This window comes from Geobacillus sp. Manikaran-105 (assembly GCF_002809955.1).
Taxonomy (GTDB): Bacteria; Bacillota; Bacilli; order Bacillales; family Anoxybacillaceae; genus Geobacillus; species Geobacillus thermophilus.
This window is the reverse complement of the sequence record NZ_PIJG01000001.1, coordinates 56,653-171,995: the sequence shown is the minus strand read 5'-3', so window position 1 is coordinate 171,995 and position 115,343 is coordinate 56,653. Positions and strand designations below refer to the sequence as shown.

The 115,343-nt window shown below is 55.0% G+C and carries 108 protein-coding genes and 3 pseudogenes (2 of these 111 only partly in view); 2 read left to right on the top strand and 109 right to left on the bottom strand.

Going from position 1 to position 115,343, the window contains the following annotated elements; all coding sequences use genetic code 11:
* Together CV945_RS00870 and hflX are read right to left on the bottom strand one after the other, a co-directional pair.
* Positions 1-1,092, bottom strand: partial view of a methionine gamma-lyase family protein gene (locus CV945_RS00870; RefSeq protein WP_047818179.1) — the 5' portion only. 180 nt of this gene lie to the left of the window's left edge; 1,092 of the gene's 1,272 nt are visible here — the first part of the coding sequence; the start codon lies at positions 1,090-1,092; its stop codon lies beyond the left edge, outside the window.
* Between the two features lie 13 nt (positions 1,093-1,105).
* The gene (hflX, locus tag CV945_RS00865) at positions 1,106-2,353 is read right to left on the bottom strand and encodes a GTPase HflX (RefSeq protein WP_033010132.1); all 1,248 of its coding nucleotides are present in this window, start codon (positions 2,351-2,353) and stop codon (positions 1,106-1,108) included.
* Between the two features lie 159 nt (positions 2,354-2,512).
* Here hflX and CV945_RS00855 point away from each other — a divergent pair, with 159 nt between their 5' ends.
* Entirely contained in the window at positions 2,513-3,130 is a 618-nt protein-coding gene (locus CV945_RS00855; protein ID WP_100658928.1) for a trimeric intracellular cation channel family protein, read from the top strand.
* 226 nt (positions 3,131-3,356) lie between these two features.
* Here CV945_RS00855 and CV945_RS00850 read toward each other — a convergent pair whose 3' ends face one another.
* The 51 genes and pseudogenes from CV945_RS00850 to dpaA form a co-directional block, all read right to left on the bottom strand.
* Positions 3,357-4,235, bottom strand: a complete 879-nt coding sequence (locus tag CV945_RS00850) for a DMT family transporter (RefSeq protein ID WP_100658927.1) — start codon at positions 4,233-4,235, stop codon at positions 3,357-3,359.
* A gap of 98 nt (positions 4,236-4,333) precedes the next feature.
* A complete protein-coding gene (locus CV945_RS00845; protein ID WP_047757754.1) occupies positions 4,334-4,903 on the bottom strand; it encodes a Uma2 family endonuclease in 570 nt (189 codons plus the stop codon).
* Between the two features lie 149 nt (positions 4,904-5,052).
* Positions 5,053-6,204, bottom strand: coding sequence for a thiolase family protein (locus tag CV945_RS00840; protein WP_198518471.1), 1,152 nt, complete (start codon positions 6,202-6,204; stop codon positions 5,053-5,055).
* 133 nt (positions 6,205-6,337) lie between these two features.
* On the bottom strand, positions 6,338-7,183 hold the full coding sequence (locus CV945_RS00835) for a 3-hydroxyacyl-CoA dehydrogenase family protein (RefSeq protein ID WP_014195501.1): 846 nt from the start codon (positions 7,181-7,183) through the stop codon (positions 6,338-6,340).
* Between the two features lie 14 nt (positions 7,184-7,197).
* On the bottom strand, positions 7,198-8,817 hold the full coding sequence (locus CV945_RS00830; protein ID WP_033010139.1) for a long-chain fatty acid--CoA ligase: 1,620 nt from the start codon (positions 8,815-8,817) through the stop codon (positions 7,198-7,200).
* A 3-nt stretch (positions 8,818-8,820) separates the two neighbouring features.
* Entirely contained in the window at positions 8,821-9,894 is a 1,074-nt protein-coding gene (locus tag CV945_RS00825) for a CaiB/BaiF CoA transferase family protein (RefSeq protein WP_011230816.1), read from the bottom strand.
* A 14-nt stretch (positions 9,895-9,908) separates the two neighbouring features.
* On the bottom strand, positions 9,909-11,054 hold the full coding sequence (locus CV945_RS00820) for an acyl-CoA dehydrogenase family protein (protein WP_100658926.1): 1,146 nt from the start codon (positions 11,052-11,054) through the stop codon (positions 9,909-9,911).
* A gap of 25 nt (positions 11,055-11,079) precedes the next feature.
* Positions 11,080-12,654 carry a fatty acid--CoA ligase gene (locus CV945_RS00815; protein WP_021322296.1) on the bottom strand — a complete coding sequence of 525 codons (1,575 nt, stop codon included), beginning with the start codon at positions 12,652-12,654 and terminating at the stop codon, positions 11,080-11,082.
* Positions 12,655-12,840: 186 nt separating this feature from the next.
* A complete protein-coding gene (gene spoVK, locus CV945_RS00810; protein WP_100658925.1) occupies positions 12,841-13,773 on the bottom strand; it encodes a stage V sporulation protein K in 933 nt (310 codons plus the stop codon).
* A 335-nt stretch (positions 13,774-14,108) separates the two neighbouring features.
* Positions 14,109-14,336 carry an RNA chaperone Hfq gene (gene hfq, locus CV945_RS00805; RefSeq protein ID WP_011230812.1) on the bottom strand — a complete coding sequence of 76 codons (228 nt, stop codon included), beginning with the start codon at positions 14,334-14,336 and terminating at the stop codon, positions 14,109-14,111.
* Positions 14,337-14,370: 34 nt separating this feature from the next.
* A complete protein-coding gene (miaA, locus tag CV945_RS00800; RefSeq protein WP_011230811.1) occupies positions 14,371-15,318 on the bottom strand; it encodes a tRNA (adenosine(37)-N6)-dimethylallyltransferase MiaA in 948 nt (315 codons plus the stop codon).
* Between the two features lie 193 nt (positions 15,319-15,511).
* A complete protein-coding gene (locus CV945_RS00795; RefSeq protein WP_025039094.1) occupies positions 15,512-17,209 on the bottom strand; it encodes a methyl-accepting chemotaxis protein in 1,698 nt (565 codons plus the stop codon).
* 214 nt (positions 17,210-17,423) lie between these two features.
* Entirely contained in the window at positions 17,424-18,773 is a 1,350-nt protein-coding gene (locus CV945_RS00790) for an MDR family MFS transporter (RefSeq protein ID WP_062898539.1), read from the bottom strand.
* Positions 18,774-19,049: 276 nt separating this feature from the next.
* Positions 19,050-20,075: a C40 family peptidase gene (locus CV945_RS00780; protein ID WP_011230807.1), complete on the bottom strand. Its 1,026-nt coding sequence runs from the start codon at positions 20,073-20,075 to the stop codon at positions 19,050-19,052.
* A gap of 208 nt (positions 20,076-20,283) precedes the next feature.
* A complete protein-coding gene (gene mutL, locus CV945_RS00775) occupies positions 20,284-22,176 on the bottom strand; it encodes a DNA mismatch repair endonuclease MutL (RefSeq protein WP_011230806.1) in 1,893 nt (630 codons plus the stop codon).
* A gap of 14 nt (positions 22,177-22,190) precedes the next feature.
* A complete protein-coding gene (mutS, locus tag CV945_RS00770) occupies positions 22,191-24,899 on the bottom strand; it encodes a DNA mismatch repair protein MutS (protein WP_047757753.1) in 2,709 nt (902 codons plus the stop codon).
* Between the two features lie 96 nt (positions 24,900-24,995).
* Entirely contained in the window at positions 24,996-25,544 is a 549-nt protein-coding gene (locus CV945_RS00765; RefSeq protein WP_011230804.1) for an outer spore coat protein CotE, read from the bottom strand.
* Between the two features lie 223 nt (positions 25,545-25,767).
* Positions 25,768-26,199: a YlbF/YmcA family competence regulator gene (locus tag CV945_RS00755; RefSeq protein WP_011230803.1), complete on the bottom strand. Its 432-nt coding sequence runs from the start codon at positions 26,197-26,199 to the stop codon at positions 25,768-25,770.
* Positions 26,177-27,772: a tRNA (N6-isopentenyl adenosine(37)-C2)-methylthiotransferase MiaB gene (gene miaB, locus CV945_RS00750; protein ID WP_011230802.1), complete on the bottom strand. Its 1,596-nt coding sequence runs from the start codon at positions 27,770-27,772 to the stop codon at positions 26,177-26,179. Before miaB ends, CV945_RS00755 begins: the two co-directional genes overlap by 23 nt.
* A 228-nt stretch (positions 27,773-28,000) precedes the next feature.
* Entirely contained in the window at positions 28,001-28,867 is an 867-nt protein-coding gene (locus CV945_RS00745) for a 2-oxoacid:ferredoxin oxidoreductase subunit beta (RefSeq protein ID WP_011230801.1), read from the bottom strand.
* A complete protein-coding gene (locus CV945_RS00740; protein WP_011230800.1) occupies positions 28,834-30,606 on the bottom strand; it encodes a 2-oxoacid:acceptor oxidoreductase subunit alpha in 1,773 nt (590 codons plus the stop codon). Before CV945_RS00740 ends, CV945_RS00745 begins: the two co-directional genes overlap by 34 nt.
* 155 nt (positions 30,607-30,761) lie before the next feature.
* Positions 30,762-31,685 carry a dipeptidase gene (locus CV945_RS00735; protein ID WP_100658923.1) on the bottom strand — a complete coding sequence of 308 codons (924 nt, stop codon included), beginning with the start codon at positions 31,683-31,685 and terminating at the stop codon, positions 30,762-30,764.
* A 93-nt stretch (positions 31,686-31,778) separates the two neighbouring features.
* The gene (gene spoVS, locus CV945_RS00730; RefSeq protein WP_003251598.1) at positions 31,779-32,039 is read right to left on the bottom strand and encodes a stage V sporulation protein SpoVS; all 261 of its coding nucleotides are present in this window, start codon (positions 32,037-32,039) and stop codon (positions 31,779-31,781) included.
* A 128-nt stretch (positions 32,040-32,167) separates the two neighbouring features.
* Entirely contained in the window at positions 32,168-32,962 is a 795-nt protein-coding gene (locus CV945_RS00725; RefSeq protein ID WP_033012173.1) for a TIGR00282 family metallophosphoesterase, read from the bottom strand.
* A 113-nt stretch (positions 32,963-33,075) separates the two neighbouring features.
* A complete protein-coding gene (gene rny, locus CV945_RS00720) occupies positions 33,076-34,632 on the bottom strand; it encodes a ribonuclease Y (protein WP_033012175.1) in 1,557 nt (518 codons plus the stop codon).
* A 432-nt stretch (positions 34,633-35,064) separates the two neighbouring features.
* A pseudogene (recA, locus tag CV945_RS00715) lies at positions 35,065-35,739 on the bottom strand (recombinase RecA); the annotation flags it as partial.
* Positions 35,740-35,925: 186 nt separating this feature from the next.
* The gene (locus CV945_RS17415) at positions 35,926-36,303 is read right to left on the bottom strand and encodes an HNH endonuclease (protein WP_033012180.1); all 378 of its coding nucleotides are present in this window, start codon (positions 36,301-36,303) and stop codon (positions 35,926-35,928) included.
* Between the two features lie 710 nt (positions 36,304-37,013).
* Positions 37,014-37,097: pseudogene (locus CV945_RS17955) on the bottom strand (hypothetical protein); the annotation flags it as partial.
* Between the two features lie 1,024 nt (positions 37,098-38,121).
* Positions 38,122-38,409 (bottom strand): annotated as a pseudogene (locus CV945_RS00700) (recombinase RecA); the annotation flags it as partial.
* 177 nt (positions 38,410-38,586) lie between these two features.
* The gene (locus tag CV945_RS00695; RefSeq protein ID WP_100658922.1) at positions 38,587-39,831 is read right to left on the bottom strand and encodes a competence/damage-inducible protein A; all 1,245 of its coding nucleotides are present in this window, start codon (positions 39,829-39,831) and stop codon (positions 38,587-38,589) included.
* 25 nt (positions 39,832-39,856) lie between these two features.
* Positions 39,857-40,435 (bottom strand): CDP-diacylglycerol--glycerol-3-phosphate 3-phosphatidyltransferase, encoded by a 579-nt coding sequence (gene pgsA, locus CV945_RS00690; protein WP_033012185.1) that lies wholly within the window; start codon positions 40,433-40,435, stop codon positions 39,857-39,859.
* Between the two features lie 79 nt (positions 40,436-40,514).
* Complete coding sequence (locus CV945_RS00685) at positions 40,515-41,399, bottom strand: helix-turn-helix domain-containing protein (protein ID WP_033012188.1); 885 nt, start codon at positions 41,397-41,399, stop codon at positions 40,515-40,517.
* Between the two features lie 177 nt (positions 41,400-41,576).
* Entirely contained in the window at positions 41,577-42,368 is a 792-nt protein-coding gene (locus CV945_RS00680; RefSeq protein ID WP_033012189.1) for a DUF3388 domain-containing protein, read from the bottom strand.
* 128 nt (positions 42,369-42,496) lie between these two features.
* The gene (locus tag CV945_RS00675) at positions 42,497-42,745 is read right to left on the bottom strand and encodes a DUF3243 domain-containing protein (protein ID WP_033012190.1); all 249 of its coding nucleotides are present in this window, start codon (positions 42,743-42,745) and stop codon (positions 42,497-42,499) included.
* Positions 42,746-42,808: 63 nt separating this feature from the next.
* Positions 42,809-43,525 (bottom strand): elongation factor P 5-aminopentanone reductase, encoded by a 717-nt coding sequence (gene ymfI, locus CV945_RS00670; protein ID WP_033012192.1) that lies wholly within the window; start codon positions 43,523-43,525, stop codon positions 42,809-42,811.
* Between the two features lie 191 nt (positions 43,526-43,716).
* Positions 43,717-45,006 (bottom strand): EF-P 5-aminopentanol modification-associated protein YfmH, encoded by a 1,290-nt coding sequence (gene yfmH / locus CV945_RS00665; RefSeq protein WP_100658921.1) that lies wholly within the window; start codon positions 45,004-45,006, stop codon positions 43,717-43,719.
* Positions 44,987-46,285, bottom strand: a complete 1,299-nt coding sequence (yfmF, locus tag CV945_RS00660) for an EF-P 5-aminopentanol modification-associated protein YfmF (protein WP_100658920.1) — start codon at positions 46,283-46,285, stop codon at positions 44,987-44,989. Before yfmF ends, yfmH begins: the two co-directional genes overlap by 20 nt.
* A gap of 184 nt (positions 46,286-46,469) precedes the next feature.
* Positions 46,470-47,429 carry an ABC transporter permease gene (locus CV945_RS00655; RefSeq protein WP_033012197.1) on the bottom strand — a complete coding sequence of 320 codons (960 nt, stop codon included), beginning with the start codon at positions 47,427-47,429 and terminating at the stop codon, positions 46,470-46,472.
* Positions 47,430-48,476 (bottom strand): ABC transporter permease, encoded by a 1,047-nt coding sequence (locus CV945_RS00650; RefSeq protein ID WP_044741264.1) that lies wholly within the window; start codon positions 48,474-48,476, stop codon positions 47,430-47,432.
* A complete protein-coding gene (locus CV945_RS00645) occupies positions 48,476-50,002 on the bottom strand; it encodes an ABC transporter ATP-binding protein (protein ID WP_033012198.1) in 1,527 nt (508 codons plus the stop codon). Before CV945_RS00645 ends, CV945_RS00650 begins: the two co-directional genes overlap by 1 nt.
* 122 nt (positions 50,003-50,124) lie before the next feature.
* Positions 50,125-51,216: a BMP family lipoprotein gene (locus CV945_RS00640; protein WP_100658919.1), complete on the bottom strand. Its 1,092-nt coding sequence runs from the start codon at positions 51,214-51,216 to the stop codon at positions 50,125-50,127.
* Positions 51,217-51,299: 83 nt separating this feature from the next.
* Positions 51,300-52,031, bottom strand: coding sequence for a GntR family transcriptional regulator (locus CV945_RS00635; protein WP_033008051.1), 732 nt, complete (start codon positions 52,029-52,031; stop codon positions 51,300-51,302).
* A 320-nt stretch (positions 52,032-52,351) separates the two neighbouring features.
* Positions 52,352-54,676, bottom strand: a complete 2,325-nt coding sequence (locus CV945_RS00630; RefSeq protein ID WP_050368522.1) for a DNA translocase FtsK — start codon at positions 54,674-54,676, stop codon at positions 52,352-52,354.
* Positions 54,677-54,784: 108 nt separating this feature from the next.
* Positions 54,785-55,009, bottom strand: a complete 225-nt coding sequence (locus tag CV945_RS00620) for a YlzJ-like family protein (RefSeq protein ID WP_033008053.1) — start codon at positions 55,007-55,009, stop codon at positions 54,785-54,787.
* Complete coding sequence (locus CV945_RS00615) at positions 55,006-55,743, bottom strand: ClpP family protease (protein ID WP_033008054.1); 738 nt, start codon at positions 55,741-55,743, stop codon at positions 55,006-55,008. Before CV945_RS00615 ends, CV945_RS00620 begins: the two co-directional genes overlap by 4 nt.
* Before the next feature lie 115 nt (positions 55,744-55,858).
* Positions 55,859-57,529 (bottom strand): ribonuclease J, encoded by a 1,671-nt coding sequence (locus CV945_RS00610; protein ID WP_033008057.1) that lies wholly within the window; start codon positions 57,527-57,529, stop codon positions 55,859-55,861.
* Between the two features lie 178 nt (positions 57,530-57,707).
* Entirely contained in the window at positions 57,708-58,577 is an 870-nt protein-coding gene (dapA, locus tag CV945_RS00605) for a 4-hydroxy-tetrahydrodipicolinate synthase (RefSeq protein WP_033008058.1), read from the bottom strand.
* A 31-nt stretch (positions 58,578-58,608) separates the two neighbouring features.
* On the bottom strand, positions 58,609-59,838 hold the full coding sequence (gene dapG / locus CV945_RS00600; protein ID WP_033008060.1) for an aspartate kinase: 1,230 nt from the start codon (positions 59,836-59,838) through the stop codon (positions 58,609-58,611).
* Positions 59,839-59,857: 19 nt separating this feature from the next.
* A complete protein-coding gene (asd, locus tag CV945_RS00595; RefSeq protein WP_033008061.1) occupies positions 59,858-60,901 on the bottom strand; it encodes an aspartate-semialdehyde dehydrogenase in 1,044 nt (347 codons plus the stop codon).
* Positions 60,902-61,021: 120 nt separating this feature from the next.
* Positions 61,022-61,630 carry a dipicolinate synthase subunit B gene (locus CV945_RS00590; protein ID WP_033016831.1) on the bottom strand — a complete coding sequence of 203 codons (609 nt, stop codon included), beginning with the start codon at positions 61,628-61,630 and terminating at the stop codon, positions 61,022-61,024.
* The gene (gene dpaA / locus CV945_RS00585) at positions 61,627-62,532 is read right to left on the bottom strand and encodes a dipicolinic acid synthetase subunit A (RefSeq protein ID WP_033008065.1); all 906 of its coding nucleotides are present in this window, start codon (positions 62,530-62,532) and stop codon (positions 61,627-61,629) included. Before dpaA ends, CV945_RS00590 begins: the two co-directional genes overlap by 4 nt.
* Before the next feature lie 172 nt (positions 62,533-62,704).
* Here dpaA and CV945_RS00580 point away from each other — a divergent pair, with 172 nt between their 5' ends.
* Positions 62,705-62,947, top strand: a complete 243-nt coding sequence (locus CV945_RS00580; protein ID WP_033008066.1) for a YlmC/YmxH family sporulation protein — start codon at positions 62,705-62,707, stop codon at positions 62,945-62,947.
* A 71-nt stretch (positions 62,948-63,018) separates the two neighbouring features.
* Here CV945_RS00580 and CV945_RS00575 read toward each other — a convergent pair whose 3' ends face one another.
* The 56 genes from CV945_RS00575 to flgB all read right to left on the bottom strand — a co-directional run.
* Positions 63,019-64,266: a M16 family metallopeptidase gene (locus tag CV945_RS00575; protein ID WP_100658918.1), complete on the bottom strand. Its 1,248-nt coding sequence runs from the start codon at positions 64,264-64,266 to the stop codon at positions 63,019-63,021.
* Positions 64,253-65,236 (bottom strand): polysaccharide deacetylase family protein, encoded by a 984-nt coding sequence (locus CV945_RS00570; protein ID WP_033008071.1) that lies wholly within the window; start codon positions 65,234-65,236, stop codon positions 64,253-64,255. The genes CV945_RS00575 and CV945_RS00570 overlap by 14 nt, the downstream gene beginning before the upstream one ends.
* Positions 65,237-65,324: 88 nt before the next feature.
* Positions 65,325-67,484 carry a polyribonucleotide nucleotidyltransferase gene (pnp, locus tag CV945_RS00565; RefSeq protein WP_100658917.1) on the bottom strand — a complete coding sequence of 720 codons (2,160 nt, stop codon included), beginning with the start codon at positions 67,482-67,484 and terminating at the stop codon, positions 65,325-65,327.
* Positions 67,485-67,620: 136 nt separating this feature from the next.
* Positions 67,621-67,890, bottom strand: a complete 270-nt coding sequence (gene rpsO, locus CV945_RS00560) for a 30S ribosomal protein S15 (protein WP_033008170.1) — start codon at positions 67,888-67,890, stop codon at positions 67,621-67,623.
* An 87-nt stretch (positions 67,891-67,977) separates the two neighbouring features.
* Positions 67,978-68,964: a bifunctional riboflavin kinase/FAD synthetase gene (gene ribF / locus CV945_RS00555; RefSeq protein WP_033008075.1), complete on the bottom strand. Its 987-nt coding sequence runs from the start codon at positions 68,962-68,964 to the stop codon at positions 67,978-67,980.
* 36 nt (positions 68,965-69,000) lie between these two features.
* Positions 69,001-69,909 (bottom strand): tRNA pseudouridine(55) synthase TruB, encoded by a 909-nt coding sequence (gene truB, locus CV945_RS00550; RefSeq protein WP_033008077.1) that lies wholly within the window; start codon positions 69,907-69,909, stop codon positions 69,001-69,003.
* 55 nt (positions 69,910-69,964) lie between these two features.
* Complete coding sequence (gene rbfA / locus CV945_RS00545; RefSeq protein WP_033008079.1) at positions 69,965-70,351, bottom strand: 30S ribosome-binding factor RbfA; 387 nt, start codon at positions 70,349-70,351, stop codon at positions 69,965-69,967.
* A gap of 16 nt (positions 70,352-70,367) precedes the next feature.
* Positions 70,368-70,646 (bottom strand): DUF503 domain-containing protein, encoded by a 279-nt coding sequence (locus CV945_RS00540; protein ID WP_033008081.1) that lies wholly within the window; start codon positions 70,644-70,646, stop codon positions 70,368-70,370.
* Positions 70,643-72,868, bottom strand: a complete 2,226-nt coding sequence (gene infB, locus CV945_RS00535; RefSeq protein WP_100658916.1) for a translation initiation factor IF-2 — start codon at positions 72,866-72,868, stop codon at positions 70,643-70,645. The genes CV945_RS00540 and infB overlap by 4 nt, the downstream gene beginning before the upstream one ends.
* Positions 72,869-72,872: 4 nt before the next feature.
* Positions 72,873-73,190 (bottom strand): YlxQ family RNA-binding protein, encoded by a 318-nt coding sequence (locus tag CV945_RS00530; protein ID WP_033008083.1) that lies wholly within the window; start codon positions 73,188-73,190, stop codon positions 72,873-72,875.
* Complete coding sequence (gene rnpM, locus CV945_RS00525) at positions 73,187-73,471, bottom strand: RNase P modulator RnpM (RefSeq protein ID WP_033016843.1); 285 nt, start codon at positions 73,469-73,471, stop codon at positions 73,187-73,189. The genes CV945_RS00530 and rnpM overlap by 4 nt, the downstream gene beginning before the upstream one ends.
* A gap of 12 nt (positions 73,472-73,483) precedes the next feature.
* The gene (gene nusA, locus CV945_RS00520; RefSeq protein WP_094239897.1) at positions 73,484-74,635 is read right to left on the bottom strand and encodes a transcription termination factor NusA; all 1,152 of its coding nucleotides are present in this window, start codon (positions 74,633-74,635) and stop codon (positions 73,484-73,486) included.
* A 24-nt stretch (positions 74,636-74,659) separates the two neighbouring features.
* On the bottom strand, positions 74,660-75,133 hold the full coding sequence (gene rimP / locus CV945_RS00515; protein WP_033008087.1) for a ribosome maturation factor RimP: 474 nt from the start codon (positions 75,131-75,133) through the stop codon (positions 74,660-74,662).
* 204 nt (positions 75,134-75,337) lie between these two features.
* Positions 75,338-79,642, bottom strand: coding sequence for a PolC-type DNA polymerase III (locus CV945_RS00510; RefSeq protein ID WP_100658915.1), 4,305 nt, complete (start codon positions 79,640-79,642; stop codon positions 75,338-75,340).
* Positions 79,643-79,747: 105 nt separating this feature from the next.
* The gene (locus CV945_RS00505) at positions 79,748-81,451 is read right to left on the bottom strand and encodes a proline--tRNA ligase (protein WP_047818151.1); all 1,704 of its coding nucleotides are present in this window, start codon (positions 81,449-81,451) and stop codon (positions 79,748-79,750) included.
* Positions 81,452-81,475: 24 nt separating this feature from the next.
* Positions 81,476-82,741, bottom strand: a complete 1,266-nt coding sequence (gene rseP, locus CV945_RS00500) for an RIP metalloprotease RseP (RefSeq protein ID WP_193443729.1) — start codon at positions 82,739-82,741, stop codon at positions 81,476-81,478.
* A 2-nt stretch (positions 82,742-82,743) separates the two neighbouring features.
* Positions 82,744-83,892 (bottom strand): 1-deoxy-D-xylulose-5-phosphate reductoisomerase, encoded by a 1,149-nt coding sequence (gene dxr / locus CV945_RS00495; RefSeq protein ID WP_047819265.1) that lies wholly within the window; start codon positions 83,890-83,892, stop codon positions 82,744-82,746.
* A 20-nt stretch (positions 83,893-83,912) separates the two neighbouring features.
* Positions 83,913-84,707, bottom strand: a complete 795-nt coding sequence (locus CV945_RS00490; protein WP_100658913.1) for a phosphatidate cytidylyltransferase — start codon at positions 84,705-84,707, stop codon at positions 83,913-83,915.
* Entirely contained in the window at positions 84,704-85,477 is a 774-nt protein-coding gene (locus CV945_RS00485) for an undecaprenyl pyrophosphate synthase (RefSeq protein WP_033008094.1), read from the bottom strand. The genes CV945_RS00490 and CV945_RS00485 overlap by 4 nt, the downstream gene beginning before the upstream one ends.
* Before the next feature lie 82 nt (positions 85,478-85,559).
* Positions 85,560-86,117, bottom strand: a complete 558-nt coding sequence (frr, locus tag CV945_RS00480) for a ribosome recycling factor (protein WP_033008096.1) — start codon at positions 86,115-86,117, stop codon at positions 85,560-85,562.
* A gap of 2 nt (positions 86,118-86,119) precedes the next feature.
* Positions 86,120-86,842 carry a UMP kinase gene (pyrH, locus tag CV945_RS00475; protein ID WP_033008098.1) on the bottom strand — a complete coding sequence of 241 codons (723 nt, stop codon included), beginning with the start codon at positions 86,840-86,842 and terminating at the stop codon, positions 86,120-86,122.
* Positions 86,843-86,910: 68 nt separating this feature from the next.
* The gene (gene tsf, locus CV945_RS00470) at positions 86,911-87,795 is read right to left on the bottom strand and encodes a translation elongation factor Ts (RefSeq protein ID WP_033008101.1); all 885 of its coding nucleotides are present in this window, start codon (positions 87,793-87,795) and stop codon (positions 86,911-86,913) included.
* A gap of 158 nt (positions 87,796-87,953) precedes the next feature.
* Positions 87,954-88,661, bottom strand: a complete 708-nt coding sequence (rpsB, locus tag CV945_RS00465; RefSeq protein WP_021322279.1) for a 30S ribosomal protein S2 — start codon at positions 88,659-88,661, stop codon at positions 87,954-87,956.
* A 162-nt stretch (positions 88,662-88,823) separates the two neighbouring features.
* Positions 88,824-89,441 carry a hypothetical protein gene (locus CV945_RS00460; RefSeq protein WP_033008174.1) on the bottom strand — a complete coding sequence of 206 codons (618 nt, stop codon included), beginning with the start codon at positions 89,439-89,441 and terminating at the stop codon, positions 88,824-88,826.
* Positions 89,442-89,449: 8 nt separating this feature from the next.
* Positions 89,450-89,695 (bottom strand): hypothetical protein, encoded by a 246-nt coding sequence (locus CV945_RS00455; protein WP_011230747.1) that lies wholly within the window; start codon positions 89,693-89,695, stop codon positions 89,450-89,452.
* Positions 89,696-89,711: 16 nt separating this feature from the next.
* On the bottom strand, positions 89,712-90,467 hold the full coding sequence (locus CV945_RS00450; RefSeq protein WP_033008102.1) for a FliA/WhiG family RNA polymerase sigma factor: 756 nt from the start codon (positions 90,465-90,467) through the stop codon (positions 89,712-89,714).
* A 40-nt stretch (positions 90,468-90,507) separates the two neighbouring features.
* The gene (locus CV945_RS00445) at positions 90,508-91,005 is read right to left on the bottom strand and encodes a chemotaxis protein CheD (RefSeq protein ID WP_033008103.1); all 498 of its coding nucleotides are present in this window, start codon (positions 91,003-91,005) and stop codon (positions 90,508-90,510) included.
* Positions 91,002-91,634 carry a chemotaxis protein CheC gene (locus CV945_RS00440; protein WP_100658912.1) on the bottom strand — a complete coding sequence of 211 codons (633 nt, stop codon included), beginning with the start codon at positions 91,632-91,634 and terminating at the stop codon, positions 91,002-91,004. Before CV945_RS00440 ends, CV945_RS00445 begins: the two co-directional genes overlap by 4 nt.
* A 22-nt stretch (positions 91,635-91,656) precedes the next feature.
* A complete protein-coding gene (locus CV945_RS00435; RefSeq protein ID WP_011230743.1) occupies positions 91,657-92,094 on the bottom strand; it encodes a chemotaxis protein CheW in 438 nt (145 codons plus the stop codon).
* 83 nt (positions 92,095-92,177) lie between these two features.
* Positions 92,178-94,178, bottom strand: coding sequence for a chemotaxis protein CheA (locus tag CV945_RS00430; protein WP_033008105.1), 2,001 nt, complete (start codon positions 94,176-94,178; stop codon positions 92,178-92,180).
* 12 nt (positions 94,179-94,190) lie between these two features.
* Entirely contained in the window at positions 94,191-95,240 is a 1,050-nt protein-coding gene (locus CV945_RS00425) for a protein-glutamate methylesterase/protein-glutamine glutaminase (protein WP_050368509.1), read from the bottom strand.
* A gap of 9 nt (positions 95,241-95,249) precedes the next feature.
* On the bottom strand, positions 95,250-96,116 hold the full coding sequence (locus tag CV945_RS00420; RefSeq protein WP_021322273.1) for a MinD/ParA family protein: 867 nt from the start codon (positions 96,114-96,116) through the stop codon (positions 95,250-95,252).
* Positions 96,110-97,249: a flagellar biosynthesis GTPase FlhF gene (gene flhF, locus CV945_RS00415; RefSeq protein ID WP_050368508.1), complete on the bottom strand. Its 1,140-nt coding sequence runs from the start codon at positions 97,247-97,249 to the stop codon at positions 96,110-96,112. The genes CV945_RS00420 and flhF overlap by 7 nt, the downstream gene beginning before the upstream one ends.
* Positions 97,246-99,291: a flagellar biosynthesis protein FlhA gene (gene flhA, locus CV945_RS00410; protein ID WP_100658911.1), complete on the bottom strand. Its 2,046-nt coding sequence runs from the start codon at positions 99,289-99,291 to the stop codon at positions 97,246-97,248. The genes flhF and flhA overlap by 4 nt, the downstream gene beginning before the upstream one ends.
* Before the next feature lie 18 nt (positions 99,292-99,309).
* A complete protein-coding gene (flhB, locus tag CV945_RS00405) occupies positions 99,310-100,392 on the bottom strand; it encodes a flagellar biosynthesis protein FlhB (RefSeq protein WP_063211215.1) in 1,083 nt (360 codons plus the stop codon).
* A 1-nt stretch (position 100,393) separates the two neighbouring features.
* The gene (fliR, locus tag CV945_RS00400; protein WP_100658910.1) at positions 100,394-101,167 is read right to left on the bottom strand and encodes a flagellar biosynthetic protein FliR; all 774 of its coding nucleotides are present in this window, start codon (positions 101,165-101,167) and stop codon (positions 100,394-100,396) included.
* A 6-nt stretch (positions 101,168-101,173) separates the two neighbouring features.
* Positions 101,174-101,443 (bottom strand): flagellar biosynthesis protein FliQ, encoded by a 270-nt coding sequence (fliQ, locus tag CV945_RS00395; RefSeq protein WP_033008116.1) that lies wholly within the window; start codon positions 101,441-101,443, stop codon positions 101,174-101,176.
* Positions 101,444-101,458: 15 nt separating this feature from the next.
* Entirely contained in the window at positions 101,459-102,127 is a 669-nt protein-coding gene (gene fliP / locus CV945_RS00390) for a flagellar type III secretion system pore protein FliP (RefSeq protein WP_033008117.1), read from the bottom strand.
* Positions 102,120-102,776, bottom strand: coding sequence for a flagella biosynthesis regulatory protein FliZ (fliZ, locus tag CV945_RS00385; RefSeq protein WP_047818139.1), 657 nt, complete (start codon positions 102,774-102,776; stop codon positions 102,120-102,122). Before fliZ ends, fliP begins: the two co-directional genes overlap by 8 nt.
* 24 nt (positions 102,777-102,800) lie before the next feature.
* Positions 102,801-103,160 carry a response regulator gene (locus CV945_RS00380; RefSeq protein ID WP_033008120.1) on the bottom strand — a complete coding sequence of 120 codons (360 nt, stop codon included), beginning with the start codon at positions 103,158-103,160 and terminating at the stop codon, positions 102,801-102,803.
* A gap of 25 nt (positions 103,161-103,185) precedes the next feature.
* Positions 103,186-104,352 carry a flagellar motor switch phosphatase FliY gene (gene fliY / locus CV945_RS00375; protein WP_063211211.1) on the bottom strand — a complete coding sequence of 389 codons (1,167 nt, stop codon included), beginning with the start codon at positions 104,350-104,352 and terminating at the stop codon, positions 103,186-103,188.
* Entirely contained in the window at positions 104,342-105,346 is a 1,005-nt protein-coding gene (gene fliM, locus CV945_RS00370) for a flagellar motor switch protein FliM (protein WP_063211209.1), read from the bottom strand. Before fliM ends, fliY begins: the two co-directional genes overlap by 11 nt.
* A 28-nt stretch (positions 105,347-105,374) precedes the next feature.
* Positions 105,375-105,803 (bottom strand): flagellar basal body-associated protein FliL, encoded by a 429-nt coding sequence (gene fliL / locus CV945_RS00365; protein WP_011230729.1) that lies wholly within the window; start codon positions 105,801-105,803, stop codon positions 105,375-105,377.
* The gene (locus CV945_RS00360; protein WP_014195456.1) at positions 105,790-106,014 is read right to left on the bottom strand and encodes a flagellar FlbD family protein; all 225 of its coding nucleotides are present in this window, start codon (positions 106,012-106,014) and stop codon (positions 105,790-105,792) included. The genes fliL and CV945_RS00360 overlap by 14 nt, the downstream gene beginning before the upstream one ends.
* Before the next feature lie 43 nt (positions 106,015-106,057).
* Positions 106,058-106,867: a flagellar basal body rod protein FlgG gene (flgG, locus tag CV945_RS00355; protein WP_100658909.1), complete on the bottom strand. Its 810-nt coding sequence runs from the start codon at positions 106,865-106,867 to the stop codon at positions 106,058-106,060.
* Between the two features lie 17 nt (positions 106,868-106,884).
* Complete coding sequence (flgD, locus tag CV945_RS00350) at positions 106,885-107,313, bottom strand: flagellar hook assembly protein FlgD (RefSeq protein ID WP_100658908.1); 429 nt, start codon at positions 107,311-107,313, stop codon at positions 106,885-106,887.
* Between the two features lie 17 nt (positions 107,314-107,330).
* Positions 107,331-108,443: a flagellar hook-length control protein FliK gene (locus CV945_RS00345; protein ID WP_100658907.1), complete on the bottom strand. Its 1,113-nt coding sequence runs from the start codon at positions 108,441-108,443 to the stop codon at positions 107,331-107,333.
* Positions 108,440-109,042 carry a MotE family protein gene (locus CV945_RS00340; RefSeq protein WP_047818134.1) on the bottom strand — a complete coding sequence of 201 codons (603 nt, stop codon included), beginning with the start codon at positions 109,040-109,042 and terminating at the stop codon, positions 108,440-108,442. The genes CV945_RS00345 and CV945_RS00340 overlap by 4 nt, the downstream gene beginning before the upstream one ends.
* Complete coding sequence (gene fliJ / locus CV945_RS00335) at positions 109,043-109,489, bottom strand: flagellar export protein FliJ (RefSeq protein ID WP_047818133.1); 447 nt, start codon at positions 109,487-109,489, stop codon at positions 109,043-109,045. It lies immediately after the preceding gene.
* A 38-nt stretch (positions 109,490-109,527) separates the two neighbouring features.
* Positions 109,528-110,835, bottom strand: a complete 1,308-nt coding sequence (fliI, locus tag CV945_RS00330; protein WP_094239882.1) for a flagellar protein export ATPase FliI — start codon at positions 110,833-110,835, stop codon at positions 109,528-109,530.
* A complete protein-coding gene (gene fliH, locus CV945_RS00325) occupies positions 110,813-111,592 on the bottom strand; it encodes a flagellar assembly protein FliH (RefSeq protein ID WP_100658906.1) in 780 nt (259 codons plus the stop codon). The genes fliI and fliH overlap by 23 nt, the downstream gene beginning before the upstream one ends.
* Complete coding sequence (gene fliG / locus CV945_RS00320) at positions 111,576-112,595, bottom strand: flagellar motor switch protein FliG (protein ID WP_100658905.1); 1,020 nt, start codon at positions 112,593-112,595, stop codon at positions 111,576-111,578. Before fliG ends, fliH begins: the two co-directional genes overlap by 17 nt.
* A 12-nt stretch (positions 112,596-112,607) precedes the next feature.
* A complete protein-coding gene (gene fliF, locus CV945_RS00315) occupies positions 112,608-114,197 on the bottom strand; it encodes a flagellar basal-body MS-ring/collar protein FliF (protein WP_033008182.1) in 1,590 nt (529 codons plus the stop codon).
* 84 nt (positions 114,198-114,281) lie between these two features.
* Entirely contained in the window at positions 114,282-114,578 is a 297-nt protein-coding gene (gene fliE, locus CV945_RS00310) for a flagellar hook-basal body complex protein FliE (protein ID WP_033008148.1), read from the bottom strand.
* Positions 114,579-114,599: 21 nt separating this feature from the next.
* Positions 114,600-115,052, bottom strand: coding sequence for a flagellar basal body rod protein FlgC (flgC, locus tag CV945_RS00305; RefSeq protein WP_100658904.1), 453 nt, complete (start codon positions 115,050-115,052; stop codon positions 114,600-114,602).
* A gap of 3 nt (positions 115,053-115,055) precedes the next feature.
* Positions 115,056-115,343 carry the 3' portion of a flagellar basal body rod protein FlgB gene (gene flgB, locus CV945_RS00300; RefSeq protein ID WP_100658903.1) on the bottom strand. Its footprint extends 102 nt past the window's final position, so 288 of the gene's 390 nt are visible here — the last part of the coding sequence; its start codon lies off the right edge, out of view; it ends in the stop codon at positions 115,056-115,058.

Genomic DNA, 115,343 nt, shown 5'->3' with positions numbered 1-115,343 from the left:
GTCTTCATAGCCCGGCATCTCGCTTGGGTGCGGGGTAAAATGGGCGTTGACTGGAGAAGCGGCTTGGATGGCTTGACAAAAAGCAACCATTTGTTCTGGATCGTCAAAGCGGACCGATTGCACAAGGTCCGTGCGCTTCTCCTTCCACGACGGCGATGTCGAAAGCCCGATGCGCTCGAGCATCGCCGCCGTAAACACCGCTCCTTTGAGCGCCTGGCCGACAATGTGAGGGGCGAGGAAAAACCCTTGGTACATCTCCGGCAACGCATACAGTGACGGACCGACTTCCGCTCCGATGCCCGGCGAGGTCATCCGGTAAGCGCATGCTTCGACGTATTTTTGCTTTCCGACAATATAGCCGCCCGTTTTCGCCAAGCCCCCGCCCGGGTTTTTAATGAGCGAGCCAGCCATCAAGTCGGCGCCGACATGGCACGGCTCTTTCTCCTCCACAAACTCGCCGTAGCAGTTGTCGACAAACACGACGACGTCGGGTTTAATCGCTTTGACAAAAGCGATCATTTCCGCGATTTCATCCACCGTAAACGACGGACGTGTCGCATAACCGCGCGAGCGCTGAATGCCGATCATTTTCGTCCGCTCGTGGAGCGCGCCGCGAACGGCTTGAAAGTCAACGGAACCGTCCTCCGCCAGCGGCACGCTCCGGTAGCGGATGCCGAACTCTTTCAGCGAGCCGACGCCGCGGCCGCGGATGCCAACGATTTCCTCAAGCGTATCGTACGGAGCGCCGGTGATGTAAAGCAGTTCATCGCCCGGGCGCAAAACGCCGAACAAAGCGATGGCAATCGCGTGCGTGCCGGAGATGATTTGCGGGCGCACAAGCCCCGCTTCCGCCCCGAATACGTCGGCGTAAATGCGGTCAAGCGTATCGCGACCGATATCGTCATAGCCATACCCGGTCGACGGAATGAAATGCCCGTCGCTCACTTGGTGGCGGCGGAAACTGTCGAGCACGCGATATTGGTTCGCATCGACAATCCGGTCGATGCGCCGATGGATCGGCGCAATTTGCCGTTCGACTTCCTCAACGAGTGCAGCGATCATTTCCCCATGTTTCCATTGTGTCCAAAACATCGATGAACCCTTTCTACCGTTGGAATGATTGCAATTCCCCATACAAGGGGTGCGCTGGCAGCACGTACCCTTGACAGTCGTACGTGCCCCCCTGTTCATTATAATGCCATTCGTGCAAAATGGTGTCCGATTTTAGCTGGGCGAGCAGTTTTCCTTCCCCGCTCGGGATCGATACGTCATAATGAACCATCTGCTGTTTCACCGCTTCTTCAAGAAAATAACGAAGCCGGTCAATGTCAGCCGCGGAAAGCGCGCTGATCATGATGGAAGCAGTCGTTGTCGGAATGAATTCCGACGCTTTTTGATCGCTTTTATTGTACACCGTGGCCATCGGAATGGAAGAAGCCCCTAATTCAGTGAGCAGCCGCAACACCGTTCGCTCGTGCGCAACGTAATCCGGATGAGACGAATCGACGACGTGAAGCAACAAATCGGCTTCCGTCACTTCCTCGAGCGTCGAGCGGAATGCGGCGATAAGCGTCGTCGGCAAGTCTTGAATGAACCCGACCGTATCGGTGACAAGCACCGTATAGCCGCATGGCAAGACGCATTTGCGCGTCAGCGGATCAAGCGTGGCAAACAGCAAGTTTTCCTCGAACGAATCGGCGGCGGTCAGCCGGTTGAAAATCGTCGACTTGCCGGCGTTCGTATAGCCGACGAGCGCCACTTGAAAGGCTCGGTTTTTTTGCCGGCGCTCGCGGTACCGCCCGCGGTGCTCGGCGACGCGCCGCAGTTCCGCTTTAATGTCGTCAATGCGGCGGCGAATATGGCGGCGGTCGGTCTCAAGCTTCGTCTCCCCCGGCCCGCGCGTGCCGATGCCGCCGCCCAAGCGAGACAGCGCCTCCCCTTGGCCGCTAAGGCGCGGCAGCATATATTCGAGCTGGGCGAGCTCGACTTGCAGCTTTCCTTCTTTTGAGCGGGCGCGCTGGGCAAAAATGTCTAAAATGAGCTGCGTCCGGTCAAGGACTTTCACCTCGCCAAGCAGGTTTGTCAAATTGCGCGCCTGGCTTGGGGAAAGCTCGCTGTTGAAAACGACAAGATCCGGTTCGAGCTCCTTGACAAGGGCGGCGAGCTCTTCCGTTTTTCCTTTGCCGATATACGTCGCCGGATGCGGCGCTTCGCGTTTTTGCGCCAGTTCGGCAACCACTTCGCCGTTTGCCGTCGCCACGAGCGACGCGAGCTCTTCCATCGAATAGCGGAACCGTCCGTCGTCTACACCAGCCAGCTGACAGCCGACGATAATGGCTTGTTCACGGGTCATGGCATCCCCCTTCCTTTCCTCGCGGCGAACATGTTCTCTACGTTCATGATACCAAATCCCATCATCGGTCTGCTAGTTCGTTCCAAAAAAATGATTGATTTTCCGCCGCTTTTGCCTCTACAATGATACAAGAACAACGCACGGAAAGGAACAGCAAGAATGACGTGGGAAGTATTGAGCATCATCGGCACGATCGCCTTTGCCATTAGCGGGGCGATCGTCGCGATGGAAGAGGAGTACGATTTGCTTGGGGTGTACATTTTGGGAATCGTCACCGCCTTTGGCGGCGGGGCGGTGCGCAATTTGCTGATCGGGGTTCCCGTGTCGGCGTTATGGGAACAAGAGCCGCTCTTTCTTGTCGCTTTGGCGGCCATGACAGTTGTGTATTTGTTCCCAAAGCAAATGCTTCCGCCGTGGAAGCGGTGGGGCAACTTTTTTGACGCCCTCGGGCTGTCGGCGTTCGCCATTCAAGGAGCGCTGTATGCGGCGAAAATGGGGCATCCGTTAAGTGCGGTCATCGTCGCCGCGGTGTTGACCGGCAGCGGCGGCGGCATCATCCGCGATGTGCTCGCCGGACGGAAGCCGCTCGTGCTGCATGCGGAGATTTACGCCGCCTGGGCGATTTTGGCCGGCCTTGCCGTCGGGTTGAAATGGACGGATTCGCCCGTAGAGCTGTATATGCTGTTTATCGCCGTCGCCGCTTTGCGCATTTTGTCCTACACATACGGTTGGAAGCTGCCGCGCCGGGCGGTTGGGGAAACAGCGGGCGAGCCATGATCAAACGGCAAAATTGATTCGTACGAAAAGAGAGACGGCTCCTCGCTTTGATAATATATAAGTTGATGGCATTGTTCGCTCTTCTTGTCACCGTGCCAGCTTGTTAGGTGATAAAGTAAAGACGGGACATGGAGGTCGGAAATTCTTTATTACAACCTATATAGATGCAATTCAAAGCTTTACCATTTTTCTTTTTTACCGGTCATTTCATTTGCCGCTGCATTCCTTACGCACTTTGCCCGCTTCGCACCGCCACGGCCACTCCGGCAACAATGAGCGCCCCGCCGAGCCAAAACGAGACATCAAGTTGCTCTTGTAAAAACAGCCAGCCAAAGAGCGAGCCGACGAGCGGCTGGAAAAAGAAAAAGAGCGAGCCGACGCCGGCATCGATCATTTCCATCCCTTTGTTCCAAAGAAAAAATGCTCCCGCTGTCGATACAACGCCAAGATACAACACCCCAAGGGCGACGGGAACACTCCAATGGCTCGCAGCAAGCCCCGGCCCTTCGGCGAGCATCATCGGGGTCATGCCAATGAATGCCACAAAAATGGCATACGTAGTGACCGAAAACACGGACAGGCGAGCCGACGCCATTTTCACCAGCACCGACAACAGCGCCCATGTCACTGCCGCGCCGACTAACGCTATATTTCCGGCGAACGTCGACTCCTCGCTGCCCCCGAGGCCGACGATGACGATGACACCCGCTGTCGCCAGTAGCAGCGCAGCCATTTTCCGCCATGTGAGCGCCTCACCAAGCAGCCAGCGGGCAAACAAAACGACAAACGCCGGGGTCGAGGCGGTGATGAGGGAAGCGGTATGGGCGTTCGACCATTTTGTGCCGACAAACTGCAAGGAAATGGAAACGACGTAGCCGATGATCCCGACCGTGATAATCATTCCCCAGTCACGCCCGTTCTTTGGGGGGCGCTCGCGTTTCGCCACGGCGACGGCGCCCAGCACGATCAAGGCGACGGCGTAGCGCAGCCAGACGAGCGTAAACGGCGGAATGTAGTCCAACACGTATTTGCTCACCACATACATCCCGCCCCAAATGCCAGCGGCAAGGGATAAATAGAAGGAAGCGAGAAAGGCTTGCTTCATGACATCGATCCCCTTTGCTTTCTTCTTTCTGCTGCTGACACCAAAAGCGAAGCCGTTATTTCCAGAGATGGCAGCCAAACAAGGTTGTTCTCCATCAGCTACACATCGCTTTCTTCCGGAGGAAACACGGGGGCGAGCGAAACCGTCAAATCCGGTTGCCAAAAAGAAACCAACTCATCGCTTGGCCCGAAAACCGCTCGCTGCTCGAATCGTCCATCTTGCCAGCTGAGCACTTCGATCGTTCGATTGCTGGGGTCTACAATCCAATATTCATGCACACCATATTTTTCGTATAAATAGTATTTCTGGTTTCGATCACGCAAGGCGGTGCTTGGTGACAGCACTTCCACAACGAGATCGGGAGCCCCTTTCATTCGCCGATTCCCGATTTGCTCAACCCGACAAACAACTGATAAATCCGGCTGAACAACCGTTTTCGCCATCCGTTCTGGCTCCTCAGGATCAAGCTGAACATCAAACGGGGCAAGAATGACATGACAGCCACGCGCCTGAAAATACGAAGCCAATGCAAGGTGCAGTTGTCCGACCACATACTGGTGCTCAAACGACGGAGACGCCAATAAATAGGGAACACCGTCGATCAGTTCCCAATTTCCTTCCCAATTTTCAATGTCGCGATACGTGTAAAACGGCTTCTCCTTCTGCACTGCGCTTCCCCTTTCACTTGCTTTTCTTTCATCTTATCACATCGCTCCAGTTCCGTCTCATATTTTTATTTTCTCGTCATGACAGATAAAACAGCGGCCGCCACCGCTGTCGAGCGTGTGTCACACAAATGTTTTTCCGCGCGTTGCTCTTACTCCCGCTCGATGATCGTGGCCGTCGCCATCCCGTGGCCGATGCAAATCGTCAATAGCCCATAGCGGCCGCCGCGCCGTTCCAGTTCATGAACGAGCGATGTCATGAGCTTCGCACCAGTGGCGCCGAGCGGATGGCCAAGCGCAATGGCGCCGCCGTTGACATTCACCTTCTCAAGCGGAGCGCCGATTTCCTTTTGCCAAGCGAGCACGACCGGGGCGAACGCTTCATTGATTTCAATAAGGTCGATGTCGTCGATCGTGAGGCCGGCTTTTTTCAATACTTGCCTCGTCGCCGGGATGACGCCATCGAGCATGTACGTTGGGTCGGAGCCGACGACCGTCTGCGCGACGATGCGCGCTTTCGGTGTGAGCCCAAGCCGCCTCGCCACCTCCCGCTCCATCAGCAAAACAGCGGCCGCCCCGTCGCTCATTTGGCTCGCATTGCCGGCAGTGATGACGCCGTCTTCTTGAAACACCGGCTTGAGCGCGGCGAGCGCTTCCGGCGATGTGTCGGCCCGCGGCCCTTCATCATCGGTGACAAGGATTTCGCGGCCATCGCGGTCAAGCCCTTTCACCGGGACGATTTCCGCGCGAAACTTCCCTTCGCGCAAGGCCGCCAAGGCGCGTTGATGGCTTTCGTACGCGTAGGCGTCAAGCTCCTCGCGCGTTAGGCCGTATTTTTTGGCGATCCGCTCAGCCGAGACGCCTTGGTGGATGAATTCGTATTTTTCATGCAGCGACGGCGGAATCGTCCGTTCGTTGCCATCGCTTAAAATCGGCACTTTCGTCATGCTTTCGACTCCGGCGGCGATCGTAACATCCATATCGCCGGAGCGGATTTCCTGGGCGGCGAAATGAATCGCCTGCTGCCCCGAGCCGCACATTCGGTTGATTTGCACGGCCGGCACTTCGACCGGGAATCCGGCCTCAAGCGCCGCGAGCCGGCCGATGTTGTATCCTTGTTCGGCGATCGGCGTCACGCAGCCCATGACGATGTCTTCCACCGCCCCTTTGTCCATGCCGGCCCGGCGCACGACTTCATCGAGCACCACCGCAGCCAAATGGACCGGATGAACGTCCCGGAAGACGCCGTTCCGCTTGCCGACCGGCGTCCTGACCGCTTCGACAATGACCGCTTCACGCACCATGCAACTTCCTCCTTTTGCTCTACTTTCGTGATTTCTTCGTTGCCTTGCCTATTCGGGCGCTTCCACACGGGCGAAAGCGGGCGCTCTTTAAGCGCTTGTTGGCGCGCGACATCAGATGGACGGCGAGCGCTGCTCAATACGTGTAAAACCCTTTCCCCGTCTTCCGCCCTAAATGCCCGGCTTCAACGAGCTTGCGCAAAAGCTGCGGCGCCCGGAACCGGTCGCCGTATGCTTCCGTCATGTTTTCACTCACAAACAAGAGCGTATCAAGCCCGACCATGTCGGCCAGCTCCAGCGGCCCCATCGGATAATTGAGGCCAAGCCGCACCGCTTTGTCGATATCCTCAGCGGAAGCAACTCCTTCTTCGTACATGCGGATGCATTCAATCATATGGGCGGCAAGCGCCCGTGTCGTCACAAACCCTTGCCGGTCTTTCACGACGACCGTTTCTTTGCCAAGCTCCACAGACAGCCGACGGATGGCGTCGACTGTGTCGTCGGAAGTCGTCTCACCTTTCACAATTTCGATCAACTTCATCACTGGCGCCGGATTGAACCAATGCATGCCGATGACGTTCTCCGGCCGGTTGGTCGCGGCGGCAAGCGCCGTGACGCTCAGCTCGGATGTGTTGGTCGCTAAAATGGCGTCCGGCTTCGCCAATTGATCAAGCTGCTGAAACACGTCTTTTTTCAGCGCCAAGTTTTCCGGCACGGCTTCGATGACGACATCCGCCCCGCGCACCGCTTCGGCCAAATCGACGGTCGAGCGGATGCGCCCGAGCGCCGCTCGCGCTTCCGGCTCGGACAGCCCGCCGGTTTTGACAAAGCGGCGCAAGCTTTTTTCCGCCGAAGCGAGCCCATTTTGCAAGGCCGCTTCGGACACGTCATATAAATACACCGTTTTTCCCGCCATCGCCGCCGTTTGCGCGATGCCGCTTCCCATCACCCCGGCGCCGATGACCGCAATCGTTTCTGCCACGGTGTCCGCCTCCTTTACTCCTTCGCCGCATCGGCATAGCGCGCCGCCATCTCATCGCGCAGTTTCCGCTTTAAAAACTTGCCGACGCTCGTTTTCGGAATTTCATCGAGAAACACAATGTCATCCGGCAGCCACCATTTTGTAAATTGCGGGCGCAAAAAGTCGTACAGCTCTTCTTTCGTGACGCGTTTTCCTTCTTTCAGCACGACGCAGGCAATCGGGCGCTCTTGCCATTTCGGATGCGGCACAGCGACGACCGCCGCTTCGAACACCGCCTCATGGGCCATGAGCGCATTCTCCAAATCAACCGATGAAATCCATTCGCCGCCGCTTTTAATGACATCCTTCGTCCGGTCGACAATTTTCACAAACCCTTCTTCGTCGACGGTGACGACATCGCCGGTATGGAGCCAGCCGTCGCGGAACGAGTCTTTCGTGCGCTCATCGTTGTAATATTCGGCGGCGATCCACGGCCCGCGCAGGCAAAGCTCGCCCATTTCCTGGCCGTCCCAACGAACCGGCCCGTTTTGGCCGATCACTTTCATCTCAAGCCCTGGAGCAAGCAGCCCTTGCTTGGCGCGAATGTCCAGTTTCTCCTCGTACGACAGCCCGTCTTGATAACTTTTCGGGCGCGAGACGAGCACAAGCGGGCTCGTTTCCGTCATGCCGTACGCGTGAATGAACGGAATGCCGTATTTTTCTTCAAACGCGCGGATGATCCCTTTCGGCGCGGCTGAACCGCCGCAAATGACACGCGTCAGGCTGCTGACGTCATAGTTTCCTTTCTCCAACTCTTGCAACAGCCCGAGCCAAATCGTCGGCACGCCGGCGGTGATCGTCACCCGTTCGGAGTCAATGAGCTCGGCAAGCACTTTCGGCGTAAACGCCGGTCCCGGCATGACGATCGTCGAACCGAACCAAGTGGCGGCAAACGGCAGCCCCCACGCGTTGACATGGAACATCGGTACGACCGGCATGACGACATCGCGCTCGCACAGCCCTTGCGTATCAGCCAGCCCTAACACCATCGCGTGCAAGACGGTGCTGCGGTGGGTATACACAACTCCTTTTGGATTTCCCGTTGTCGCCGACGTATAACACATACCAGCCGGTTGGTATTCATCGAGGTCTTTGAAGAACGGAAACGCTGGGTCGCCCTCAGCAAGCAGTTTCTCGTAATGGTACACTGGCGACAACGTTGTTTCCGGCAGCTCGTCGGCGTCAGTCATGATGATGAAAGCGCGGACATTCGGGATCTCGTCCTTGATCGCTTCAATGGCCGGCAGCAAATCATCATCGATCAGCAGCACACGGTCATCGGCGTGGTTGATGATGTAAGAGATATGCTGCGGCGAGAGGCGGATGTTGATCGTATGGAGCACCGCCCCGATGCCGGGAATGGCAAAATACGCTTCCAAATGGCGGTGATGGTTCCAAGCGAACGTGCCAACGCGGTCGCCGACTTCCACCCCGAGCCGCTTCAACACGCTTGACAGCCTGCGCGTCCGCTCGCCGATCTCCTTGTATGTATGGCGGACGACGCCTCCTTTCATGCGCGAAACGACTTGCTTTTTTGGGAAAAACAACTCCGCCCGCTCAAGCATCATGGAAATGTTTAACGGTGTTTTCATCATCGGTCATTCCTCCCCCTTTACCAAATGCGCATGTTCATTGACTTTAGGCGGCTCCCCGCCGCCCCATTGGCCGTCCGGCCCATGTGCGGCCGTCCATGCGCCGCCCGGCTGCAGCCGAACGAGATGGCGGAGCCGGCTGTCAGCAAACAGCGCCTTCGCCTCACCCGTCTCCAGCACCGGGGCAAGGCAGACGTCGACCGCTTCGGCGAACGCGCTCCACTCATCCAATGTCTTTTCACGGAACAAGGCGGCGAGCTCGTCATATACGGCTTCCCCCGATCGCGCCGGCGCCCATTGCGCCTCCGTCCATTCCGGATGGCCGACCGCCTCGCAAAACCGCTGCCAAAAGTGCGGCTCGAGCGCCGCTAAACTCATATAACGGCCGTCTTTTGTCTCATACAGCTGGTAGCACACCACCTCCCCAGACAACTCGGAAAGACCGGTCTTCGGCCCACCGCCGTGTTCAATGGCAAAATGGCCAGCCATCATCGCTGCCAAGCCATCGACAAGCGAAACATCAAGATGGGCGCCTTTGCCGGTTCGCTCGCGTGCAAAGAGGGCAGCCAAAATGCGCTCGGCCGCCGCCATGCCGCCGATAAAATCGGCAAGCGTGATCTTCGGATGAACCGGGCGGCCGCGTTCATCGGCCAGCTGCGCAAGCAAGCCGGAGAGCGCCATATAGTTTAAATCATGGCTGCCAAGCAATGAGCGGCTGCTCTGTTGACCGAAGCCGCTGATCGAGCAATAGATGATTTGTTCGTTCATGCGGCACATATCGTCATAACCGAGCCCAAGCCGCGCCATCACCCCGGGGCGGAAGCTTTCGATCACTACATCGGCGCGGGCGGCGAGCCGCCGGGCTTGCTCGCGACCCGCGTCCGTTTTTAAATCCAACCCGATGCTTTTTTTGCCGGCGTTATAGGCGGCAAACAACCGGCCCTCGGCGAACGGGCGCAGCCGATCGCCGGATGGGGGCTCAATTTTGATGACTTCTGCTCCGAGCTGGGCGAGCCGCCAGCTGGCAAATGGGCCCGGCAAGTAATGGGAAAAATCAACGACTACAATGCCACGAAGCATATCTTTCCCTCTCTCTACAAATCTAGCTGCCGGGCGATGATTGTTTTCATCATCTCGTTCGTCCCAGCGTAAATGGCGCTTACGGGAATGTCGCGATAGCGCCGGGCGATCTCATATTCTTCCATATAACCATAACCGCCGTGCAGCTGCATCGCCTCGGCCGCGACACGTTTTGCCATCTCGGTAATCCACCATTTCGCCATCGACACTTCCGTGACGATCTGTTTTCCCGCCATATGCTCTTCAATAACGCGGTCGACAAACGTGCGGCCAAGGGCGATTTCCGTCGCCATCTCGGCAAGGCGGAACTGGACGGTCTGAAACTCGCTCACCCGTTTGCCGAACGCCGTGCGCTGTTTGACATATTGCTTCGTCAAGGAAAACATCACTTCCGCCGCCGTTTGTGCGGCAATGGCGACAACGAGCCGCTCCTGCTGGAGCTTTTCCATCAAATAGTAAAAACCTTTTCCTTCCTCGCCGAGCAAATTATATGCCGGCACTTTCGCATCTTGGAAAAACAGTTCGGCGGTATCTTGGGCGTGCAGCCCGACTTTCTCGAGCTTCCGACCGCGCGTAAACCCCGGCGTATCCCGCTCCACGACGAGCAGGCTGATGCCGCGGTGCGGCGGCTTTGCCTGCGGGTCGGTTTTGCAGGCGACGACGACCAAGTCGGCATGAATGCCGTTCGTGATAAACGTTTTTTGTCCGTTGACGATGTAGTAGTCACCGTCTTTTACTGCCGTTGTCGAAATGTTGGCCAAATCCGAACCCGCCCCCGGCTCGGTCATGGCGATCGCCGTGATGAGCTCGCCGGTGACGCATTTTGGCAGCCATTTTTGTTTTTGCTCCTCGGTTCCGTACGATGCGATATACGGCGTGACGATGTCGTTGTGCAGGCCGATGCCGACGAGGCTCGATCCGACTTTTTCCAGTTCTTCATTGATGACGACTGAGTAGGCAAAATCGGCGTTTAGACCCCCATACTTCTCATCGACCCACGGGCAAAGAAAGCCGTTCTCGCCCATCTTCGCCCAAAACGAACGCGGAATGATGCCGCGCTTCTCCCAATCGTTATAATGCGGGTACGCTTCTTTTTCCAAAAACTTGCGAAACGCCGCGCGGAACATATGGTGCTCCTCACGCAAATAGCGAGCCGTCACCCGTTCATCCCTCTCTTCTGTTCGGTCACTTTTTCTCTGTTCCGCCCGTCGCCTGTTTTTTCAGCTGTTCGCGCAGCAAAAACTTTTGGATTTTCCCGCTCGCGTTGCGCGGCAGGGCATCGATGAAATAGTAGGCGCGCGGACGTTTGTACGGAGCGAGGCGGTCGCTCGTTTTGCAAAACTGCTCGAGCTCATCGGCGGTCAGGAGGTCATCTTTTTTGACCACGAAGGCGACGACTTTTTCGCCCCACAACTCATCCGGCTCACCGAGCACAGCGACATCGAGCACTTTCGGATGCTCGTACAACACGTCCTCGACTTCGCGCGGATAGACGTTTTCCCCGCCGCTGATCACCATGTCATCGACCCGGTCGGCGACATACAAGTAGCCGTCTTCATCAAGGTAGCCGAGGTCGCCGGAATGATACCAACCTTTGTACAACGCTTTTTCCGTCGCTTCCTCGCGCTTGTAGTAGCCAGCCATCATGCACGGCCCGCGCATCACAATTTCACCGACTTCATATGGCGGCAGCACATCGTCTGGGTCGGACGGCCCGTCTTCACGCGCACGGACGACGCGGATCTCATGGTTCAGGCAGGCGCGTCCAGCGGAACCGGCTTTTTTCAGCTGCTCGTCTTCCAACAAAAACGTCACCGCGGGCCCCATTTCCGTCATGCCGTACGCTTGAATCAGCTCGATGCCGAGTTGCTCTTGGCATTGCCTGACAAGCGCTGGAGCCATCGGAGCGGCGCCGTATAGGCCGAGGCGAAGCGAAGATAAATCGTAACCGCTTACATTCTCCTGCAAGATCATGTTCCACATCGTCGGGGCTCCAAACATGATCGTAATCCGCTCCCGTTCGATCGTTTCAAGCACGAGCTTGGCGTCAAAATGGTGCAAAATGACGCTCGCCGCTCCGGCATGCACGCGCGGCAGCAAGCAGCAATGCAGCTCGGCGCAATGGAACAGCGGCGCTGCCGCCAGCCCGCGATCCGTCTCGCGGATGCGCATGACGCCATGGCAAATGACGCTTTGCTCGATCATGTCGCGGTGACGGTGCATCACTCCTTTTGGACGCCCAGTTGTGCCGCTTGTATACATAATGGCATAAAGATCGCTCTCATCCACATGAACACGCGGCGCTTCCCCTAGGGCCCGCGCGGCCTGCTCGTGAGCGTTTTTGGCAAACGGCGGCGGATCGCGGTCGATCGACCAAAATGACACGTGCGGGAAACGGCTGTGAATCGCGGCAAGTTCCGGTTCCACCGCCCGTTCAAACAGCACGATTTTCGGCTCGGCGTCCGTCAAAATATAGGCGATTTCTTCCGCCCTCAGCCGAAAGTTGATCGGATTGAACACCGCGCCGATTTTGGCGCAGGCAAACAAGGCGGTCGCGAGCTCAAGCGTATTGTACAGCACCGTCGAAACGCGATCTCCTTTGCGGACGCCCGCTTCCAAAAACGCGTTCGCCCACCGGTTCACTTCCCTCTCCCATTCGGCGTACGTATAGCGGCGTCCGGTCGCCGCGTCGACGACCGCCTCCCGGTTTGGAAACTTTCGCACTGTCTGGGAAAACATCTCCCCAATCGTCATGTACAAGCGGCAGCTCCCCCTTTTTCTCATAAATTTGGACAAGCAAAAGGTTTTATAAGACAGATAATTCAGACAAATTGTAGTGCACGCCCTGTATTGTTTATGTATTCGATCTTTTCTAAGGCATTCCTCTTTTTCTCAAACAAAAAAACGCGCTCCTTTTTTTGGTACCAAAGGAGCGCCGTTTCCTCGTTACGCATGAATGACGAGATCGCGGTCACGGATCGTCATCAGCTCTTTTTTTTCATATCGCCCTTCATAAAGAAGGCGGACCGCCTGCTTGCGGATCGCTTTTTCGATTAAGTTGCGCACATAGCGGCCGTTGCTGAACTTGAGGCGGCCGGTCGCTTCCAGCGTCCCTTCGAGATGAATGTACAGTTTCCGCTCCGCTTCCGGCGTCATTTCATACTCGCGTTCGCGCAGCATTTGCTTGGCGATTTGCACAAGCTCCTCGACCGTATAATCGGGAAACTCGATCGTGAGAGGAAAGCGCGACGGCAAGCCGGGATTTAGCGACAAAAAGTAGTCCATTTCTTTCGGATAGCCGGCCAAAATCACAACCAAGTCGTCGCAATAGTCTTCCATCCCTTTGACAAGCGTGTCAATCGCTTCTTTGCCGAAATCTTTTTCGCCCCCGCGGGCGAGCGAATACGCTTCATCGATGAACAAAATTCCGCCGCGCGCTTTTTTGATCAAATCGCGCGTTTTGCTCGCCGTATGCCCGATGTACTCTCCGACCAAATCGGCCCGCTCCGCCTCGATGAAATGCCCTTTGGACAGCACGTTCATCTCAAAAAACAGCTTGCCGAGCAAGCGCGCCACTGTCGTTTTGCCGGTGCCGGGATTGCCTTTGAAAATCATATGGAGCGCCTGGCGGTTGGCCTTTAAGCCGTTCTCCTTGCGCAGCCGGTTGATGTACAGCCAGGCGTAAATTTCCTTGATGATTTTTTTGACATGATCAAGGCCGATCAGCTGATCAAGCTCCTTTTGAATATTGCGGAGCGCCTGATGCTCTTCGCCATCGAGCCAGTCGTTTCTCTCTTCTTTCACTAAATGGTTTACCGTTTTGGAGTTCAACACGATGTTGATTTGCCCTTTCGCCTTGTTCATCGTCAATTCTGACAAGGGGCGTCACCTCGCTTCCCGTTTTCTGCCATCCGCACCCGTTCCGACTTGGCTTTTGACGCCTTGCCTTTTCGTTACTAGTATACGTACGCCACCGCCGATCCGTGACAATCGCCCAAACGAACAGCGGGTCGGCTATAGCGGAAAAAGTTTGTATATGTTTATTCACAAAAGCGGCGGTTTACGCATCTGAATTCACCTCGTCCCTCACTTCCCTTCGGGTGACGCAGGAGCTTGTCGATCAAATAGCGGGCGCGGAAGGAAAACGGGAAATGGCAAAAGGCGCCCTCCGCGAAGGAAGGCGCCTTTTTTCGGCGGCGTATGTACCGTCGGTCTTACTGTTCGGTTTCAAAATGGATGTTCCGCTCCGGCGCAAACGTCGAAATGGCGTGCTTGTAAATGAGCTGTTGTTTTCCTTGCACTTCCAAAAGTACGGTGAAGTTGTCAAACCCTTTAATGTATCCGCGCAGTTGGAAGCCGTTCAATAAGAAGACGGTCACTTGAATGCCCTCTTTGCGCAGCTGGTTTAAAAACTGGTCTTGAATATTGATCGTATTTTTCATCAAACGTCCTCCTCTTTTCTCTCTAAGGATATAATTATATATTCGCTTCAAGTTGAAGCTTTCCTGCTACATAGCGAGAAATTTCCTCCACCTTGGCGGCGAACTGCCCAGCGTCGGTCATGTCAAACCATTTCACCGGCATTTGGTTGCGAAACCAAGTGAGCTGCCGTTTCGCATAGCGGCGCGAATTTTGTTTCAGCTGCTCGATCGCTTCATCAAGGGAAACGCGGCCGTCAAAATAGTCGTACAGCTCCTTGTAGCCGATGGCTTGCACCGCCTGGCAGTCGCGCAGGCCGCGGTCATAAAGCGCCCTCGCCTCTTCGATCAACCCTGCGGCGATCATCTCATCGACCCGCTCGTTGATGCGGCGGTAAAGCGCCTCCCGCTCCGCCGTCAAGCCAACGATGGCCGCCTCATACAAAAGCCGCTTTGACTGCCCTTGCTGCCACTCGCTGAACGGCTTTCCGGTGCAATGATACACTTCTAAGGCGCGGATGACGCGGCGGATGTTGTGCGGATGAATGCGGGCCGCACTTATTGGATCAACCGCCTCAAGCCGCCGGTGAAGCGCTTCGGCTCCTTGCTCGGCCGCCAGCTGTTTGAGCGCCCGGCGGTACGCTTCGTCGGAAGGGGCGGCGGAAAATTGGTAATCGTAAAGGGCTGCCTGAATGTACAGCCCGGTGCCGCCGACGATGATCGGCAGCCGGCCGCGCGCCGAAATCTCGGTGATGAGCGCACGGCAAAGCCGCTGAAATTCGACGACGGAAAACGGTTCGCACGGCTCTTTGATGTCCAGCAAATGATGCGGGATTCCTTCCATCTCATCGGGCTTCACTTTCGCCGTGCCAATGTCCATCCCTTTATAAATTTGCATCGAATCGCCGCTGATGACCTCTCCGCCCAGCTTTTTCGCCAACGCGATGCCGAGCTTCGTTTTGCCGACCGCCGTCGGCCCGACGATGACGGCGACTTTTTCAGCCATAGCGCGTCACTGCTTTCTGTTGTGGGACTTTTGTCAACCATCATTATACATAAAAACAGCTGTGCATGGAACCATTTCTTTCATACGTTTTCGCCATCCACAAATCGTTTTATACATGGCAGCGCGAAAAATCGCCTTTCTTCCCTTTCGCCATAACCATATGGAAAAAAATGAACGCCATAAAAGGCGCTCATCATAATGAAAACTTGTTGACAATCGCCTGCAAATCGTCCGCCATTTTCGAGAGCGACGCGGCCGAAGCTGAAATTTCCTCCATCGAGGCCAGCTGTTCCTCGGTCGCCGCCGACACCTCCTGCGCACCGGCCGATGTCGACTCGGCCACGTCGGCGACAAGCCGGACGGAGCGCACCATTTGCTCCGAAGAAGAGACCATGTCGCTGACCGCGGTGGATACGTCGCGGATTTGCGCCGCAACTTCGTCCACGGCGGCGCGAATGCGGGCGAACATTTCTCCCGAGGCGCGAATGACGTTCGTTCCGGCCGTCACTTCGTTGACGACCGACTCCATCGATTGGACGGCATGGACCGTTTCTTCTTGAATGGCAGCGATCAATTCCGCGATTTGCTGGGCCGATTGGGCCGATTGCTCGGCGAGCTTCCGCACTTCGTCAGCAACGACGGCAAAGCCGCGCCCGTGCTCGCCGGCGCGCGCCGCCTCAATGGCGGCGTTTAAGGCGAGCAAGTTCGTCTGCGCCGCGATGCTGCGGATTGCTTCGATGATCGAGCCGATTTGCTCGGAACGGTGGCCAAGCCCTTTAATGAGGTCAGCCAGCCGCTCGACCGTATCGTTGACTTTGTTCATTTGCGCAACGCCCGCCTCGATCGTTTGCCCTCCCTCAGCCGCTTGTCTTGACGCCTCAGCAGCGATGGCGGACACGCTTTGCGCCCGTCCGGAAATTTGCTCGATTCTCTCAGACATCGAATCGACGGCGGCGGACGTTTCTTCCACGCTTTGCATTTGCTTGTCCATGCCGGAAGCAACGCCCTGAATCGTCATGGCGATTTGCTCGGTCGCCTTGCTCGTCTGTTCGGCGCTCGCTGCCAGCTCCTCCGACGAAGCGGCGACTTGCTCGGCGTTTTGCGCCACTTCTTGAAGCACTTCGCGCAAGTTTTTCGCCATTTGCTCAAACGAAGCGGCGAGTGCGCCAATTTCATCGCGGTTGCGAACCGAGAGCCGCCCGTCCGTCAAATCGCCGGCGGCGATCCGCTTCGCCGCTTCCGACAGCGCCAATAGCGGGCGGGAAAGCGAGCGGCTGATGTAATAGCTGACGGTCGCTCCAGCCGCCGCCGTCAACAAGCCGACGATGATGATCAGCCGCTGGACCGCAGCCGCCGATGCGCTCGCATCATCATTAGCTTCCTTCATTTCCCGCTGCTGGAGAGCGACCAATTGATTCACCTTTTCATCAAATTGGGTTGTTAAGTCGCGCCCTGTTGTGGTCACAAGGGCGATGTACTGCTCCGGTTTGTTTTGCGCTTTTAGGTCGAACGTTTTTTGCCCAAGTTCGTAAAACTGCTGTTCAAGCAAATCGAGCTCGGCAAGCAGCTGTTTCGTTTCTTCCCGCGTCAGCTCCGCCGCAAGCTTTTCGCTTATTTTCTTGTACTCCCCATGCGCTTTTTCAAAATTTTTCCTTGACGTCTCATCGCCGGTCAACAAATAGCCGCGCATGCTGCCGACCTCGCGGCGGATCAATACTTCAAGCTCTTTGGCATTGACAAGCTTCGTCACCCGTTTGTCGATCACATCGGTGTATGTACGGTCAAGAGTCGAAATTTCGTAATAAGAAAACCCGACTAGCAGCGCGATCAACACGTAGACGAGGCCGAAGCCAGCCAGCAGTTTTTTGCGCACGGTCATTTTCATGTTCATTGGCAAGTCCTCCGTCTGTGAATCAGTATGTTGTTCCATCTACATTATCGGATGATAACAGCCAATGTTTAGTATTTTTTTTGGCTCTTTCGCCATCTTTGATGAAAAGGCCTGCTTCATTGAGAAAATCAACTGGATTTTCTCAATGAGCCTCCTCTTTCACCGTAAACTCGCAAGGAGAGCAAACCGGCCGCCCCCATGCCGCTTCCCCGCCTTACGCCGTTCCTTCCGGCTGCCACGTGTTTCGGCCGGTTTCGGCTTCATCATGAATGAAAAGCGAGGTGACAAGCGCGGCGATGCTGCCAATGAGGCCGAATAAAAACAAATGATGGATGCCGGTCATAAACGTCGGCGCCTTCGTCAAAAACGCTCCCATGACGGTCACGCCGATCGCCGTGCCGATATTGCGGCAAAACATAAAAAAGGACGTCGCGATTCCTTTTTCATGGACGTCCGCAAGCTGCTGCGAGCCGATGACGCCGACGGTCGAGGTCAACCCAAACGACAGCCCTTGGACAAACATGACGAAAAACACATACCAAAACCCGTGACTTTCGTTCAGCAGCGCCAGAAGCAAGCCGGACGCAACCAGCAGCACATTGCCGATGATGAGAAGCGGACGGTAGCCATAGCGCAAAATCCATTTCCCGGCCGGCACGGCGGCGATCATCCAACCAACGGACGAGCCGAGCAAAGCGACGCCGCTGATAAATACCGATAAATGAGCAACATTTTGCAAAAAGAGCGGAATGTAGCTTGACGTGCCAAACAGCGCGACGCAGCTGACAAAGCCGTTAATGTTCATCCATTTGAGCGTGCGGTGATGAACAAGTGAAAGCGGCACGAGCGGAGACGGCTGCCGTTTTTCGAAAAAGTAAAACACCATGAGCAAGAGCGCACCGGCCGCCCCGTACCACCATTGTCCGCGCTTCGCAACAGTGACGAGCAAAAGCAGGCTGACTGCGGCGGCAAATAACACCGCCCCCATATAGTCAACCGCCGCCCGCTTCGGTTCATATACTTCTTTATATGGAAACAACGTCACAAGCGAGAGCAGGCAAATGGGAATGTTGACATAAAAAATCCAGCGCCATGTCGCGTATTCGACAAACAGCGAGCCTAAAAGCGGCGCCAAGACGGCGGAAATCCCCCACATGGCGGTAAAAAACGCCTGGATCTTTCCGCGCTTTTCCACCGGAAACAAATCGCCGGCGATAATGGCCGGAAACGGCATCATAAACCCGGCGCCGACCCCTTGTACGGCGCGGAACAGGACGAGTTGCACCATATTTTGCGACAAACCGCAAAGAAGCGAGCCAATCAAAAATAAAATGATGCCAAAGCTGAATACGTTTTTGCGGCCAAACAGGTCGGACAGACGGCCGGCAATCGGTGACAGGACGGTTGTCGTAATCATGTATGACGCAAACGCCCATGCATAAAGGGAGAATCCCCCAAGTTCTTTGGCGATGATCGGCATCGTCGTGTTCATGATCGTCGTATCCATCGAGGCGACGAGCATGGCCAGCACAATGCTCACCATCACGGACAGACGGCTGTTCATACCAATGCCCTCCTTTTTGATCATCTATGAATATCTTATTTTACATGATGAATCATCATGGCACCAAATGATACGCGCCAGAAAGCCGGACTATTTGTACTTGTTGCTGTTTTTTGTTGCCTTAAAAGCAGAAAGCCTCAAAACCGCTAACCCGTTTTTCCGCGGCATCATCCTGCATCTTTGTTGGATTCGGCTTTCACTCGCACGAACAACAAAAAAGCTGTTCACCGAAGCGCCTAAGGCTTCGCACGAACAGCTGCGTTAATCGTCTTTCATTTAGTTGATGACCCGAACCGCTTTTACATACCGCGTTTTCCAATAGGATGACGTCAGCGACGAATACGCAACACCCAACGAAACGGTCGCGTTGATCATTTGCCCGTTGCCAGCGTAAATGCCGACATGGTTGATCGTCCCATTTGAATCGGTGTCAAAAAAGACGAGATCGCCTTTTTGCAATTGGTTAAACGACACCGTTCTTCCGGCTTGCGCTTGAGCGGTGGATGTGCGCGGCAGCGAAATGCCGGCTTCGCTGAAGACGCGCATCGTAAACGATGAGCAGTCAAACACATCGGTGCGCGACGGGCTTGCTCCGTACAAATAACGCGCCCCTAAATATTTTTCCGCAATATCGATGATTCGGTCGGCAAGCGATGCGGACGACTCAGTGGCAGCCGAGTTGGCGGCCGATACTTGCTGCTTGGCCTCCCGGACATCAGTCGTTCCGCCCGCCACTTTAATGGCTTGGCCAATGCGGATGGTGTTCGGGTTTGTAATTTGCGGATTCAGTGCCAATAGACGGTCGACCGTCGTTTGAAACTTGTTCGCAATCTCAAGCAGCGTATCCCCCGCCTGCACGATATACCGGCCGCTTGTCGGCACGGCTGCCGGCTGCACATTGTATGTATTGGAACGTTCCTGTTCCCCTGCTACTTGCAGCTTCTGCCCGGCGCGAATGAAGTCTGGGTTCGTAATGCTTGGATTAAGCTTGAGCAACGCATCCACAGTCGTGCTAAACTTGCGGGCGATTCCGCTTAGCGTATCACCAGGCTCGACCGTATATGTATTCGAAGAAGTTTCGTTCGATTTATTTGGTTCATTGACGCGCAATACTTGTCCGGGAAAAATCAAATCCGAAGACAAACCGTTTTCTTGCTTTAACGCGGCGACCGTCGTGCCGGATTGCCGGGCAATCTTCCAAAGCGTATCGCCTTTTTGCACCGTATAGCTCGCCGCCGATGCCGCGTGGCCGGCCAACAGCGAGCCGATCAACGTGCTTGTCAATACAACCGTCTTTTTCATGCTGCATCCCCCTATGACGTCGATGTATCCATCTTTATGTATCCATGTTTATACAAAATTCGCTATCACTCTACAAAATTCACCACGTATTCCTACACATGAGCCATTATAGTAAAATCAAAGCAATCCGTCTGTAACAGAAAGAATAAAAGTAGATTACAAAACGATTACAAAAAGCGCCCCCTTTGTCGCGCAAAGGGGGAGCAGGCTACATCACCCGTTTAAATAGTTTTTCAATTTCATATGTCGAAAAATGAACGATGATCGGCCGGCCGTGGGGACAAGTAAATGGGTCCGTTGTCTGCCGCAGCGCCTCAAGCAAAGCGAACAGTTCATCCTGGCGCAAATGTTGGTTTGCTTTAATGGCGCGCTTGCAGCTCATTAAGATCGCCGCTTGTTCGCGCAATTGCTTGATGTCGACCGTTTTGGCCGCCAACACTTGTTCGATCATTTCCTCGATGATTTCCCTTTCTCTCCCTTTCGGAAACCACGTCGGATGGGAGCGAACGAGAAACGCCCGCGGCCCAAACGGCTCAAGAAACACGCCGCAGCGCGCCAGCTCATCGCGGCAGGCGGCGATCCGCTCGTACTCGTCGGCTGGATATTCAAACATCAACGGAACGAGCAGCTCCTGCACTTCCTTCGTGGCTTCGCCGAGTTTTTCCCGGAAATATTCATAGTTGATCCGCTCTTGAGCCGCATGCTGATCGATCATATACAACCCATGTTCGTTCTCCGCCAAAATGTACGTCCCATGCAATTGTCCGATCGGATAAAGCGGCGGCAGGCGATCGGCCGCCGCTTTATCCTCCGCTTGCCCATCTGTCGGCAAGCGGGGAGAGCACCGCTCTTCTCCCACCTCTTCCTCCTGCTTTCGCTCAAAAGCGGGCCCATGTTCGTCCAGTATTCCACATTCATCCGTCTGCACAGCCGCGGATGGCCGCTCAGCCGGTGCGTCACCGGTTAGCGGCGCAAGAGGGGCGGTCGCATCTTCCCCGCCGCCGATGTCGCTCGATAAGACAGACGGCTCGCGGACGCGATGAGTGAACGTCCAAGCCGCCTGCTCCGCCTTTGGTTTTGCCATCTTGCTGTCGGCAGATACGGACGGAATGAGCGTCCGCTTGCGAAATGCCTGGCGGATGGCGTCTGTGACGAGCTCATTCAGCTCTGCTTCCTTGCTAAAGCGGACTTCGAGCTTTGCCGGATGGACGTTGACATCGACAAGCACCGGATCCATTTCAATGGATAAAAACACAATCGGATAGCGGCCGATCGGCAAGAGCGTATGGTAGCCGGCTTCAATCGCTTTCATGAGCGGCACGCTGCGCACATAGCGGCCGTTGACAACAAGCGAGATGTAGTTGCGCGAGGCGCGCGTCACGTCCGGCGGCGAAATGTAACCGCGAATAGTAAAATCGAGCGATTCCGCTTCAATGGGGATCATTTGCCTCGCCGTCTCGGCGCCGTAAATAGCGGCGAGCACGTGCCGAACATCGCCGCTGCCATTGGTGGCAAGCAATGTTTTGCCCTGGTGGCGGAGGCGAAATGATACGTCCGGATGGGCGAGCGCTAGCCGGTTGACGACGTCGGCCGCATGGCCGAGCTCGGTGTGGATCGTTTTCATATATTTCAAGCGCGCTGGGGTGTTGAAAAACAAGTTCGATACGGTAATATCCGTTCCTTTGCGCCCCGCCGCCCGCTCGCGGGAGACGAGTGCGCCGCCTTGAAGCACAAGCTTCGTTCCCGGTCCGCTGCCCGTGCCGGTCGTCAGCTCCACTTCGGATACAGAAGCGATGCTCGGCAGCGCCTCACCGCGGAACCCGAGCGTGCGGATGCGGAACAAATCGTGCTCGTCATGAATTTTGCTTGTCGCATGGCGTTCAAAAGCGAGCAAGCAGTCGTCTTCCTCCATGCCGTCGCCGTTGTCGATGACGCGGATTTTCGCCATTCCCGCCTCTTCAAGCTCGATGTTGATGACCGTACTATGGGCATCAATGGCGTTTTCCACCAACTCCTTGACGACCGAAGCCGGCCGCTCGACGACCTCGCCGGCGGCGATTTTGTTTGCCAGCAGGTCATCGAGCTTGCGGATGCGTCCCATCGGGCCTCCCTCCTTTACTTGAGGAGCTTTTGCAGTTCATACAGTTTGTTGAGCGCCTCAAGCGGCGTCATCTCGAGCAAATTGATCTCTTTCAGCGCCGCGAGCGCCTTTTTCTCTTTGTTTGAAAGAGGCGGCTCCACAGGCGCCGGGGCAAGGTCAGGAAACATACTCAGCTGCTCAAACGCCGCTTCCGCCAAAACGCCCTCCCGCGCCGCGCCGGCTGACGGACGGGAGGCCTTCTCGCGCTCAACCTTGCTGCCGACGTCTAACGCTTCGTTCCCCTGAAAAGCCAAACCCGCTTCCGCCAAAGCGCCATCGTCCATCCTGCCTGCGGCGGCTTCCTGTTTTCCCGCCGCTTTCTCCAGTTCCGCTAAAATGGCCCGCGCGCGTTCAATGAGCGAAGCCGGCAGCCCGGCCAGTTCGGCGACGTGAATGCCGTAGCTCTTGTCGGCCGGCCCGTCGGCGATTTGATGCAAAAAGACGACTTTGCCGTTTTCCTCGATGGCGCGGGCATGGACGTTCGAAAGCCGCGGGAGCGAACGCTCCAAGGCGGTGAGTTCATGGTAGTGGGTGCTAAATAGTGTTTTCGCGCCGATATGGTCGTGAATGTACTCAATGATCGCCTGGGCGAGCGCCATGCCGTCGTACGTCGATGTGCCGCGCCCGATTTCATCAAACAAAATGAGGCTGTTTTGTGTCGCATGAGCGATGGCGTGGCGCGCCTCCAACATTTCGACCATAAACGTGCTTTGTCCTGCCGACAGGTCGTCAGCAGCGCCGATGCGGGTGAACACTTGGTCAAAAATGGGCAGCACCGCCCGCTCGGCGGGAACGAAACAGCCGATTTGCGCCATGACGGCGGTGAGCGCCACTTGCCGCATGTACGTGCTTTTTCCAGCCATGTTCGGTCCAGTGATGAGCAGCATTTCCCGCTCGCGGTTCATGTAGCAGTCATTCGGCACGTACATTTGCGCGCCGAGCACTTTTTCGACAACCGGGTGGCGGCCGCCTTGAATCACCAAGACGCGCTCCGTGGAAAACTGCGGACGCACGTAGCGATACTCGTCGCTGATCGTTGCGAATGATTGAAGCACATCAAGCTCGGCAATGGCTTTCGCCAACGTCTGCAGGCGCGGGATGTATTGCTTCACCTGCTCGCGAATGGCGACAAACAGTTCATATTCGAGTTCGATGCTTTTTTCTTCCGCCTCCAAAATGAGCGCCTCTTTTTCCTTCAACTCCGGGGTGATAAACCGCTCGGCGTTGGCGAGCGTCTGCTTCCGCTCGTAACGTCCTTCCGGAACAAGGGGGAGATTGGGCTTTGTCACTTCAATATAGTAGCCAAACACTCGGTTGTAGCCGACTTTGAGCGATTTGATGCCGGTCGCTTCCCGCTCCTTCGCCTCAAGTTCAGCGATCCACGCCTTGCCGTTGCGGCTCGCATCGCGGTAGCGGTCGAGCTGCTTGTCATATCCGTCTTTGATGAGGTTCCCTTCTTTGACGGAAAGCGGCGGCTGTTCTTGAATCGAGCGCTCGAGCAAATCGACGAGCTCTTCGCACGGGTCAAGGCGCTCGCACAGCTTGTCCGCTTCAGCGAGCGGCAGTGCGCCGACCGTCTGGCGGAGCGCCGGCACTTGAAGAAGCGACTTTTTCAGCTGCACGAGATCGCGGGCATTGGCGTTGCCGTAGGAGACACGGCCGACAAGGCGCTCAATGTCGTAAACGCCGCGCAGCCTGTCGCGCAGCTCCTGCCGTTCAAAATAGCTCGTTTTCAACGTTTCCACAAAATCGAGGCGCCGTTCGATTTCGCGCCGATCAATGAGCGGCCGGTCCAGCCATTGTTTTAAGAGCCGCCCACCCATCGCTGTCACCGTTTCATCCAAAAGCCATAACAACGAGCCTTTCCTTCCTTTTGACCGCACCGTTTCGACCAATTCCAAATGCAGCTTGGAATGTCGGTCCATTTTCATATAGTGGTCAACTTGATACAACTCAGCCGGCTGCAAATGATCGAGCCGCCGCTTTTGCGTGCGGACGAGGTAATGAAGCAAGCGGGCTGCGGCCTGCCGCAGCTTTTCTTGCGCCACATGGCCGATGACGCCGTTCCATTCGTCGCATAGAGATGTGTCGTCCTCATAAGAGACCGCCGCCCCGTACCGCTCTTTCAGCTCGCGCACCCACTCTTCGCCGCTGTCTGTGGCAACGATGATCTCCCGCGCTCCAACGGCGTGCAATTCGTTTGCCGCTTCCTCCCACGAAGAAAGAAGCGTCAACCGGACCTCGCCGGTCGACAAATCGGCGTAAGCCAATCCGTATGTACCATCAGCAAACGGCGTGAGCGCCGCCAAGTAGTGGTTTTCCTTCTCGGTGAGCCCTTTGCCTTCCATGAGCGTCCCTGGGGTGATGAGCTGCACAACTTCGCGGCGAACGACGCCTTTGGCCGTTTTCGGGTCTTCGACTTGTTCGCAAATGGCGACTTTATATCCCTTTTCGATTAACTGCTCAATATATCCTTGCGCCGAATGGTACGGCACCCCGCACATCGGCACCCGTTCATCGCCGCCGTCGCGGCTTGTTAATGTAATTTCCAGCTCTTGCGCCGCCTTGATGGCGTCGTCAAAAAACAGTTCGTAAAAATCGCCAAGCCGGAAAAATAAAAACGCGTCCGGATATTGCGCTTTAATGTGCAAATATTGCTGGATCATCGGTGTGTACGATGGCATCGCTTCTCCCCAACCTTTTCGGCCCGAAGGCTCGTTGATTGCGCTACTATTATAACAAGCGGCAAAAGAAAAAACTAGGAAAGAAATTTCCTAGTTTTATTCTTCTTCGCCAAGCAGCAAATCTGGGCTTAAATCTTCTAATTCTTCATCAAGGTCATCCTCGTCGCAAAAATCGTCGTCCTTGCCGCATCCTTCCGGATTGATGGCAACGCACACCTTCGTTTCGCCGATCACTTCGGCGACAAACTCCCGCTCAACATCGACAACGATTTTATTGCCGTTTGGCGAAATCGTGCATTCGAGGCAGTTCGGCTGCTGGATGACGCGGACGATGACATCGGTGTCATCGCTGATTAAATTATCTTTGTCGCGATATTTTAATTTGACGACGTCCGTATACGACACCGTTTCGGTGACGACTTCGGTTTTTGTATTGTGGTTGTACGAATACCAGACGTTGATGTCATAATGGCCGTGAATTTCGACCGTTTTATCGCATTTTTTCGCTTCATAACGGTGGTTGATGATCCAGCAGCCGAGAATGCTTGACGGGCGGTTCGGCGCCGTCACCGTATGGGTCGATTGTGTAAACTTGCGGCCTTTGCCGACAACAGCTTTCGTAATAATTTCTCTGTATTCAGACATCGAACGGAACCCTCCTCAAATGAATCTTCATTTCATCCTATGCGCCATCTCCGCTAATGTGCACAGCAAATGAATCATTATTCCGTATAGTTCATTGTATGCGCCTGCTCCGTTCGATGTGCCTTCTTTTTTGCCGCCAGGCAGCCGCCCGCGGTTTGGGGGAAGGGAGAGCGCGCCCATAAGAAAAAAAGCGCCCCGAAGGACGCTTTTGAGCCGCATGCCATTAATGGCAGCCGCCGTGTTTGTTGTAGCGAAGCGCGGCGCCGGTTTCGCCGCGCAGCACGTCGCCGCCCGTCGAAGCGAGAATTTCATCAGTCACCGTATTCGAAATCGTCGAGGCGACGAGCTGAAGCAGGTCGTTCACATCGGATTGGGACTGCTGGAATTCGCTGACGATCGGAATTTGCGACAACTCTTCGTAAATGGCGTCAATTTTGGCCTCAACCTGTTTCAGCGCTTCATGTTTTCCGTAATGCTGAAGGTTGACCGCTTGCTTTTGCAACGATTTCAGCTCGTTGATCAACGTGCGCACTTTTTCGTTTTGGTGGATTTTTTCTTCCGCTCGTTTGAAAAAGTCGACTTCTTCCGTTTCGGCGATCATTTTCGCCAGCTGCTTCGCCTGGGCCAAGATATCATCCCGCGTATATTTTGCCATGTTCGTTCACCTCGATCGCTTCATTGACTAGCTCGCCCGTCAGCGTCCACGTCTTTGCCTGCGTAATGCGCACGTTGACCAATTGGCCAATGAGCGATTTGGGGCCGACGAAGTGGACGAGCTTGTTTTTGCGCGTATAACCCGCCAATACGTCCGGATTCGTTTTGCTTTCGCCTTCCACAAGCACTTCGACGACTTGCCCTTCGTATTGCTTCATTTTCTTGGCCGCGATTTCCTGAACAAGGTCGTTGAGACGCTTGAGCCGCTCTTTTTTCACTTCCATCGGCACGTTGTCCTTCATGTTCGCCGCCGGCGTGCCTTCGCGCGGTGAATAGATGAACGTGTAGGCCGAGTCAAATTCGACTTCACGGTAAAGCGACAGCGTTTCTTCAAACTGCTCGTCCGTCTCGTTCGGGAAGCCGACGATAATATCCGTCGTCAACGCGACATCCGGAATGGCGGCTTTGATTTTGCGAACGAGCTCCAAGTACTCCTCGCGCGTATATTTGCGGCCCATCATTTTTAAAATTTCCGTGCTGCCCGATTGCACCGGCAAATGGATATGCTCAACCAAGTTGCCGCGTTTGGCGAGCACTTCGATGAGCCGGTCGTCAAAGTCGCGCGGATGGCTCGTTGTGAAGCGGATGCGCGCAATGTCAATTTTGCGCAGCTCATCCATTAAATCGCCAAGGCCGTACTGGATGTCGGTGAAATCTTTTCCGTAAGCGTTGACGTTTTGCCCAAGGAGCGTAATTTCTTTATAGCCTTGGGCGGCGAGCTGGCGCACTTCTTGGATGATGTCTTCCGGACGGCGGCTTCGCTCTTTGCCGCGCGTGTACGGAACGATGCAGTACGTGCAAAACTTGTCACAGCCGTACATAATGTTGACCCATGCTTTAATCTTCCCTTTGCGCACTTTCGGCAAGTTTTCAACAACGTCGCCCTCTTTCGACCATACTTCGACGACCATTTCTTTCGACATGTACGCCTCATGCAAAATGTACGGCAGGCGATGGATGTTGTGCGTGCCGAAAATAAGGTCGACGTATTGGTATTGCTTTAAAATTTTCTTGACAACCGATTCTTCTTGCGACATACAGCCGCACACGCCGAGCAATAAGTCCGGGTTCGTCGTTTTGAGCGGCTTTAAGTAGCCGAGCTCGCCAAACACTTTGTTTTCCGCGTTTTCACGGATCGCGCACGTGTTGAGCAAAATGACGTTTGCCTCTTCCGGACGGTCGGTCGGCTCATAGCCGAGCGCCATGAAAATGCCGGCCATCACTTCCGTATCGTGCTCGTTCATTTGACAGCCATACGTGCGGATGTAAAACTTCCGTCCGCGCCCCATGCCGCGAAACTCTTCAGGAATCGAAAAGTCTTTGACGTACTTGACTTCCTCTTTGCCGCGTTTCTTCGCCTCTTTTAAATTCGGCGGGAGAAACACGCTCGTGAAATATTTCTCATAGTCTTTCGTCGTTTTTTCTTTCAGCCGGTCCAAGGCGGATTTTCTGTCCGCTGGATGGCTTTCGGTTTTGATTTGTCCCGTTTGCTCCAAACGTTGTTTTTCGTTCATAGCAATCTCCTTTCTTCACAAAATCATTCGATCATCCGAGACGAGCGGCCGCCGTTTCCTGTGCAGCCGGCCTCGCCTCGGCAAATTTCTTCCAACCACACACTACCATAGTATATCGCGAGCGGCAAGGAAACACAATGGGGTTTGTTCCGGAGGACCGGAACATGTCATGATAACAAAAAACACCCAATGAGGCAAGCCTCCATCGGGTGCAAATTGTTTCCATTTTTACATAAACTCTGCTACGAGTTCGGCGAACTTTTCTTTGCTCATTTTCAGCTCCGCCTCGGCAAGCGGCGCCTCGCTGTAGCCTGGCACAAGCTCTTGGTACGACTTTTGTTCTTTGTTTTGATAAATGATCCCGGTGACGAGCCCATCGTATTTCATGACCGTCTGCATCGCCATCTCCCGGTCGGACGGGTCGTATCCTTCGATGTCGCTCACCTTGATGAGCCGCTCTTTGAACCACTCGTACGTATTCACTTTGTTGTACGTCACGCACGGGCTGAAGACGTTGATGAGCGCAAAGCCTTTATGCTTGACGCCTTCCTCAATCAAGCTCGTCAATTCTTTTAAATCGCTTGAGAAACCTTGCGCGACAAACGTCGCTCCGGCGCTTAACGCGATCTCAAGCGGCGACAAAGCCGGCTCAATCGACCCGTGCGGCGTGCTTTTTGTTTGGAAGCCGGCAGCACTGCGCGGCGATGTTTGTCCTTTCGTCAACCCGTAAATTTGGTTGTCCATGACGATGTATGTGATGTCGATGTTGCGGCGAATGGCATGAACCGTGTGCCCCATGCCGATCGCGAATCCGTCGCCATCCCCGCCGGCGGCGATGACCGTCAAATCGCGGTTCGCCATTTTCACTCCTTGCGCCAGCGGCAAAACGCGGCCGTGCGTGCCGTGAAAGCCGTAAGAGTGAATGTAGCCGGAAATGCGGCCCGAGCAGCCGATCCCGGAAATGACCGCGAGTTCGTGCGGCTCCAACCCGAGATTGGCGGCCGCGCGCTGGATGGCGGCCTGCACGGAAAAGTCGCCGCACCCCGGACACCAGTTCGGTTTCACATCATTGCGGAAATCTTTAAAGGTGGCCATTGCGCTAACAACTCCTTGCATTTAGTATAGACGTCGCCCGGCAAGAACGGATTGCCGTCGAATTTTAAGACGCTGGCGATTTTATCAGCGTGCCCGACGTTCATTTTCAACAAGTTCGCCAGCTGCCCGGTGGCGTTTTGCTCGACGACGACGACTCGTTTCGCTTTCTCGACAAGCGGCCGCACGTCGTCAACCGGGAACGGATGAAGCAGACGGATGTGCGCATGGTTGACTTTGACGCCATCTTGCTCGAGCCGCTCCATCGCTTCTTCAATGGCTCCGCGCGTCGATAAAAAGCCAACAAGGAGCAAATCCGGTTCTTCGTGGCGGAGTTGTTTGTGCACCGGCGTCGGGAAGTGGATGTGCTCGAGTTTGCGCATCCGTTTTTCCATTTGCGCCCGGCGGTTTGCCGCCGTCTCTGACGGGCGGCCTGTTTCGGCGTGTTCGACCCCGGTGACATGGTGGATGCCGTATTTTGTTCCCGGCAGCACCCGCGGCGAAACACCGTCCGGCGTGATTTCATACCGTTTGAAGTTGTCTTTGTCCGGAAGCGGCGGCAGCTCACCATTCATCAGCTTGCCGCGGCGGATCTCGATCCGATCGTAATCAAGCGGCTCAACCGTCTGCTTGCCGAGCGACAGCTGCAAATCCGACAGGAAAATGACCGGGCATTGGTATTCCTCAGCTAAGTTGAACGCTTCCGCCATATCGTAAAACGCTTCTTCGACCGTGCTTGGCGCCATGACAATTTTGGGAATTTCCCCGTGCGTGCCATAGATCATCGCGAGCAAATCCGACTGCTCTTGCTTTGTCGGCAAGCCGGTGCTTGGACCGCCTCGTTGCGTGTCAACCACAACAAGCGGTGTTTCCGTCATCCCAGCTAGTCCGATCGCTTCGGCCATAAGCGACAACCCGGGTCCGGCGGAAGCGGTGAACGCCCGCACGCCCGCATAGTTGGCGCCGATCGCCATCGTACAGGCCGCGATTTCATCTTCTGTCTGGATGACCGCGCCCCCAAAATCCGGCAGCTTTTTAATCAAATACTCCATAATCTCCGAAGCTGGGGTGATCGGATAGGCGGCCATAAAGCGCGCCCCGCCGGCAATGGCGCCCAAGGCGATGGCATCGTTGCCAATCATGAACATTCGCCGTTTGCCGTCGGCTTTGGCTAGTTTCATCGTTTTCGTCGAACCATCGAGCTGCTCTTTCATATATTGCGCTCCAGCGCGAATCGCTTCCATGTTTTTCTCAACGACTTGCGCCCCTTTGCGCCCAAATGTATCCACAACAACACTTTCGAACACGGCGGCGTCCAAATCGAGCACCGCACTTGTCGCGCCGATGGCAACCATGTTTTTCATCAGCGGATTGCCAAGCTGTGTAGCGATATCGGTGAACGGAACGGCGTAAAGCGCCACTCCTTTTCCTTCCGGAATCACTGGATTGAATTTGGCGTCCGCAATGACGATGCCGCCGTCACGCAGCTCGTGGAAGTTGAAGTCGATTGTCTCTTGGTCGAACGCCACCAAGATGTCCAAATCATCAGCGACCGCCCGCACCGGTTTCGTGCTGACGCGAATTTTGTTGTTCGTATGACCCCCTTTGATGCGTGAAGAAAAATGGCGGTATCCATATAAGTAATATCCGAGGCGGTTCAGCGCTGTGGAAAAAATTTCCCCTGTACTTTCAATTCCTTCCCCTTGCTGGCCGCCTACCTTCCATGACAGCTGTTCGATCATGAATTACACCCCTTTATATTCACTCCAGCCTTTCGCTACTATTGTACCACTTTTCTGACAAGGAAACTACCATTTTGAACGCCTTTTTCAGCCGGCGCCGCGGATGCCCTGTCTTCTATTCTAGGATACGCAGAGCCGATACTCAGTGATATTCGTCACTCCGGTAAATGGGCGTAGAAGTTGCCGAATAAAAAGCGGGATGCTTGTTCGGCGGAGTAATGCTTGTACAACTCATTGACGAGCTGGTCGTATTGCTTCACCGTTTCAAGGCCGGAAACCGTTTCCGTAATGCCGTCAAAGTCGGAGCCGAACCCGACGTTGTTTTCCCCTCCGAGCGCACATACATGGTCAAGATGGCGAAGCACATCGGCGATCGTTGCTCTCCGTTTGTCCTTCGTTAAAAAGTACGGGACAAAATTGATGCCAATCATCCCGTCTTTTTCAATCAGCGCTTTCAGCTGCTCGTCCGTCAGATTGCGCGGATGCGGGCATAGACGATGCACGTTGGAATGGGAAGCGATGGGGAACCGAGCCATCTCGATGACATCCCAAAACGCTTTCTCCGATAAATGGGACACATCAACCCATCGTTTTGCTTCATTAAGAAGTGCAACGACTTGCCGGCCAAACGCGGTCAAGCCGGCGCCGCGCTTCTCCCACGCCCCGTCGGCGACGGCGTTTGGAAAGTTCCACGTCAGGCCGACAGAAGCGACGCCGAGGCGAAGAAGCGTCTTTAACTTGACAAGGTTGGCACCGATGGCGTCGCATCCTTCGAGCGTCAACATCGCGCCAATTTCCCCTTCTTTCAGTGCGGCGATATCCTGCTTCGTCCGCACAAACTTGACGGACGGGAACGCCTCGACGATGCGGGCAAAGAAAATGTCCACCATCTCCAACGCCGCTGTGAACCGGGCTTCTTCCGGCACGGTTTCCGGCACGTAAATGGCAAAACATTGCACTTTTATTCCCGCTTCCGCCATGCCAGAAAAGGTGACATGAAGCGGCGCCCCATCGTGAAACGACAACGACCGGTCTTGCCATAGCTTCATGAGCGCATCACAGTGGGCATCGAAAATCATTCATTTTCCCCCTTAAAAAAGCAAAAATAACCTGCCTGCCTTCTACAGCGAAGGCGCCAACAGGTTATATTTTACCATTGACTCATCATCGAGTTAACGAGGTTCGACGATTAATTTAATGGCGGTCCGCTCTTCTCCGTCAATAATAATATCGGTAAACGCCGGAATGCAAATCAAGTCCATGCCGCTTGGTGCCACAAACCCTCGTGCGATCGCTACTGCCTTAACGGCTTGGTTCAATGCACCTGCACCGATCGCCTGAATTTCCGCCGCGCCGCGCTCGCGCAGCACCCCGGCAAGTGCACCGGCTACAGAGTTCGGATTCGACTTTGCTGAAACTTTTAATATTTCCATTTCTAGCTCCTCCCTCGTCCCCTTGAAAAATGGATTACGGTAAAATGTCTTCACTGTAACTATATTCACTGTTTCGACAACTATTCCTGCTGAGGAGAAGCTTGTTTTTAAAATTTTTAAAAAAACGATTATTCAAAATATGGGTGGTCGTCATTAATGATCAACCGTTCAATGCCAAGCGCACGCCCGCTTTTTCCATCAACATCGACAAGCACCGCGTTCAGCTGGCTTCGTCCTTCCTTGACGCCGAACCGGACCGGCAGTCCGGTTAAAAATTTGCGCAGCACCGCGTCGCGGTCAACCCCTAAAATGCCGTCATACGGGCCGGTCATGCCGACATCGGTAATGTACGCCGTACCCTTCGGCAAAATGCGATTGTCCGCCGTCTGAACGTGCGTATGCGTGCCGATGACGGCCGACACGCGCCCATCCAAGTGCCAGCCCATCGCCTGTTTTTCGCTTGTCGCCTCAGCGTGAAAATCAACAATGATGACCGGCGTGCGCGTCGAGGCAGCGGCAATCAATTCATCCGCTTTTTGAAACGGACAGTCAATCGCCGGCAAAAACGTCCGCCCTTGCAAGTTGATGACCGCCGCCTCCCCTTGCTCGGTCGGCACGTAGACGATGCCTTTTCCCGGTGTGCCGGGCGGATAGTTCGCCGGGCGGATGAGCGCCTTCGCCTGATCGATGAATTCAAAAATATCACGCTTGTCCCACGCATGGTTGCCTAATGTCACAACATGGGCTCCTTGGGCCAAAAACGCCCGGTAAATCGGCTCGGTGATCCCTTTCCCGCCGGCGGCGTTTTCACCGTTGATGATGACGATATCGGGACGGTGTTTTTCTTTTAATTTCGGCAAATAATGCTCGACCATTTTTTGCCCCGGCGAACCGACGACATCGCCGATAAATAAGATTCTCATGATCGATCCCTTTCTAATCAAAAAAATATGGCGCTTCGCTTCAAAGGTGGCGCGGATCCATTGCACTTTCTCATTTTACGCACAAAAAAATAAAGTGGCAATAGGATGCCACTTTATTTCGCATATTCGACCGCGCGCGTTTCACGGATGACGGTCACTTTAATATGGCCCGGGTAGTCGAGCTCTTCTTCAATCCGTTTGCGGATGTCACGCGCCAACCGGTGCGCTTCCAAATCGTCGATCATATCCGGCTTGACCATGATGCGCACTTCGCGGCCGGCCTGGATGGCGTACGATTTTTCCACGCCTTCGTACGATTCCGCGATTTCCTCCAGTTTCTCTAAGCGGCGAATATAGTTTTCCAGCGTCTCGCTGCGCGCTCCCGGCCGCGCTGCGGAGAGCGCATCCGCCGCCGCCACAAGCACCGCGATGACCGATGTCGGCTCGGTGTCGCCATGGTGGGAGGCGATGCTGTTGATGACGACGGGATGTTCTTTGTACTTCGTCGCCAGCTCGACGCCGATCTCCACGTGGCTGCCTTCAACCTCATGGTCGATCGCCTTGCCGATATCATGAAGCAAGCCGGCCCGGCGCGCCAACATTTCGTCTTCTCCGAGTTCGGCCGCCATCAGTCCGGCTAAAAACGCCACTTCCACCGAATGTTTCAAGACGTTTTGTCCGTAGCTCGTCCGGAACTTCAGCCGCCCTAAAATTTTGATCAAATCTGGATGCAAGCCATGGACGCCGACTTCAAACGTCGTCTGCTCGCCGACTTCGCGAATGTGCTCATCGACTTCGCGGCGCGCCTTTTCCACCATTTCTTCAATGCGCGCCGGGTGGATGCGTCCGTCTTGCACAAGCTTGTCTAACGCGATGCGCGCCGTTTCGCGGCGAATCGGATCAAACCCGGACAAAATCACCGCTTCCGGCGTATCATCGATAATTAAATCGATGCCAGTCAGCGTCTCAAGCGTGCGAATGTTCCGCCCTTCGCGCCCGATGATCCGCCCTTTCATTTCATCGTTTGGCAAGTTGACGACGGACACCGTCGTTTCGGCGACATGGTCGGCGGCGCAGCGCTGGATGGCCAGCGACAAAATCGCTTTCGCCCGCTTGTCCGCTTCCTCTTTCGCCCGCGTTTCCGCCTCTTTGATCATCATGGCAATCTCATGGGACAGTTCTTTTTCAACGCGTTCCAAAATGAGCTGGCGCGCATCGTCGCGCGTCAGGCCGGAAATGCGTTCGAGTTCGGTTTGTTGCTGCTTCACGAGCGCTTCCACTTTGCTTTCCATTTGTTCAATATGCTGTTGTCTTTCGTTTAACGCTTCTTCCTTCGCTTCAAGCAGCGCCTCGCGTTTGTTGAGCGCTTCATCTTTGCGATCGAGGTTTTCCTCCTTTTGCATCAAGCGGTTTTCTTGTTTTTGGAGCTCGCTTCTCCGGTCGCGGATGTCGCGCTCCGCTTCCGTCCGCAATTTATGAATCTCGTCTTTCGCTTCGAGAAGCGCCTCTTTTTTCAAGGCGTCCGCCTCGCGTCTCGCCTCTTCAATCAGCTGCTCGGCAGCTGCTTTCGCGCCACCGATTTTCGCTTCGGCAATCGATTTGCGAACAAAAAAGCCAACAACGGCACCAATGACTAAGGCAAGCAAAGCGGAGATGATGATCGAACCCATCGTTTCACCTCCTCTTGCTGTTTCGTTTTCCCTTGCGCCTTCTTCGCGCCATCGTCCGACGCAGATGGACATTCCCGTTTTCAACCCATTGGCTTGGTCGTTTGCCTGGCCATTTCCACGCGCCCCCGCATCCAAGCAGTACGCCGCTGCGGGCGGGCACGCGACCCTGCCGTGTACATGGACAAATATACATGTTCATTGTAAAGGCGGCGGTAGGAATTGTCAAGATATTACACAGGAGCCCTTCTTAAGCCGCGGCACACAGAGCGTTCTGCTCTGCCTCTTCTTTTTGGCAAAATGCGAAAAGAAACAGAACCGCCTGCAAGTTAGTCGGGCGTCCTCCGGCATATCCTGCAAAGGGACGTGAATGGCCGTTCCGTTTCGGCAGCTAGGAAAAAGGCGCCCCAGCCATGCCAGGACGCCTTCCGTCTGTTATTCCTCAAGCAGCCCAAATTCGTCTTGCATCGGTTCGCCGCCTGCTTCGCCATCATCGATGCCGTAATGTTTGCGGATGGCGCGGGCGATTTCTTCGGCGATATGCGGGTTTTCTTTCAAAAATTGTTTTGCATTCTCCCGCCCTTGGCCGAGCCGTTCGTCTTTGTACGAATACCATGAGCCGCTTTTTTGCACAATGTCAAGTTCAGACGCCATATCGATGATTTCCCCTTCGCGGGAAATGCCCTCGCCGTACATAATGTCGACGTCAGCCGTTTTAAACGGCGGCGCGACTTTGTTTTTGACGACTTTGATTTTCGTCTTGTTGCCGACCATATCATTGCCTTGCTTGATTTGCTCGGCGCGACGAACCTCTAGGCGGACGGAAGCGTAAAACTTGAGCGCCCGCCCGCCCGGCGTTGTCTCGGGATTGCCGAACATGACGCCGACTTTTTCGCGAATTTGGTTGATGAAGATGGCGATCGTTTTTGACTTGTTAATGGCGCCGGACAGCTTGCGAAGCGCCTGGGACATAAGCCGCGCTTGCAAGCCGACATGGGCGTCGCCCATCTCCCCTTCAATTTCCGCTTTCGGCACAAGCGCCGCCACCGAGTCGATGACGATAATATCGACCGCGCCGCTTCGCACGAGCGCTTCCGCGATTTCGAGCGATAGTGATAGGTAAGCCTTTGATGCAATCTCCGGCTTTTCCCCCACCCCACACCGTGCGTGCGAGTTTCCCCGCACACGGCGTTCCACCGGGACAGCTTCGATAGCCCCGTTTGGGCTATCTCTCCACCATATCACCTCGCGATGACATGGCAGCAGCACCTACAATTTTTCCAGCGAACAGAACTTTTATATTTTCAGCTTGTTCCTATACTCCGTTAGTTTGTCAATCATTTTTCGTTCTGTAAACGGCGGTTCTTGGTTGCTATGGACAAGCCTATGGCATTGGTTGCATAAGCTAACTAGATTAACGGTCTTATTGATCTCACTTAAAGGTTTACTCGGGTCAATATGATGGCAGTGGAAGTTACCGGGACTTAAGTATACAGCACATATTTTGCATTTTCCTTTATCTCTGTGGCGAATAGCTTCTAAAATGACAACATCATTTTGAAGCAACTCAAGCATCCCGTAAAAATGTTTTCCCTTTTTAGCTTCTTGATAAAGAAGATCCAAGCAGTTTCTCAAGTCCTGTTCGCTTTTTACGACAAGTTTGTTTACCTTCATGCTCCTTTCTCCCTTTTTATAATACTGGGTGGAAGTGCCATGAATTAGCCTGCTTGCCGTAACATGTAGATACTTTGCCGCCCCGGCTGGTTCCCTTCACTCCAGAGCGTTTTTTCCTCCCCCATCGTTGCCTTTGGGGTTCAAACGGCGCTCCTTCATCATTACTATGGAACCGCTGACTCCCCCTAAGATATCATCGACCAGCCCTGTCTCCTCCTTAGGGGGCCTCTCACGTTCCCTACAGCCTATCCCTTCTTTTGAACGCCCTTAGGTGCCTACTCTACTCGGCAGGACCTCTGATTGGAACGTCCGCTACCCATCAGAGCAGTAACCGAACTAAGCCAGCCGGTTAAAGGAAACACCGCAAACAAGACACGGTGGTTCGTCCTGTATGGTCCCTTTTCAGGGAGCACCGGTAACCGAGCTTCACGCATAGGTTCCTTTCGTCACCATAGGCGTCTTTTAAGGAGCCCCGCACCACTTTCGCCATAGCCACATTTTGCGGCCTTAGGCTACTTGGGTTACGACTTCACCTGGCTTCATACATCCCGGTGAGGGTGCACCGGAATGCATGCAGGAGTCTCAGGCTCGTGGATATAGGACTATCACCACGGGAAGGAATTTCACCTTCCAACTCGGCTGTAGAGTTGTCCCGATGTTCCCATCGGACTCCGCTTTCGTGCCTACGCACTTATACGGAAACGTGACGCACCTTGCTCGCCCGTGTCAGGCTGGGAAAGCAGCAATTCATCGATATTGACCCCTAATTTTTGTGCATAGATGGGGTCGAGCGATAGCGATAGGTAATAGTCACCCTCGGCATTACCCGGAGGGGCTATTTTCCCCCGCTTCACACCGTGCGTGCGAGTTTCCCCGCACACGGCGTTCCATCGAGTACCCCGGTTACTAATCCGCTCTAGACTTTACTAGTGTACGCACTTTCTGTATTCCTCGAGTTTACTTATTGTGTAATGGCGTACATCTTGTCTTGTAGGTCGCGGAATTCCTGCTCCGACCTAGGAATGATTAGTTCTTGAAACGTTTGGTTGATGGTATCAAATCCTTTCTAGCGGATTTGTACCATACACGTTTTTAGTCAGTTTTGCTCACCGAAACCCTTACGGATTTCCTCACGGCTTCCTAATCATTGTCTGGGTTAGTAACCTAGGGTACTCGACTATGCCCCTTCGCTCCGCAGGAGTTACCCTGCTTCATCACTACTACGGGCTGCTGCCCCACCCCTTCAGCAGTCATTTCCTCCTGCTTAGCGGCATCGGGATGCGCATCCCTTGGCATCCGCTGGGGTGGTTCACCTGTACCGCATCACCTATCCTTGCATGCTCCCTTAGGCTCCACCTCTGACCCGTCAGCCGCCTTTCTGCCCATGGTTGGAGGGCTCAAGGCAAAGATCCTCTACGGGATCAATCCAGACTCGGCAAACACGAATACCTCATCCAGGGCTGAACCTCACTTAGGAGGTGAGCGCCTTCTTTTTTCGGCGCCCCACGCCTTACGAGCCGTACTTCCGGTGGTTCGTTCCAACGCTATGCGTTCTCTAGCCATAGGAGCTTTATGGACCCCCGGCTACTTCGCTAACCGCTTCTCAGGTCTGCTTTTCGCCGTCCTCTCCGAGCTTCGTACAGTCATGTTGCGCACCATGACCGCACGTCGGGGTATTAGGGCGGGAATGCCAACCTTCATTCCCGTCTCGGATTTTCACCGAGCTCTCGGTGATGCAGTTAGGACCTACTCATGCTCAGTCCCGCTGACTTTTCGCACGGCGTTTCCGCCATACTTCAGTCAGCAACAGGTCGCACCGTGCTCTGCGTCGATGAAAGCTGCTTGCCCGCCCCGCTTTTGCACTTCCGCGATCGCGTGAAGGGCAACGGTCGTTTTCCCGGACGATTCCGGGCCGTAAATTTCCACAATCCGCCCGCGCGGATAGCCGCCGACTCCTAACGCGATGTCGAGCGCTAGCGAACCGCTCGGCACGACCGACACTTTGCGGTCGACTTGCTCGCCGAGCTTCATGATGGCCCCCTTGCCAAACTGTCGTTCAATTTGTTTTAATGCCTGCTCCAATGCAGCTTGACGATCTTGGTTCACTAACCTACTCCTCCTTATTCTAGGACTACTTATACTATACCGCGTTTTGCGGCCATTGCCAAGCAAAAAACGAACGTCCATTCGTTTTTTCGGTGGAGAAACTAGCAACAATCGCCATACTCATGCGGTGGAAAAAACGATGTGCGGTGGAGAATGGAGAAGGAAGGGGGCGGCCGATCAGCAGTCGGCCGCGAGCATCTCAAGCAGAAAAAAACAGCCGTATTTGGCGGTGCGGATGCGAATGGCATCACGCGTGCCGGACAGCATCAGACGGTGGACAGTCGCATCGCGCCCGCGGACGGCGATGCCGACATACACGGTGCCGGGCGGGTGGCCCTCAAGCGGATCGGGTCCGGCGACGCCGGTGAAGCTGATGCCGATATCCGCATCGCACATCGCGCGGACGTTTTCAGCAAGCAAACGGGCGCACGGCTCGCTCACCGCCCCTTCTGCCTCAAGCAGCGGGCGCGGTATGCCAAGCACCTGTTCTTTGACGCCGTTTGTGTAGCAGACGACACCGCCCTGCACGACTTGCGACGCGCCGGGGAGGGCGGTGAGCTGTTCGAGGAAAAGGCCGCCGGTCAAACTTTCGGCCGACGCGATCGTCCATCCTCTTTCTTTTAACCGTGCCAATGTCTTTGTAAACAGCGTTTCATCATTATACCCGTAACAATAACGGCCGACGCGCGTCAAAATGGCGGCTTCCGCCTCGTCGAGCAGCCGCTTGGCTTCCGCCTGATCCCGATGTTTCGCCGTCAGACGGAGCGTTACCTCACCGTCGTTTGCAAGCGGGGCGATCGTCGGGTTCGACTGGGCGTCGATCAAGTCGGCGATCGCCGCCTCGAGCGCCGACTCGCCGATGCCGAAAAAGCGGAGGACGCGCGATTCGATGCGCTCGGAAAGCGAAAAAGCGCCGCGCAAAAACGCTGCGCCGTATTTCGTAAACATCGGCTGCATTTCCTTCGGTGGTCCGGGCAGCAACATGTATGTAATCCCATCGACCGTCAGCGCCATCCCCGGCGCCATGCCGTGCTCGTTTTTCAGCACGGCCGCCCCTTCCAAGATGAGCGCCTGCTTTTTATTGTTTTCCGTCATCGGCCGATTCGTGCGGGCAAAGAACGCTTCAATCGCTCGCATCGCCTCCTCGTCGGTCACAAGCCGGCGGCCGAGCAGGCGGGCGATCGTTTCTTTCGTCAGGTCATCTTTCGTCGGGCCGAGTCCTCCGGTAAAAATGACCAAGTCCGCCCGCGTTTGCGCAATTTTCACCGCCTGTTCGAGGCGGCTGGCATTGTCGCCGACAACCGTATGGAAATAGACGTTAATGCCCAAGGCGGCGAGCTGCTGCGACAAAAACTGGGCGTTTGTATTGGCAATTTGCCCGAGCAGCAGTTCGGAGCCAACAGCGATGATCTCCGCGTTCAACAGACGTTCCCCCTTTTTCGGCCGGCTATTTCGAATGGGCAAAAGCATGTTTATTTTTGGAAAAGTAATCCCAGCCGGACCAAATCGTAAAAATGACCGCTACCCAAAGCGCGATATCGGCAAACGGAAACGGAATGAGCGAAAATGGGAAGTTGTGCAACAAAAGGGCGGAAATCGCCACAATTTGCGTCCATGTCTTGATTTTGCCAAGCATGTTGGCGGCGACGACTTCCCCTTCCCCGGCGAGCACGAGCCGCAGGCCGGTAACGGCAAATTCGCGGCTGATGATGACGATCACCATCCAAGCCGGAGCGGCGCCGAGTTCAACGAGCACGATGAGCGCTGCTGACACAAGCAGTTTATCGGCAAGCGGATCCAAAAACTTGCCCAAGTTGGTGACGAGTCCGTACTTGCGAGCGTAATGGCCGTCAATCCAGTCCGTCGTTGAAGCGATAATAAAAATGAGTGCCCCGACGAGATGAGCGACCGGAAGCTCCGCCCCAGCAATACGGACGCTTCCCCACCCGAACGGGACGAGCATGACGATCAAGAAAAATGGGATGAGCATAATGCGCGCTACCGTAATTTTATTCGGCAAATTCACAACGAATACCTCCGCTAGTTCAACATCTGTTGCGAGCAAGGGAGCGGCGCTTCTTCCGTCTGAAAGCTGCTCCCCGCCGTCATTTTTTCAAGATGAAACGCAGCTTTTGGTACACCTCGTCCTTCGGTGCAAACGGGTAGGCAAACGGTTGGCCGTTCACCTTCATCTCAACATCGAGCGTGCGCCCGATTTTCACCCACACTTCGCTTTCCGCCGACAAATCGAACGTTTTTGTTTGTCCGTTTGTCAAATTGCCGGCATAGAAAGAATGGCCTTTCGTGTTGTACACCTCAATCCACGATGTTCCTTTCGATGTAAGTTCAATCGAAAACGAAGCAGGGTTGTCCACTTCAATCGTTGCCATATTGCCGCGTTTTTCCGTCACATTCAACGCCGCCGGCGCAGCCGGTTTTTCTTCAGCAGCTGGAGCCGGCTGCTCCGTTTCTTGCCCGTTCTTTTCTTCCGCCTTCTTCGCTTTCTCTTTTGCTTTCGCCTGTTCAAGCGGCGACTGTTTCGGCTTTTCCACTTCCGCCGTCTCCGGGCTCGTTTTCGCCGGGGGCTCGTTTGCCGTGCCGCGCTGGAGCAGCACCCAAACAAGAACGGCCGCCCCGACGACGGCCGCCGCGATCAAGGCTTTCGGCAGCCAGTCGAGCCATTTCGTCCCTTCGGCGGAAAGCTGTTGGCGCGTTTTCACGCGCGACAGCGGCTGCGGAAGATCATCTTGGTACGATTGCGGAATGTCCTGCTTATATTGTTCAAACAGCTCATCCGGATCGAGGCCGACCGCCTCGGCGTATTGTCTAATGAAGGCGCGCACATAAAAATTGCCCGGCATAATGGCGTAATTCCCTTCTTCAATGCCGATCAAATACCGCTTCTGAATCTTCGTCATCTCTTGCAGCTCGTCCAAGCTGATGTTTTTTTCCTCCCGCGCTTCCCGCAAACGTTTTCCCAGTTCCGTCAACGGCCAACACCTTCCACTTGTTAAAATTAAAAGGATCTTCACCAAAAGTTGTACTTGACTGTTTCAGATCATGTCTTGCTTACATGCATAAGGAAAATCAGTAAATCAACGATTTTCCTACATGGTGACACGAGAAAAAGCCTCGCTTGTCAAGTACACGTTGTGGTGATGAACCAATTAAAATCCAAATTCGGAAAATCCGTCTCCGCCCAGCAAGGACGGGCGTTCGATCGCATCGTAGGAAATGTCTTCGTCCGGTTCATGGCGCAGCTCAATAATATAGTCAAAATCATCAAGCGTATATTCCGTATGGCGGACAAACATGTCCGGATGTTCCACGACCTTCGTCGCCTCGAGGCGCATCAGCTCGCGGATGAGCTGCCAGTGCTGCTCATTGCCGCGGCGCGTCGAAACGATGCCGTCGACAATGAAAATGTTGTCCTCGCTATATTCGTCTTCCATCAGCTGCGTGCGGACGGTCTGCTTGATCAGCGTCGATGATACAAACAGCCACCGCTTATTGGCGCATACGCTCGCAGCAACGATCGACTCCGTCTTGCCGACGCGCGGCATCCCGCGAATGCCGATGAGCTTATGCCCTTTTTCTTTAAAAATTTCTGCCATAAAATCGACCAACAGCCCAAGCTCGTCGCGAACGAAGCGAAACGTCTTTTTGTCGTCGGCATCGCGCTGAATGTAGCGGCCATGGCGGACGGCCAAACGATCAAGCAGCTTCGGCTGGCGCAGTTTCGTCACCGTAATGTTGTCCATCGTCCGCAAAATTGTCGCCAGCCGCTCGATTTGTTCGCTGCTGTCGCAAAGAAGCAACATGCCGCGGCGCGAATCCCGGACGCCATTGATCGTCACGATGTTGATCGACAACATGCCGAGCAACGAGGCGACATCGCCGAGCAACCCTGGACGGTTGACATGAATCTCATACTCCAAATACCACTCCTGCTTGCCCATCCCGTCTCCTCCCTTGCCGCTGTCCGCACGAACGCCTTATGCTAAGTTCATACTACTATAACCGCGAACGGAAAAGCAACCGAAAAGAGGAAAGAAAAAAGAGAGGGAGCCCCTCTCTTTACCGGGTGTTATTTTTGTTGGACAAGTTTCACCATCATGTTGGCAAGGGCATGCTGTTCTTTTTCATCCGCAACGCTCCAAAGGTCGGCGAGCACCCGTTCTTCCGGGTTTTTCGGATCCACGTTTTTCGCCAAATAGTCCCCGATTTGATAGGCGACATCCGAGATCACTTGCTGGGTCAAACCTTGTTGCTGCGCTTGCTGCAGACGTTCCGATAAAAAGTCTTTCCATTGTTCAAAGTTATCCAGTACCGACATGTCCATTCCCTCCTTGATGAACGTTTCAAGGATAGTTTGCCTGCGGGCGAAAAAAATATACGCTCAACAATACCAGCCGCCGTTGACAGAGATGATTTGGCCGGTGATGTAAGAAGCGGCGTCCGACAACAAAAACGCCACTGTTTTCGCCACTTCCTCAGGGGTCCCGAGCCGGCCGGCCGGAATTTCATCGGCGAGCGCCGCCAATTCTTCTTCGCTGAACGGCCGGAGCATATCTGTGGCGATCGCTCCCGGCGCGACGGCGTTGACGCGGATGCCGCTCGGGGCGAGCTCTTTCGCCAGCGCCTTGGCGAACGCGTTTTGCCCGCCCTTGGTCATCGAATACACCGCTTCGCATGAGGCGCCGCACAACCCCCAAATCGAAGAAATGAACACAATTTGGCCGCGCTTTTTCGAAATCATCGGCGGCAGCAGTTTTTTCACAAGCTGCGCCGGGCTTGTCACATGGAGGCGCACCATCCGTTCGATCAGCTCGTCATTCATGTCGGTAAGCAACCCGTAATACGTGGCCCCGCTGTTATAAATGATGGCATCGATCGGGCGGTCGAGGCGGGAAAGCAGTTGGTCGACCCCGCCCGGCATCGACAAATCCGCTTCCACCGGCACGGTGTGCACGCCGGTTAGTTCGGCTTGCAGCGCCTCAATGGGCGCGCGGCGCCGGTAGTAATGAAGAAAAAGCCCATAGCCGCCTTGCGCGAGCTCGCGGGCGATGCTTTGCCCGATCGCGCTTGACGCTCCGGTAATTAACGCATAGCGCATGGAACGTTCTCCTCCTTCTGTTGGACGCAAAAAAGGGGCTGACGCAAAAGCCCCTTTTTGATGAAATGAAACTGAAAAACATGGGAAAGAGACCACCTCTGAAATCGTTGGTTTTACCAGGGGTTTCAGGGTGGTCTAGTTTTCCATGTTGCCCCAGATAGGGGCATTACCGTTCTTTCGGTCAGCCCCTGTCATTGCCCTTTTGGCACAACCTCGCAAACGGCGATTTGCGAATCGCGGAAACACGCATCGGCAATGGATGCAACGTCGTCAAGCGTCAACGATGACAACGCCGGCAAAATGTCAAACAAGCTCGCGCCGTAAAACGCGTAGCGCGTAAACTGGTTGGCGATATACTCCGGCGAGTTGAGCGCGCGCAAAAAAGCGCCGATTTTTTTCTTTTTCACCCGCTCAAATTCCTCCGTTTTCACTGCCTCAACTGAAAATGACAACAACACGTTTTTGACTTCCGCCGCAAGCCGCTCGGCATCCCTTGTATCGCCGCCGACAAGGGCAAAGCCGAATTCGCGCTCTTCCGTGTAATCATACATAAACGTGTCATCAATCAGCCCTTCGCGGTAGAGCCGCTCGTAATGGGGCGAGCTTTTGCCGAACAAATAGTCCAATGCAACATGGAAGGCAAGCTCATGGCGAAGTTTTGGTCCGCCGGTTTCCGGCACGGACGGCGCTTTGATGCCGACAAAGCATTTATTCGCCTGCACGTGCATGGGGATGACTTTTTTCGTTTCCGCAACTCCGCTCGGTTCTTCGTACGTAAACCGCTTTATTTCAGGAGCGGACGGGAACGATTTTTTCGCCTGATTGTCGCGGATTTGCTGCATGATTTTTTGTTCGTTGACCGGACCGACGACAAACAAAAGCATGTTGCTCGGGTGGTAGAACGTTTCGTAGCATTCGTACAACAGCTCTTTTGTAATTTGGGCGATCGATTCGACCGTGCCGGCGATGTCAATTTTGACCGGATGGTTGTGGTACATGCTTTCGATGGCGCCAAAATAAACGCGCCAGTCCGGGTTGTCGTCATACATGCGGATTTCCTGGCCGATAATGCCTTTTTCTTTTTCCACCGTCTTGTCGGAAAAATACGGCGTTTGCACAAAATCAATCAGCGTTTCCAAGTTTTTCTCGACGTTGTCGGTGCTGGAAAACAAATAGGCCGTGCGGGTGAACGTCGTAAAAGCGTTCGCCGAGGCGCCTTGTTTGCTGAACTGTTGAAACACGTCGCCGTCTTCTTTTTCAAACAGCTTATGTTCCAAAAAGTGGGCGATGCCGTCCGGGACGCGTTTCATCTCTGTTTGGCCGAGCGGGACAAACTGGTTGTCCACCGAACCGTAATTCGTCGTAAACACGGCGTACGTTTTGTTGAATCCCTTTTTCGGCAAAATGTACACGTCAAGACCGTTGTCCATTTTTTCGTAGAACAGCTCTTCTTGCAGCGTCTCATACACCCGTTTTTCCATCTTCCGTCCCCCCCTCCATTCCGGTCAAAAAGTATACCGTATCCAACTCCACCTTTTCAGCGACGCGCACGATGTCTTCGCGCCCGATTTCCTCCGTGCCGGCCAGCCATTCGTGAAGCGGACGCTTCCGCGCGGAGACGACGTTGTGGTACAGCACTTCGACAAGTCCGCGCGGCGTGTCGAGCGTCTCAAGCAGCTGATTGCGGATGACCGCTTTCGTCTGCGCGATTTCTTCATCCGTAAAATCGCCGTTTTTCATCGCCTGCATTTGCTCGTCGATAATGCGCCGCGCCTTCTCGTAATTGGCCGGCTCAATGCCGGACATGACCATCAAAATCCCTTTATGGCTCTCAAGCCTTGAGGCGGCGTAATAGGCAAGGCTCGCCTTCTCGCGGACGTTAATGAACAACTTCGAATGGGAAAAACCACCAAAAATGCCATTAAACATCTGCAAGGCGTAGTAATCGTCATCCTCGTATGTGACATTCGTTCGGTAGCCGATGTTCAATTTCCCTTGCTTGACGTCTTGCCGTTCGATCACTTCCTTCACTTCCCCACGCGCTTTTGCCTGAGCTTGGGGCGTACGCGCCGGCTCTGCGCGGTCGGGCAGCAAAAAGCGCTGACGGACGGTGTTGAGCACCTCTTCTTCGTCGACATCGCCGATGACATACAAGTCAAGCTCATCTTCAGCCAACGCCCGCTCATAATAGCGGTGCAGTCTTTCCGCTGTAATGGCGTCGACATCCTCGAGCTCGCCATTAGGCGAGAGCGCGTACGGTTCGCCTTTGCACATTTCTTCTACAAGGCGGATGTTCGCATAGCGCATTTTGTCATCATACACCGCCTGAATGCGTTGACGGAGTGCCCGCTTTTCCTGCTCGACAATGTCGGTGACAAACCGCCCGCCATCAAGAGCCGGGCGGAACAGAAGATCGGCCAAGAGCTGAAGCGCTTTCGAAAGCAACGGCGTTTGTTTAGGCAAAAACCGTTCATTGGCGACATCGATGCGAATCGTCATGATATGATGTTCGCCTTTTTTCGTTAAATCGACGTTCAGCGTCGCCCCGTACAGTTCATCCAAATAGGTGCGCAGCGCCTTGACGCTCGGATAGTCGGCCGTGCCGCTTTGCAAAACGTACGGAAGCAGCGCGCGCAGCGTCACCGTTTCCTTGGCGAGCGGCGCTTTCATTTTCCAAACGAGTGTATTCGTTTTGTACTTATCGGTCGGAATCGTATGGACGCGAACCGGCCCAACCGCCGTTATTTTTTCATCGACCAAGCCAACTCCTCCTTTTCTGTCGCAAAATGGGCGGCATGCTTATTGTGAGATGTCTTATCAACAATATACCTGTTGCCAAGCGACAAATGCAAACAAATCCGCCTAGTTCGTCCGATGCGCTTGGAAACATGGCCATCATGGGAATGAAAAACAGCTGTCCGGTTGCGCCGGACAGCTGCAAGTTCTACCGTTTCCCTTTGATATATGGCGTGCCGGCCGCTTTCGGCGCCTCCGCCCGCCCGATGAAGCCGGCGAGCGCCAAAATGGTGAGCACGTACGGGGCGATGAGCAAGTAAACCGTCGGAACGTTTTTCAAAAACGGAATGGTTTGCCCGACAATGCTTAAGCTTTGCGCCAGTCCGAAAAAGAGCGCCGCTCCCATCGCGCCGATCGGATGCCATTTGCCAAAAATCATGGCGGCGAGCGCCATAAATCCGTGCCCAGAAATCGTCGCATGGCTAAAATCGCGGGAAATGATCGTCGCGTATACCGCACCGCCCAAACCGCCGAGCGCGCCGCTGATCATGACGGCGATGTAGCGCATTTTGGCGACATGAATCCCCATCGTATCCGCCGCCATCGGATGTTCGCCGACCGCACGCAGCCGCAGGCCAAACGGCGTTTTATAAATCACATACCAAGAGACAAACGCCAACAAAATGGCGATGTACGACGTCACATACGCATTGGAGAACAACAGCGGGCCGATGACCGGGATGTCGCTCAACACCGGCACATCGATTTTGTCAAACCCGACTTGAATTTGGTCGGTCTGGCCTTTGCCGTACATTTTTTTGACTAAAAACAGCGACAGGCCAAGCGCCAAAAAGTTGATCGCCACCCCGCTGACGACTTGGTCGGCGCGAAAGGTAACCGACGCGACAGCGTGCAGCAGGGAAAATACAGCGCCGACCACCATGGCAGCCAATAAGGCAAGCCACGGCGTCCATTCGCCAAACCGATCGGCAAACGTCAAATTAAAGACGATGCCGACAAACGCGCCGATGGTCATCAATCCTTCAAGCCCGATGTTGACGACGCCGGACCGTTCGCTGAACACGCCGCCAAGCGCCGTGAAAATGAGGGGAGCCGCAAAGAAAATCGCTGTCGGGATAATCGTCTGCAACACGTCATACACGCTCACTTACTCCGCCCCCTTTTGCCAGCGAGATAACAGCCAGCGAATCATATAGCTCGATGCCACAAAGAAAATGATGAGCGCGATAATAATGTCAACGAGTTCGGTCGGCACGCCGGCGCTTGACGGCATTTCCAACGCCCCGACTTTTAAGGCGCCAAACAACAAGGCGGAGAGCAAAATGCCAAACGCGTTGTTGCCGCCGATCAGGGCGACGGCGATGCCGTCAAACCCGAGGCCGGTAAAGCCGGCTTTCGTCGAGATGTTTCCAAATGTGCCAAGCCCCTCCATCGCCCCGGCGACGCCGGCAAAAGCGCCGGAGATGACCATCGCTAAAATGATGTTGGCGCGCACGTTCATGCCGGCATACTGGGAGGCATGCTGGTTGAACCCGACCGCCCGCAGCTCAAACCCTTTCGTCGTCCGCTCAAGCAAAAACCACATGACAAATGCGGCGGCGACAGCGATGAAAATGCCGTAATGCATGGTGGAATGATACGTAATGGCATCAAAAAAGTCGGAGTGAAGCGATGCGCTTTCTTTCACCGGCTTTGATTTAAATCCCTCATCGGACAAAACGGAACGGATGATGGCGTTCGTTACATGCAAAGCAATATAGTTCATCATAATCGTAATAATGACTTCATGCACTTTTAAATACGCCTTTAGCACGCCCGGGATCAGCCCCCAAAGCGCTCCGGCGAGGGCGGCCGCCAAAATGGCGAGCGGCAAATGGATGATTTTCGGCAAGTCGAACGACACGCCGACCCAGACGGCCGCCAGCCAGCCGACGATCAGCTGCCCTTCGACCCCGATGTTAAACAAGCCGGTGCGAAAAGCAAACGCCACCGCCAACCCGGTTAAAATGTACGGCGTCGTCTGGCGGATCGTTTCGCCGATATAGTACGTATCGCCAAACGCCCCGTACACGAGAGCGTAAAACCCAGCGATCGGGTTGTAGCCGCTCACGAGCATGACGATGGATCCGGCAGCCATGCCGAGCAAGACGGCCAATACAGGAATCAACAATTGCTGGAGACGGTTTGACTTCATCACGACACACCTGCTTCCTTCCGTTTGCTTCCGGCCATCAGCAGCCCGAGCTCTTGTTCCGTCGTCTCTTTCGGATCGACGATGGCGACAATTTTCCCCTCATAAATAACGGCGATCCGGTCGCTGACGTTCATGACTTCATCGAGCTCAAATGAGACGAGCAGCACCGCTTTGCCGCGGTCGCGCTGTTCGATGAGCCGCTTATGGATAAACTCGATCGCGCCGACGTCAAGCCCCCTTGTCGGCTGGGCGGCGATCAACAAATCCGGGTCGCGGTCAACTTCGCGGCCGATGATCGCTTTTTGCTGGTTTCCGCCCGACAGCGCCCGCGCCTTCGTATATTCATCCGGCGTGCGCACGTCAAATTCGCGGATGAGCTGACGCGCTTTGTCGTAGATCGCTTTAAAGTTCAGCACGCCCCGCTTTGAATACGGCGGCTTGTAATACGTTTGCAGCACCATGTTTTCGCCGATCGGAAAATCGAGGACAAGCCCGTGCTTATGCCGGTCTTGCGGAATATGGCCGACGCCGGCTTCGATGATTTTGCGCGGCGGCAAGTTCGTAATATCGCGGCCGTTCAGCTTCACCGTGCCGGATTCCGCTTTCAGAAGGCCGGTAATCGCCTCGATCAGCTCGGTTTGCCCGTTGCCGTCGACCCCGGCGATGCCGACGATCTCCCCGGCGCGCACCGTCAAGTTCAAACCGTTGACCGCTTTGATCCCGCGCGCGTCCTTGACGACTAAGTCTTTAATTTCCAACACCGATTTTCCCGGTTCAGCCGGTTTCTTAGCGGTCGTAAACTGCACCTCGCGGCCGACCATGAGCGCCGCCAGCTCGTTCGGGTTCGTTTCCGCGACCTCAAGCGTCGCGATCCCTTTGCCGCGGCGGATGACGGTGACGCGGTCGCACACTTCCATAATTTCTTTTAGCTTATGGGTGATTAAAATGATCGATTTTCCTTCGCGGACGAGCGTGCGCATAATTTGGATGAGCTCGCGGATTTCCTGCGGCGTCAAAACCGCTGTCGGTTCGTCAAAAATCAAAATATCCGCACCGCGGTAGAGCGTTTTTAAAATTTCCACGCGCTGCTGCATGCCGACGGAAATGTCGGCAATTTTCGCTGTCGGATCGACCGCCAGCCCATACCGTTCCGACAGCTCGCGCACCTCCTGTTCGGCCCGCTTCATATCGATCGTTCCCGCCCGCGTCGGTTCGCTGCCTAAAATGATGTTTTCCGTCACCGTGAACGTATCGACGAGCATAAAGTGCTGATGCACCATGCCGATGCCAAGATCGTTGGCGACGTTCGGGTCGGTAATGCGCACCGGCTTTCCTTTGACGCGGATTTCGCCGCCGTCCGGCTGGTATAAACCGAACAGCACGTTCATGAGCGTCGATTTGCCGGCCCCGTTTTCGCCAAGCAGAGCGTGTATCTCCCCCTTTTTCACTTGCAGCGTAATGTTGTCATTGGCGACAAACGAGCCAAACACCTTGCGGATATTGAGCATTTCAATCACGTATTCCAAGCGATTCACTCCTTACTCAAGCAAGGTCAAAATCACAAAATGAAAGGCGACAGCGAAACAGCCGCCCTTCATGATTTTGAAGAAGGCTAGCGGCGCGCGCTAGCCTTCTTCGCCGTTGTTCGTCACTTGATCGTCGCAGCGAATTGCTCGTACTCTTTCCGATTCGTCGGCACTTTCACTTCGCCCTTGATAATTTTTTCTTTCCATTCGTCAACAGCTTTCAGCACATTTTCTGGAATGTTGTCTTGTGTCGGAGCGATGCCAACCCCATTTTCCGGCAACCCGTACTCAATCGTTTTGCCGCCCGGGAAGTCGCCGTCTTTCGCCCGTTTCGCCGTGTCATAGACAGCGACGTCGACGCGTTTCACCATCGAAGTGAGCGTTACGTTGTACGTTTTGCCGCCGACTTTCACTTTCCCTTCCGGTGCTTGGTCTTTATCAACGCCGATCACCCAAATTTCACGGTTCGGATCTTTTTTCTTCAAGTCTTTTGCCTCTGAGAAAACACCGTTTCCAGTCGCCCCGGCCGCATGGTAGATGATGTCGACGCCGGAAGCGTACATGCTCGAAGCGATCGCTTTCCCTTTATCCGCTTGGTTAAACGCCCCTGCGTATTGCACTTGAACGGTCGCCTTCGGGTTGACCGCTTTCACGCCGGCGCGGAATCCGCTTTCGAATTTTTCGATCAACGGAATTTCCATCCCACCGACAAAGCCGATTTTATTCGTTTTCGTCATCAAACCGGCAACAACGCCGACAAGGAACGAGCCTTCATGCTCCTTGAACGTGATGCTGGCGACGTTTGGCTCATCAACAACCGTGTCGACGATGGCGAAATGTTTTTTCGGGTTTTGCTTCGCGACTTCTTTCACCGCGTCGCCCATCAAATACCCGATGCCGAAAATCAAGTCAAAGTCGCTGCGCACGAGCTTGTTTAAGTTGGTTGGATAATCGGTGTCGCTCGTCGACTGCAAATAGTCGTACCCACCGCGTCCTTTTTCTAGCCCGTTGTCTTTGCCGAACTTTTGAATCCCTTCCCACGCGGACTGGTTAAACGATTTGTCATCAACGCCGCCGACGTCGGTGACCATGGCGACGCTAAACGTATCTTCCTTATTATTGCCTCCCGCGTTGCCGCCATCCTGGCCGCAGGCGCTAAGCAGCGTGCCGGCGGCAAACAGAACGGACAACGCCCATCCGAATCGTTTTTTCATCATCCATTCCCCCTAAGCTGAAAAGTTTGTTCCTAAATTAGTATGAAACTTCCGTTCACGTTCTATGTACCCCTTTCACCTCCTTAAAAACCAAACCGTTTCCGCATGACATGAAAGCTGAATTTGTCGGAACGGAAGTAGTTGGTCGAGTAAAAAATCGGCTCGTCGTTTTTGTCGAAATGCATTTGCTTGAGCACGAGCAGGGCGGTTTCCGGGTCGCATTGCAAAATCGGCGACACTTTCTCATGGTAGCCGAGCGGCTCGATGCGCGCAACTGCATAGGCGATGTCGCGGTGCGTTTGGTTGTGCAAGTTTTCAAACAACGATTCGTGTTCGTACGAAATGCCTTTTGGCAAATACTTGCACAAAATTTTATCGAGGCAATAGACGACCGGCTCCCCGTCGGCGGTGCGCACCCGCTCGATCAACAAAATCTCGTCGTCCGGGCGGCATTGAAAACGGCGCATATCGTCTTCTGTCGGCAGCTGGATGGAAGAAGACAAAAAAATCGTTCCCGGTTTTCGTCCGGCTTGGCGGATCATATCCGTGACGCTCGACAGCTGCTCGATGCCGGACGTAAACAGCGGCCGGGCGTTGACAAACGTTCCGACGCCATGGCGGCGGATGATGATGTTTTCCTCCTCCAGCACCCGCAGCGCTTCCCGCAGCGTCGCCCGGCTGACGCCAAGCTGTTTGGCAAGCTCAAACTCAGACGGCAGCTTTTGCTTTTCTTTGTACACGCCAGTTTCAATATCGTGTTTCAAACGGTCGATGACTTGCAAGTACAGATGGCGGTTGTCTGATTTGATTGACATGACAACGTCCTCCACATGATCTCCTGTAAGAGTCAGACCTCTGACATTAGACATATAACCTTTTTGAGACTACTATATCATTTTTTACTGGCCAAATAAATAGGGTTATCAAATTTTGTCGAAAAAAAAGATATGTTTATGGAAGCGCTTCCAATGTGACATACGATTGGCAGGCAGGTGGCATCGACCTGCCTGCTTAGCGATCAGGGCTTGCGATGCAGCGCAAAAGACTGTTGATTTCAGCCCATGTTCAATGGAAAAACCTTGTGACGCCAGCGCTTTTCTGACCAAATGCTCTGAGGCCCATTTTCCGCCGAGTGCTACGACGTCTTTTTCAAATCTTCTTTCGACCAAAGAACCGCGCGCGGTTTGCTCCCTTCGTACGGACCGACGACGCCTCGCTCCTCCATGGCGTCGATCAGCCGGGCGGCGCGGTTGTAGCCAATGCGGAAGCGGCGCTGCAGCATCGACACAGAAGCGCTTTGCATTTCCACAACAAGGCGGACGGCCTCTTCATACAAGTCGTCTTCGAAGGCCGATGCGTTCGCCTCCTCTTCCGGCACGATCATCTCCTCGTAATATTGGGCCTGCTGCTGGCCGATGACAAATTGGACGACGTCTTCCACTTCTTGATCGGACACAAATGCGCCTTGCACGCGCACCGGTTTGGACGCGCCCATGGGCAAAAACAGCATGTCGCCGCGGCCGAGAAGTTTTTCCGCCCCGCCCACATCGAGAATGGTGCGTGAGTCAATTTGCGATGAGACGCTGAACGCGATGCGTGACGGAATGTTGGCCTTAATGACGCCCGTGATAACGTCAACCGACGGGCGTTGAGTGGCGATGATCAAGTGAATGCCGGCCGCGCGCGCCATTTGCGCCAACCGAGTGATCGCCTCTTCCACATCTGACGAAGCGACCATCATCAAGTCAGCCAGTTCGTCAATGATGACGACGATATATGGCAAAAGCGGCTGCTGCTCCAGCGCGGCTTCGTTCTGCTGACGGATATGCTCGTTATACCCTTCAATGTTGCGCGTGCCGGTATGGGAAAACAGCTCGTAGCGCCGTTCCATTTCTTGGACGACTTTTTTCAGCGCTTGAGCCGCTTTTTTCGCATCGGTGACGACCGGCGTCAACAGATGCGGAATGCCATTGTAGACGCTTAGCTCGACCATTTTCGGGTCAATCATCATCAACTTCACTTCATGGGGCTTGGTGCGCATGAGCAGGCTGACGATAATGCCGTTGATGCAGACGCTTTTCCCGCTCCCGGTAGCGCCGGCGATCAACAAATGCGGCATTTTGTTCAACTCGGCGGCAACGACTTCCCCGGAAATGTCGCGCCCGAGCGGGATCAACAGCTTGGATTCGGACCTTGTGTGCTCGACCGCCTCCAGCACTTCGCGCAGCGAGACGGTGGCGATCTCCTCGTTCGGCACTTCGATGCCGATTGCGGACTTGCCGGGGATGGGCGCTTCAATGCGGATGTCTTTCGCCGCCAAGGCGAGCGCCAAGTCGTCGCTTAAGCTGACGATTTTGCTTACTTTCACCCCGACGTCCGGGTACACTTCATATTTTGTCACCGCCGGGCCAAGGTGCACCTGCGTCACTTTCGCCTTGACGCCAAAGCTTTGGAACGTTTTTTCCAGCTTGCGCGCATTGGCATAAATATTCGCATGGTCGGTCGATTGCCCAGCCGGCTTTGGCGGACGGAGAAGTTCAAGCGGCGGCAAATCGTAATTGGCATTTTCATGCTCGGAAAACGCCAACGGCGGGGATGCCCCCCCTTCGCTGTCGTCATCTTCCGCAGGCAGCTGTTTCTCTTCTTCCGGCTCGGCGGCCGCCCGGACGGCGGCAAAATCGGATATGATCGGCGGCGGCGAAAGCAATTCGTCGTCCGCCTCAGCAGCCCCGGCTTCTGCCGATTCCTCGGCCGGATAGGCGGCCGTCCGCCGTGAACGCCGGCCTCGTTCTACACTCGCTCGCCGTTTTCTCCCCGCGAGCCATTGTTTCACATCGGCGACGAACGCCAGCCATTCCTTCCGCACAAGCGCGGCCGCCCCAACAACTATCTGTCCGATCGTTTCGCGCAGCGATTTCCCGGTCAATACGACAAAGCCGACTACAAACAGCAGAAAACAAATCCATTTTGTCCCGAGCGAATCAAACAGCTGATAGCTGGCGGCAAACAACAGAGCGCCAGCCATTCCGCCGCCTAGGTCGGCATGGGACTCCTTTCCGCCCGCCTCGTTCCAAAACAGCGCCCACGTCGTCCGGATGACGCTCGGATCAAGCTCACCGCGCCGCGACATGAGCTCAAACAACTTTTCGTGACTTAGCAGCAAAAGCGCCGCTGTGATGACTGACACGCCGACAAACGGACGGCTCGCCCATGACGGCCACGATCGTTTCCAAATGAGGATGAGCGATAAAATGAACACTCCCCCTATTAACAGCATGTACCATTCGCCGAAAAAAAAGCGGCCGACAAGCACGAATGTTTCCCCGACAAGCCCGAGGCGAGCCATCGCCACAACGGCAACAGCCAGCAGCCCGAGACCGATCAATTCAAAGCGAATCGTCTCCGTCCATGACTGTTTCTTTGGCGGTTTTCCTTTTTTTTGTCGCTTTCGTTTCGCCATGATCGCTCACTCCAGCATGAATGAATTGGCAAGCCGGAAAAAAGCAGCCAACAATGGCTGCTTTTTTCCGTTTGTCTATTATTATATCATGAACAACTTGACAATTCATTACGATGTTGCGACAGAAACCGGAAACCGCACCCCTGGCGCATACTTAGCGTTTAAAAAATGATAGGGGTTGGTGCTTAAGTTTTGCACGATTTCATATTCGCCCGTATCGGTCATTTGGACGAGCAACGGGATGCCTTCGTAATGCACTAGCTTTTGCTTTTCATACGCGGCCGCATCGACCGGGAACACCAAATGTTCCGGCATGATCGTGTACAAAATCATTGGATCATCTTCCCTTCGCCGCCTTTTTTCGCTTCGATCAGCTGGCGCAGCTTCGCCATGGCCTGTGAGACGCCGCCCACTTCATCGATCAAGCCGTACCGGACCGCATCGGGACCGACGACGTTCGTGCCGATGTCGCGCGTCAAATTGCCTTTGGAAAACATGAGCTCTTTAAACTTCTCCTCGCTAATGTTGGAATGCTTCGTTACGAAGCGGACGACGCGTTCCTGCATTTTATCCAAATACTCAAACGTCTGCGGGACGCCAATGACAAGCCCCGTCAAACGGATCGGATGAATCGTCATCGTCGCCGTCTCAGTGATGAACGAATAGTTGCACGAAACGGCGATCGGCACGCCGATCGAATGGCCGCCGCCAAGCACGATGGAAACGGTCGGTTTTGACAGCGAAGCGAGCATTTCCGCAATCGCAAGCCCGGCCTCCACATCACCGCCGACCGTATTTAAAATGACGAGCAGCCCTTCGATTTTCGGATTTTGCTCAATGGCGACGATTTGCGGGATCACATGTTCGTATTTTGTCGCCTTGTTTTGCGGCGGCAGCTGAATATGACCTTCAATTTGGCCGACAATCGTCAGACAATGAATGTTCGTATCCGGTTCCATTTGCGGGACGTTCGTCTGCCCAAGCTGGGTGATGGCAGCAGTGGCCTCTTCCGTTTTCGTTTCCGGTTTTTCTTCCGTCTCTTCCTGAAGGTAACGCTCCTTGTCCATCGATTCCTTCTCCTTTCTATCGGTCATACGTTTAGTATGGCCGAAAAGAAAAAGAAAAATGCCGGCAACGGTTCACCGTTTCCAGCATTTCCCTTGGACTTTGAGCATGATTGCGTTATACCTCCATAATAATCGGCAAAATCATCGGCTTTCGCTTCGTTTTCTCAAACAAAAACTGGCTTAGCGCCTCGCGAATGTTCGCCTTTAACGATGACCATTCCAGCATGTATGATTCCAGACAGCGCTTAATGATCTCCGCCACCATTTGCTCAGCCTCTTCCAACAGCGTCTCCGCCTCGCGCATATAAACGAATCCGCGCGAGATGATTTCCGGTCCAGCAGCAATCGTTTTCGCTTCTTTGTTTAGTGTCACCACGGCGATCAAAATGCCGTCCTGCGACAACAAACGCCTGTCGCGCAACACAATGTTGCCGACGTCGCCGATGCCGAGGCCATCGATTAAAATGTTGCCGTACGGCACTTTACCGCCAGGGCGGGCGGCTCCGCCGCGAAATTCGACCACTTCACCTTTGTCAAGCAAAAACGTCCGCTCTTCCGAGATGCCGACCGCCTTCGCCAACCGGGCGTGCGCCTTTTGCATTCGGTACTCCCCATGCACCGGGATGAAATATTTCGGCTTCATCAAATTAAGCATGAGCTTAAGCTCTTCTTGGCAGCCGTGCCCGGACACGTGCACTTGCCGATCGCGGTAAATGACGTTCGCCCCAGCCCGGTATAGGGCGTCGATCGTTTTCGAAAACCCAAGCTCATACCCCGGCATGACAGAAGCAGCGACGATGACGGTGTCTCCTTCTTTAATGTTCACCTGCTTGTTCGCCTGCCGCGCCATGCGCCAAAGCGCGCTCATCGGCTCGCCATGACCCCCGGTCGTCAAAATGACAAGTTCATCATCCCCATAGCGGTCCAAGTCGTAGGCAGAAATCGTCACCTTGTCCGGCAGATGCAAATAACCGAGGCGGACGGCGATGTCCATAATTTTATGCAGCGTTTTGCCGATCACCGCCACCTTGCGCCCGTACTGCTTGGCGGCGTAAAGCACTTGTTGGATGCGCGTAATGTTCGAGGCATAGCAGGCGACAAACACGCGCCCTTTCGCGTGGCCGATCACATCTGCAATCTCATGGGCGACGGCTGTATCAGAGCCGCTGTAGCCCGGACGCTCGGCATTCGTGCTGTCCGACAAAAGACAAAGCACCCCTTGTTCGCCGATTTGCGCCATTTTCCCCAAGTCGGCGCGATTATTGCCATACGGCGTCTGGTCAAATTTAAAATCGCTCGTGTACACGATCGCCCCTTGCGATGTATGCAGGCTGATGCCGATGGAATCGGGGATGCTGTGGATCGTGCGGAAAAACGTCACTTTTGCTTTGTCAAACAGCAGTTCAGCGTCAGGATGAATTTCATTCAGTTTGGCGTTTGCAATGCCTTGCTCTTTTAAAATCGCTTCCGCCAACCCGAGCGTCAGCTTCGTCCCGTAGACTGGCACAGACAGCTGCTTGAGCACGTAGGCGATCGCTCCCATATGCTCCTCATGCCCGTGAGTGAGAAAAATCGCCTGAATGCGGTGCTGCCGTTCAATTAAGTAGGCAATGTCCGGGATGACTTTGTCAATGCCAAACATCTCATCTTCCGGGAACATCACCCCGGCATCGAGGACGAAAATGTCCTCATCCAATTCGACGACATACATGTTTTTGCCGATTTCCCCGACTCCCCCAAGGGCAAAAATGCGTATTTTCTCTACTGGCTTTATTTTGGATTTCAAGGCTGCGTCCTCCCAATTGTGATGCTAACCCGCTCAAAGTCACTTGCCTTTATTATAACGAATTGACGCCAAAAAACACAAGATGGTTCATGAACGAGCCGGCGCATTTCACCGTCTCGACAAAAAAGCCCCAACGTCCGAACCGACGCTGGGGTCATTTGCTGCACGGATATGGCCATCAAGCATCAAGCAGACGGCTGAGCTCGTTTCGCTCCTGCTCGGTGAGCGGAACGAGCGGAAGGCGCACCGAGCCGACATCCAAGCCGCGCAACTGCAGGGCGGTTTTCACCGGCACCGGGCTCGGCGCAGCGAACAGCCCTTTCATGAGCGGCAGCCATTTCCGGTGCAACGCGGCGGCGGCTTGATGGTCGCCGGCCTGGAACGCACGAATCATTTGTTGCATTTCGTTGCCGATGATGTGCGATGCAACAGAAACCACGCCGGCGCCGCCGATCGCCAACACCGGCAGCGTCAAGCTGTCATCGCCGCTATACAGCTGAAAATCGTCCGGCGTGCGTTCAATGATTTCCGCCATCGCTTCTAAATTGCCGCCGGCTTCTTTGACCGCGACAATATTCGGAATCGCGGCCAGCCGAATGACGGTCTCAGGAGCGAGGTTGACCGACGTGCGCCCCGGCACGTTGTACAACATGACCGGCAGCGGCGTGCTCTCAGCGATCGCTTTAAAATGCTGATACAGCCCTTCTTGATTCGGTTTGTTGTAATATGGCGCCACAAGCATGACAGCGTCGACGCCTGCTTCTTCCGCCCGTTTCGTCAGCTCGATCGAGGCGCGCGTATTGTTCGTTCCCGTCCCAGCAATAACCGGCACGCGGCCATTGACGACGGAAACGACATGGCGGAACAGTGCGACTTTCTCTTCCGTCGTCAACGTCGGCGATTCGCCGGTCGTGCCTGCGACAACAAGCGCATCCGTGCCGTTGTCAAGCAAATAGTTGACGAGTTCTGTCGTTTTCGCTAAATCTAAGTTTCCTTTTCGGTCAAAGGGGGTGACCATCGCAGTGACGACATTCCCGAACTGAACCACGGTTTTCACTCCTCATTTTCAAATCGGTTGATCATTCGTCCTGTTCGGCCTCGGACAGGCAAAAGGCGTCGTGCAAGGCATTGACGGCCTTTTCCATATCGTCTTGTTTGACTAATACCCAAATGGTCGTATGGCTGTCTGCCGATTGCAAAATTTGGATGCCTTGCTCCGATAGAGCGGTGACGATTTTGGCCGTTACTCCCGGCACACCGGCAATGCCGGCGCCAACGACCGACACTTTGGCGCAGCGGGGCGTCACAACCGGATCATAGCCAATGCGGCGCAAAGCGGCTATCGCTTTTTCCGTCATATCTCCGCTCACCGTATAGACGACGCCGTACGGTGAAATGTTGATAAAGTCGACGCTGATTCCTTCGTGAGCCATCGCCTGAAATACATCCGACTGCAGTTCATAATGCCCTTCTTTTGCCAACACTTTCATTTGCGTCACATTGGCGACGTACGTAATGCCCGTGACGAGACGCTCTTTCACATCGCTTCCTCTTTGACCGCGCACCGATGACGCAACGAGCGTCCCCGGCCCATCGGAATACGTTGAACGGATGCGCAGCGGCACTTTCGCCTGCATGGCGATTTCCACCGCGCGCGGATGGATCACTTTCGCCCCTTGGTACGCCATATTGCAAATTTCCGTATAGGTGACAACTTCCAACGGCCGAGCATTTTCGACAATGCGCGGGTCGGCCGTCATCACGCCATCGACATCGGTAAAAATGTCAACCCACTCGGCGTTTAGCGCCGCGCCGAGCGCCGCGGCCGATGTATCGCTCCCGCCGCGCCCGAGCGTTGTGATGTCTCCGTTTTCCGCCATGCCTTGAAAGCCGGCGACGACGACGACGTCGTATTCCCGAAGCGCTTCAAGCAACCGTTCGCAGCGCATTTCAACAATTTTGGCGTTCGTATGATCACTGGTCGTGCGAAATCCGGCTTGCGCGCCGGTAAACGCCGTCGCCTTGATGCCGTGTTCGTTCAGCAAGTTGCTGAACACGACGCTCGAAATGATTTCCCCGCACGCCATAAGCATATCTTGCTCGCGCTTCGTCACATGGTGACGGGCTCCGCCGATCAAGCCAAGAAGCGTGTCGGTCGCATACGGATCGCCTTGGCGGCCCATCGCTGATACAACGGCGACGACTTTGTACCCATCTCCAAGCGCGTTTTCAATATGGCGGCGCGCCAAGTTTCGCCCGCGTTCGTCGCGGACGGACGTGCCGCCGAACTTTTGAACAATGATTTTCATGATAACACCCCGATGCTCGTTAAATGAGCCCGAGCTTCAGCAAACTTTCGGCAATTTGCACGGAATTTGAAGCAGCCCCTTTTAGCAAGTTGTCGGCAACAATCCATAAATGAAAGGCGCGGCTGTTGTCCAAATCGCGGCGGATGCGGCCGACAAAGACGTCGTATTGGCCGACGCAGTTGGCCGGCATCGGATACAGCTGTTCGCTCGGATCGTCTTGGAGAACGACGCCCGGCGCCTCGCGCAGCACCGCTTGCAAATCGGCAGCCGTGACGCCGTCTTGCTCGATCTCGATATACACCGACTCCGAATGCCCGCTCGCCACCGGAATGCGCACGCACGTCGCCGCGACGCTCAGCTCGGGCATATGCATGATTTTTTTCGTTTCGTTGATCATTTTCATCTCTTCGAACGTAAACCCGTTATCTTGAAACTTATCGATTTGCGGAATGGCGTTAAACGCGATTGGGTAATGCTTCCGGTCCGATTTGACCGGCAAAATGGTTGCCTCGAACGGCTTATTGTCAAGCACCGCTTTCGTCTGCTCGTACAGCTCTTCAATCGCCTGCGCCCCTGCTCCCGAGACGGCCTGGTACGTGGAAACGATGACGCGGGATAAGCCGAACGCCTTCCGAATCGGCTCAAGCGCCACGACCATTTGAATCGTCGAGCAGTTCGGATTGGCGATGATGCCGTTATGCCATGTCAAATCGCTTTCGTTCACTTCCGGGACGACAAGCGGCACGTTTTCCTCCATCCGGAATGCGCTCGTGTTGTCGATGACAATCGCCCCGCGCCGAACCGCCTCCGGCGCCAATGCTTTCGACACTGCGCCGCCAGCGCTGAATAAGGCGATATCAACCCCATCAAAGCGCTCGGGCGCGGCGGCCTGCACTTCAATCTCTCTGCCGCGGAAGCGCATTTTTTTGCCAGCCGAGCGTTCTGACGATAACAACGTTAATGTTCCGACCGGGAAGTTCCGGTCTTCAAGCGTCCGCACCATTTGTTGTCCGACTGCCCCCGTGGCTCCGACGACAGCGACATGGTATTGTTTTTCAGCCATCAGCCATTCTCCTTCCACATCGTCACTCTAAAGAGATGAATTCATAGTCTTTATTTTATCACATTCCGCTGCGGACGAGAGAAAATTTTTCTGTCCGGCGTCGATTTTCCACACCCTCCGTTAGTCGTTGTAACGGAACCGTTCGATCACAACTGGCTGCAGCTGCTTTCCTTCCAAGGCGGCAAGCACAGTGTCATGCAGGAGCGTCATGCGCGCCACCATCGAGTTCGGTTTGGCGTGCGGAGCATCTTGGCCAAACGGGATGAAGTAAATGTTTTTCGCCGCCATCAGCCGCATCAAATTGACGCCGTTTAGGCCGAGGGCGTCATTCGTGGAAATACCGAGCACGACCGGGCGGTGGTTGCGCATCGTCGCCTTGGCGGCCATCAACACCGGTGAATCGGTCATGGCGTTTGCCAGCTTGCTCATCGAGTTGCCGGTCAGCGGCGCGATGACCATGCAGTCGAGCGGGATTTTCGGCCCGAGCGGTTCAGCCTTGACGATCGTGTCAATCACCTCGTTCCCGGTCAATTGCTCGAGTTTTTTCACCCACTCTTCCCCTTCGCCAAACCGGGTGTTCGTCGTCTTCACCGTATACGTGACGATTGGCAGCACCTCCGCCCCTTCATTCACGAGTTTTTCAATTTCCGGGAACACAGCGTCATACGTGCAGTGCGATCCAGTCAGGCCGAAGCCGATCCGCTTCCCCTTCAGGCTTTTTTCGCTCATTGTTTATTCTCCTCCCGTTTCTGTAAATCTTGATACAAAAGCTGCGCCAAGACGTTGGCGATAATTTGTCCGGCCGTTTTCGGCGCGACGACCCCCGGCAGCCCAGGCGCCAAGATGGCTTTCACTCCGCGCTTTTCAGCATAGCGGAAATCGGTGCCGCCCGGCTTTGACGCCAAATCGATGATCAGCGTATGGGCCGGCATTTTCGCGATGACGCTCGCCGTTACAATCAAATGGGGGACGGTGTTAACACAAACGTCGATATCGCGCACTTCTTTTTCCAAATCATTTAAATGAAACGGTTCAAGCCCCATTTCCGTAATGCGGGCCAAATGTTCCGACCGGCGCGCCCCGACTTTCACTTTTGCCCCCAAAGCGGCAAATGTCCGGGCGACGGTCATGCCGACGCGCCCCAATCCTAAAACGGCGATGCGGGAACCGTGAATCGTAAAATCGGTGTGCTGGATCACCATCATCACCGTTCCTTCAGCGGTCGGGATCGAGTTGTAAATGGCGACATCATCGCGCTCAAACAGCTGGATGTATTTGCGCCCGGTCTTTTTCATCAGTTCGTCTAAATACGAGTTGCTGATGCCGGAATAAACGGTGCACCGCTTGGCTGTTTTTTGCACCATCTCTTCCGTGAACGGAATCGGCTCGTGGGAAAACACGCTGTTGACCTTGCCATCCAATGTCGTGCCGTGAACCGGCAAAATGATCGCATCCAGGTCGGCAAAATCGACCTCCTCGATCGACATCTTCGTCGCCCCGGTAAAATGGTGGGCGAGCTGGTCAAAGCCGACAAGCGACAATTTGGCGTCCAGTTCAACAAGCTTGCGAATCACTTCAAGTTGCCGCGCATCACCGCCGATGATGGCGACATGCATTCCTGTCAGCATCATATGTCCTCGTCACCTTCTTTACTGGCAAACTGCTCCGTTTCTTTTCCCATCTTATGTTGGAAGAAAAATATAGGTGAATGCCCTTGGCGGAAAAATAGGCCATTGGCGGGCGGCATTTTTTGCCCGCCCGTTTCTTACAATAGAAGTAGGGAAGAGGGAAGGGGGAATCAGCGTGAGGCTGAGTGAATTAAGCGGCAAAGAAATCGTCGATGTGCGGCGGGCGGAGCGGCTTGGGGTGCTTGGGCAAACGGATTTGGAAATCAACGAGCAAACAGGGCAAATCGAAGCGTTGCTCATCCCGACTGGAAAATGGTTCGGGTTTCGCAAAGACGGGCAGGAAATTCGCGTGCCGTGGAAGTATATTCGCAAAATCGGCGCCGATATGGTGATGATCGACGCTCCGGAACAAGAATGACGGGCGCGCCAAACGAAAAAAGCTAACAACCTCACAACGGGTCGTTAGCTTTTTTTATGCCCGACAGGCGGCTACGATCGAAGCGGGCGCGGCAGCACGCCATCCGGGCTGATTAAGGCGAGCGCGTAATCATCGGTAAAAACGGTGCGCGCCAGCTCATTCACTTTTTCCACCGTGACGCTTTCAATTTCCTCGATAATCTCGTCAAGCGAGCGATGGCGGCCGAGAAGAAGTTCGTTTTTGCCGTTGCGGCTCATGCGGCTGTTCGTGCTTTCAAGCCCAAGCATCAAGCTTCCTTTCATCTGTTCTTTGCTGTTATGCAGCTCTTTTTCCGTAATACCGTCTTCTTTCAACTGGCGCAGCGTCCGTTGGATCGTTTCAAACAAAACGTCAAGCTGGCTGCTCCCCGTGCCGGCGTAAATGGCGAGCAAGCCGCTGTCTTGGTAGGCGGAATGGTACGAGAACACCGAATACGCCAATCCGCGCTGTTCGCGCACTTCTTGAAACAGCCGGCTGCTCATGCTGCCGCCTAAAATATTGTTGAGGATCAGAAGCGGATACGCATCCGGGTGGCCGACCGGCAGGCCGTTGAACCCGATGCATACGTGCGCCTGCTCCGTGTCTTTTTTGCGCGCGAGCTTTTGCGGCACAAACGTCGGCGTCCCTGACGGAGCGGGCTTGCGGGACGCAGTGAACGAGCCGAAATAACGTTCGACTTCAGTGATAAACCGCTCATCGACATTGCCGGCAACGGAAACGACAACGCGATCCGGAGTATAGTAGTCGGCCATATATTGGCGCAACGTGTCCCCCGTAAACGTGCGCAACGTCTCTTCCGTGCCTAAAATCGGGTAGCCGAGCGGATGACCCGCATAGCATGCCTTGCCGAGCAAATCGTGGACGATGTCATCCGGCGTGTCTTCGTACATTTTGATTTCCTCAAGCACCACGTTCCGCTCTTTTTGCAGCTCGTCCTCAACGAACGTCGAGTGGAAAAACATATCGGCAAGCATTTCCAACGCGAACGGTGCATGTTCGTCCAACACTTTGGCGTAATAGCACGTATACTCTTTCGACGTAAAGGCGTTCACTTGCCCGCCGATGCTGTCAAAGGCTTCGGCGATGTCCCGGGCCGTGCGCGTCGCCGTCCCTTTAAAAAACATATGCTCTAAAAAGTGGGAAATGCCGTTGTTTTGTTCCGTCTCATTGCGCGAACCTGTGCCGATCCATACGCCGATGGCCACCGACCTTACAGTCGGAATTTGCTCCAGCACGATTCGCACGCCGTTTTTGCACGTGTACTTGTTAATCAACTCCATGTTCCTCCTGTTTTTTGGCCAGTCTTTTCTCGTCGAATAAGGCTGTCAGGCTGCCGATGGCATAGCCTTTCCGCTTGATCGAGGCGATCAGCTCATCGAGTGCGGCCGCCGTCGGCATCGTCGGATGCATCAAAATCATGGCGCCGGGATGGATTTTTGATGTTACCCGTTTCACTATAGCAGATGGCGACGGTTTTTGCCAATCAATTGTATCAACGCTCCACATGATCGTCTTCATGCCGAGCTCGGCGGCGATGTTGACGACGTCATCACGGTAGCTGCCGCTCGGCGGGGCAAACCATTTGCATTTGACCGACGTCGCCGCTTCAATGACTTCATTCGTCTTTTCCAGTTCGCGGCGGACCGCTTCGCTGCTGAGCGTTTTCATATCCGGATGGCTGTAGGAATGGTTGCCGATTTCATGGCCGGCATCTGCTATCATTTTTGCCATCTCCGGATGGTTTTTTACCCATCGCCCTTCCAAAAAGAACGTCGCCTTCACCCCGTGTTTTTTCAACGTCTCAAGCATATCGGGGATGTATTCTTCCCCCCAGGCCACGTTGATGAGCAGCGAGACCATCGGTTTGTCGGGGTGGCCGCGATAGATCGGCGCCGGCGGCAAGTCATCCAAATGAACGCGCGGTGGCACTTGGCGGAACACGAGTTTTCGTTCATCAAACGTTCCCGTTTTCTTCATGTTTTCATAAGAGGCGTCAATATCGACAGCGAGCCCGTTGTACCCCGGCGTCGCCTTCCACACTTTATCAATGACCGCATCCTGGGCGGGAATTTCGTATTGCTTCGCCTGCTTGACAATCGTCTCGTACAGTTTGTCGCGTTCTTTCATGGCGGTCATTTCCGCCGGGCGCCAGCTCTCGATGTAGCCGCCGACCGGAGGCCACTGAACCGCCATCCAAGCGATGAGAAACATGACCGCTAGCGCCATGTATCGGGCATAGCCGTTGTTCACCCTTGTCCCCCTCCTTTTTCACTACTACAACCATATGTCTACGGGAGACAAGTTAGAACATAGCAAAAGAGCCTTAAGAAACAAATTCCTAAGGCTTCATGCGTTGGCGCTCCGGCCGTCTTCCGCGTTTTTCCCGCGGCGGCTCGGCAATGCCGTGCTGCTCGCGCAACACCGCTTTGCGCGACAAGTTGACGCGCCCTTGTTTATCGATTTCGGTCACCTTCACCAAAATTTCATCGCCGATCGACACGACGTCTTCCACTTTGCCGACCCGCTCCTCGGCCAGCTCGGAAATGTGGACGAGCCCGTCCTTGCCGTTGAACAGCTCGACGAACGCGCCGAATTTTTCGATCCGTTTCACCTTGCCCAAATACACTTTCCCCACTTCGACTTCGCGGACGATGTCTTCGATGATTTGCTTTGCTTTTTGGTTGGCCGCTTCATCGACAGAGGAGATGAAAATCGTGCCGTCTTGCTCGATATCGATTTTCACGCCGGTTTCATCGATGATTTTATTGATTTGTTTGCCACTCGGCCCAATGACCTCGCGGATTTTATCCGGATTGATGTGCATGATCAAAATTTTCGGCGCATATTTGGACAGCTCTTTGCGCGGCTCGCTGAGCGTTTGCATCATATGGTCCAAAATTTCCAAGCGCCCTTTGCGCGCCTGCATGAGCGCCTCTTCCAAAATGTCGCGCGTCAGCCCTTTAATTTTAATGTCCATTTGCAGGGCGGTGACGCCTTTTCTCGTGCCGGCGACTTTGAAGTCCATATCGCCGAGATGGTCTTCAATGCCTTGAATGTCGGTCAAAATTGTGTAATGATCGTCTTGTTTCACCAGCCCCATGGCAATGCCGGCGACCGGCGCTTTAATCGGCACCCCGGCATCCATCATCGCCAGTGTGCTCGCGCAAATGCTCGCCTGCGATGTCGATCCGTTTGACTCGAGCACTTCCGAAACGAGGCGGATCGTGTACGGAAACTCGCGCTCCGACGGCACGACCGGCTCCAACGCCCGCTCCCCAAGCGCGCCGTGTCCGATTTCGCGCCGCCCCGGCCCGCGCATCGGCCCAGTTTCGCCGACGGAAAACGGCGGGAAGTTGTAATGGTGCATGAACCGTTTCGATTCTTCCAAATCAAGCCCGTCCAAAATTTGTACATCGCCGAGCGCCCCGAGCGTACAAACGCTCAACACTTGCGTTTGGCCGCGCGTAAACAAGCCCGACCCGTGCGTGCGCGGCAAGACGCCGACCGCCGACGACAGCGGGCGGATTTCATCGACTTTGCGCCCGTCCGGACGGATTTTCTCAACTGTAATCAAACGGCGCACTTCTTCTTTCACAAGCTTGTGCAAAATTTCCTGCACTTGCTTCAGCTTCTCTTCATCCGCCTCTTCTGCTTCGTACTTGGCGATGACGCCCGCTTTTACATCCTCGATGGCAGCATCGCGCGCCAGTTTTTCCGGCACTTGCACCGCCCGCTTAATATCTGCTTCCGCAAGTTGGCGGATTTCCGCCTCCAACTCAGGATCGGGTTCATACAAGACGACTTCCATTTTTTCTTTGCCGACCTGGGCGGCAATTTCCTCTTGGAAAGCAATGAGCCGCTTGACTTCTTCGTGGCCGAACATGATCGCTTCGAGCATCACTTCTTCCGGCACTTCATCCGCGCCGGCTTCGACCATGTTGATGGCATCTTTCGTCCCAGCGACGACAAGATGCAGATCGCTTTTTTCCATCTGCTCGACCGTCGGATTGATGACAAACTGGCCATCGACGCGGCCGACGATGACACCGGCGATCGGTCCTTCAAACGGAATGTCGGAAATCGTCAACGCCGTAGACGCACCGATCAACGCCGCCACTTCCGGGGAGCAGTCTTGGTCGACGCTCATGACCATCGATACGACTTGCACTTCGTTGCGGAATCCTTCGGCAAACAACGGGCGGATCGGCCGGTCGATGAGCCGGCTCGCCAAAATCGCTTTCTCGCTCGGGCGGCCTTCCCGTTTAATAAACCCGCCCGGAATTTTCCCGACCGCGTACAGCCGCTCCTCGTAGTTGACCGTCAGCGGGAAAAAGTCCACATTTTTCGCTTCCCGCGATGCGGTGGCCGTGCTCAGCACTACCGTATCGCCGTAGCGGACGAGCGCCGCCCCGTTCGCCTGTTTTGCCAGTTCGCCGGTTTCAATGACGAGCGGGCGTCCAGCCACATCGATGGAAAACACGCGTTTCTCTTGTTCCATACAGACGAGTACTCCTCTCTATGTACAAAAATAAGGGATCTGCTGATGATTAGTATAGACGAATTGGCGCTATTGTATCATCGCCGCGCAAACGGCGCCTATAAACTAGCAAAAAAGCGGGAATGCTCCCGCTTTTTTATCGACGTAATCCAAGTTTCTTAACTATTTCACGGTAGCGCGCCACATCTTTATTGCGCAAGTAGGCCAACAGCCGGCGGCGTTTCCCGACCATTTTCAGCAGGCCGCGCCGAGAATGATGGTCTTTTTTATGGACGCGCAAATGCTCATTCAAATTGTTGATTTGCTCTGTCAAAATCGCAATTTGCACTTCCGGAGAACCGGTGTCGTTCTCATGGACTTTGAATTGTTCGATGATTTCACGTTTGCGCTCTTGCGTCAATGCCATCATGGTTCACCTCCCTAGTCTTCGATCCCCGTTTGCCGAGCGGGCGTCGGTGACTCGCCTGGCCAAGCAACGGTTCGCATACATTGATTAGAATACCTCTTTTTCCGGCAAAATGCAAGTCTTTTCGTCCAAACGCCGGAAATACTGTTTTGCTTCTTCCTTGTCGCGGGCAATTTGCGCCGCTAGCTCGGCGACGCCGGCAAACTTGCGCTCGCTCCGCAGGCGGCGGTGCCACTCAACCGTCACCGTTTCCCCGTAAATGTCGCGCGCGAACGCAAACAAATGCACTTCCACGCTCGGCAACCCTTCGCGCGCCGCATGGAACGTCGGTTTGTAGCCGATGTTCGCCACCCCTTCGTACGTCCGGCCGCCAACGGTCGCTTTGACGGCGTAAACGCCGACCGCCGGCAATAGGTAGTCGCCATTTAACGCAATGTTGGCCGTCGGGAACCCGATCGTCCGCCCGCGCTGCTCCCCGGCGACAACCGTCCCTTCGATGTCATAAAAACGGCCGAGGAGGCGGGGGAGCTGATCGACCGCCCCTTCTTCAATGAGCTTCCGCACCCTTGTCGAACTCACCTTTTCCCCGTCGACGGCCAGCTTTGGAACAACGGTTTGCCCAAAGCGGCCGCGCGCATGAAGCGGCATCGTCTCCATCGTCCCTTTTCCGAACCGGCCATAAGTGAAATCAAAACCGGCGACGACGTGCTTGACATGAAGCCCATCTAAATATTGATCGGCAAACTGCTCCGGCGGCAGGTTGGCGAACGCCGGTGTAAATTCGACGATATACAGTCGATTCACGCCAAGCGCCGCAACCAACTGCTCTTTTTTGTTAAGCGGGGTAATGAGACGAAGCTCAGGTTGTTTGCCAAGCACGACGGACGGATGAGGATGAAACGTCATCACCGCGCTTTCGTATCCGCGTTCATTCGCAATCTCGACCGCCGTCCGGATCACTTTTTGATGGCCAAGGTGAATGCCGTCAAAATAGCCGAGCGCCATCACCGTCGGGGGAAGCGTCTGGCGCTCAAAGCGATGCGGATGCGAAAGAAATATCGTTTCCATGTCCATAACCCACCTTACTTTTTTTCCGCGCTTCGCCCGGCGTCAACGAAACACTTTGAGCGGTTTCATCAAGCCCGGGCGCGCCGGATGCTTTACATACAGGGCCAGCGCCTCCCGCTCGGGCGTCACGAGCACGACCGGCCCGTCAAGCGCATGCAAAAAGGCGGGAAGCCGGAGCAGCGCCCCGTTTTTTACTTTCTCTGCTACTTTATCATTGATTTCATATTTCGGCAAATGAAAAAGCGCTTGCTCGATCGGAATGAGCAAGGCGGCGGCCGTTCCGTCGGCCGCCCGGCGCTCGACTTCTTCAAGCGTCACACAATCTTCAAGCCGAAACGGGCCGGACGCTGTGCGGATGAGATCGGACATATGAGCCGGATAGCCGAGCTGCTCGCCGACCGTCACTGCGAGCGTGCGGACATACGTGCCTTTGCTGCATGTGACGCGGAAGCGAAATGACACCGTCTCCCCGGCAAACTGCTCGCGATCATCGAGCAGCTCGAGCTCGTAAATCGTCACGCGCCGCGTCGGGCGCTCCACCTCGATGCCGGCGCGCGCATATTCATACAGCTTTTTGCCGCCGACTTTCACCGCCGAATACATGGGCGGCGTTTGCTCGATTTCCCCGATAAGGCGGCGGAAAACGGCTTCGATTTCCACCCGCGCAATCGGCCGCTCGACCGGCCGGACGGCAACGACGTCACCGTCGGCGTCTTCGGTCGTCGTCGCTGCGCCGAGCGTCACTTCCCCTTCGTACGTTTTCGTCGCTCCGGTAAGAAATTCCGCAATGCGCGTCGCTTTGCCAAGGCAAAGCGGCAGGACGCCGGACACATTTGGATCGAGCGTGCCGGTATGGCCGACTTTTTTTACCCCAAGCAGGCGGCGCACCTTTGCCACACAGTCGTGCGACGTTATTCCTTTTGGTTTGTTGAGCAGCAATACCCCGTCCATCGGCGCACCCTTTCCCTGTCTATACTCGCGCAACGGAAATGGATAGACGGTTCGTCTATCCATTGTTTGGACCATCCTCCGCCTCTTCCGGCCGGCGGCGGTCGCCGTCGGAAATTTCGCGGATCAGCCGCTCAATGCGGCTGCCGTATTCCATCGTTTCATCGATCTCAAACAAAATTTCCGGCGTTTTGCGCAGGCGAATGCGCTGCCCGATTTCCGAACGGATGAATCCTTTCGCCTTTTCCAGTGCTTTCAGCGTGTTCTCCCGCTGCTCGTCATCGCCTAAGACGCTAATGTACACTTTCGCTTGCTGCAAATCGCCGGTGACGCGCACATCGGTGACGGTGACGAAACCGATGCGCGGATCTTTCAGCTTGCGGCCGATAATGTCGCTCAACTCTTTTTTCATTTGCTCGCCAACGCGAGTTGCCCGTATGTTCATCATCCATCACCTCGGTTTACAACCACTCAAATGATGTGGACGCCCGCTCCAACTCGGGGAACGAATCGATCAAGGCCAAGGCCCGCTCGAGTTCCCGCTCAGCCGCCATTCGGCTCGACGCGATGGCGACAAGGCCGATTTTCGCCCGCTGCCATGCGTCTTGATAATCGAGTTCAGCCACAGAGACGTTGTACTTTTGCCGAATCCTTGTCAGCACCCGCTGCAGGACGGCCCGTTTGTCCTTCAGCGAGCGGGCGTTATAAATGAGACATTCGCATGCGGCAAAGCCGATCATGCCCGAGCCACTTCCTGCATGACGTACGCTTCAATAACGTCCCCTTCTTTAATGTCATTGAAGTTTTTGATCGTCAAGCCGCACTCATATCCTTGCGCCACTTCGCGCACATCGTCTTTATACCGTTTGAGCGAATCGATTTCGCCTTCGTACACGACGATGCCTTGGCGGATGAGGCGCACTTTGCTGTCGCGGGTGATTTTGCCGTCGGTGACATAGCAGCCGGCGATCGTGCCAACTTTGGACACTTTGAACGTTTGCCGCACTTCCGCTTGGCCGATGACTTTCTCTTCGTATTCCGGGTCGAGCATCCCTTTCATCGCCGCTTCAATTTCCTCAATGACGTTGTAAATGATGCGATGGAGGCGGATGTCGACTTTTTCCGATTCAGCGGCGCGCTTCGCATTCGCATCCGGGCGGACGTTAAAGCCAATGACGATAGCGTTCGATGCCGTCGCCAGTGAAATATCCGATTCGGTGATGGCGCCGACCGCCGCATGGATGATTTTCACCCGCACGCCTTCGACATCGATTTTTTGCAAGGCGGCAACCAGCGCCTCAACCGATCCTTGAACATCGGCTTTGACGATCAAGTTCAGCTCTTTCATTTCGCCTTGCTTGATTTGTTCGAACAAATCGTCGAGGCTGACGCGCGTTTTCACGCTCCGCTGCTCCTGCAGCTGCCGCTGCGCCCGCGCTTCCCCGATTTGCCGCGCCTTTTTCTCATCCTCAAACACCATGAAACGGTCGCCGGCTTGCGGCACGTCGTGCAGCCCGGTAATTTCCACCGGCATCGACGGCCCCGCTTCCTTGACGCGCCGCCCGCTGTCATTGACCATCGCCCGCACACGCCCGTACGTCGTGCCGACGACGATCGGATCGCCGACTTTGAGCGTGCCGGTTTGAACGAGCAGCGTCGCCACCGGGCCGCGCCCTTTGTCGAGCTTCGCTTCAATGACCGTTCCGACCGCGCGCCGGTTCGGATTGGCTTTTAATTCTTCCATCTCGCTGACAAGCAAAATCATTTCCAACAGATGATCGAGGCCCTCTTTCGTTTTCGCTGACAGCTTGCAGAAAATCGTATCGCCGCCCCATTCTTCCGGAACGAGGTTGTACTCCATCAACTCTTGCATGACGCGGTCCGGGTTCGCTTCCGGTTTATCCATTTTGTTAATGGCGACGATGATCGGCACGTTTGCCGCCTTGGCATGGTTGATCGCCTCGACCGTCTGCGGCATGACCCCGTCATCGGCCGCGACGACAAGGATGACGATATCGGTCACTTGCGCGCCGCGCGCCCGCATCGTCGTAAACGCTTCATGGCCTGGTGTATCGAGGAACGTAATTTTTTTGTCATTGACGGTGACTTGGTAAGCGCCGATGTGCTGCGTAATGCCGCCCGCTTCTTGCTCGGTCACTTTCGAATGGCGGATCGCATCAAGAAGCGTCGTTTTCCCATGGTCGACGTGCCCCATGATCGTGACAACCGGCGGCCGTTCAACCAGGTCTTCCGGAGCATCGGCAATTTCAATCGCTTCAAAGTTCGTTTCGTCAATGGTCACCTTTTCTTCCACTTCAACGCCGTAGTCGGAGCAGATGAGCTCGATCGCATCTTTGTCCAAGTCTTGGTTGATCGTCGCCATCACGCCAAGCATAAACAGCTTTTTAATAATTTCCGACGGCTCGCGGCCCAATTTTTTCGCCAGCTCGGCCACGGTGAGCGAACCCTCGAACGTAATTTTCTTCGGCAGCTCTTTTTCTTTTTTCGCCGGCTGCGGCACCTGCTTCGCGGCCGGGGCCGCTTGTTTTTTCCCTTTCGCCGGCCCTTTTCCTTTCTTCTTCGCCGCTTGGAACGCTTTCTTTTCTTGCTGCTGCGCCTCCGTTCGTTTTGTTTCTTTCCCTTTCGCCGCCCCTTTTTTCTTGGCCGGCTTGGCCGCTTCTTTTGCATCGTCAAAAATTTCCTCATCCGAGAAATCGGCCGTCTTCGCCGGCATCGGCCGCTTCGGCTTGTCGGTTTTCTTTTCCGCTTTCTTTTCATTTTTGGTTTCGGTTTTCTTTTCGGCCTTTGGGCGGTATTGATGGTCAAGCTTTTCGACGACATCGGCCTCGAGCATGGCCATATGATTGTTTACTTCAATGTTCATTTCTTTCAATTTATGAATAACGTCCTTGCTTGGCACGTTCTGTTTTTTCGCATATTCGTACACACGCATTTTTGACATACAGTCACCCCCATAAAGATCGGTCGAGCATCGTTTGCAATTGGCGCGCGAACCCTTCGTCGGTGACGGCGACGACGACGCGGGCGTCTTTGCCGATCGCGCCGCCCAGCACATACCGGTCCGGCACTTTGCAAAGCGGGACGCCATAAAACGCACATTTATCCGTCACTTTTTTTTCCGTGTTGGCCGACGCATCTTCCGAAAGCAACACGAGCCGCGCCCTGCCCCGTTGCACTTCCTTGACGACAAGTCCCTCTCCGGAAACGACTTTTCCGGCCCGCTGCGCCAACCCTAACAGCGATGCCCAGCGGTTCTGTTTCATTGTCCTGCCTGTTTCTCCTTTTTCGCCAAAGCAAGCAGCTCGTCATAGAGCGAGTCGGCGATGTCGGCTTTTAAATGGCGGGCCAAAATATTTTTCTTTTTCGCCTGTAAAATGCAATCCGGGTCAAGGGTAATATACGCGCCCCGCCCCGCTTTTTTGCCGGTCGGGTCGATCGACACCTCTCCTTCTTTGGAGCGGACGATGCGCACCATTTCCCGCTTTGGCTTCATCTCTCCAGTGACGACGCATTTGCGCAACGGAATTTTCTTTTGCGCTGCCATTTCTATTCCCCCTCACTCGATTTCCGCCGATGCATCGAATGATTGGACGTTCTCATCACTATTTTCATTATCGGCCGCCGCGCCGTTGAAATCAAGCGAAGTGGATGGCGCATACGGATCAATGCCCATGTCCCGCGCCTCGGACTCGCTTTTAATATCGATTTTCCAGCCGGTCAATTTTGCCGCCAGACGGGCATTTTGCCCGCGTTTGCCGATGGCGAGCGACAGCTGGTAGTCCGGAACGATGACGGTCGTCGCCCTTTGCTCTTCATTGACGATGACGCGCAGCACTTTCGCTGGGCTTAACGCATTGGCGACAAACTCCACCGGGTCGGTCGACCAGCGGACGATATCAATTTTTTCCCCGTTCAGCTCGTCGACGATCGCCTGGACGCGCTGCCCTTTTGGCCCGACGCAGGCGCCAACCGGATCGACTTCCGGATTGTCGGAATGGACGGAAATTTTGGAACGATCGCCGGCTTCGCGGGCGATCGACTTGATTTCAACCGTCCCGTCGTAAATTTCCGGCACCTCAAGCTCAAACAGCCGCTTCAGCAAGCCCGGATGAGTGCGGGAGACGAAAATTTGCGGCCCTTTTGTCGTCTTTTCCACTTTCGTAATGTACACTTTCAGCCGATCGTGCGGTTTGTACGTTTCATTCGGCATTTGTTCGTTCGCCGGCAAAAGCGCCTCCGCCTTGCCGAGGCTGACATAGACAAAACGCGGGTCAATGCGCTGGACGATGCCGGTCATAATGTCCTCTTCGCGGTCGACAAATTCGGCGTAGATGATGCTCCGCTCCGCTTCGCGCACGCGCTGGGTCACGACTTGTTTCGCTGTTTGCGCAGCGATGCGCCCGAAATCGCGCGGCGTCACTTCCAATTCGACGACATCGCCGATTTGATAGTTCGGATTGATCCGCTGCGCCTCCTCAAGCGAAATTTCAAGACGCGGATCGGTCACCTCTTCGACGACGTCTTTGCGGGCGAGCACGCGGATCGTCCCTGTTTCCATATTTAAATCGACGCGCACGTTTTGCGCTTGGCCGAAATTGCGCTTGTACGCGGAAACGAGCGCCGCTTCAATGGCTTCCATAATCACTTCTTTGCTGATGCCTTTTTCCCGCATCAGATCGGCTAACGCCTCAAGCAACTGCGTGTTCATGAAACGAAAATCCCCCTTTTATCATTAAGAGAAAATGACGGCTAATCTAGCGCTCGCCACTTTTTCATACGGAATGGCGACCGTTTTTTGCCGCCCGCGGTCTTTGACCGACAGCGTCACGGTCGTCCCGTCAAAAGCGGTCAATTCCCCTTCAAACTGCTTTTCTCCTGCAATCGGCTCGTATGTTTTGATATATACATTTTTCCCAATTGCTCTTACAAAATCTTTTTCATTTTTTAACGGCCGCTCCGCTCCCGGCGATGACACTTCTAAAAAATAGTTGTGCGGAATCGGGTCGACCTCGTCGAGCTTTTCGCTTAGTCTTTCACTGACGACGCCGCACTGTTCAATGTCCACGCCGGTGTCTGAATCAATAAAGACGCGCAAAAACCAGTTTTTTCCTTCTTTCACATACTCGATGTCCACCAGCTCGAGCCCCATTTCGTCCAAAATCGGCGCGACAAGCTGTTCAACCGTTTCTGTCACTTTTTTGCTCATCGTGTTCCTCCTTACTGGGCAAGGCTGCATGCTGCATAATGAGAAAATCCCCTGCACAAGGCGGGGAATGAACGAAAGACGGAAAGACCGATGCTCATTCAAGACGAAAGAGTGGGTTTCCCCACTCTTTGCTTGCCATTATCTTTGCCAATTCCACTAAAACTATAACACATTGGGAAATATATTGCAACGAAAAACCGTCCGTCAGAACAAGGACAGCTGGTTATGATCCGGAAGCGAGTCGAGGCAGCCGCGGCTTTCGAGATACTCAAGCAGCGTTTTCGACACTTTGCCGCGCTGCTGCAAATCTTCTTTTGACAAAAACTCCCCTTCTTCGCGGGCGCGCACAATGTTTTGCGCCACGTTCGTCCCGAGCCCCGGGATGGCGTTAAACGGCGGAATAAGCGAGTTGCCGTCAATGACAAATTCGGTCGCCTGCGAGCGGTACAAGTCGATATTTTTAAAGGAAAAGCCGCGCTCGCACATTTCTAGCGCCACTTCCAGCACCGTGAGCAAGCTTTTCTCTTTCGCCGTCGCCTGAATGCCTTTGGCGTTGATTTCCTCAATCCGCTTGCGAATGGCGGCTGATCCTTTGATCATGGCATCAAGGTCAAAGTCCTCCGCCCGCACCGTAAAGTACGACGCGTAATACAAAAGCGGATGGTGCACCTTAAAGTAGGCGATGCGCACCGCCATCAACACGTAGGCCGCCGCGTGCGCTTTCGGGAACATGTATTTGATTTTTTTGCACGAGTCGATGTACCATTCCGGCACGTTATGCTTGCGCATCTCCGCCTCAAATTCCGGCGTCAATCCTTTCCCTTTGCGCACCGATTCCATAATTTTAAACGCCAGCGACGGCTCAAGCCCGCGGTAAATGAGATAGACCATAATGTCGTCGCGGCAGCCGATCACCTCAGAAAGCGTGCACGTGCCATTTTGAATGAGTTCTTGCGCGTTGCCAAGCCATACATCGGTGCCGTGCGACAAACCGGAAATTTGTACGAGCTCGGAAAATGTTTTCGGCTTCGTTTCTTCGAGCATTTGCCGGACAAAGCGCGTGCCGAATTCCGGGATGCCGATCGTGCCGACGTTGCACATAATTTGCTCCGGCGTAACGCCAAGCGGCTCGGTGCTGCTGAAAATGCCCATCACGTCCGGGTCGTCGGTCGGGATCGTTTTCGGATCGATGCCGCTTAAATCTTGCAGCATGCGGATGACCGTCGGATCGTCGTGTCCGAGAATATCGAGCTTCAATAAATTGTCATGAATCGAGTGGAAGTCAAAATGGGTCGTCCGCCATTCCGATGACGTATCATCGGCTGGATATTGGATCGGCGTAAAGTCGTAAATTTCCATATAATCGGGAACGACGATAATGCCTCCAGGGTGCTGCCCAGTCGTCCGCTTCACTCCGGTGCAGCCGGCCGCCAGCCGGTCGATTTCCGCGCCGCGCAGCTCTAAGTTATGGTCGCTCGCATAGCCTTTCACAAACCCGTACGCCGTTTTGTCGGCGACCGTGCCGATCGTTCCGGCGCGGTAGACGTTGTCTTCGCCAAACAGCACTTTCGTATAGTTGTGGGCGCGCGGCTGGTACTCGCCGGAGAAGTTCAAATCGATATCCGGCACTTTGTCGCCTTTAAAGCCGAGGAACGTCTCAAACGGGATGTCATGCCCGTCTTTTTTGTATTTCGTCCCGCATTGCGGGCAGTTTTGATCCGGCAAGTCAAAGCCCGACCCGACCGAACCGTCATTAAAAAACTCGGAATGTTTGCAGTTCGGGCAGACGTAATGCGGCGGCAGCGGGTTCACCTCGGTAATTTCCGTCATCGTCGCGACAAACGATGAGCCGACCGAGCCGCGCGACCCGACAAGGTAGCCGTCATCGAGCGACTTTTTGACGAGCTTATGCGAAATTAAGTAAATGACGGCAAATCCGTGGCCGATAATGCTCTTCAGCTCTTTTTCAAGCCGCTCCTCAACGAGTTTCGGCAGCGGGTCTCCGTAAATTTCTTTCGCCCGCCGGTAGCTCATTTCCTTGATTTCCTCGTCCGCCCCTTCGATGCGCGGCGTGTACAGCTCATCCTTGATCGGCTTCACTTCACCGATTAACGAAGCGATTTTTTGTGTGTTGTCGACGACGATTTCTTTCGCTTTTTCCGGCCCTAAAAACGAGAAGCAATCCAGCATTTCGTTCGTCGTGCGGAAATACACATCCGGCAGCTCATGCCGGTTGAGCGGGTTCGCCCCGCCTTGCGAATGGATTAAAATTTTCCGGTAAATTTTGTCCTCCGGATTTAAATAATGGACGTTGCCGGTGGCGACGACCGGAATGTTGAGCTTTTCGCCAAGGGCGACGATGCTGCGGATGATGTTTTGGATCATCTCTTCATCCTTGACGTAATCCATTTCAATGAGCGGCTTGTACACCTCGGGCGGATGCACCTCAAGAAAATCGTAAAAGCGGGCGATGTCTTCGACTTCCTCCGGCGCCTTTTGGATCAAGTTGTCAAACAGCTCGCCTTTGTCGCAGCCCGAGCCAACGAGCAGCCCTTCACGATGCTTGACCAGCACGGAGCGCGGGATGCGCGGCACGCGGTGAAAATAATCGATGTGCGACAGCGAGACGAGCTTGAACAAGTTTTTCAGCCCGATGTCGTTTTGCGCCAACAGCGTCGCATGGAACGGGCGCGCCAGGCGGTACGACGCATCGCTGTGCGTGCGGCTGTTTAATTCGTCATGAAACAGTATGCTGCGCTCTTCCGCTTCCTTCAATAGCCGCATAAGCAAATGCCCGGTTGCCTCCGCGTCGTAGATGGCGCGGTGGTGCTGGGTCAGTTCAATGTCGAACTTTTTGCAAAGCGTGTTCAGCCGGTGGTTTTTCAAATCCGGATACAAAAAGCGGGCGAGTTCAAGCGTGTCAATGACCGGATTGGTGAGCTTGCCGCGTCCCATGCGGGCGAGGCCTGCGTTTAAAAACCCGATGTCAAAGCTGGCGTTATGGGCCACAAGCGTCGCATCGCCAATCCAGTCAACAAAACGGGCCAGCACCTCATCCGGCTGCGGAGCGTCTTTCACCATTTCGTCCGTGATTCCGGTCAATTCCATCGTCGTCACGGACAGCGGATGTCCCGGATTGGCAAAGGACATAAACCGGTCGATGATCTCGCCGTCTTTGATTTTGACGGCCGCCAGCTCAATGATCGTATTGTACACAGCCGACAGCCCGGTCGTTTCAACGTCAAAGACGACGTATGTCTCCTCCGAAAGACGGCGGTGCGTTTCATTGTAGGCGATCGGCACGCCATCGTCGACGATGTACGCCTCAAGGCCGTAAATGACCTTCATGCCGTGTTTTTTCGCCGCGCTGTAGGCCTCCGGAAACGACTGAACAACGGCATGGTCGGTGACGGCGATCGCCGGATGACCCCATTTTTTCGCTTGTTCGATGAGTTTTGTCACCGAGGTAACCGCGTCCATTTGGCTCATCGGGGTATGCAAATGGAGCTCGACCCTCTTTTCCCCTTCGGGCGCTGTATCTTGCCGTTCGTTTGCAGCGATTTCGTTCAAATCGTTGGCGATGATGACCAAATCGCGGACGAATGTGTCGTTTTGCACGCTGCCGCGCACTTTCACCCACATGCCTTTTTTGACGCCGCTCATGAGCTCGGCGTCCTCTTTGTCGCGCGAGAACATTTTGACTAAAATCGAGTTCGTGTAATCGGTGATTTTCATGGTCAACAGCGTGCGGCCGCTTTTGAGCTCGCTCACCTCAGCGTCAAACACATACCCTTGCACCACAACGCGCCGCTCTTCCTCAACGATCGTCTCAAGCGGACGCACTGGCTCCTCGTCGCGGATCGGGTAGCCGATGACGAGCGGTCCGGATGGAGAAGCGGCTGCTGCCTTTTCCTCTTCTTTTGCCATATCGGTCAGCACCGCCAACGCCCGCTCTTCATCTTCTTGCTGCTTTTGCGCCAAAAACTGCTCCATTTCCTGCTCAGCCGGTTGCACGTCGACTTCCAGCTGAAGCGGCGGAAAACCGAACGACGCGTAAATCGCGGCGATTTTTTGCGCAAACCGCCGTTTGACGGCCAGCGCCTCCGCCTCGTGGCGGGCGGTGATAACGAGCTTGTTCCCTTTCACCGCCGGCGTCTGCCGGCTCAGCAAATCGACAAGCAGCGAGACGCCTTCTTGCAGCTCGGCGAGGCAAAGCGGCCAGTACGCCCGCACATCGTCTTCCGTTACGCGCGGCGATTCGACATCAATCGTATACCGGATGGCAGCGATATGGCGGAAAGCAGCCGCCAAGCGGTCCGTAAACGATTTGTACACCTCGGCCGGCAGCACGTTGGCGAACTGAAAATAGAAATGCCAGCTTTTTTCTTCTTTATCAATCACGACTTTGTGAATGAACGCATCACGGAAATACGGCATCCATTCATCCGACGTCATCTTCAGTTGCTCAAGCAAAACGAAAAACCGCTCTTTTTGTTCTTTCGTGGCCATGATTTCCCCTCTCAACGAAATCGTTTCTCTTTCTAATCATACCATACAAACGCCAAAAAGCGCCGACGGAAAAGAAACTCGTTCTTTTTCGCCGGCGCCGTTCGTTCACCCTTGCAAGAGGCGGCGCACCGTATCGGTCAATTCGCCCACCGGCACGTCAAACGTCTCACCTGTTTTTCGCACTTTCACTTCGACGATGCCTTCGCCCGCCCGCTTGCCGACGGTGACGCGAACCGGAATGCCGATCAAATCGCTGTCGGCAAACTTGACTCCGGCCCGCTCCGGGCGGTCATCATATAACACTTCAAATCCTGCCTGTCCCAATTTTTCGTACCATTCCTCCGCCAACGCTCGCTGCTCGTCGCTTTTCGCGTTCGCTGTCAGCAAATGGATATGAAACGGCGCCACCGAAGCCGGCCAGACGAGCCCATTTTCATCGGCAAACTGCTCGGCAATCGCCGCCACCAGCCTGGAGACGCCGATGCCGTAGCAGCCCATGATCATCGTCTTCGTTTGGCCGTTTTCATCCAAGTACACGGCGTTCATTGCCTCGCTGTATTTCGTGCCAAGCTTGAACACGTGCCCGACTTCAATGCCGCGAGCGAAGCGGATCGTCCCTTTGCCGTCCGGAGACGGGTCGCCCTCTTGGACAAAGCGCAAGTCGGCGTATTGACTGACGGCAAAATCGCGGTCCGGGTTGACGCCGATGTAATGGTAGCCTTCCTCATTCGCGCCGCAAACACCGTTGACGATGGCAGCAACAGCATGGTCCGCGATCACCATGACCGCTTCGCTGACACCGATCGGACCGAGCGAGCCGACCGGCGCCCCCATCACCCGTTCTGTTTCTTCCGGCGTCGCCAGCTCCACGACGGTGGCGTCGAGCACATTTTTCACTTTCACCTCGTTCGCCTCGTGGTCGCCGCGGACAAGAACAAGCACGTACCGGCCATCGACATTGAACAAAAGCGACTTGATGCAGCGCTCCGGCGAAACTTGTAAGTAGGAAGCGACTTCATCAATCGTTTTTTGCCCCGGCGTCGCCACTTTTTTCAATTCGGCCGGCGGCTCGCTGCTTTTCTCGTACGTGGTCACAACCGGCGCCATTTCAATGTTGGCGGCATAGTCGGACGCGTCGGAATAGGCGATCGTATCTTCGCCAATGTCCGAGAGCACCATGAACTCGTGCGTATCTTTGCCGCCGATCGCCCCCGAATCCGCGATGACGGCGCGGAAGTTTAAGCCGCAGCGGCGGAAAATGTTCGAATAGGCGTTATACATGTCGTTGTACGTTTCATCCAAACTTTCTTTTGACGTATGGAACGAATAGGCGTCTTTCATCATGAATTCACGGCCGCGCAGCAGTCCGAAGCGCGGGCGCTTTTCATCGCGGAATTTCGTTTGGATTTGGTACAACACAAGCGGCAGCCGCTTGTACGTTTTCACTTCATCGCGGACGATCGCCGTGATCATTTCCTCATGCGTCGGTCCAAGGGCGAAATCGCGCTCGTGCCGGTCTTTTAAGCGCATCAACTCCGGTCCGTACGAATACCAACGGCCGGACTGCTGCCAAAGCTCGGCCGGCTGCAGCGCCGGCATCAGCAGTTCCATGCCGCCGATGCGGTTCATCTCCTCACGGATGATCGCTTCAATCTTTTGCAGCACGCGTTGCCCGAGCGGCAAAAACGTGTAGACTCCGCTCGCGCTCTGGCGGATGAAGCCGGCCCGCAGCAGCAGCTGATGGCTTTTCACTTCCGCGTCCGCCGGCACTTCGCGCAATGTCGGAATAAACGCTTGACTTTGTCTCATTCACAGCCACCTCATTCTCTCTCTTTATAGGAAAAATTTTTGAATGTCGTTCCATGTGACGACAAGCATCAGCAACATAAGCAAGGCGAAACCGATAAAATGGACCATTCCTTCTTTTTGCCGGTCGACCGGCTTGCCGCGCACGGCTTCAATGGCGAAAAAGAGGAGCCGCCCGCCGTCTAGCGCCGGCAATGGCAACAAGTTGACAATCCCGAGGTTGATGCTTAAAATCGCGCTCCATTTCATCAAGTAGTAGATCCCGGACTCCGCCACCTTGCCAGTCGATACAGCGATGCCGACCGGGCCTGACAGCATGTCAAGCTGAAACTGGCCGGTGATCAATTGAACGAGCCCTGTTGCAATTTCCCTCGTCCAGTAATACGTCTCGACCAGCCCTTGCTTTACGGAGCCGAACACCGATTTTTCCATCGGCTGATAGACGCCGATTAAGCCGATCGTCTCCCCTTGAATCGTTTTCGCTTCCGGGGTGACGGTCACGCTCATGTCTTTCCCGTTCCGCTCAATTTGAAACTCCAGCGGCTCCTCTGGATGAGCGCGAATCGTGTTGACGATTTCCGTCCACGTTTCCATCCTTTCGCCGTTGATGGCGATGACCTCATCCCCTTGCTTCAACCCCGCCGCGCGCGCCGCTCCATCCGGCGTCAGCTCGCCGATGACCGGCTTGTCGACCGGGTAGCCTTGCAAAAGGCCGATGATGATAAAGACGAGGACGGCCAATAGAAAGTTGGCGAGCGGGCCGGCCAAAATCGTCATCGTCCGCTGCCCGAGCGTTTTTGCCGCAAATTGGCGGTGGTACGGGGCGATTTGAATTTCTTGGCGGTCGACGACAAAAAACGCCGGTTCTTTCACCGCAAACCGCTCCAGCCGCTCGCCGTCGGCATAGCCGGTGACATACATGCCATGCTCCAAATCAGCGTCTTCCACCTCAACGACCCGAATGTTCGGATAATCGTCCTTATGGTTGAGGACGATTTTTTCCACCCGTCCTTCACTGTCAAGCAAAAGACCGACGACTTGCCCGCGCTTCAGCTCGATCGTTTCCGGGTCTTCGCCGGCCATGCGGACGAAACCGCCAAGCGGCAAAAGCCGGATCGTATACACCGTTTCACTTTTCTTAAACGAAAACACTTTCGGTCCGAACCCGATGGCAAACTCGCGGCACAAAATGCCGGCCCGTTTGGCCAGCAGCAAATGCCCGAGCTCGTGAAAAAAGACGAGAGCGCCGAAGACAACAATAAACGAAATAATCGATTCCAACGTTTCAACCACCTTTATGCTAATAGTGAGCGGACATAAGCGCGCACATCCGCGTCAATTTCGCGAATCTCTTCAAGCTGCGGATCGTCCACCGGCTGATGGCGCTCAAGAGCGCGCTCGATCCACTCCTCGATGGCCAAAAACGGAATGCGTCCGGCTAAAAACGCCGCCACCGCTTCCTCATTGGCGGCATTCAACACCGTCGGCAGCGAGCCGCCGCGTTTTCCAGCTTCATAGGCAAAGCGGAGGCAGCGGTAACGGTCAAAATCGACCGGGGCGAAATGGAGCGCCCCAAGCGCAGCCAAATCGAGCGGCTTGGCCGCCGCAAGCGGCAGCCGCTCCGGATAGGCGAGCGCGTATTGAATCGGGATGCGCATATCCGGCGTGCCCAACTGGGCTAAGATGCTCGTGTCGCGAAACTCGACGAGCGAATGGATGACGCTTTCTCGGTGCAGCACGACCTCGATCCGCTCATACGGCAGCCCAAACAGCCAATGCGCTTCAATGACTTCAAACCCTTTGTTCATCATTGTGGCGGAATCAATCGTAATTTTCGCCCCCATCGACCAATTCGGATGGCGAAGCGCTTCTTCGACCGTCACATGAGCGAGCTCTTCGCGCGTCCGATCGCGAAAGCTCCCGCCCGACGCGGTCAGAATCAGCTTCTCCACGTGTTCACGCTTTTCCCCTTGCAAGCATTGAAAAATGGCGGAATGCTCGCTGTCAACCGGCAACAGCGGCACACCGCGCCGCTTGGCTGCCGCCGTGACAAGATGCCCGGCAACGACAAGCGTCTCTTTATTGGCGAGAGCGATCGTCTTCCCGGCTTCAATCGCTTTTAATGTCGGCACGAGGCCGACGCTGCCGACGACGGCGGTGACAACGACGTCCGCCTGCGGGCAAATAGCCGCCTCCACCAACCCTTCCTCTCCGTACACGACTGCAGTCCGCCCGCTGTACTCGCAGCGAAGCACTTCGTAAGCGTCTCGGTCGGTGACAGCGACAAGAACAGGGGAAAACTCAGCAATCAGCTTTCTTGCCGCTTCCACATTTTTCCCAACCGATGCCGCCGCCAGACGAAACTTGTCCGGATGAGCGCGCATGACATCGAGCGTTTGCTGGCCGATCGATCCGCTCGCCCCTAATATACTAATATATTTCAACATTTTCACTCCTCATCCGCTTATCGTACTGCTTCGATGAATATGTATAAGAGCGGCAGCACAAACAGCAGACTGTCAAACCGGTCCAAAATGCCGCCATGCCCCGGCAAAATCGCCCCCGAATCCTTCACGCCGTAATGGCGTTTGAAAGCGGACTCGACCAAGTCGCCAAGCTGGCCGAACATCGAAAGCAAAAGCGCAATCCCCACAGCTACCCCAAGGCTGCCGAACGGGCCGACTGCCCATTCGTAAACGGCCGCGATGACAACAGCGCAGACGACGCCGCCAATGGCGCCTTCGACTGTCTTATTCGGGCTGATTTCCGGCCATAGCTTGCGCCGGCCGAACGCGCGGCCGAGAAAATACGCTCCGATGTCGGTCGCCCAAATGACAAACAGCGCGTAGACGAAGTACGCCAAGCCGGCCAAGCGGATCGCGGCGAAGCAGAAAAACCCGACGCCAACATACAAAACCGCCAGCACGACAAATGCTGCCTCATCAAACGTCAGCGCATTTTTTGTCACGACGGTGCCGACAAGCAGCAAAAAAGCGAGCGCGGCCAGCACACCGAACTTTGTCGTCCCGGACGCCAGCCATTCTTGGCCGTAAAGAGCGGGAACAAGCAGGAGCCAAAGGGCGGCAAACCCGGCGGCCCCAGCGAAAGACAACGGGGACATCCCTTTCATCCGCAGCAGCTCAAACAGTCCGACCGTGGCCAATATATATGTTACTATTATAAACGGAAATCCGCCAAAAATAACAATCGGCAAAAAGAGCGCCGCCGCTATGACTCCGGTGATGATTCGCTGCTTCATCGCGCTGACACTCCTCCAAACCGGCGGTCGCGGCGCTGGTAGGCAGCGATCGCCTCTAGAAAATGTTGCTCCGTAAAATCCGGCCATAAAACGTCTGTAAACCAAAGTTCCGTATACGCCAATTGCCAAAGCATGAAATTGCTCAGGCGGATCTCTCCGCTTGTGCGAATGAGCAAGTCCGGATCTTTCAGGCCGTTCGTCATCAAGTATGAGGAAATGAGCGGCTCCGTAATATCGTCCGGCGCGAGCACCCCGCGCTCGACATCCTCAGCGATCCGCTTTACAGCGGCGGCAATCTCCGCCCGGCTTCCGTAATTGAGCGCAAAGTTTAAAATTAAGCCGGTGTTGCCGCTCGTTTCGTGAATCGCTTGCTCAACCGCCCGGCGCGTATGATCGGGCAGCCCGTCCATATGGCCGATCACCTGAACTTTCACGTTTTCAGCGACGAGCTCGGGAAGAAACGTCGTCAAAAACTGTTCCGGCAGCTTCATTAAATAGTCGACTTCCGTTTTCGGCCGTTTCCAGTTTTCCGTCGAAAACGCGTAAAGCGATAAAATTCCGATCCCAAGCTCATTGGCAAAACGGGTGATTTTGCGCACGACTTGCATGCCTTCGTAATGGCCGGCCACCCTCGGCAGCGCCCGTTTTTTTGCCCATCTCCCGTTCCCATCCATAATGATGGCAACATGGTTCGGAATCGGATGGCCAAGCACATCCTCTTTTGTCAGCGGGGCATCTTCCCGCTTCGCTTTTCGGATTTTATTAAACATACGAGTCCTCCGCCAACATGTTTTGCCTTTCCATTATAGCAAAAAAACCCTCCATCAACATAGAGGGTTTGCATCGTTTTGCCTATACTTCCATAACTTCTTTCTCTTTCTCTTTTGTGATGGCGTCGATTTTGGCGATATGGTCATCGGTCAGTTTTTGCACATCATCAGTGTAGCTGCGAAGTTCGTCTTCCGTAATTTCGCCGTTTTTCTCGAGCTTTTTCAGCTCGTCGTTCGCGTCGCGGCGGATGTTGCGAACCGCGACTTTCGCATCTTCTGAATATTTTTTGACAAGCTTGGCCAGCTCGCGGCGCCGCTCTTCCGTCAACGGCGGAATGACAAGGCGGATGACCGATCCGTCGTTTGATGGCGTCAACCCTAAATCCGATGCTAAAATCGCTTTTTCCATCTCTTTGATGACCGATTTGTCGTACGGCTGGATGACGAGCAGGCGCGCTTCCGGCACGCTGATCGAAGCAAGCTGGTTGATCGGCGTTTGGACGCCGTAATAATCAACCGTCACTTTTTCGAGCAGCCCGGCGTTCGCCCGTCCGGCGCGAATGCTTGCCAGCTCGCGGGTGAATGCTTGCACGGCCTTATCCATTTTTTCTTTCGCCTGTTGAATCACTTGCTTTGCCATCGTTATTTCCCCCTTACGATCGTTCCGATGTTTTCGCCTAAGACAGCGCGTTTAATGTTGCCTTCTTCCATGATTGAAAAGACGATAAGCGGAATGTTGTTGTCCATGCAAAGCGATGAAGCAGTCGAATCCATGACGCCAAGCCCTTGCTTGATGACGTCCAAGTACGACAGCTCGTCGTACTTAACAGCGTTGGCGTCAACGTTCGGATCGGCGCTGTAGACGCCGTCGACGTTGTTTTTCGCCATTAAAATGACGTCCGCTTCAATTTCCGCCGCCCGCAAGGCCGCCGTCGTATCGGTCGAAAAATACGGGTTGCCTGTGCCGGCGGCGAAAATGACAACTCGTTTTTTCTCAAGATGGCGGATCGCCCGCCGGCGGATGTACGGCTCGGCGACTTGCCGCATTTCAATCGACGTCTGCACCCGCGTCTCGACGCCGAGCTGCTCGAGGCTGTCCTGCAGGGCAAGCGAGTTCATCACCGTCGCCAACATCCCCATATAATCGGCTGTCGCCCGGTCCATCCCCATTTCGCTTCCCGTTTTTCCGCGCCAAATGTTGCCGCCGCCGACCACGATGGCGATTTCCACGCCAAGCTCAGCCACTTCTTTCACTTGTCTGGCGATCGACTGGATCACCGCCGGCTGAATGCCAAACCCTTGCTTTCCGGCGAGCGCTTCCCCGCTTAATTTTAATACGACACGTCGATATTTTGGCTGTTCCATGTCCGACCTCCATGATGCAAATCGCTTTGAAAAACAGGGAACACGCGCGTGTTCCCTGTTGCGGTCCGTCACTGCTTTCTGACTTGGCTCATGACTTCTTCAGCGAAATTGTCTTGGCGTTTTTCGAGCCCTTCACCGACTTCATAGCGGATGAACTGTTTAACGGTCGCCCCGTTCGATTCCACATATTGGCGCACTGTGACATCTGGATTTTTGACGAACGCTTGCTCAAGCAGGCAAACGTCTTCGTAAAACTTTTTCAAACGGCCCTCAACCATTTTCTCGACAATATTTTCCGGCTTGCCTTCGTTTAACGCCTGCTGTTTCAATACTTCGCGTTCGCGATTAAGTTCTTCCTCCGGCACATCCTCGCGCGAAACATATTTCGGATGGAGCGCGGCGATATGCATGGCCACGTCTTTGGCGACCTCTTCGCTGGCGTTGCCGGCTAATAACGTTAATACGCTGATGCGCCCGCCCATGTGCAAGTACGCGCCAAACGTTTCACCGTCCGCTTTGTTGACGACGGCAAAGCGGCGGAGCGTAATTTTTTCGCCGATTTTGGCGATCGCTTCGTTGATGTAGTCTTGGACGGTCGCGCCGTTGTCCATCGTTTGCCCGAGCGCCTCGTCAAGCGAAGCCGGCTTTTGTTTCAGCAAGTGGGCGGCCAGCTCTTTGACGAGCGTTTGGAACGACTCGTTTTTGGCGACGAAGTCCGTTTCCGAGTTCACTTCCAAAATGACGGCTGTGTTGCCTTCAGCAGCGACGTACGTCATTCCTTCCGCCGCGATGCGGTCCGCTTTTTTCGCCGCTTTGGCGATCCCTTTTTCACGCAGCCAGTCGATCGCCTTTTCCATGTCGCCGTTTGTTTCGGTGAGCGCTTTTTTGCAGTCCATCATGCCTGCGCCCGTTTTTTCGCGCAGCTCTTTGACCATTTGTGCTGTAATTGCCATGAATAAATCCTCCTTCTTTTGATCGCATATATGTATCGATGCCGGCAACGGATGCCCATTTTGCCCTTATTCGTTAGTATAGCCAAAAGTTGCTGACTTTTGTCTAAAAAAAGGTGATAAAAGGCTTTCCCCTCTTATCACCTTTCCTCCACCTTGCCTTACTCTGCTGCCACAGCGGCTTCTTCGCCTTGTTTCGCCTCAAGCACCGCATCGGCGATTTTCGACGTCAACAGTTTGACGGCGCGGATGGCGTCGTCGTTCGCCGGAATGACGTAGTCGATCTCATCCGGATCGCAGTTCGTGTCGACAATGCCGATGATCGGGATGTTCAACTTGCGCGCTTCCGCCACTGCAATCCGTTCTTTGCGCGGGTCGATGACAAACAGCGCATCCGGCAGTTCTTTCATGTCTTTAATGCCGCCTAAAAATTTCTCAAGCCGCTCTTTTTCTTTTTTCAAACCGATGACTTCTTTTTTCGGAAGAACGTCAAATACGCCATCTTCTTCCATTTTTTCAATTTCGCGCAACCGCTTGATCCGCTTTTGGATCGTTGCAAAGTTTGTCAGCGTGCCGCCAAGCCAGCGTTGGTTGACATAAAACATGCCGCAGCGTTCGGCTTCTTCTTTCACGGATTCTTGCGCTTGTTTTTTCGTGCCGACGAACAAAATTTTGCCGCCATTCGCCGCCAGTTCGCGGACGAAGTTGTATGCTTCCTCGACTTTTTTCACCGTTTTTTGCAAGTCGATGATATAGATGCCGTTGCGCTCCGTGAAAATGTATTTTTTCATCTTCGGATTCCAACGGCGCGTCTGATGTCCAAAGTGGACGCCAGCTTCAAGCAGTTGTTTCATCGAAATAACCGACATGTATGCTCCTCCTGTTTCCTTAGTGGTTTTTGGTCCTCCGCCTGCCTCATCTTTCAGCAAGACTGGCGTTGCCAGCACCGTTGCTGAAATCATCAGGCGTGTGTATTCACACCATGAAAAAATATATCACAACTGCAAGCGGCAAATCAAGCTGTTATTCGCCTATTGATTCGTTTTTTGCGCAAATTTGAGCCATAGCTCGACTTCTGTTTTCCCTTTGCCGAGCTGTTTGGCAATTTCCTCGACCGTCGCCCCTTCCGCATATAGGCGGCGAGCAAGCTCACTCGCGTCCGCTGGTCGGGTGAGTGAAAGTTCGAGTACATCCTTGACCGTTCCGATGTCTGGGAAATAGCCCGGAGCGGCGCTTGGGCGGCTTGTTTCTGTGCGTTTTTCGGTTTCTCCCCGCTCCGCCGGCTCGTTTTCCTCCTTTTTTGCTTCCGCTGTTCGCTTTTCGAACCCCCCTCCGATTTCACCGCCTCCTGCCCCCAGCATGGACGCCGTCTCTTTCCCGTTTGCGCCCCGTTGCACACTGGGCGCATCGTTCGTTTCCGGTGCAGAAACGAATGGAGCCGCTCCGCTGCCAAGCAACGAATCAAGTTCAGCCAAAAAGCGCTTGTTTTCTTCCTTCCAAGCAGCGAGATAAGCGGTCATGGCTTCCTCGAGCTCCTCGGCCCGCCTCTCCGCCTCGCCAAGCCGCGACAGGCGAAGGAAAAGCACAATGATCAACCAAAACGACAAGGCGTGCAGCAGCAAACTGATCGTTAGCCAAAATGCCATCATGATGTTCACTATCCTTGAATGTCGATCGTTTTTCCTTTATAAGGGTGTCCTCCAAAACGGGACGCCTCCTGCTCAAGACGGGCGCTCGTTCGTTTATCCGTCACCCGACGGCGCGCACGCTCCGCCCGCTTTTGGCCGGCAGTTGCCATTTGCGCCTGCACTGCATAGGAGTGTTGTTGCGTCGAGGCTTGAAGCCTTTCCGCGTCGGGCGCTTTCGGCATGACGCTTTGCAACGCTGGAAGCTGGATGTCCATCGCTTTTTCTCTCCCCTCATGGCTCTTTTTCAAAAAAGCGGCGCAATTTCCAAAGCGCTTTCGCATGAATTTGCGAAATTCTTGATGTCGACAAATGCAAAAGGCTCCCGATTTCTGTAAACGTCAGCTCCTCTTTATAAAACAAACTGATGACGAGCTGCTCTTTTTCATTCAGCTGTCCGATGGCTTCAGCCAGCTTTTCGATCATTTCCTGCTTAACGATTTGCTCCTCGGGAAGCGGAGCGCGGTCGTCGCGAACCGCCAACAGTCCTTCATCTTCGTCGACGGTCGTCTGCCCGAGCGGCAGCCAATGGGAAAAAAACGTTTCACTCGCCGCCGCCTGCACTTCCTCTTCCGTCATCCCGAGCTCAGCGGCGATCTCTTTCGCCGTCACCGATCGCATGTGCCGCTGTTCAAGCCGCTCGATCGCTTCCTCAATTTTTTTTGCCTTATCGCGCACGCTGCGCGGCAGCCAGTCTTCTTTGCGCAAACCGTCCAATATCGCGCCGCGGATGCGGAACGATGCATACGTATCGAATTTCAAATCGCGCGATGGGTCAAACTTTTCAATCGCATCGTACAACCCGAGGAGCCCAAGACTGATCAACTCATCCTTTGGCACGGAGCTCGGCAGCGTCGCCGAAAGCCGCTGCACATGGTAGGAAACAAGCGGCATATAGCGCTGCACGAGCTCTTCAGCCGCGCGGCGGTCGCGGCCGTTGACCCAGTCGTCCCAATATTTCCGTTCTTCGCCTTTTAGCGCGCTCCCCATCATTCTCTCCCTCGCCTCGCGGAAACCACATATCGTTCCATCATATTTCTTTTATGTCCTGGCACGCCGTGCGGATGGCCAGCACGCCCGTCTGCGGATTAAACTCGATTGTGCGGCCGCTATGGCCCCCGACATCTTCGGCGACGACCGGAATGTGAAGCCGCTCGAGCTGCTTTTTCACTTCCTCCACATTGCGCGCGCCAATGCGCATCATATCGCCGCCAACTGTCGAAAACGAAAACATTTGCGCCCCTCCGGCCAACTTCGCTTTGAGCATGCCCTTCCGTCCTCCAGCGGCCAGGACGAGCTTACAAAGCGCTTCCACCGCTGTATCAGCGTATTTGGCGGCATTGACAACTCCCCCGCGCGCCATCGATGAATGCGGCAGCATCACGTGCGCCATACCGGCAACCGCCTTGCCTACATCGTAAATGACGACACCGACGCACGACCCAAGCCCGCACGTGCGGATGACATTCGGCGCTATGACGACCTCCATTTCCGCAATGCCGATTTTGACAGCCTGCGCTGTGCTCATAGACCATCCACACCTAACGCTCGAAAGATGGTGGAAAACGACTCGGGGTCAGGTAGAAGAAAGAAATGGCCGTTGATGCTTTCGTCCGGGCGCCGTTCATCGTAAATGGCTGTGTCAATCAAAATGGCGTAATCGCCAACACGCGACAGCTCAAGCAATCCGAACGACAGCACAGCTCCAATCATGTCGATAGCCAATGCCGGCACGGACGGGTGCAAGTTGAGCCGCGTAAAGTCAGCCAATGCCGACAAATACGAGCCGGCTAAAATATTGCTGAGCTCCTGAAGCGCCGAGCAGCCAAGCTCATGGGCTTCTCCTTGAAACGAAAACGAGTCATCGCCAATCATCCGACGGACAAACCGCTCAGCCTGTTCCGGCGGCAACACGAAAAACATGTTTCCCGGCGCTTCTCCTTCGATGCGCAAATAGACGCACGCCACTACTTGTTCCGGTCCACCGATTGATTCCATCATTTCGGCAAACGTCGCAATTTGAACGCGCGGCACCGCCATTTCAATTTTTTTGTTTAGCAACGTCGACAAAGCCGTCGCCGCGTTGCCGGCGCCAATGTTGCCGATTTCGCGCAAAATGTCAATATGCATCCCCGTCAAGTTGCGAATATCGTCCAATGTCAACGCTCCTCTCCACGGATTATCGGTCGAGCACTTTCGCCAAATCGAGCAAAATGAGGAGCCGATTCTCCACTTTCGCCACGCCGTCGATGTAACTTGCCTCAACGGAGCCAATTGCCTCTGGCGGCGGTTCGATGCTTTCCGCCGGCAGATCAAGGACATCATTCGCGGCATCGACGATGAGCCCAACTTCCATATCCTCAAGAGCAACGATAATGATCCGCGTCTGTTCCCCATATGGTTCGGGGGCAAACCCGAACCGCTCGCGCAAATCGATGATCGGCGTCACAACACCGCGCAAGTTGATGACCCCTTTTACATAATGGGCCGTCCCCGGCACGCGCGTGATCGGCTGCATTTTCTCGATGGAACGGACATGCTGCACCGGCAGAGCATATTCTTCTTCTTTCAGGCGAAACGCAATCACTTTCCAGTCTGCTTGCACGCTGGCCGTCATCCAATCCTCCCCCTTTTTTTCGACATGCCACTGAAAACGGCAGATCAACGCCATAGGCGCCCCCGCACCGACACGGCCATCTCCTACTTCACGAGCGCGTTGCAGTCGATAATCAGCGCCACTCGGCCGTCTCCCAAAATCGTCGCCCCCGAGATGGCGAAAACCGAAGATAAATAGTTTCCTAGCGATTTCAACACGACTTCTTGCTGCCCGATAAACGAGTCGACCGCCAGCGCCGCCAGTTTTTCCCCTTTCCGGACGATCACGACCGCCACCGCATCTCCGTCATCGGCTGCTCCAGGAACAGCGAAGACGTCTTTCAGGCGGACGAGCGGCACGATTTTGCCGCGAAAATCGATGACCGGCTGGTTGTGGGCGGAAAAAATCTCTTCCTTTTTCACCAGCGCCGTCTCAATGATCGATGACAGCGGAATCGCGTACGTTTCCTCGGCGATTTGAACGAGCAACACAGAAATGATCGACAATGTGAGCGGCAGCTGAATCGAAAAGAGCGACCCTTTTCCAGGCTGCGAATCGACCGAAACGGTGCCGCCGAGCGACTCAATCGTGCTTTTGACGACATCCAAACCGACGCCGCGGCCGGAAATGTCAGAAACTTGCTCAGCGGTCGAAAAGCCGGGAGCGAAAATAAGCTCGTAAATTTGCTGATCGTTCAAATGCTCCGCCGCCTGCGGCGAGACAATGCCGCGGCTTTTCGCCTTTTGCAGCACCTTCTCCCGGGAAATGCCGGCGCCGTCATCCTCGATTTCAATAAAGACATGGTTGCCGCTATGGTACGCTCGCAATTGAACGGTCCCTTCTTCCGGCTTTCCGCGCGCCACCCGGACGTCCGGCGCTTCGATGCCGTGGTCGAGCGCATTGCGGATCAAATGGACAAGCGGGTCGCCGATTTCATCGATCACCGTCCGGTCAAGCTCGGTATCCGCGCCGATGATGTCAAGGCGCACCTTTTTGCCGAGCTCGCGGGCGAGCTGGCGCACCATGCGCGGGAAGCGGTTGAACACTGTTTCGACCGGCACCATGCGCATATTTAAAATGATCGTCTGCAAATCGCTCGAGATGCGAGACATCCGCTCGACCGTTTCCGTCAATTCGGCATGGTTCAGTTCGCGGGAAATTTGCTCAAGCCGACCGCGGTCGACAACCAATTCTTCAAATAAGTTCATCAACCGATCGAGCCGTTCAATGTTGACGCGGATCGTTTTCGTCGCCTGTTTCGCTGTTTGTTTTTCCGGCGCCTCCGCTTCGGCCTGAACGGCCGCCGCCTGCTCCATAGCGGCCGGTTGTTGGGGCGCAGCCGCTTTCTCGCTTTCTGCCGACGGTTCATTGCTCGATAGCATAGACACCTTGACGTCATCAATTTCCGAAATGCCCATCAGCCGCTTTTGCAACTCATCGGCTGGCGCTTTGGATACAACCGTAACGAGAAACTCCCGGTCAAACTGTTCTTCCTCCAGCATCTCGACCGGCGGCGTTGCTTTCACAATTTCTCCGACTTCATTCAGCTTTTCAAACACCATATAGACGCGCGCTGCTTTCAACAAGCAATCATCGCGAAGCCGAACGCGGATTTCGTAGACGGAAAATCCCTGCTCCTTCGCCTGCTCGAGCACATGGTATTCAAATTCCCCATACGCATGTTCAAGGGGCGGTTCTTCTCTTGCTGCCTGCTTGTTCGGCATCTCCCCTTGCTCGATTCGTTTCAGCTGTTCGACTGTTCTCCTTACATCGCGCGTTCCGTCGCCGCCTGCAGCGATGGAACTGATCATCGCCTCCAAATGGTCGACGGCCTCAAAAATGACGTCAAGCAATTCCGGGGTAACGGAAAGCCGCCGATTGCGGATGCCATCGAGCACGTTTTCCATTTGGTGCGTCAAATTGGCCAAATCTTCAAACCCCATCGTGGCGGACATGCCTTTCAACGTATGGGCCGAACGGAAAATATCATTCACCACAGACATGTCCTCCGGAGTTTTTTCAAGTTCCAACAGCCGCTCGTTGATCGCCTGCAAATGCTCTTTGCTTTCATCAATAAATAAATCCAAATATTGGCTCATGTCCATGCCGTTTCCCCCTCACTCCCCGATCAATTGGACGATGGCAGCGGCGATGCTGTCAAGCGGAACGATGACATCAACGACGCCAGCCTCGATCGCCGCTCTTGGCATCCCAAAGACAACGGCTGTCTCGCGCGCTTCCGCGATCGCTTTTGTGTTCCCGCTTTCCTTCAGCTTTTTCAACCCCGCTGTTCCGTCGCTTCCCATCCCGGTCATGATCACCGCGATTTTCCGACAGAGGCGAATGGCAGCGAGCGACTCGAACAACACGTCAACAGCCGGACGATGGCCGGCGCGCGGCGGCGATTCGTCGAAACGGGCTTTAAGCGCGCCACCTTCTTCGCGAACGATGAGATGGACGCCGCCTGGCGCGATATAGGCGGTGCCATTTTGCAGCACTTCCCCGTCTTCCGCCTCCTTGACCGTGATCGCGGCAAGCGCATCAAGCCGGTTGGCGAGCGATGTCGTAAATCCTTTGGGCATATGCTGGACAGCGACGACCGGAGCGGCTAGATCGGGCGGAAGCTGCGTCAGCACCGTCTCGAGCGCGCGCGGGCCGCCGGTGGAAGTGCCGATCGCGACGATGGCCTGTTGCGGCCGCGCCGCCGCTTTGAACGATGGGCACCAAGACGGACGTTGGCGGCGCGGGGCAGTCAAGGCAGCCACGTTCGCTTCGCTCGCGTGCAGCACTTTGCCAATCAGCTCGTCTTTCACTTTGTACAAATCGAGCGAAATCGGTCCGGACGGCTTAGCGACAAAGTCGACCGCCCTGTACTGCATGGCGGCGATCGTGTTTTCCGCCCCTTCGGTCGTCGTGCTTGACACCATGACGACCGGCACGGGATGGTCCCGCATGATGCGCTGCAACGTTTCGAGTCCGTTCATGACCGGCATTTCCACATCAAGCGTCACGACATCCGGCCTTAGGGCGGCGATTTTCTCGAGCTCCTCCCGGCCGTTGCGAGCTGTTCCGATGACTTCGAGGCGCGGATGTTCGGACAAAAAATCACTGATCCATTTGCGCATAAACGCCGAGTCATCGACGACAAGCACCTTGATCGTCTTCATGTTCCGTCTCTACCTTTCTAGCAAAAGTTGACGCAGCTTCGCAAAAAAGCGGGGAGCCCGCTCCGGCTCTTTTTCTCCTCCCGCCGCATAGCGGCATGCCATTTGACGCACTGCCCGGCTCGCCTTCGCCGCTGGATCAAAGAGAACAAACGGCGTTTGCCGGACGACACAGCGCGCGACCATCCGGTCTTCAGGAACGACGCCAAGCAAGGCGATGTCTTTATGGAAAAACCGACTGGCGGCATGCTGCAGGCGCGAAAAGACGCCATATCCTTCCCGCTCGCTGCCGGCGCGGTTGACGATGACGGAAAACGGTGCCTCGCTGCCGGCGGTGTGCATATATTTCATCATGGCGTACGCATCCGTCATCGCGGTCGGCTCCGGCGTCGTGACAATAAACACATCGTCGACGGACTTTAAAAAATACAATCGTTCTTCTGAGGCACCCGCCCCCATATCGAAAATGAGATAATCATATCGCGACGCCACCGTCTGCAGCTCGGCCAACAAATAGTCGATAGCGGATCGATCGACACTCAACCATTGCGCGGCGCCCGTCCCCCCAGCAATATACGATAGATGCTCCGGTCCGCTTTTTACCAGCTCGGAAAGCGGCAACCGCGCGGAAAACCAATCCGAAAGCGTCAATGGCGACGACTGGCCGAGCAAAATGTCGATGTTGCCCATGCCGATGTCCATATCAAGCAGCAAGACGCGAAACCCGAGCTTCGAGAGCGACAGCGAAAAATTGAGCGAAAGGTTTGACTTGCCGACTCCGCCTTTCCCGCTCGTCACCGCGATGGTCCGCGGCCCCGCCGCCGGCTGGCGCCGGCGGCCCAGCTCATAGCGCAGCCGTTCTGCTTGATCGCTCACCATCGCTCCGCCCCAAACAGCAGATGAACGAGCCGGTCTGCGGACGCTTCCACCATGTCGTCCGGCACATTTTGCCCGTTCGTGAAATAGGCGGCGGCAAGCCGGCTGTCAAGCAACACATTGACGATCGTTCCAAACGAGTCCGTCTCATCGAGCTTCGTCACGATCAGCCGATCGATCGGCAGGCGGGAAAAGTGGTTGTAAATCGTTTTCATATCGTCATACTTTCCCGTGGCGGCGAATACAAGAAACGTTTCCGTTTCGCTGTCAAACTCGAGCGTTTGCTGCAGTTCATCCACGTATTGCGGGTTGCGGAAGTTGCGGCCAGCCGTATCGACGAACAAGAGATCGCAACCGGCCAATTTCCGCTTCGCCGTCCGAAAATCGTCGGCATTGTAGCATACTTCCAACGGAGCGTGCAAAATGTCGGCATACGTCTTCAGTTGGTCGATGGCGGCGATCCGGTACGTGTCGGCCGTGATGAACCCGACTTTTTTCCCTTGCTCGAGGACGGCGCGCCCTGCCATTTTGGCGAGCGTCGTCGTTTTTCCAACCCCGGTCGGACCAAGCAAAATCATATACTTTTTTTGCTCCGCCGTTTTGACAAACGGAAGCGTCGACAATAGATCGCGCACCGCTTCTTTCGTCCAGGCGGAGACCGCAGCGGGCGACCGGCTGTCTTTGTCGGCATACCACCGTTCAAGCAGGCGATCCATCACTTGGCGGACGTACACATCCGCCATCCCTTGCCGAATGAGGCGCCGTTCCGCTTCCGCAAGCGGCGGAGGATACAAAAGCGAAGACGAGCGGGCGTTGAACTGACGGATGAGCGCCTTGACTTCCTCGATCTCACGGGCAAGCGAGCCGTCTTCCTCCCGCTCGGCCGCCGGCAAAGGGGCAAAGGACGCAGCACTCTGCTGACGCGTCAAAGACGCGGCGGCATCCGGCTGACGCGGCGGCAGTGGATCCGGATCAACGCCGGCCAACACTTCGATCTTTTTTTTCGCAAACAGACCGAAAAATCCGCCGGTCTGCACGACTTTCGAGTGCAAAATGACGGCGTCGCGGCCAAGTTCGGCGCGAACCATTTTCATCGCTTCGTTCATGGACGGGGCGACAAATTTTTTCACTTTCATTCGATTTCCACCATCCCCACGCTTTGAACTTCGACGTCAGCTTCGAGCTCGTTGTACGACAGCACTGGGATTGACGGAAAATGGCGCTCCGTCAGCTGCCGGACATACATGCGCACCGCCGGAGAACAGAGCAAGATCGGCGTTTGGCCGGCGAACGGGTGGCGGTCGAGCGCCGCCGCCACCGCCTCGACAAGCGCCTGCGCCCGCGCCGGATCAAGCGCCAAATAGCGTCCGTGCTCCGTTTGCTGCACCGCATCGGCAATCGTTTTTTCCGCCTTGCCCGAAAGCGTAATGACACGCAGCGGTTCGCCCGGCACGGCGTACTGCTTCGTGATTTGCCGCGCCAGCGCCTGGCGGACGTATTCCGTCAACAAGTCGGTGTCGGCGGTCAGGCGGGCAAAGTCGGCAAGCGCCTCAAAGATAAGCGGCAAATTGCGGATCGACACTTTCTCTTTCAATAGCTTGGCGAGCACTTTTTGCACGTCGCCGACAGACAACGGATTCGGCGTCACATCGTCGACAAGCACCGGATACGATTCTTTTAAATGATCGATCAGCTGTTTTGTTTCCTGGCGCCCCAGCAGTTCGTGGGCATGGGCTTTCAGCACCTCCGTTAAGTGTGTCGAGACGACCGATGGCGGGTCGACGACCGTATAGCCGAGCATTTCCGCGCGGTCTTTGGCCGCCTCGGAGATCCACTTCGCCGGCAGGCCAAACGCCGGTTCAACCGTGTCAATCCCTTCGACCGATCCGTCATCAATCCCGGGGCTCATCGCCAAATAATGGTCAAGCAGCAGCTCGCCGCGCGCCACCTCTTCGCCTTTAATTTTCACTCGGTATTCGTTCGGCTGAAGCTGGATGTTGTCGCGGATGCGCACAACCGGAACGACGATGCCGAGCTCAAGCGCGAGCTGACGGCGGATCATGACGATCCGGTCAAGCAGGTCGCCGCCTTGGGCGGCATCCGCAAGCGGAATAAGCGCGTAACCGAACTCGAACTCGATCGGGTCGACATGCAATAGTTGAATCACGCTCTCCGGACTTTTTAATTCGTCAGCCGCCGCTATTTCTTCATCCGGCTGGACGGCAGCCGCTTCCCCCTGTTTTTGCTGCTCGACAAATCGGTAGCCGCCAAATGCCAGCAGCCCGGCGATCGACATTGTCAACGCATCGTTGATCGGGGTAAACAAGCCGAGCAGGAAAATCGTTCCCGCCGTGACGTACAACATTTTCGGAAACGCAAATAACTGACGCATAATGTCGCCGCTTAAATTGCTGTCAGACGCCGCACGCGTGACGATGATGCCGGTCGCGGTCGAAATCAACAGCGCCGGAATCTGGCTGACGATTCCGTCGCCGACCGTCAACAACGTATAGCGCTTCGCCGCCTCCGCCATGTCCATTCCTTGCTCAACAACGCCGATCACCATGCCAAACAGCATATTGATGATCACGATAATAATGCCGGCGATGGCGTCGCCTTTTACAAATTTGCTCGCTCCGTCCATCGCACCGTAAAAATCGGCCTCTTGGGCGATTTTTTCCCGCCGCTCGCGCGCTTCCTGCTCCGAGATCATGCCGGCGTTCAAATCAGCGTCAATGCTCATCTGTTTGCCCGGCATCGCATCGAGCGTAAAGCGGGCCGCCACTTCCGAGACACGCTCCGCCCCTTTTGTGATCACAATGAACTGAATAATGACCAAAATCAAAAACACGACAAACCCGACGACGACATCGCCGCCGACGACGAACGTCCCAAACGTCTCAACGACGCCGCCCGCTTCCCCCTTGCTTAAGATCGAACGGGTTGTCGAGACATTCAACCCGAGCCGGAACAACGTCAGCACTAACAGCAATGACGGAAAAACGGAAAACTGAAGCGGCTCTTTCGTGTTCATCGCCGTCAGCAAAACGAGCAAGGCGAGGGAAATGTTGATGATGATCAAAACGCTCAGCAGCCATGTCGGCAATGGAATGACGAGCATGGCGACGATGAGCACAACCATAATTAACACGGATAAATCTTTGAGCTGCGCTTGCATGGTTTTCTCCCCTTGCTGTTACCCTTTTCGTTTGAGCCGGTAGACGTACGCCAAAATTTCCGCCACTGCCTTAAAAAACGTCTCTGGAATCATGTCGCCGACGTCCGTCTGCCGGTAAAGCGCCTGCGCCAACGGACGATTTTCAACCGTCACGACGCCGTTCGCCTTGGCAATTTCCTTTATTTTCAACGCCACATAGTCAGCCCCTTTCGCCACGACAACCGGCGCCTCCATTTTTCCATCTTCATACTTCAGCGCTACCGCATAATGGGTGGGATTGGTGATGACAACATCGGCATTCGGCACCTCCTGCATCATCCGCCTCATCGCCATCTCCCGCTGTCTTTGCTTAATGCGCGATTTAATGAGCGGGTCGCCTTCCGTCTTTTTGAATTCATCTTTAATGTCTTGCTTCGACATGCGGATGTTTCGTTCAAACTCAAACCGCTGGTACAAATAGTCAAACAACGCCAAAAACAAGAGCGCGGCCGCAGCATACAGCCCCATTTTCACCGTCAGCGCGCCGACAATGGCAAGCATGGCGGCCGGCGGCCTGGCCGCAAGCGCCGTGAGCTCGTCCCATCCCCCGAGCAAGAGCATAAACACGACCGCACCGATGATTCCAGCTTTTAACACAGATTTTAACAGCTCGACAATGGCGCGCAGCGAAAAAAGCCGTTTTATTCCTTGCACCGGGTTGAGGCGGTTTCCGTCGATTTTGAGCGGCTCTGCGGTAAACAAGACACCGACTTGCAAAAAGTTGGCCAGCCCAGCCGCTAATACGGCGGCGGCAAAAAATGGAGCTAACAGAAGCGCCGCATGGCGAAGCCAGTCGAGAAAGATGGCATGAAGCGAATCAATCGTCAGCGGAGCGGCGGCATAATCGGAAAGCGCACGCGCGAGCATGCGCAGCAGCCCGTCCCGCTCATACGCTCCCGCCAGCGACAAAACGAGAAACAGCGCGAGCAATACGATGGCGGCCACCGCATCGCTGCTTTTGGCGACCTGGCCTTTTTCCCGCACTTCTTGCCGTTTGCGCGGCGTCGCCTTTTCCGTCTTTTCCCCGGCGAAAAACTGCAAATCAAGCCGCCGTTCGCCCACGTTACGCGCCTCCCAACAGCTGCATAAACTCGCGCAGCGACACAAACATAAGTTGAAACAGTTCGCGCGCCGCGGTCAACATTCCCCCGATCGCCGCAAACAACATGAAAAACGCAGCCGCTGTCTTGAGCGAAAACCCGACAGCAAAAATATTCATTTGCGGCACGGCGCGGGCGATGAGGCCGAGCGCCACATCGACCAAAAAGAGCGATCCGACAAGCGGGGCAGCCATTTGCACAGCGGCGGCAAACATCGCCGCGAACGTGCGCACCGCATACTCAGCCGCCCGCCCGTCGGCAATGTGCGGCCACCGGTCAAGCGGCAGCCAGTGATAGCTGTAAAACAAGCCGTCAAGCAGCAAATGATGCCCGTCAAGCATAAGCAGCAGCAAAAGCGCCAGCGAGTGAAGATACTGCCCGAGCAACGGGCTTTGCACCCCGGTTTGCGGATCGATGACGTTGGCGATGGCAAACCCGATTTGAAAATCGATCAAGCCGCCGGCGACTTGCACAGCCGCCATGACGATGGCCGCGATCAAGCCGAGCGCCAGCCCGACGAGCGCCTCTTTGACGACGAACAATACATACACATCATTCAATGGAAGCGACGGCTTCGGCCCTGCCAAAAACATAAGCCAGCTGAAAAAAAACGCCATTCCAATCTTGTACGAAGCCGGCACCGTCCGGTACGAAAAGAGCGGCATGGCCGCAAAAAACGAAGCGGTGCGGGCGAAGATGAGCAAAAACGCGGGAAAATACGTCCATAGTTGTTCCATCATAGATCAGCCTATAAATGAAGCCAAATTGGCGAAAATGTCATGGGCGTACGACACCATTTTCGAGAGCATCCACGGCCCGAACAAGACGAGCCCGAGCAGGACAGCAACGATTTTCGGGACAAACGCGAGCGTCTGCTCTTGAATTTGGGTCGCAGCCTGAAAAATGCTGACAACGAGCCCGACAACAAGCGACAGCAGCAGCAACGGGCCGCAAACGATCAACACGATGTAGACGCCTTGTTCGGCAAGGCGGATGATAAAATCGGCACTCATAAACGCCACCCATCTTTATTGAAAGCTTTGCAGCAACGATTTGACGACCAAATGCCAGCCGTCGACAAGAACAAATAGCAAAATTTTAAACGGCAGCGAAATCATCACCGGCGGCAGCATCATCATTCCCATCGACATCAAGACGCTGGCAACGATCATATCGATGACCAAAAACGGGATGAAAATCATAAAGCCCATTTGAAACGCGGTTTTCAGCTCGCTGATCGCAAACGCCGGGACGAGCGCGGTAAGCGGAATGTCGTTGACCGTTTTCGGCTGCCCGGCGCCGCTGTATGATAAAAACAAGGCCAAATCTTGCTGTCTCGTATGTTGGCTCATAAACTGCTTGAGCGGAACAGCGGCGCGTTCGTACGCCTCATCCAAATCAATTTTTTCGGCAAACAGCGGCTCAAGCGCCTGATCGTGAATCTCTTTCCATGTTGGCGCCATGATGAAAAACGTCAAAAACAGCGCCAGCCCGATCAACACTTGGTTGGGCGGCATTTGCTGCGTGCCAAGCGACGTGCGCACGAACGACAAAACGATGACGATGCGCGTAAAACACGTCATCATGATCAAAATGCCGGGAGCAACCGACAAAATGGTAAGAAGCAAAAGCAGTTTCACCGATGTCGAGACATGCTCGGGCGCCATCGAGTTAAACATATGGACAAAGTCATTCATCGCCAGCCGTTCCTTTCTCTTTCAACCGCTTCAGCCACTCATTCCGCCTGTCGGCCATTCGGCTCATTTCCTCGGCAAACAGTGAGGAAAAGGACGGAGCCGGACCGCTTCCCCGTTTCGCTTTCGCTGTCCAATATTCACGAAGGCGGGACCCAAACGGGTGGAAGCTGGCCATCCGTTCGAGCCGCTCATTATGCTGCGCCAGCAGTTCGTTTATTTCGTCTTCATTGCTGATTTCCCGCAGCAGCTGGATCGAATCGCCAACGCCGATGACGAGCAGCCGGTTGCCGACTTTGATGAGCTGAACAGAGCGGTTTGCCCCGACGCTCGTTCCACCGAGATTCTCAATGAGACCCTTTGACCCGAAAACAGGCGAATGGCGGCGGGAAAGCCATTTTAACAGAGCGTAAAGAAGAACGAGGACAAAGGCGGTCGCCCCGATGAGCCGGAGCACATCGGAAGCAGACACCGCATCAGCCGGTTGATTCGCTGTCGGTTTTGTCTGTTGCCCGGCCGGCGCTGACGGCCCGCACGCATCCGGATGCTGCAGGCAATCGGCGACCGTCGGGCTTTGGGCAGCCGACGCCGGCGGCGCCCCAAACAAGATGGCTGCCGCCAGCAATCCCGCTGCCCATCGCCGTATGGCCATCAACATCCCCTCACCTCTAATCGCCTAGCCGATCGTTTTGTTAATCGCTTCAATGACGCGGTCCGCCTGGAACGGCTTGACAACGAAATCTTTCGCCCCGGCTTGAATGGCGTCAATGACCATCGCCTGCTGCCCCATCGCCGAACACATGATCACTTTGGCGTTGCTATCGATTTTTTTTATTTCTTTAAGCGCCGTAATCCCATCCATCTCCGGCATCGTAATATCCATCGTCACAATGTCGGGGCGCGTCTCCTTGTATTTTTCGACCGCCTGTCTCCCGTCCGCCGCTTCAGCGACGACCTCATGCCCATTCTTCGTCAAAATGTCTTTAATCATCATCCGCATAAACGCAGCATCGTCGACAACAAGCACTCTTGCCATATCCCCCTACCTCCTGCCATGCACATTATTTTAGCCGTTTTAACCGATCGCTTTGGCTGACAATGTCGGTGATGCGCACGCCGAAGTTTTCATCGATCACGACCACCTCGCCTTTGGCGATCAGCTTATTGTTGACAAAAACGTCGACCGGCTCGCCGGCCAGCTTATCAAGTTCGATGATCGACCCGGTGGACAATTGCAAAATCTCTTGCACCGAGCGTTTCGTCCGTCCCAGTTCAACCGTCACTTGCAGCGGCACATCAAACAGCAGCTCCAAATTGCGCGCCTCCGCCGCGGCAAGCGGTGGGGCGTCAAACTCAGCAAAATCAGCTGCTTGAATATGCCGTCCAGCTGCGCTTTTGCCTTCATCCAGGCGCTCAGCCGGCGCCTCCGGGAAACGGTTCGCCGCCGGGGAAGAAGGGGCGCCGGCCTCCGCATAGGCGTAGGCGGGCTGCGGCTCCGGCTCCACGGACAGCGGCGCCCCGGCCGGCAGCTCAGGCCGGTTTTCCTCCTCCCCTGCCGCCGCACCAAGCAAATAGGTGACCAGTTCTTTGGCAAAATCAACGGGCAGCAGCTGCATGATGTTCGAATCAATTAACGTGCCGATTTTCAGCCGGAACGACACTTTAATCAAAAAGTCTTCATCCGGCAAATATTCCAGACCTTTTCCTTCGCTCAAATCAAGAAGATGGATCGTCGGCGGGGAAATGTCGACCCGCTTGCCAAAAACAGTCGACATCGACGTCGCCGCTGACCCCATCATTTGGTTCATGGCTTCCTGCACGGCGCTCAGCTGAATTTCCCCAAGCGCGCTGTCGGGCGCCGTTCCGTCGCCGCCAAGCATCAAATCGGCGATAATGGCGGCGTCCCGCTGCTCAATGACCAGCAAGTTGGTCCCGAGAAGCCCTTCCGTGTAATTGACTTGAATGGCGACATACGGCTGCGGGAACTCATCCGCGACGCGCGTCCGCTCGATCACCGAGACGTTCGGTGTCGTAATCTCGACTTTTTGGTTCAATAACATGGACAGCGCCGTCGCTGAGCTGCCAAAGGAAATATTGCCAATCTCCCCTAGAGCGTCCTGCTCGAGCGGGGTGAAAATATCGTGAAGCGCCGGTGCGCGGTCACGGCTGTCCATTCCGCGCAACAGAGCATCGATTTCATCTTGCGACAACATTCCGTCATTCATCATGTCCTGCTTCGTCCCCCTCGATCATCGCTAAAATTTGCACCGCCAGCTTTTTGTTCCGTTTCCCCGGTTGACCGATAAATTTCGGAATATGGCCGATTTTGATGACAAGCGGATCATGGATCGACTGCCCGAGCTGGATGACATCTCCGACCTCGAGCTGCAAAAATTCGCCGACGGTAACAGCCGCTGTGCCAAGTTCGGCGACAATCGGCAGTTGAGCCGCGCGGATGCCTTGCTCAATTCGTCCCGCTTCCTCGGGGGAACGCTCTTTTTTTTGCGCCTGCATCCAGTAATGCACCGACAGCCGCGGCATAATCGGCTCCAAAACGACGTGCGGAATGCAAACGTTCATCATGCCGCGCGCCTCGCCGATTTGCGTGTTGAGCGAAATGACAACGACCGTATCGTTCGGCGCGATCATGCGCAAAAACTGCGGGTTAACCTCAAAGTCGACAAACAGCGGATCCATTTCCGCCACCGACTCCCACGCATCGCGCCAATAGGCAAACGCCTTGTCGAACAAGTTGGACATGATGCGTGTCTCAATTTCCGTGAGGTGCTCCACTTTGTCCATGCCGGCGCCGCGGCCGCCCATCACCCGATCGAGCATGGCATAGGCGATATTCGGATTGATTTCCAGCAGCACATGCCCGTCGAGCGGCGGCACTTCAAAGACGTTAATGATCGTCATTTTTGGAATCGAGCGGACGAACTCTTCGTACGGAATCTGGTCGGCCGACGCGACCGAGATTTGCACATACGTGCGCAGCTGGGCGGAAAAAAACGTGGTCAACAGGCGGGCGAAGTTTTCATGAATGCGCGTCAAACTGCGAATCTGGTCTTTGGAAAACCGAAGCGCCCGCCGGAAATCATACGTTTTGACGCGTCGGCCTTCCTCCTCTTTTTTCAGCTCCTCCGCGCTCATCTCCCCTGCAGAAAGCGCCGCGAGCAACGCGTCAATTTCGCTTTGCGACAATACTTCCCCGGCCGTCATTTCATCTTCCCCCCTTCCAATGACAGGGCTACTGGAGGATAAAAGAGGTAATGTAGACGTTCTCCACTCTCCCTTCTTGCATCAATCCGTTGATCTCGCGCTTCAGCCTCTCTTTCAGCGCCGTCAGCCCTTCTTTTCCTTTAAAGTCGGCCGCTTTCATCTGCGAAAGTTGCTCGATGATCACGTCTTTCATCTGAAAATCGCGTTTCTCCGCCTCTTCTTTTCCTTGATCGCTGTCTGTTTCAATTTTAAATGAGATTTTAATATAACGTCCGTCTGCTAAATTGGTGGTCATTTCCGGAATGTCGATCGATCGTTCCGCCAGTTCGTCAGCGCTTGGCGCCCCTTGTTTTTCCGCATGCCCCATCTTCATCACCGCGACAAGCGCCGCCGTTCCAGCCAAAGCGATGACCGCCAGCACAATGATCATCGTTTTGATTGCTTTATTCCCTTTCACGGTCCAATCCTCCTGCTTTCGGTAAGCGAAACACACCAAGCTGCTGGTAAAATTCGCTCGCTCGCGCCGCCACTTGCTCGACCGTTTCGCGAACGACGAATTTTTTTCCGTTCGTCAGCGTCACGGTCGTATCAGGAAACGCTTCAATTTGTTCGATGTACAACGCATTGAGCACAAACCGTTTGCCGTTGAGCTTCGTTAACGAAATCATCGGCCAGCAGGCGCAAGACGCCGCTCACGCCCTACCTCCTATTCTATTTTTTCAAGTTGACAAGCTCTTGCAAAATTTCATCCGATGTCGTAATGATGCGCGTATTCGCCTGGAAGCCGCGCTGGGCGACGATCATCTCCGTGAATTCCTCGGCAAGGTCGACGTTGGACATCTCAAGCGCGCCGGAGACGATGGTTCCTGTTCCGTTCGCTCCCGGCGCCCCTGTCGTTGGCGCGCCGGAGTTGGTCGTTTCGCGGAACAAGTTGTTGCCGGCTTTTTCTAATCCGTCATTGTTTGCAAATTTGGCCAGCTGAATCGTGCCTATCAGCTGTAAATTCCCAGAAGCATCGATGATGTTGACCGTGCCATCGGCTCCGATGCTTAAACTTTTCGCATTAGAAGGAATTTTCAAACTCGTGATTTTCCCAGTCGAATCAGTTCCAAGTAAATATTGACCATCGGCATTGACAATAGAGCCTTGCGAATCGAGATAAAAATTCCCGGCTCTCGTATACATGCGATTGTTGCCGGACGCATCGCCGACGATGAAAAACCCGTCGCCGGAAATGGCCAAATCAAGCACGCGTCCGGTCGTTTGCAAGCTTCCTTGCGTATGGACGGTGTCGATCGCCGCCAGCTGCGAACCGAGCCCGACTTGCTTCGGATTCGTGCCGCCGCGGCCGGCGTTCGGCCCTCCCGCTCCGGAAATCGTTTGGCTCATTAAATCTTTAAAGATCGTTCGTCCTTTTTTAAACCCGTACGTATTGACGTTGGCGATATTGTTGCCGATAACGTCAAGTTTTGTTTGGAAATTGCGCATGGCGCCAATGCCGGAATACATCGAACGAAGCATTCGCTCCCTCTCCCCTCTTATTCGTGTTGTTCGACTGTCATCACCGCGTCAGCGGCAATCGTCGCTCCGTTATCGAGCCCGAGAACAATGTTCCCGTCTTTTTGCGTCACCGATTTGACAACCGCGCTCATCGTTGCATCGCCGTCTTGCCAGTGCACCGTTTTGCCGATCCATTCGCTGTAGCGCAAAAGCGCATCACGGCTTGACACTTGCATCCATTTCTGCATCAAATTGGCGATGTTCATCATTTGCTCAAGCGAAGAGAAGCTCGCCATTTGCGCGATAAAGTCTTTATCTTCCATCGGATTGAGCGGGTCTTGGTTTTCGAGCTGGGCGAGCAAAATTTTGAGAAAGTCGTCTTTTCCTAAAATTTGATTACCCGTTTTCCGTTCCGGCTGAACCGCGTTTGTCAGCCATAAGCTTCCATCAATCGCATTCGTTGTCATCCTCGTTCTTTTCCCCCTTATGCGTCAGCTTCGATCCCGTCTAGCGCTAACGGGAAGGAAGATGATGGCTCCCGCTTTTGTTTTTGCCGCGATTCGCCCTGCTGCTGCCCTCCTTGGCGGTTCCCGGAATACGGCGGCATCGCGGAGCGGTCATAATCCGACCAAACGGTCCATTTTTCGACCGTGATGGAACTCGCATCAAGCTGCTGAGCAAGCTGCGGCAAGTGGTTGCGGATCAACTCTTCCGCCGCATCGGTCGCCACAAGCAGCCGGGCGGTCAATTTTCCGCCTTCTTGCGCCATTTTCACCGTCACCGTTCCAAGATGTTCCGGATGAAGGCGAATAACAAGCTGCATAACGCCGTTTGGCAGCTTCACCCATCGGCCGAATTGCCATGCACGGGCTACTTGCTCGACAAACGAACTTTCATTCCCTGCTTCCACCGTCCCCGCCTCATGGCCGCCAGGGACGAATGGAATCAAAGAGGCAAGGTTTGTCGAAACGAGCACACTATGCAGCTGGCGAGCGTCCTCCTGCTGCCGTAAAGAGGCTGGCCCGTACATCGAAGATAAAACTCGCGGCGCCAGCCAGCTGCTTTCACCGTTGGAATGCACCGCCATTTCCTTTCTAGCTCCCTCGGTTCGCGGCAAAATTTGTGAGAAAGGCGGCTGGTGTTCGCCATCGAAACGCCCGTTCATTTCTTTGGCCTGTTGTTCCAGCCAAGCAGCTTTGTCCAACCCGCTATTTTCATCCGTCTGTAGCCAAAAAGACGGAACGGCTGCCAGCGCTTTTGCACCAGCCCCTTCTTGGTTGACTCTTCCGCTTTCCCCATCAGCCGCCAAGGCTTCACCATCATTGTGTGCAGCCGCCGGAGGGGCGTTTAAAACGTTGGCAGCGCCAACGTGCATAGCTGAAGCGGCCAGCCATAACGGCTCTGTCCATTCGTCTGTTATTCGCGGCTTCTTTCCTTCCGGCTGGGATGACCGTTCAATCCCCTCCTCAACCGGCAGCTTCCCGGTTTGCTTTTGCGCCAATAATGCCGCAAATGCGCTGGAAGCCGCTGTCTCTTTTCTCGCTGTCAGCTCCACGCCCGTTGGCTGCGGTGCAACTGCTGCGATCATCACTTTCATTCAGCCCCCTCCTCTCTCGCCGCCCATTTATGCAATGACGAAAGCAAGTTCGCCGCCTGCTCGGCCGGCATTTGTTCTAAAATAGCCGCGGCTTTGTCGCTATCGAGCCGGCTCAGCACCTCAAGCGCTTCATCCTCCGGCAGCTTGGCTAAAATAGCCGCGGCCTGCTTGTCTGACATGGCACCGTACATGCTGATGACATCCACCGCAGACGCTTGTCCGCCGCCTTTTTCCTGCTGGGTCGGCAGCTGTTGCTGCGTCGACAGCCGGGCAATTTCCTCGTCTTTTGCCGCCAATTCGCTTTTTAGCTGCTCAATTTGCTTTTTTTGCTTGGCGATCGTTTGGTTTTGCCGCTTGATCGTCTGCTGTTGCGTCTCGATCGTGTTGGCCAGCGTCTTTTCTTTCTTCTTCCAATCAAACCATTCGGCGACGAACGGCACGCTGTCCACCCATTGTTTCGCCTTCACCGCATCAATGCCGGCCGCCTTTGCAATCAGCAAGAGGAAGAAAGCCGCAAAGAGGCTCGGGACGACAACGACGAACAACATCCATTGCCACCGGCTTGCCGTTTCTTCCTGCTGAAGTTTGCTGCCCGCCATCTATAACTCTCCTTGCCGCACAAAGCGCTGAACGGCTATTTCATCGAGCAAACGGCTTTCGGCCTCTTTTTCGCGCTGCTCTGTCCACCGCCGCACGCGCTCCTGCATTTTCTCATACTTTTTCACTTCAATATTGAGCTCAATGAGGCGCTGGTGCCGGCACTGCATTTGCTCGCGCGCCCGCATGACGATGAGCTGATAGTGATCAATGGTTTGTTGCAAGCTGGCGAGATACTGCAGCGTATGGCGAATGGCCCCGACAGCGAGGCCATCTTGCAGCCGCCTGTCCCTTTCCGCCTCGCATCGTTCTTTTTCCTTGAGCAACTTGTACAGCGCCTCGGCCGCCTGCTCAAACTTGTGCACCGCTTCTTCGTATTCAGCCAGCGCTGCTTGCTTTTCTTTTTCCTTCATCGTCCATAGTTTTTGCAGCCGAAATGTCGGCATCATTGTGGATCCCCCTTCCCCCTCTTAACGCTGTGCCCCCGTCATGGCGGCGAAATGAGACGGAAAAGGGCATCAATGCTTTCGGCGCGCGTCGCCTTTTCCTCTATTTCTTGGCGGCAAAACGCCATCATTTGCGGATAACGTTCAATCGCCTCATCAATTTCTCGCGATGCCCCCCGCTTGTACGCCCCTATTTGAATCAAATCCTCCGAATCGATATAAGTGGAAAGGAGACGGCGGAACCGGTTCGCTGCTTCGCGGTGCTCAGCGCTGATAATATGGGGCATGACGCGGCTGACGCTTTTCAGCACGTTAATGGCCGGGTACTGGCCTTTATTCGCGAGCTGGCGTTCCAACACAAAATGGCCGTCCAAAATGCCGCGCACCGCATCGGCAATCGGCTCGTTCATATCGTCGCCGTCAACGAGCACCGTATAAAACGCGGTAATGGTGCCTGAGTCGCTCGTCCCGGCCCGCTCGAGCAGCTTCGGGAGCAAGGCGAACACCGACGGGGTATAGCCCTTTGTAGTCGGCGGCTCGCCGACAGCCAACCCGATCTCCCGCTGCGCCATCGCGACGCGGGTGACCGAATCCATCATCAGCATGACATCCGCCCCTTGGTCGCGGAAATATTCGGCGATCGCTGTCGCGGTGTACGCCCCTTTGACGCGCATGAGCGCCGGCTGGTCCGAGGTGGCGACAACGACGACGGAACGGGCCAACCCTTCCGGCCCAAGATCGCGCTCTAAAAATTCGCGCACTTCGCGCCCCCGCTCGCCGATTAAGGCGATAACGTTCACGTCAGCCGATGTGCGGCGGGCGATCATTCCCATGAGCGTGCTCTTGCCGACGCCGGAACCGGCAAAAATGCCGACCCGTTGCCCTTTCCCGACCGCCAGCAGACTGTCGATGACGCGCACGCCGACTTCAAGCGGCTCGGCGATCGGCGGCCGGGTGAGCGGATTGGGCGGATCGCGGTCGACCGACACAGGCTTCAGCCCGGGCGGCAGCGGGGCGCCGTCCAACGGTTGGCCGAGCGGATCAAGAACCATGCCGATGAGCGCATCGCCCACATACACTTCGAGCGGCTTGCCGGTCGCTTCCACCAAACAGCCGGGGGCGATATGCGTCATGGCGGAAAACGGCATGAGCAAGACGTGGTGCTCGTGAAAGCCGACGACTTCCGCCGGAATTTTCCGGCCGCTCGTTTCATGAATGTAGCAAAGGTCGCCGATCGAGCTGCCCGGACCTTTCGATTCGGTCATGAGCCCAACGACGCGCGATACTTTGCCGAATCGTTTGTACAAATCGACGGTGGCGATGTCCTCAAGAAGCGCCTGCCAGTTCAGAGGACATTCCCTCCTTCAGCCGTCTGTAGAGCGCTTCGCGCAGCCGTTCAAGTTGCATGTCTACGCTGGCATCGATGCGGCCGAACGGCGTTTCCACGAGACAACCGTATTCCGGCAACGCTTCATCCGGATAGATGAACAAATCGACGCGGTGCGGAAATAGCGATTTCAACAATTCTTGCTGTTCGGCTACCGTCTCATAACAACCCGGATGCACGTAAACGGACACTTCCGTTTGCCGCCGCACTTCCTGCAGCACTTGGCGCACAAGCGGCAAAAACGCGCTCCGGTCTCGCTCGAGCGTGGCGCCGATGATGCGTTCCGCCGCTTTCAGCGCCACTTCGAGCATCATCTCATCCGCCGCCTCGGCCTTCGCATAAAATTCGTGATTCATCCGCTCCGCCAAGCGGCGGGCTTGGTCGATCCATTCGCGGTGTTCGCGAAGCGCCGCCTCGCGCCCGGCGGCGTAGCCGTCTTCGTACCCTTGGGCGCGCGCTTCCTGCCTAAGCCGGTCTTTCTCGCGCTCCCATTGCTCCCGTTCACGGGCCAGCTGTTCGCGCACCGTCTCGCAATATTGCTCGGCTTGGCGGCGAAGCGCGGCCGCCTCTTCTTTGGCGGCGGAAATCGCCTCGATTTCCTTTTGCCGATCCTCGTTCGAAGGCGGAACATCGAACATGCAGCGCTGCACGGCGATCGTCTTTTTGCCGGCGCGCCCGGCCAATGCCGGCGCTTTAATGACGCTAGACAATAATATCATCTCCTCCCCCGCGGGCGATGACGATTTCCCCGGCTTCCTCGAGACGGCGGATAATGGCGACAATGCGCGATTGCGCTTCTTCCACATCACGCAGCCGGACCGGGCCCATATATTCCATTTCTTCTTTGAACGTCTCGGCCATTCTTGTTGACATGTTGCGGAAGACAATTTCTTTCACTTCATCGCTCGCCACCTTAAGCGCCAGCATAAGGTCATTGTTATCCACTTCGCGGATGACGCGTTGAATGGCGCGATTGTCGAGCGTAACGATGTCTTCAAACACAAACATCCGCTTTTTAATTTCTTCCGCAAGCTCGGGGTCTTGAATTTCCAAAGCGTCTAAAATCGTCCGCTCCGTGCTTCGATCGACTTGGTTCAGCACTTCGACGACCGCCTCAATGCCGCCGGCTTGCGTGTAATCTTGCATCACTGTCGCCGACAGCCGCCGCTCCAAAATTTGCTCGACTTCGCTAATGATCTCCGGCGACGTGCTGTCCATAAGCGCGATGCGCCTGGCCACATCGGCCTGCATCTCTTGCGGCAGCGCTGATAAAATCTGCCCCGCCTGCGCCGGGTCTAAATACGAAAGAATGAGAGCGATCGTTTGCGGATGCTCATGCTGAATAAAGTTTAACAGCTGCATCGGGTCGGCTTTGCGGGCGAAATCAAACGGCCGCACCATAAGCGCTGATGTCAGACGGTTGATAATGTTCATCGCCTTGTCCGGGCCGAGCGCTTTTTCCAACACTTCTTTCGCGTAGGCGATGCCGCCTTGGGCGATGTAATCCTGCGCCAAAGCGAGCTGCCGGAATTCCTCAAGCACTTCCTCTTTTTGCTCGGCCGCCACTTGGCGGACGTTGGAAATTTCGAGCGTCAGCTTTTCAATGTCTTCTTCGGATAAATGTTTATAGATGGAGGCCGATACGTCCGGGCCGAGGGAAATGAGCAAAATGGCTGCCTTTTGCCTGCCCGTCAGCCCGCCTTTCCGATCGCGTTTTGCCATACGCCGCTCCTCCTACTCTTCCGATAGCCATGTTTTCAATAGTTTGGCAAACTCATCCGGTTTTTCTTTCGCCAACCGCTCCAGCTGCCGACGGCGCAGCGCCGCCTCCGTCTCCGGCGGCTCCGGCAAATCCGGCTCGACCGGAAGCGGCGGGGCGAATGCGAGCTCCTCCTCTTCTTCTTCTTCATCTTCACGGCGGCGTCGCAGCCAGAAGAAGAGCAGTAGGGCAATGAGCAATAGCGCGCCTCCGCCGGCCGCGTACCACCACCACGCCGGCTGAACCGGCGCCGGTTCGGTGAATGCCGGTTTGCCGTTGAACTTTTGCACCGAGACGACGACGCGGCTATTGACATCTTGGTCGGTCAGCGCCTGCGCTTCTTCTTTGTCAATCGACGTCCGGACAATCGTCCCTAATAGTTTTTGAATGTCATTGACCGTTTCCGGCGGCAATGAATTCGGATCATCCGGATTTGGCGGCTCGACCATCACTTGAATGCCTAGATCGCGAATTTTATACGGGCTTTCCACGATTTGTTTTTTAATTTTGTTGACCTCATTGTTGATCGTTTCTTCGGTCCGCTCATAGTTTCCGTTCGTTCCGCCGTTTGCTCCTTGGTAGCCCGGCACTTCATTCGTCCCCGTTCCGGCCGTGCCGCCCGGCGGCGCACCGCTTCCCGAGTACGTCTCTTTAATGCGCTGGACGCTGACGGCAATGCCTTCGTTGTTCTTTTCGTCCACCGGAGCGACCAACTGCTCCTCCCGCTTTTCCTGTGTAAAGTCGATGTCGGCCGTCACCGAGACAACGACTTTGTCCTGCCCCATCATCGTGCCGAGCATTCGCTGGACTTGCCGTTGAATGTCGCGTTCGATTTGTCGTTTGATCTGTTGCTGCTCAGTGAATGCCGCCGCTGTCGAATTTTTGTTTTCATTTTTCAAATCGAAATACTCAAAAAACTGGTTCATAATGACGATATTATCTGTAGAGAGGTGGGGAACACTTTTGGCGACGAGATGATACAAAGCCCGAATTTGCTCGTCGCTGAATTCATAGCCCGGCTTCGTCTTCAGCACGATCGAAGCCGAGGCTTCCCCTTTTTCATCGGAAACGAATACGCTCGGCTGCGGAAGATTAATCATCACTTTCGCGTCCTCGACGCCGTCGATCGTTTTGATTAAGTTGGCGAGCTCCGTTTGCATCGCCTTCAGTTTCACCATATTAAACTCGTTGTCGGTCATGCCGAAGCTCGCGTTTTGGCCGAAAAACGAATAATCGATGACCCCGCTGTTCGGAATGCCCTCGGCGGCCAGCTCGACTTTCAGCGCATCCACTTGCTCTTTCGGCACTTTAATTGTCGTGCCGCCATCCGTCACTTCGGCGGGAACACCGCGCTGATCCAGCGTCGCCTTGATTTGTCCGGCTTCTTGCGGCGTCAAATCGCTGTATAGCGGCACCATTTCCGTCCTGAAGGCGAAAAAAATGCCAAGGCCAAGGATCAAAAGGACCGCAGCCGCGCCTCCGGCGGCAAGCCATTTCTGTTTTTTCGTCCGCTCTTGCCAAAACAAACGGGCCCGGCCCCACCACTCTTTCCACTTGTTGCTCATACGATTCCCCCGATCATCCAGCCATACAGCCGCCGCGGCCACCGTTCGGCCATGGCGGGCTCTGTATGTATCGTCCCTTGCCGTCTACAACGGCATGCGCATCATTTCCTGGTACGCCTCAACCGCTTTGTTGCGGATTTCGATCGTCAGTTGCAGCGCGATGCTTGCCTTTTGCGCCGCGATCATCACATCATGCAATTGGACGTTTTCCCCACGGACAAGCTTTTCTGTCAGCGCATCCGCCTCGATTTGTGCGTTATTGACATTGTTGAGCGCTTCTTTGAAAAAGGCGGCGAACTGCTTTTGCACCGCTGCCGGCTTCACCGGGCTTGAAGCGGCGGCCGCCGGCGCCAGCCCGATGCGGCTCACTCCATCAACCATTTGTCATTCCTCCTCTTCGGCTTATTTCCCGATTTCAAGCGCCTTCATGAGCATCCCTTTTGAAGCGTTCAGCGCGGTGACATTCGCCTCATACGAGCGCGTCGCACCGATCAAATCGACCATTTCTTTGAGCGGTTCGACGTTTGGCAGGCGAACGTAGCCATCTGCGCCCGCATCCGGATGGTCCGGGTCGTAGACGAGTTTAAACGGAGCCGGATCGTCAGCAATTTCGCGCACCCGAACGCCGTTGCCGACAGCTTCAGCACGTCCGAGGGCGGCCTGCAAATAGCCCGAAAACGACCCGCTGCGCGGTTCAATGATGACCATTTTGCGGCGGTACGGCTCCCATTCGCCGTTGACAAGGCGGGCCCGCGTCGTATCGACGTTAGCGATGTTGGAGGCGATCACGTCCATGCGCAACCGTTGGGCGGTCAACGCCGAAGCCGAAATGTTTAGACTTTGAAACAAAGACACCCGTTATTTCCCTCCTTTAATCACTGTTTTCAACGTTGTAAATTTGCCGTTGAGCCGCTCGATTAAGGCATTGTAATAAATTTGGTTTTCTGCTAGTTTTGACATTTCTTGATCGATATCGACACTGTTTCCATTATGATTGTAACTCACCGTTGTGTCCGTCGTCACGATGATTTTTCCATTTTGTTCGTTTGGAAACGAAAAATGCTTCGGATTCGTCCGTTTGGCCTCAAGGGCAAGCGCCCGGTCAAGCTCCGCCTGAAAGCGCACATCTTTCGCCTTATAGCCCGG

What these genes read in the sequence shown, in the direction of transcription:
- fliM (WP_063211209.1), bottom strand. Translation starts at nt 105,346, where the DNA reads ATGACGGCCGGGGAAGTATTGTCGCAAAGCGAAATTGACGCGTTGCTC.
- CV945_RS00740 (WP_011230800.1), bottom strand. Translation starts at nt 30,606, where the DNA reads ATGATCGAACAGCTGTCATGGAAGGTAGGCGGCCAGCAAGGGGAAGGA.
- CV945_RS00430 (WP_033008105.1), bottom strand. Translation starts at nt 94,178, where the DNA reads ATGGACATGAGCCAATATTTGGATTTATTTATTGATGAAAGCAAAGAG.
- CV945_RS00575 (WP_100658918.1), bottom strand. Translation starts at nt 64,266, where the DNA reads ATGGAGTTGATTAACAAGTACACGTGCAAAAACGGCGTGCGAATCGTG.
- ribF (WP_033008075.1), bottom strand. Translation starts at nt 68,964, where the DNA reads ATGGACATGGAAACGATATTTCTTTCGCATCCGCATCGCTTTGAGCGC.
- fliE (WP_033008148.1), bottom strand. Translation starts at nt 114,578, where the DNA reads ATGGTTGATGGAGTGAGCCGCATCGGGCTGGCGCCGGCGGCCGCCGCT.
- rny (WP_033012175.1), bottom strand. Translation starts at nt 34,632, where the DNA reads ATGGGTTCGATCATCATCTCCGCTTTGCTTGCCTTAGTCATTGGTGCC.
- miaA (WP_011230811.1), bottom strand. Translation starts at nt 15,318, where the DNA reads ATGGCTGAAAAAGTCGCCGTCATCGTCGGGCCGACGGCGGTCGGCAAA.
- CV945_RS00510 (WP_100658915.1), bottom strand. Translation starts at nt 79,642, where the DNA reads ATGGCCACGAAAGAACAAAAAGAGCGGTTTTTCGTTTTGCTTGAGCAA.
- CV945_RS00780 (WP_011230807.1), bottom strand. Translation starts at nt 20,075, where the DNA reads ATGAAAAAGACGGTTGTATTGACAAGCACGTTGATCGGCTCGCTGTTG.
- CV945_RS00590 (WP_033016831.1), bottom strand. Translation starts at nt 61,630, where the DNA reads ATGAGCGAAAAAAGCCTGAAGGGGAAGCGGATCGGCTTCGGCCTGACT.
- CV945_RS00345 (WP_100658907.1), bottom strand. Translation starts at nt 108,443, where the DNA reads ATGAAAGTGATGATCGCAGCAGTTGCACCGCAGCCAACGGGCGTGGAG.
- flhA (WP_100658911.1), bottom strand. Translation starts at nt 99,291, where the DNA reads ATGCAAGCGCAGCTCAAAGATTTATCCGTGTTAATTATGGTTGTGCTC.
- rnpM (WP_033016843.1), bottom strand. Translation starts at nt 73,471, where the DNA reads ATGGCAGCGCAAAAGAAAATTCCGTTGCGCAAATGCGTCGTCACTGGA.
- CV945_RS00435 (WP_011230743.1), bottom strand. Translation starts at nt 92,094, where the DNA reads ATGACGGCCAGCGTGCAAGCAGACTGGAAAGTGATTGCGTTTCGCCTG.
- CV945_RS00635 (WP_033008051.1), bottom strand. Translation starts at nt 52,031, where the DNA reads ATGTCAATCAAATCAGACAACCGCCATCTGTACTTGCAAGTCATCGAC.
- CV945_RS00755 (WP_011230803.1), bottom strand. Translation starts at nt 26,199, where the DNA reads ATGGCAAAATATACGCGGGATGATATCTTGGCCCAGGCGAAGCAGCTG.
- pyrH (WP_033008098.1), bottom strand. Translation starts at nt 86,842, where the DNA reads ATGGAACAGCCAAAATATCGACGTGTCGTATTAAAATTAAGCGGGGAA.
- fliF (WP_033008182.1), bottom strand. Translation starts at nt 114,197, where the DNA reads ATGAGCAACAAGTGGAAAGAGTGGTGGGGCCGGGCCCGTTTGTTTTGG.
- ymfI (WP_033012192.1), bottom strand. Translation starts at nt 43,525, where the DNA reads ATGCGCTATGCGTTAATTACCGGAGCGTCAAGCGCGATCGGGCAAAGC.
- rpsO (WP_033008170.1), bottom strand. Translation starts at nt 67,890, where the DNA reads ATGGCATTGACGCAAGAGCGCAAACGTGAAATCATCGAACAATTCAAA.
- nusA (WP_094239897.1), bottom strand. Translation starts at nt 74,635, where the DNA reads ATGAACACGCAGTTGCTTGAGGCGTTAGCCGATCTGATGCGGGAAAAA.
- rbfA (WP_033008079.1), bottom strand. Translation starts at nt 70,351, where the DNA reads ATGAACATACGGGCAACTCGCGTTGGCGAGCAAATGAAAAAAGAGTTG.
- asd (WP_033008061.1), bottom strand. Translation starts at nt 60,901, where the DNA reads ATGGCTGAAAAACAATACCATGTCGCTGTCGTCGGAGCCACGGGGGCA.
- CV945_RS00530 (WP_033008083.1), bottom strand. Translation starts at nt 73,190, where the DNA reads ATGAAACAGAACCGCTGGGCATCGCTGTTAGGGTTGGCGCAGCGGGCC.
- fliH (WP_100658906.1), bottom strand. Translation starts at nt 111,592, where the DNA reads ATGATATTATTGTCTAGCGTCATTAAAGCGCCGGCATTGGCCGGGCGC.
- CV945_RS00855 (WP_100658928.1), top strand. Translation starts at nt 2,513, where the DNA reads ATGACGTGGGAAGTATTGAGCATCATCGGCACGATCGCCTTTGCCATT.
- fliR (WP_100658910.1), bottom strand. Translation starts at nt 101,167, where the DNA reads ATGGAACAACTATGGACGTATTTTCCCGCGTTTTTGCTCATCTTCGCC.
- CV945_RS00795 (WP_025039094.1), bottom strand. Translation starts at nt 17,209, where the DNA reads ATGAACATGAAAATGACCGTGCGCAAAAAACTGCTGGCTGGCTTCGGC.
- fliG (WP_100658905.1), bottom strand. Translation starts at nt 112,595, where the DNA reads ATGGCAAAACGCGATCGGAAAGGCGGGCTGACGGGCAGGCAAAAGGCA.
- pnp (WP_100658917.1), bottom strand. Translation starts at nt 67,484, where the DNA reads ATGGAACAAGAGAAACGCGTGTTTTCCATCGATGTGGCTGGACGCCCG.
- dapG (WP_033008060.1), bottom strand. Translation starts at nt 59,838, where the DNA reads ATGAAAATCATTGTTCAAAAGTTCGGCGGCACGTCCGTCCGCGACGAA.
- fliJ (WP_047818133.1), bottom strand. Translation starts at nt 109,489, where the DNA reads ATGATGCCGACATTTCGGCTGCAAAAACTATGGACGATGAAGGAAAAA.
- CV945_RS00745 (WP_011230801.1), bottom strand. Translation starts at nt 28,867, where the DNA reads ATGGCCACCTTTAAAGATTTCCGCAATGATGTGAAACCGAACTGGTGT.
- CV945_RS00725 (WP_033012173.1), bottom strand. Translation starts at nt 32,962, where the DNA reads ATGAGAATCTTATTTATCGGCGATGTCGTCGGTTCGCCGGGGCAAAAA.
- CV945_RS00380 (WP_033008120.1), bottom strand. Translation starts at nt 103,160, where the DNA reads ATGGCAAGAGTGCTTGTTGTCGACGATGCTGCGTTTATGCGGATGATG.
- CV945_RS00360 (WP_014195456.1), bottom strand. Translation starts at nt 106,014, where the DNA reads ATGATTTCGTTAACGAAGCTCAACGGCAAACGGTTTGTGCTCAATGCG.
- CV945_RS00615 (WP_033008054.1), bottom strand. Translation starts at nt 55,743, where the DNA reads ATGGACAAGGAGCGTTACCTTCAGGAAGAGACGGAAGAAAAACCGGAA.
- rpsB (WP_021322279.1), bottom strand. Translation starts at nt 88,661, where the DNA reads ATGTCGGTTATTTCGATGAAACAACTGCTTGAAGCTGGCGTCCACTTT.
- fliY (WP_063211211.1), bottom strand. Translation starts at nt 104,352, where the DNA reads ATGATGAATGACGGAATGTTGTCGCAAGATGAAATCGATGCTCTGTTG.
- hflX (WP_033010132.1), bottom strand. Translation starts at nt 2,353, where the DNA reads ATGACCCGTGAACAAGCCATTATCGTCGGCTGTCAGCTGGCTGGTGTA.
- dpaA (WP_033008065.1), bottom strand. Translation starts at nt 62,532, where the DNA reads ATGATGCTGACAGGAATGCATGTCGCCATCATCGGCGGTGATGCGCGG.
- CV945_RS00680 (WP_033012189.1), bottom strand. Translation starts at nt 42,368, where the DNA reads ATGGGCAAGCAGGAGTGGTATTTGGAGTATGAGATTCATGTCAACCGT.
- CV945_RS00640 (WP_100658919.1), bottom strand. Translation starts at nt 51,216, where the DNA reads ATGAAAAAACGATTCGGATGGGCGTTGTCCGTTCTGTTTGCCGCCGGC.
- CV945_RS00540 (WP_033008081.1), bottom strand. Translation starts at nt 70,646, where the DNA reads ATGATCGGCTTTGCCGCATGCGAATGTCTCATTTATAACGCCCGCTCG.
- CV945_RS00450 (WP_033008102.1), bottom strand. Translation starts at nt 90,467, where the DNA reads ATGGGGAGCGCGCTAAAAGGCGAAGAACGGAAATATTGGGACGACTGG.
- CV945_RS00675 (WP_033012190.1), bottom strand. Translation starts at nt 42,745, where the DNA reads ATGTCGGTACTGGATAACTTTGAACAATGGAAAGACTTTTTATCGGAA.
- CV945_RS00445 (WP_033008103.1), bottom strand. Translation starts at nt 91,005, where the DNA reads ATGAGCACAGCGCAGGCTGTCAAAATCGGCATTGCGGAAATGGAGGTC.
- CV945_RS00830 (WP_033010139.1), bottom strand. Translation starts at nt 8,817, where the DNA reads ATGATGAAAACACCGTTAAACATTTCCATGATGCTTGAGCGGGCGGAG.
- miaB (WP_011230802.1), bottom strand. Translation starts at nt 27,772, where the DNA reads ATGAACGAAAAACAACGTTTGGAGCAAACGGGACAAATCAAAACCGAA.
- CV945_RS00630 (WP_050368522.1), bottom strand. Translation starts at nt 54,676, where the DNA reads ATGGCGAAACGAAAGCGACAAAAAAAAGGAAAACCGCCAAAGAAACAG.
- CV945_RS00505 (WP_047818151.1), bottom strand. Translation starts at nt 81,451, where the DNA reads ATGAGACAAAGTCAAGCGTTTATTCCGACATTGCGCGAAGTGCCGGCG.
- CV945_RS17415 (WP_033012180.1), bottom strand. Translation starts at nt 36,303, where the DNA reads ATGAAGGTAAACAAACTTGTCGTAAAAAGCGAACAGGACTTGAGAAAC.
- CV945_RS00420 (WP_021322273.1), bottom strand. Translation starts at nt 96,116, where the DNA reads ATGGTGAGCGATCAAGCAGAACGGCTGCGCTATGAGCTGGGCCGCCGG.
- CV945_RS00825 (WP_011230816.1), bottom strand. Translation starts at nt 9,894, where the DNA reads ATGCTTCGTGGCATTGTAGTCGTTGATTTTTCCCATTACTTGCCGGGC.
- CV945_RS00650 (WP_044741264.1), bottom strand. Translation starts at nt 48,476, where the DNA reads ATGAAGTCAAACCGTCTCCAGCAATTGTTGATTCCTGTATTGGCCGTC.
- CV945_RS00850 (WP_100658927.1), bottom strand. Translation starts at nt 4,235, where the DNA reads ATGAAGCAAGCCTTTCTCGCTTCCTTCTATTTATCCCTTGCCGCTGGC.
- CV945_RS00840 (WP_198518471.1), bottom strand. Translation starts at nt 6,204, where the DNA reads ATGGTGCGTGAAGCGGTCATTGTCGAAGCGGTCAGGACGCCGGTCGGC.
- CV945_RS00765 (WP_011230804.1), bottom strand. Translation starts at nt 25,544, where the DNA reads ATGTCTGAATACAGAGAAATTATTACGAAAGCTGTTGTCGGCAAAGGC.
- CV945_RS00340 (WP_047818134.1), bottom strand. Translation starts at nt 109,042, where the DNA reads ATGGCGGGCAGCAAACTTCAGCAGGAAGAAACGGCAAGCCGGTGGCAA.
- mutS (WP_047757753.1), bottom strand. Translation starts at nt 24,899, where the DNA reads ATGCCATCGTACACACCGATGATCCAGCAATATTTGCACATTAAAGCG.
- tsf (WP_033008101.1), bottom strand. Translation starts at nt 87,795, where the DNA reads ATGGCAATTACAGCACAAATGGTCAAAGAGCTGCGCGAAAAAACGGGC.
- hfq (WP_011230812.1), bottom strand. Translation starts at nt 14,336, where the DNA reads ATGAAAAATACGATCAATATTCAAGACCAGTTTTTAAACCAGCTGCGC.
- flhF (WP_050368508.1), bottom strand. Translation starts at nt 97,249, where the DNA reads ATGAAAGTGAAAAAATTTGTCGCCCCGTCCATGAACGAAGCGATGAAA.
- CV945_RS00490 (WP_100658913.1), bottom strand. Translation starts at nt 84,707, where the DNA reads ATGAAGCAGCGAATCATCACCGGAGTCATAGCGGCGGCGCTCTTTTTG.
- truB (WP_033008077.1), bottom strand. Translation starts at nt 69,909, where the DNA reads ATGGACGGGGTATTGCTGCTCAACAAACCAAAAGGAATAACGTCGCAC.
- spoVS (WP_003251598.1), bottom strand. Translation starts at nt 32,039, where the DNA reads ATGGAAATATTAAAAGTTTCAGCAAAGTCGAATCCGAACTCTGTAGCC.
- CV945_RS00455 (WP_011230747.1), bottom strand. Translation starts at nt 89,695, where the DNA reads ATGGACATCCAGCTTCCAGCGTTGCAAAGCGTCATGCCGAAAGCGCCC.
- CV945_RS00485 (WP_033008094.1), bottom strand. Translation starts at nt 85,477, where the DNA reads ATGTTTAATAAAATCCGAAAAGCGAAGCGGGAAGATGCCCCGCTGACA.
- mutL (WP_011230806.1), bottom strand. Translation starts at nt 22,176, where the DNA reads ATGGGACGCATCCGCAAGCTCGATGACCTGCTGGCAAACAAAATCGCC.
- CV945_RS00620 (WP_033008053.1), bottom strand. Translation starts at nt 55,009, where the DNA reads ATGATTTTGTACACGATCATGCCGGAACATTTGGTGTTCCCGGTCGAT.
- yfmH (WP_100658921.1), bottom strand. Translation starts at nt 45,006, where the DNA reads ATGGAAAAACGGGTGTATGAGACGCTGCAAGAAGAGCTGTTCTACGAA.
- CV945_RS00460 (WP_033008174.1), bottom strand. Translation starts at nt 89,441, where the DNA reads ATGATGGCATTTTGGCTAACGATCAGTTTGCTGCTGCACGCCTTGTCG.
- infB (WP_100658916.1), bottom strand. Translation starts at nt 72,868, where the DNA reads ATGTCAAAAATGCGTGTGTACGAATATGCGAAAAAACAGAACGTGCCA.
- fliP (WP_033008117.1), bottom strand. Translation starts at nt 102,127, where the DNA reads ATGAATGACTTTGTCCATATGTTTAACTCGATGGCGCCCGAGCATGTC.
- CV945_RS00425 (WP_050368509.1), bottom strand. Translation starts at nt 95,240, where the DNA reads ATGAAGACGATCAAGGTGCTTGTCGTCGATGACTCGGCGTTTATGCGC.
- fliQ (WP_033008116.1), bottom strand. Translation starts at nt 101,443, where the DNA reads ATGAGTGCCGATTTTATCATCCGCCTTGCCGAACAAGGCGTCTACATC.
- flgD (WP_100658908.1), bottom strand. Translation starts at nt 107,313, where the DNA reads ATGACAACGAATGCGATTGATGGAAGCTTATGGCTGACAAACGCGGTT.
- CV945_RS00735 (WP_100658923.1), bottom strand. Translation starts at nt 31,685, where the DNA reads ATGATTTTCGATGCCCACTGTGATGCGCTCATGAAGCTATGGCAAGAC.
- flgG (WP_100658909.1), bottom strand. Translation starts at nt 106,867, where the DNA reads ATGCTTCGTTCGATGTATTCCGGCATTGGCGCCATGCGCAATTTCCAA.
- fliZ (WP_047818139.1), bottom strand. Translation starts at nt 102,776, where the DNA reads ATGGCCATACGGCGATGGGCAGCGGGATTGCTGGCGGCAGCCATCTTG.
- frr (WP_033008096.1), bottom strand. Translation starts at nt 86,117, where the DNA reads ATGGCAAAGCAAGTGATTCAACAGGCGAAAGAAAAAATGGATAAGGCC.
- CV945_RS00790 (WP_062898539.1), bottom strand. Translation starts at nt 18,773, where the DNA reads ATGAACAGCCGTCTGTCCGTGATGGTGAGCATTGTGCTGGCCATGCTC.
- rimP (WP_033008087.1), bottom strand. Translation starts at nt 75,133, where the DNA reads ATGAGCAAAAAAGTGACAGAAACGGTTGAACAGCTTGTCGCGCCGATT.